The organism is Bradyrhizobium sp. 159, from assembly GCF_023073795.1.
Taxonomy (GTDB): domain Bacteria; phylum Pseudomonadota; class Alphaproteobacteria; order Rhizobiales; family Xanthobacteraceae; genus Bradyrhizobium.
On record NZ_JADPKE010000043.1, the window covers coordinates 1 to 92,996 of the forward strand.

88 protein-coding genes, 1 tRNA gene and 4 pseudogenes are annotated in these 92,996 nt (G+C 63.7%); 41 read left to right on the plus strand and 52 right to left on the minus strand.

What is annotated here, in order from left to right:
* Window positions 1-248: 248 nt before the first annotated feature.
* Window positions 249-668: pseudogene (locus IVA96_RS11225) on the minus strand (PaaI family thioesterase); the annotation flags it as partial.
* 71 nt (window positions 669-739) lie between these two features.
* Between IVA96_RS11225 and IVA96_RS11230 the strand changes: the two are divergent.
* Window positions 740-1,366, plus strand: coding sequence for a CoA pyrophosphatase (locus IVA96_RS11230; RefSeq protein ID WP_247417176.1), 627 nt, complete (start codon window positions 740-742; stop codon window positions 1,364-1,366).
* A gap of 57 nt (window positions 1,367-1,423) precedes the next feature.
* Window positions 1,424-2,635: a hypothetical protein gene (locus IVA96_RS11235; RefSeq protein WP_247281449.1), complete on the plus strand. Its 1,212-nt coding sequence runs from the start codon at window positions 1,424-1,426 to the stop codon at window positions 2,633-2,635.
* A gap of 265 nt (window positions 2,636-2,900) precedes the next feature.
* Here the strand turns inward: IVA96_RS11235 and IVA96_RS11240 are convergent, their stop codons facing one another.
* Complete coding sequence (locus tag IVA96_RS11240) at window positions 2,901-3,206, minus strand: hypothetical protein (RefSeq protein ID WP_247281448.1); 306 nt, start codon at window positions 3,204-3,206, stop codon at window positions 2,901-2,903.
* A gap of 193 nt (window positions 3,207-3,399) precedes the next feature.
* Here IVA96_RS11240 and IVA96_RS11245 point away from each other — a divergent pair, with 193 nt between their 5' ends.
* From IVA96_RS11245 to IVA96_RS11265, 5 genes are all read left to right on the plus strand, one after another.
* On the plus strand, window positions 3,400-3,879 hold the full coding sequence (locus tag IVA96_RS11245) for a hypothetical protein (RefSeq protein WP_247281447.1): 480 nt from the start codon (window positions 3,400-3,402) through the stop codon (window positions 3,877-3,879).
* Between the two features lie 261 nt (window positions 3,880-4,140).
* Window positions 4,141-5,088: a TAXI family TRAP transporter solute-binding subunit gene (locus IVA96_RS11250; RefSeq protein WP_247281446.1), complete on the plus strand. Its 948-nt coding sequence runs from the start codon at window positions 4,141-4,143 to the stop codon at window positions 5,086-5,088.
* 112 nt (window positions 5,089-5,200) lie between these two features.
* Entirely contained in the window at window positions 5,201-7,312 is a 2,112-nt protein-coding gene (locus IVA96_RS11255) for a TRAP transporter permease (protein ID WP_247417180.1), read from the plus strand.
* Entirely contained in the window at window positions 7,273-7,692 is a 420-nt protein-coding gene (locus IVA96_RS11260) for a DUF1850 domain-containing protein (protein WP_247281444.1), read from the plus strand. Before IVA96_RS11255 ends, IVA96_RS11260 begins: the two co-directional genes overlap by 40 nt.
* 11 nt (window positions 7,693-7,703) lie before the next feature.
* Complete coding sequence (locus IVA96_RS11265; RefSeq protein WP_247417182.1) at window positions 7,704-8,510, plus strand: glucose 1-dehydrogenase; 807 nt, start codon at window positions 7,704-7,706, stop codon at window positions 8,508-8,510.
* Between the two features lie 63 nt (window positions 8,511-8,573).
* Here the strand turns inward: IVA96_RS11265 and IVA96_RS11270 are convergent, their stop codons facing one another.
* Together IVA96_RS11270 and IVA96_RS11275 are read right to left on the minus strand one after the other, a co-directional pair.
* Window positions 8,574-9,344 (minus strand): hypothetical protein, encoded by a 771-nt coding sequence (locus IVA96_RS11270; RefSeq protein WP_247281442.1) that lies wholly within the window; start codon window positions 9,342-9,344, stop codon window positions 8,574-8,576.
* A gap of 123 nt (window positions 9,345-9,467) precedes the next feature.
* A complete protein-coding gene (locus IVA96_RS11275) occupies window positions 9,468-11,045 on the minus strand; it encodes a sodium:proton antiporter (protein WP_247281441.1) in 1,578 nt (525 codons plus the stop codon).
* An 83-nt stretch (window positions 11,046-11,128) separates the two neighbouring features.
* Between IVA96_RS11275 and IVA96_RS11280 the strand changes: the two genes are divergently transcribed.
* The 4 genes from IVA96_RS11280 (at window position 11,129) to IVA96_RS11295 (ending at window position 15,203) form a co-directional block, all read left to right on the plus strand.
* Window positions 11,129-11,890, plus strand: coding sequence for a tetratricopeptide repeat protein (locus IVA96_RS11280; RefSeq protein WP_247417185.1), 762 nt, complete (start codon window positions 11,129-11,131; stop codon window positions 11,888-11,890).
* Window positions 11,891-12,106: 216 nt separating this feature from the next.
* Window positions 12,107-12,526, plus strand: a complete 420-nt coding sequence (locus IVA96_RS11285) for a lysozyme inhibitor LprI family protein (protein ID WP_247281439.1) — start codon at window positions 12,107-12,109, stop codon at window positions 12,524-12,526.
* A gap of 375 nt (window positions 12,527-12,901) precedes the next feature.
* On the plus strand, window positions 12,902-14,812 hold the full coding sequence (locus IVA96_RS11290; protein WP_247281438.1) for a propionyl-CoA synthetase: 1,911 nt from the start codon (window positions 12,902-12,904) through the stop codon (window positions 14,810-14,812).
* 124 nt (window positions 14,813-14,936) lie between these two features.
* Window positions 14,937-15,203, plus strand: a complete 267-nt coding sequence (locus IVA96_RS11295) for a hypothetical protein (RefSeq protein ID WP_247417188.1) — start codon at window positions 14,937-14,939, stop codon at window positions 15,201-15,203.
* A 209-nt stretch (window positions 15,204-15,412) separates the two neighbouring features.
* Here the strand turns inward: IVA96_RS11295 and IVA96_RS11300 are convergent, their stop codons facing one another.
* Window positions 15,413-15,598 (minus strand): hypothetical protein, encoded by a 186-nt coding sequence (locus IVA96_RS11300; protein WP_247277932.1) that lies wholly within the window; start codon window positions 15,596-15,598, stop codon window positions 15,413-15,415.
* 142 nt (window positions 15,599-15,740) lie between these two features.
* A complete protein-coding gene (locus tag IVA96_RS11305) occupies window positions 15,741-16,436 on the minus strand; it encodes a cell cycle transcriptional regulator TrcR (protein ID WP_247277931.1) in 696 nt (231 codons plus the stop codon).
* 264 nt (window positions 16,437-16,700) lie between these two features.
* Here IVA96_RS11305 and ispH point away from each other — a divergent pair, with 264 nt between their 5' ends.
* Genes ispH through rnhA form a run of 3 tightly spaced genes read left to right on the plus strand, consistent with a single transcriptional unit; the run spans window position 16,701 to window position 19,132 of the window.
* Window positions 16,701-17,669, plus strand: coding sequence for a 4-hydroxy-3-methylbut-2-enyl diphosphate reductase (gene ispH, locus IVA96_RS11310; protein WP_247277930.1), 969 nt, complete (start codon window positions 16,701-16,703; stop codon window positions 17,667-17,669).
* A 6-nt stretch (window positions 17,670-17,675) separates the two neighbouring features.
* Window positions 17,676-18,671 carry a homoserine kinase gene (locus IVA96_RS11315; RefSeq protein WP_247277929.1) on the plus strand — a complete coding sequence of 332 codons (996 nt, stop codon included), beginning with the start codon at window positions 17,676-17,678 and terminating at the stop codon, window positions 18,669-18,671.
* Entirely contained in the window at window positions 18,668-19,132 is a 465-nt protein-coding gene (gene rnhA / locus IVA96_RS11320) for a ribonuclease HI (RefSeq protein ID WP_247277928.1), read from the plus strand. The genes IVA96_RS11315 and rnhA overlap by 4 nt, the downstream gene beginning before the upstream one ends.
* A gap of 72 nt (window positions 19,133-19,204) precedes the next feature.
* On the opposite strand, the gene mbfA is transcribed toward rnhA, so the two are convergent.
* From mbfA to IVA96_RS11355, 6 genes and pseudogenes are all read right to left on the minus strand, one after another.
* Window positions 19,205-20,176 (minus strand): iron exporter MbfA, encoded by a 972-nt coding sequence (gene mbfA / locus IVA96_RS11325; protein WP_247277927.1) that lies wholly within the window; start codon window positions 20,174-20,176, stop codon window positions 19,205-19,207.
* A 63-nt stretch (window positions 20,177-20,239) separates the two neighbouring features.
* Window positions 20,240-21,388: pseudogene (locus tag IVA96_RS35695) on the minus strand (alpha/beta hydrolase).
* A 116-nt stretch (window positions 21,389-21,504) separates the two neighbouring features.
* Window positions 21,505-22,374, minus strand: a complete 870-nt coding sequence (locus IVA96_RS11340; protein WP_247277926.1) for an MBL fold metallo-hydrolase — start codon at window positions 22,372-22,374, stop codon at window positions 21,505-21,507.
* 15 nt (window positions 22,375-22,389) lie between these two features.
* Window positions 22,390-23,001 (minus strand): glutathione S-transferase family protein, encoded by a 612-nt coding sequence (locus IVA96_RS11345; protein WP_247277925.1) that lies wholly within the window; start codon window positions 22,999-23,001, stop codon window positions 22,390-22,392.
* A gap of 181 nt (window positions 23,002-23,182) precedes the next feature.
* Window positions 23,183-24,025 (minus strand): fumarylacetoacetate hydrolase family protein, encoded by an 843-nt coding sequence (locus IVA96_RS11350; protein WP_247277924.1) that lies wholly within the window; start codon window positions 24,023-24,025, stop codon window positions 23,183-23,185.
* A gap of 210 nt (window positions 24,026-24,235) precedes the next feature.
* A complete protein-coding gene (locus tag IVA96_RS11355; protein ID WP_247277923.1) occupies window positions 24,236-25,084 on the minus strand; it encodes an MBL fold metallo-hydrolase in 849 nt (282 codons plus the stop codon).
* A 112-nt stretch (window positions 25,085-25,196) separates the two neighbouring features.
* On the opposite strand from IVA96_RS11355, the gene IVA96_RS11360 reads away from it, so the two are divergent.
* On the plus strand, window positions 25,197-25,673 hold the full coding sequence (locus tag IVA96_RS11360) for a DUF3775 domain-containing protein (protein WP_247277922.1): 477 nt from the start codon (window positions 25,197-25,199) through the stop codon (window positions 25,671-25,673).
* A gap of 47 nt (window positions 25,674-25,720) precedes the next feature.
* Here the strand turns inward: IVA96_RS11360 and IVA96_RS11365 are convergent, their stop codons facing one another.
* Window positions 25,721-26,503, minus strand: coding sequence for an SDR family oxidoreductase (locus IVA96_RS11365; RefSeq protein WP_247277921.1), 783 nt, complete (start codon window positions 26,501-26,503; stop codon window positions 25,721-25,723).
* 201 nt (window positions 26,504-26,704) lie between these two features.
* Entirely contained in the window at window positions 26,705-27,217 is a 513-nt protein-coding gene (locus tag IVA96_RS11370; protein WP_247277920.1) for a CvpA family protein, read from the minus strand.
* 136 nt (window positions 27,218-27,353) lie between these two features.
* Between IVA96_RS11370 and IVA96_RS11375 the strand changes: the two genes are divergently transcribed.
* Window positions 27,354-28,115: an SDR family oxidoreductase gene (locus IVA96_RS11375; RefSeq protein ID WP_247277919.1), complete on the plus strand. Its 762-nt coding sequence runs from the start codon at window positions 27,354-27,356 to the stop codon at window positions 28,113-28,115.
* A gap of 493 nt (window positions 28,116-28,608) precedes the next feature.
* Window positions 28,609-28,685: transfer RNA gene (locus IVA96_RS11380), tRNA-Met, on the plus strand.
* Between the two features lie 90 nt (window positions 28,686-28,775).
* On the opposite strand, the gene IVA96_RS11385 is transcribed toward IVA96_RS11380, so the two are convergent.
* Window positions 28,776-29,813 (minus strand): thermonuclease family protein, encoded by a 1,038-nt coding sequence (locus tag IVA96_RS11385; protein ID WP_247277918.1) that lies wholly within the window; start codon window positions 29,811-29,813, stop codon window positions 28,776-28,778.
* Window positions 29,814-30,115: 302 nt separating this feature from the next.
* A complete protein-coding gene (locus IVA96_RS11390; RefSeq protein ID WP_247277917.1) occupies window positions 30,116-30,610 on the minus strand; it encodes a hypothetical protein in 495 nt (164 codons plus the stop codon).
* Between the two features lie 255 nt (window positions 30,611-30,865).
* On the opposite strand from IVA96_RS11390, the gene IVA96_RS11395 reads away from it, so the two are divergent.
* Complete coding sequence (locus tag IVA96_RS11395; protein ID WP_247417241.1) at window positions 30,866-33,922, plus strand: AAA family ATPase; 3,057 nt, start codon at window positions 30,866-30,868, stop codon at window positions 33,920-33,922.
* A 95-nt stretch (window positions 33,923-34,017) separates the two neighbouring features.
* On the opposite strand, the gene IVA96_RS11400 is transcribed toward IVA96_RS11395, so the two are convergent.
* Window positions 34,018-35,220, minus strand: coding sequence for an ABC transporter substrate-binding protein (locus tag IVA96_RS11400; RefSeq protein ID WP_247277916.1), 1,203 nt, complete (start codon window positions 35,218-35,220; stop codon window positions 34,018-34,020).
* Between the two features lie 198 nt (window positions 35,221-35,418).
* Between IVA96_RS11400 and IVA96_RS11405 the strand changes: the two genes are divergently transcribed.
* A complete protein-coding gene (locus tag IVA96_RS11405; RefSeq protein WP_247417199.1) occupies window positions 35,419-37,032 on the plus strand; it encodes an acyl-CoA synthetase in 1,614 nt (537 codons plus the stop codon).
* Between the two features lie 135 nt (window positions 37,033-37,167).
* On the opposite strand, the gene IVA96_RS11410 is transcribed toward IVA96_RS11405, so the two are convergent.
* Window positions 37,168-38,367 carry an MFS transporter gene (locus IVA96_RS11410; RefSeq protein WP_247277915.1) on the minus strand — a complete coding sequence of 400 codons (1,200 nt, stop codon included), beginning with the start codon at window positions 38,365-38,367 and terminating at the stop codon, window positions 37,168-37,170.
* 185 nt (window positions 38,368-38,552) lie between these two features.
* Here IVA96_RS11410 and IVA96_RS11415 point away from each other — a divergent pair, with 185 nt between their 5' ends.
* The 3 genes from IVA96_RS11415 (at window position 38,553) to IVA96_RS11425 (ending at window position 41,489) form a co-directional block, all read left to right on the plus strand.
* Window positions 38,553-39,356, plus strand: a complete 804-nt coding sequence (locus IVA96_RS11415) for an MBL fold metallo-hydrolase (protein ID WP_247277914.1) — start codon at window positions 38,553-38,555, stop codon at window positions 39,354-39,356.
* A gap of 154 nt (window positions 39,357-39,510) precedes the next feature.
* Window positions 39,511-40,527, plus strand: a complete 1,017-nt coding sequence (locus IVA96_RS11420) for an alpha/beta fold hydrolase (RefSeq protein WP_247277913.1) — start codon at window positions 39,511-39,513, stop codon at window positions 40,525-40,527.
* 14 nt (window positions 40,528-40,541) lie between these two features.
* Window positions 40,542-41,489 (plus strand): fatty acid desaturase, encoded by a 948-nt coding sequence (locus tag IVA96_RS11425; protein ID WP_247277912.1) that lies wholly within the window; start codon window positions 40,542-40,544, stop codon window positions 41,487-41,489.
* Window positions 41,490-41,550: 61 nt separating this feature from the next.
* On the opposite strand, the gene IVA96_RS11430 is transcribed toward IVA96_RS11425, so the two are convergent.
* The gene (locus IVA96_RS11430; protein WP_247417203.1) at window positions 41,551-41,799 is read right to left on the minus strand and encodes a hypothetical protein; all 249 of its coding nucleotides are present in this window, start codon (window positions 41,797-41,799) and stop codon (window positions 41,551-41,553) included.
* Window positions 41,800-41,934: 135 nt separating this feature from the next.
* Entirely contained in the window at window positions 41,935-42,915 is a 981-nt protein-coding gene (locus IVA96_RS11435) for a YafY family protein (protein WP_247277910.1), read from the minus strand.
* Window positions 42,916-43,004: 89 nt separating this feature from the next.
* On the opposite strand from IVA96_RS11435, the gene IVA96_RS11440 reads away from it, so the two are divergent.
* Window positions 43,005-43,649, plus strand: a complete 645-nt coding sequence (locus IVA96_RS11440; RefSeq protein ID WP_247277909.1) for a glutathione S-transferase family protein — start codon at window positions 43,005-43,007, stop codon at window positions 43,647-43,649.
* Window positions 43,650-43,722: 73 nt separating this feature from the next.
* Here IVA96_RS11440 and IVA96_RS11445 read toward each other — a convergent pair whose 3' ends face one another.
* From IVA96_RS11445 to IVA96_RS11460, 4 genes are all read right to left on the minus strand, one after another.
* Window positions 43,723-44,505 carry an enoyl-CoA hydratase/isomerase family protein gene (locus tag IVA96_RS11445; protein WP_247417206.1) on the minus strand — a complete coding sequence of 261 codons (783 nt, stop codon included), beginning with the start codon at window positions 44,503-44,505 and terminating at the stop codon, window positions 43,723-43,725.
* Between the two features lie 12 nt (window positions 44,506-44,517).
* Window positions 44,518-45,627, minus strand: coding sequence for a cyclic nucleotide-gated ion channel (locus tag IVA96_RS11450; RefSeq protein WP_247277907.1), 1,110 nt, complete (start codon window positions 45,625-45,627; stop codon window positions 44,518-44,520).
* A gap of 160 nt (window positions 45,628-45,787) precedes the next feature.
* Window positions 45,788-46,006, minus strand: a complete 219-nt coding sequence (locus IVA96_RS11455) for a hypothetical protein (protein WP_247277906.1) — start codon at window positions 46,004-46,006, stop codon at window positions 45,788-45,790.
* Window positions 46,007-46,129: 123 nt separating this feature from the next.
* A complete protein-coding gene (locus tag IVA96_RS11460; protein WP_247277905.1) occupies window positions 46,130-47,575 on the minus strand; it encodes a TAXI family TRAP transporter solute-binding subunit in 1,446 nt (481 codons plus the stop codon).
* A 403-nt stretch (window positions 47,576-47,978) separates the two neighbouring features.
* On the opposite strand from IVA96_RS11460, the gene IVA96_RS11465 reads away from it, so the two are divergent.
* A complete protein-coding gene (locus tag IVA96_RS11465) occupies window positions 47,979-48,326 on the plus strand; it encodes a DUF3307 domain-containing protein (protein ID WP_247277938.1) in 348 nt (115 codons plus the stop codon).
* 190 nt (window positions 48,327-48,516) lie between these two features.
* Complete coding sequence (locus IVA96_RS11470; RefSeq protein ID WP_247277904.1) at window positions 48,517-48,927, plus strand: hypothetical protein; 411 nt, start codon at window positions 48,517-48,519, stop codon at window positions 48,925-48,927.
* On the opposite strand, the gene IVA96_RS11475 is transcribed toward IVA96_RS11470, so the two are convergent.
* Complete coding sequence (locus IVA96_RS11475) at window positions 48,924-49,247, minus strand: YkgJ family cysteine cluster protein (protein ID WP_247277903.1); 324 nt, start codon at window positions 49,245-49,247, stop codon at window positions 48,924-48,926. The two genes, IVA96_RS11470 and IVA96_RS11475, sit on opposite strands and share 4 nt — an antisense overlap.
* A gap of 5 nt (window positions 49,248-49,252) precedes the next feature.
* A complete protein-coding gene (locus tag IVA96_RS11480; RefSeq protein WP_247277902.1) occupies window positions 49,253-49,951 on the minus strand; it encodes a YafY family protein in 699 nt (232 codons plus the stop codon).
* A 113-nt stretch (window positions 49,952-50,064) separates the two neighbouring features.
* Here IVA96_RS11480 and IVA96_RS11485 point away from each other — a divergent pair, with 113 nt between their 5' ends.
* Window positions 50,065-50,325 (plus strand): hypothetical protein, encoded by a 261-nt coding sequence (locus tag IVA96_RS11485; protein WP_247277901.1) that lies wholly within the window; start codon window positions 50,065-50,067, stop codon window positions 50,323-50,325.
* Between the two features lie 35 nt (window positions 50,326-50,360).
* Window positions 50,361-51,089, plus strand: a complete 729-nt coding sequence (locus IVA96_RS11490) for a glutathione S-transferase family protein (protein WP_247277900.1) — start codon at window positions 50,361-50,363, stop codon at window positions 51,087-51,089.
* A gap of 188 nt (window positions 51,090-51,277) precedes the next feature.
* Here the strand turns inward: IVA96_RS11490 and IVA96_RS11495 are convergent, their stop codons facing one another.
* The 9 genes from IVA96_RS11495 to IVA96_RS11535 form a co-directional block, all read right to left on the minus strand.
* The gene (locus IVA96_RS11495; protein WP_247277899.1) at window positions 51,278-52,429 is read right to left on the minus strand and encodes an ABC transporter substrate-binding protein; all 1,152 of its coding nucleotides are present in this window, start codon (window positions 52,427-52,429) and stop codon (window positions 51,278-51,280) included.
* A gap of 91 nt (window positions 52,430-52,520) precedes the next feature.
* The gene (locus tag IVA96_RS11500; protein ID WP_247277898.1) at window positions 52,521-52,940 is read right to left on the minus strand and encodes a thioesterase family protein; all 420 of its coding nucleotides are present in this window, start codon (window positions 52,938-52,940) and stop codon (window positions 52,521-52,523) included.
* Window positions 52,941-52,950: 10 nt separating this feature from the next.
* On the minus strand, window positions 52,951-53,712 hold the full coding sequence (locus IVA96_RS11505) for an SDR family NAD(P)-dependent oxidoreductase (protein ID WP_247277897.1): 762 nt from the start codon (window positions 53,710-53,712) through the stop codon (window positions 52,951-52,953).
* A gap of 25 nt (window positions 53,713-53,737) precedes the next feature.
* Window positions 53,738-55,621 carry a feruloyl-CoA synthase gene (locus tag IVA96_RS11510; protein WP_247277896.1) on the minus strand — a complete coding sequence of 628 codons (1,884 nt, stop codon included), beginning with the start codon at window positions 55,619-55,621 and terminating at the stop codon, window positions 53,738-53,740.
* Window positions 55,618-56,427, minus strand: coding sequence for a crotonase/enoyl-CoA hydratase family protein (locus IVA96_RS11515; protein WP_247277895.1), 810 nt, complete (start codon window positions 56,425-56,427; stop codon window positions 55,618-55,620). Before IVA96_RS11515 ends, IVA96_RS11510 begins: the two co-directional genes overlap by 4 nt.
* 236 nt (window positions 56,428-56,663) lie before the next feature.
* Window positions 56,664-57,125: a DUF3237 domain-containing protein gene (locus IVA96_RS11520; RefSeq protein ID WP_247277894.1), complete on the minus strand. Its 462-nt coding sequence runs from the start codon at window positions 57,123-57,125 to the stop codon at window positions 56,664-56,666.
* A 12-nt stretch (window positions 57,126-57,137) separates the two neighbouring features.
* Window positions 57,138-58,457: a TRAP transporter permease gene (locus tag IVA96_RS11525; protein ID WP_247277893.1), complete on the minus strand. Its 1,320-nt coding sequence runs from the start codon at window positions 58,455-58,457 to the stop codon at window positions 57,138-57,140.
* Between the two features lie 2 nt (window positions 58,458-58,459).
* On the minus strand, window positions 58,460-58,969 hold the full coding sequence (locus tag IVA96_RS11530) for a TRAP transporter small permease (protein WP_247277892.1): 510 nt from the start codon (window positions 58,967-58,969) through the stop codon (window positions 58,460-58,462).
* A gap of 222 nt (window positions 58,970-59,191) precedes the next feature.
* Entirely contained in the window at window positions 59,192-60,208 is a 1,017-nt protein-coding gene (locus IVA96_RS11535) for a TRAP transporter substrate-binding protein (protein ID WP_247277891.1), read from the minus strand.
* A 265-nt stretch (window positions 60,209-60,473) separates the two neighbouring features.
* Here IVA96_RS11535 and pobA point away from each other — a divergent pair, with 265 nt between their 5' ends.
* Together pobA and IVA96_RS11545 are read left to right on the plus strand one after the other, a co-directional pair.
* On the plus strand, window positions 60,474-61,643 hold the full coding sequence (gene pobA / locus IVA96_RS11540; RefSeq protein WP_247277890.1) for a 4-hydroxybenzoate 3-monooxygenase: 1,170 nt from the start codon (window positions 60,474-60,476) through the stop codon (window positions 61,641-61,643).
* A 245-nt stretch (window positions 61,644-61,888) separates the two neighbouring features.
* A pseudogene (locus IVA96_RS11545) lies at window positions 61,889-62,302 on the plus strand (PaaI family thioesterase); the annotation flags it as partial.
* Between the two features lie 96 nt (window positions 62,303-62,398).
* Here IVA96_RS11545 and IVA96_RS11550 read toward each other — a convergent pair.
* Window positions 62,399-63,283, minus strand: a complete 885-nt coding sequence (locus IVA96_RS11550; protein WP_247277889.1) for a LysR family transcriptional regulator — start codon at window positions 63,281-63,283, stop codon at window positions 62,399-62,401.
* Window positions 63,284-63,404: 121 nt separating this feature from the next.
* Between IVA96_RS11550 and IVA96_RS11555 the strand changes: the two genes are divergently transcribed.
* Window positions 63,405-64,025 carry a pyridoxamine 5'-phosphate oxidase family protein gene (locus tag IVA96_RS11555; RefSeq protein ID WP_247277888.1) on the plus strand — a complete coding sequence of 207 codons (621 nt, stop codon included), beginning with the start codon at window positions 63,405-63,407 and terminating at the stop codon, window positions 64,023-64,025.
* Between the two features lie 400 nt (window positions 64,026-64,425).
* Here the strand turns inward: IVA96_RS11555 and IVA96_RS11560 are convergent, their stop codons facing one another.
* From IVA96_RS11560 to IVA96_RS11570, 3 genes are all read right to left on the minus strand, one after another.
* A complete protein-coding gene (locus tag IVA96_RS11560; RefSeq protein WP_247417211.1) occupies window positions 64,426-64,605 on the minus strand; it encodes a hypothetical protein in 180 nt (59 codons plus the stop codon).
* A gap of 162 nt (window positions 64,606-64,767) precedes the next feature.
* Window positions 64,768-65,241 (minus strand): hypothetical protein, encoded by a 474-nt coding sequence (locus IVA96_RS11565; protein WP_247277886.1) that lies wholly within the window; start codon window positions 65,239-65,241, stop codon window positions 64,768-64,770.
* Window positions 65,242-65,327: 86 nt separating this feature from the next.
* Window positions 65,328-65,885 carry a GNAT family N-acetyltransferase gene (locus tag IVA96_RS11570; RefSeq protein ID WP_247277885.1) on the minus strand — a complete coding sequence of 186 codons (558 nt, stop codon included), beginning with the start codon at window positions 65,883-65,885 and terminating at the stop codon, window positions 65,328-65,330.
* A 456-nt stretch (window positions 65,886-66,341) separates the two neighbouring features.
* On the opposite strand from IVA96_RS11570, the gene IVA96_RS35780 reads away from it, so the two are divergent.
* From IVA96_RS35780 to IVA96_RS11585, 4 genes and pseudogenes are all read left to right on the plus strand, one after another.
* Entirely contained in the window at window positions 66,342-66,611 is a 270-nt protein-coding gene (locus IVA96_RS35780; RefSeq protein ID WP_346347896.1) for a sigma-70 family RNA polymerase sigma factor, read from the plus strand.
* Between the two features lie 101 nt (window positions 66,612-66,712).
* Window positions 66,713-66,892, plus strand: a complete 180-nt coding sequence (locus tag IVA96_RS35785; RefSeq protein WP_346347897.1) for a sigma factor-like helix-turn-helix DNA-binding protein — start codon at window positions 66,713-66,715, stop codon at window positions 66,890-66,892.
* A complete protein-coding gene (locus IVA96_RS11580; RefSeq protein WP_247277884.1) occupies window positions 66,889-67,641 on the plus strand; it encodes an anti-sigma factor in 753 nt (250 codons plus the stop codon). The genes IVA96_RS35785 and IVA96_RS11580 overlap by 4 nt, the downstream gene beginning before the upstream one ends.
* Window positions 67,642-67,775: 134 nt before the next feature.
* Window positions 67,776-67,966 (plus strand): annotated as a pseudogene (locus IVA96_RS11585) (pyridoxamine 5'-phosphate oxidase); the annotation flags it as partial.
* A 150-nt stretch (window positions 67,967-68,116) separates the two neighbouring features.
* On the opposite strand, the gene IVA96_RS11590 reads toward IVA96_RS11585, so the two are convergent.
* From IVA96_RS11590 to IVA96_RS11600, 3 genes are read right to left on the minus strand one after another with little or no spacing between them, the layout of a single operon-like run.
* Window positions 68,117-68,848: an ABC transporter ATP-binding protein gene (locus IVA96_RS11590; RefSeq protein WP_247417215.1), complete on the minus strand. Its 732-nt coding sequence runs from the start codon at window positions 68,846-68,848 to the stop codon at window positions 68,117-68,119.
* Window positions 68,845-70,614 (minus strand): branched-chain amino acid ABC transporter ATP-binding protein/permease, encoded by a 1,770-nt coding sequence (locus tag IVA96_RS11595; protein ID WP_247277882.1) that lies wholly within the window; start codon window positions 70,612-70,614, stop codon window positions 68,845-68,847. Before IVA96_RS11595 ends, IVA96_RS11590 begins: the two co-directional genes overlap by 4 nt.
* Before the next feature lie 6 nt (window positions 70,615-70,620).
* A complete protein-coding gene (locus tag IVA96_RS11600; RefSeq protein ID WP_247417218.1) occupies window positions 70,621-71,661 on the minus strand; it encodes a branched-chain amino acid ABC transporter permease in 1,041 nt (346 codons plus the stop codon).
* A 177-nt stretch (window positions 71,662-71,838) separates the two neighbouring features.
* Between IVA96_RS11600 and IVA96_RS11605 the strand changes: the two genes are divergently transcribed.
* Window positions 71,839-72,360: a MarR family transcriptional regulator gene (locus IVA96_RS11605; RefSeq protein ID WP_247277880.1), complete on the plus strand. Its 522-nt coding sequence runs from the start codon at window positions 71,839-71,841 to the stop codon at window positions 72,358-72,360.
* A 256-nt stretch (window positions 72,361-72,616) separates the two neighbouring features.
* Here IVA96_RS11605 and IVA96_RS11610 read toward each other — a convergent pair whose 3' ends face one another.
* The 10 genes from IVA96_RS11610 to IVA96_RS11655 all read right to left on the minus strand — a co-directional run bounded on the left by IVA96_RS11610 (window position 72,617) and on the right by IVA96_RS11655 (window position 84,172).
* Complete coding sequence (locus IVA96_RS11610; RefSeq protein ID WP_247277879.1) at window positions 72,617-73,900, minus strand: glycerate kinase; 1,284 nt, start codon at window positions 73,898-73,900, stop codon at window positions 72,617-72,619.
* 196 nt (window positions 73,901-74,096) lie between these two features.
* Window positions 74,097-75,326: an ABC transporter substrate-binding protein gene (locus IVA96_RS11615; RefSeq protein WP_247277878.1), complete on the minus strand. Its 1,230-nt coding sequence runs from the start codon at window positions 75,324-75,326 to the stop codon at window positions 74,097-74,099.
* A gap of 176 nt (window positions 75,327-75,502) precedes the next feature.
* The gene (locus IVA96_RS11620) at window positions 75,503-76,732 is read right to left on the minus strand and encodes an ABC transporter substrate-binding protein (protein WP_247277877.1); all 1,230 of its coding nucleotides are present in this window, start codon (window positions 76,730-76,732) and stop codon (window positions 75,503-75,505) included.
* Window positions 76,733-76,988: 256 nt separating this feature from the next.
* A complete protein-coding gene (locus IVA96_RS11625) occupies window positions 76,989-78,215 on the minus strand; it encodes an ABC transporter substrate-binding protein (RefSeq protein ID WP_247277876.1) in 1,227 nt (408 codons plus the stop codon).
* 122 nt (window positions 78,216-78,337) lie between these two features.
* Window positions 78,338-79,573 (minus strand): ABC transporter substrate-binding protein, encoded by a 1,236-nt coding sequence (locus IVA96_RS11630; protein WP_247277875.1) that lies wholly within the window; start codon window positions 79,571-79,573, stop codon window positions 78,338-78,340.
* 42 nt (window positions 79,574-79,615) lie between these two features.
* Window positions 79,616-80,632, minus strand: a complete 1,017-nt coding sequence (locus tag IVA96_RS11635; RefSeq protein WP_247417227.1) for a branched-chain amino acid ABC transporter permease — start codon at window positions 80,630-80,632, stop codon at window positions 79,616-79,618.
* Between the two features lie 2 nt (window positions 80,633-80,634).
* Entirely contained in the window at window positions 80,635-81,513 is an 879-nt protein-coding gene (locus tag IVA96_RS11640) for a branched-chain amino acid ABC transporter permease (protein ID WP_247277873.1), read from the minus strand.
* Window positions 81,514-81,731: 218 nt separating this feature from the next.
* Window positions 81,732-82,445, minus strand: a complete 714-nt coding sequence (locus IVA96_RS11645; RefSeq protein WP_247277872.1) for an ABC transporter ATP-binding protein — start codon at window positions 82,443-82,445, stop codon at window positions 81,732-81,734.
* The gene (locus IVA96_RS11650; protein WP_247277871.1) at window positions 82,442-83,239 is read right to left on the minus strand and encodes an ABC transporter ATP-binding protein; all 798 of its coding nucleotides are present in this window, start codon (window positions 83,237-83,239) and stop codon (window positions 82,442-82,444) included. Before IVA96_RS11650 ends, IVA96_RS11645 begins: the two co-directional genes overlap by 4 nt.
* Before the next feature lie 66 nt (window positions 83,240-83,305).
* Window positions 83,306-84,172, minus strand: coding sequence for an IclR family transcriptional regulator (locus IVA96_RS11655; RefSeq protein ID WP_247277870.1), 867 nt, complete (start codon window positions 84,170-84,172; stop codon window positions 83,306-83,308).
* 128 nt (window positions 84,173-84,300) lie between these two features.
* Here IVA96_RS11655 and IVA96_RS11660 point away from each other — a divergent pair, with 128 nt between their 5' ends.
* From IVA96_RS11660 to IVA96_RS11685, 6 genes are all read left to right on the plus strand, one after another.
* Entirely contained in the window at window positions 84,301-86,397 is a 2,097-nt protein-coding gene (locus IVA96_RS11660; RefSeq protein ID WP_247277869.1) for a 3-hydroxyacyl-CoA dehydrogenase NAD-binding domain-containing protein, read from the plus strand.
* A gap of 125 nt (window positions 86,398-86,522) precedes the next feature.
* Entirely contained in the window at window positions 86,523-88,205 is a 1,683-nt protein-coding gene (gene pimA / locus IVA96_RS11665) for a dicarboxylate--CoA ligase PimA (protein ID WP_247277868.1), read from the plus strand.
* Window positions 88,202-89,389 carry an acetyl-CoA C-acyltransferase gene (locus IVA96_RS11670; protein ID WP_247417234.1) on the plus strand — a complete coding sequence of 396 codons (1,188 nt, stop codon included), beginning with the start codon at window positions 88,202-88,204 and terminating at the stop codon, window positions 89,387-89,389. Before pimA ends, IVA96_RS11670 begins: the two co-directional genes overlap by 4 nt.
* A 52-nt stretch (window positions 89,390-89,441) precedes the next feature.
* Complete coding sequence (pimC, locus tag IVA96_RS11675) at window positions 89,442-90,632, plus strand: pimeloyl-CoA dehydrogenase large subunit (RefSeq protein WP_247277866.1); 1,191 nt, start codon at window positions 89,442-89,444, stop codon at window positions 90,630-90,632.
* Window positions 90,633-90,764: 132 nt separating this feature from the next.
* Window positions 90,765-91,907: a pimeloyl-CoA dehydrogenase small subunit gene (pimD, locus tag IVA96_RS11680; RefSeq protein ID WP_247277865.1), complete on the plus strand. Its 1,143-nt coding sequence runs from the start codon at window positions 90,765-90,767 to the stop codon at window positions 91,905-91,907.
* 146 nt (window positions 91,908-92,053) lie between these two features.
* The gene (locus tag IVA96_RS11685) at window positions 92,054-92,827 is read left to right on the plus strand and encodes an SDR family oxidoreductase (protein WP_247277864.1); all 774 of its coding nucleotides are present in this window, start codon (window positions 92,054-92,056) and stop codon (window positions 92,825-92,827) included.
* The last annotated feature ends 169 nt before the right edge of the window (window positions 92,828-92,996 follow it).

Genomic DNA, 92,996 nt, shown 5'->3' on the forward strand with positions numbered 1-92,996 from the left:
CCCATCAGGCCTTGGCAGGACAAACTCCCAAGGCCTTCGCCGCTACCAAGACCACCGCGATCCAATCAGCGAATTATTGAACATCGACAGCAATGACGGTGGGTACGCTTGTGCCTTATATTCAGTGTCATCGCCCGCGAAGGCGGGCGATCCAGTACGCCGAGACAGTTGTGATTGATTGAGAGGCCGCGGCGTGCTGGATTCCCGCCTTCGCGGGGAATGACAGTTGTGGGTGTGGAATTTACCCCCGGTCCCTTCAAGAACTTGAACACGCCATTGGCCATCACGATGCAGCGGTCATCCACCGAGACCTCGGTGCTCATGAAGATCAGGCTGCGCGTCGCGCGCACGACGCGCGGGCGGGAGATCAGGATGTCGCCGATCTGGCCGGCCTCGACGAAATGGGTGTCGAGCTGCACCGTCGCCATGAACTCCTTACCGGAGACGTAGCGGGCGGTCATACCACAGGTGCGGTCGGCGAAGGTCATCATCACGCCGCCCTGGACCATGCCGCGGCGGTTGTGGTGCTTGTCTTCGGTGGCGAGTGCGAACTCGTAATGGCCCTCGACCTTGCGCTCCCACAAGGGGCCGATCAGGTGCATGAAGCCGGTGGTCTCGAGAATGGTCCAGCCCTCTGATTTCAGCCTTGCGGCGGCCTTGTTGGTCATGTCGTCGTCCATTCCTGTGCGGACCTTGCGATCTCATTTCATCGAGGCCGGACGTGGTGTAGTCAAGCATCATGAGACCGTTCGACGATGCCACACGACGGAATATCGCCGCCGCCTGCGCGGCCTTCGCGCGCCTGCCTGAGGAAGAAGCGCCGGCGGCATTGAAGCGTGCCGCGGTGGCAGTTGCGCTGATTGCGGCAGGCGAGGGCGATGACACTGCGTTGCTGCTGACGCTGCGCGCATCGCATCTGCGTGCCCATCGCGGCCAATGGGCCTTGCCGGGCGGACGTTGCGATCCCGGCGAAACGCCGGTCGAGGCGGCGCTGCGCGAGCTCGACGAGGAGCTTGGCCTCCGCCTCACCAGCACGGACGTGCTCGGCACGCTCGACGATTATCCGACACGCTCCGGCTATCTGATCACGCCGGTCGTGGTCTGGGCGTCGGATAGCGCCGTGATCAGGCCGAACCCGGACGAGGTCGCGTCCGTCCATCGCGTCGCGCTCGCCACGATCGAGCGCGAGAACGCTTTCGACTTCGTCGCGATCCCCGAAAGCGGGCGACGCGTGATTCGCTTCCATCATCAGGCGAGCCTGATCCACGCACCGACGGCGGCGCTGATCTACCAGTTCCGCGAGGTGCTGGCGGGTCGGCACACACGCGTGACTGAGCTGGAACAGCCAGTGTTCGCCTGGAAATGACGATGGTAAACGGCACGTTAACGTGACGGTTACCGGATGCCTGCTAAGAGGGGCAGCATGCATCACCCACCGATTCGACGCGCCCTGACGCTGGTTCCATTCGCGCTCGTGCTGCTCGCGCCCGCCGCGCGCGGCGGCGACGCGCTTCCGCCCGCCGTCAGCAATGCCAACGCTCAGCTCCTGTCGCAGTTTTTTGCGCAGGGTGGGGCCTCGCCGGCTGTGCTCGAATATCGCCGCAAGCTCGCGGAATATCAGGCGGCGCGGGCCGCCTTCGACGCCCAAGCGGGCGCCTATTGGAGCCAGATTTCGGAGAAGCGCCGCACCCGCAACGCCAAGCGGCGCAGCGGACAACAGATCACGCTCGACGATTACGTGCTGGAGCATCCGCCGCTCTACAACGGGCCGAAGCGGCCGGTGAACCCGGAGCCGGAGGAAACGCCGGAGCGCCCGCCACGAAAGCCCATTCCGGTGGTCGCTGATTTCCTGCGCGCAGCGCAGGAGCTCTACCAGTTCACGCCGCAGCGCCCGACCAACGAGGTCGAGTTCAAGCGAGCCTATGCGCGCTACGCGCTCGCCTCGGGGCTGACGCGGGAGCAGGCCGTGCGGGTCTATTCGTTCGAGACCGGCGGCACCGGCAGTTACGACGTGCAGGCGGGAATCGAGCATGGTGGCAAGCGCGCGATCTCGACCGCGATGGGCTACAACCAATTGCTCACCACCAACAGCGTCGAGCTCTTGGCCGAGCAGGGCCATGAATTCATCCGTGCGCTTTCGGAGAAGGTGGCGCGCAGCTCGGGGCCGGCGCGCCAGGCGCTCGAGCACAAGCTCGCGGTACTGAAGAAAATGGTGGCGCATGCGAAGTCGGTGCCCGACACCTGGTCCGAGCACGAGAAGATCGGCAACACCGCCCAGGGCTGGGCCATGCATGCCATGGTGCTCGACGTCGATGTCGGCCCGATGCTCCAGACCCACAAGCTCCTGACCTCGGTGCTGTTCGCGCGGGCCAAGGGCTACACCCGGCCGCTCACCGCGGCCGAGCTCGAGATGATGAACCTCACCGGCGACGGCACCGGCCTCGACATGGTGACGATGCCGCAGGCGCTGCGCGAACAGGTGCCGACCTCGAACTTCTTCCAGCGCGGCGGCTACGAGCGCAACCCGGTCGCGATCCGCCACAACACGGTGGCGAAGTTGCTGGCGGTGACGGATGAGCGCATGGACTCGAACAGCAGCAAAGCCGGCGCAACGGAGCTGGCGGGGGCGTTTTAGTTAGCGCTGTCGTAGGTTAGGCAAGCGAAGCGTACCCACCATTCTCGACCGGAATGCGCTGACCAATGGTGGGCACGGCGCTAAGGCGCCTTTGCCCACCTACGGCAGCTACATCCTCCGCTGTCATGCCCCGGCTTGACCGGGGCATCCAGAATGCCGCGGCCCCCCTCGATTCAATTACAACGGCCTCTGGAATACTCGATCGTCCGCCTTCGCGGACGATGACGCCGAGCGTGTGGCGCCGCTATCGCCGCGAGGTCAAACCCTACTGATCCGGCCCGAACTTGAACTTGCCGTCGCCTTCGAGATATGGGCCGGTGCGCATGTAGAGCTGGCCGTTGTGGCCGATGAAGAACAGCGTCCCCTTCGGCACTTTCTTGGCGCCCTTCAGCAGCTCGCCGGCATTGCTGGTGCCCATCTTGTAGGAATAGGTCTTGCCCTCCTTGTCGTAGGCGTAGCCCGTGTCGGGCTTGAGCTCCCACGGCGTTGCCGCGGTCTGCGCCAGTGCGGGCGCGGCAACGGCGCCGAGCGCGACTGCGATTGCAAATGACTTGGTTGAAAATCCCGTCATTCCCATCCTCCCACCGTCGGGACATTCCGGGTTTGAACAAATCACGAACGGTATTTCCGGGTCAATTCGCGAAAGCGCCGCAGCGCATCACGTCTCGCCCAGCGGTTTGTGATTTTCCCTTCGTCCCCTCGCGACTATGTTCCGCTTTCCGTCTAGAACGCAACTCGACAAATTATGGGTGGGGATGATTCGGATGCGCCATGTGATTAAACTCTGCTGGGCTGCTGCATTGTCACTGACGGCGCTGGCACCGGCCGCCCGGGCCGATGATTACCAGCTCAGCCACAACCAGCGCATTTCGTGCAGCCGCGGCCTTGCCCCCGGCAAGCTGAACACCGCGACCTGCAAGTCTTACACCTATCTGTTCAACACCAAGACCTCGGAATATTTCCGCTGCCAGGTCTCGCTGGCGCTGACCCGCGACAACAAGGAAGTCATCAACGTCCAGACCGACGGCGGCTGCACCAGGAAGCCGCGCATCTTCGAGACCGACGGCAAATACGATTTCGACGCCACCGAGACCGAGCCGCCGAACACCAACTCGTTCTTCGGCCCCGGCGGCTATTCGGTCTGGGCCGCCGATGCCAGCGCGCAAAAGGTGCGCGGCTGCATCATCATCTCCTCCGGCCTCGGCTCCGATATCTCCAAGTGCCTGGACATGACGTTCCAGTGAGGGTGCGCTCCCTCCTGCTTGCGGGGGAGTATTGGGGAGAGGGGCATTCGCGGTGGGGGCAATCCCGCTAGAGGAGCGAGCCTCGCGACTTCTCCGCGAGCGGAGAGGTGAGCGCTGCGCCACCTCGCCGCACCCGCCGGGTTCCCCCAAAAAATCGAGCCGGAACGGCCGTTTACCGCAGTCCTGTTTTGCCTTTTGGATGGGTTGACCCGCCCCCTTCATCCGGCCAATTTCGCCGCCGGTTTGGGGAGTACAACAACCATGAAACGGACGTTCTTCGGCGTGGCCGCGGCGCTTGCTCTGGCGGCGTCGGCACCTTGCGCTCAGGCGCAATCCTTCATCAATGTGCTGACCGGCGGCACCTCCGGCGTCTACTATCCGCTCGGGGTCGCGATCGGAAAGATCTACGGCGACAAGATTCCGAATGTGAAGACGCAGGTGCAGGCCACCAAAGCGTCGGTCGAGAACCTCATCCTGCTGCAGCAGGGCCGCGGCGAGCTCGCCTTCACGCTGGGTGACTCGCTCAAAGCCGCCTGGAACGGCGAGGAGGAGGCGGGCTTCAAGACTAAGCTCGACAAGCTCAGGACCATTGGCGCGATCTATCCGAACTACATCCAGATCGTTGCGACCACTGAGTCCGGCATCAAGACACTCGCCGACCTCAAGGGCAAGAGCCTCTCGGTCGGCGCGCCCAAGTCCGGCACCGAGCTCAATTCCCGCGCGATCCTCGCCGCCGCCGGCATGAGCTACAAGGATCTCGGCAAGGTCGAATATCTGCCCTTCGCCGAATCCGTCGATCTCATGAAGAACCGCCAGCTCGCTGCGACGCTGCAATCGGCCGGCCTCGGCGTCGCCTCGCTGAAGGACCTGTCGACCTCAAGCCCGATCACGGTGGTGTCGGTGCCGAAGGAGACCGTCGACAAGATCGGCCCGCCCTTCATCTCCGCGATCATTCCGGCCAACACCTATACCGGGCAGGACAAGGACGTGCCGACGGCTGCCGTCGTGAACTACCTCGTGACCAGTTCGGCGGTGTCGGACGATCTCGCCTATCAGATGACCAAACTGGTCTACGAGTCGCTGCCCGAGCTCGCCAACGCGCATGCAGCCGGCAAGGAGATCAAGCTCGAGACGGCCGCCAGCGGCAGCCCGGTTCCGCTGCATCCCGGCGCGATCCGCTACTACAAGGAAAAGGGGCTGATCAAGTAATACAGGTGTCATGGCCGGGCTTGACCCGGCCATCCATCCACCAGGACTCATCTTTCGATGGATGCCCGGGGCAAGCCCGGGCATGACGATTTCAGGGCGCGGGGACATATCGATGTTGCAGGCAGAGGGCACCGAAGCTGCGCCCATCAAGGTCGAGTTCGACAATTTCGAGCACGGCTTTCCGGAAGGCTTTGGTCCGGGCTGGTGGGGCCATCTCGCCTACTGGATCGGGATCGCGTTTGCCACCTTCCAGCTCTATGTCGCCGCCTTCAACTATCTGCCGAGCCAGGTGGTGCGCGGCGTCCATGTCGGCTTCCTCGTGCTGCTTACCTTCGGCCTGATCGGCAATTTCACCGCGAAGAGCAATTTCGGCCGTGCGCTCGGTTGGGTGATCGGCGGCGCCGGCTTCTTCTGCGGGCTCTATCAATGGATCTTCTATGCTGACCTGATCGCCCGTGACGGCGATCCGACGCGGCTTGATCTCGTCGTTGGCACGCTGCTGGCCGTGCTGATCTTCGAGGGCACGCGGCGGCTGATGGGCGCGGCGCTGCCGCTGATGTGCGGCGCCTGTCTCGTCTACTGGTTCTTCGGCCAATATCTGCCGTCGCCGCTCAACCATCGCGGCTATGATTTCGACCAGATCGTCACGCATCTGTCGTTCGGCACGGAAGGCTTTTACGGCGTGCCGATCTACGTCTCGGCGACCTACATCTTTCTGTTCATCCTGTTCGGCTCCTTCCTGGAGCGCGCCGGCATGATCCAGCTCTTCACCGACGTCTCGCTCGGCCTGTTCGGCCGCACCCGCGGCGGACCTGCCAAGGTCGCTGTGTTCGCCTCGGGCATGATGGGCACGATCTCCGGCTCCGGCGTTGCCAACGTCGTTACGGTTGGCCAGTTCACGATCCCCTTGATGATCAGGTTCGGCTACCGCCGCGCGTTCGCGGCGGGCGTCGAGGCGACGGCCTCGATGGGCGGACAGATCATGCCGCCAGTGATGGGTGCGGTTGCCTTCATCATGGCCGAGACGCTCGGCGTGCAATATTCGGAGATCGTGAAGGCGGCGGCAATCCCTGCGATCCTCTATTTCGCCTCAGCGTTCTGGATGGTGCATCTGGAAGCCGGCAAGCACGGGCTCGTCGGCATGAAGCGCTCGGAGATCCCGAGCGCCTGGAAGGCGCTGGTGACGCGCTGGTATCTCGTGTTGCCGCTCGCCGCCCTCGTCTACATGCTGTTCGAAGGCTTTACGCCGCTCTATGCCGGCAGCATGGGCCTTGCGCTGACGGTGGCGCTGATCCTGGGGACCAGCATCACGGCCGGCGTGTCCGCGACGGTCATTCGCTACATCTTCTGGATCGGCCTCGCGCTGGTCGTCGCCGCGCTGTCGCGCGACGGCCTCCAGATCGTGCCGGTTGCTTGCGTCGTGGTCGGGCTCATCGTGATCGCGGCGTTCGTGCGCGGCGGCTTTGCGGCGTTGCGCGCCTGCCGCGATTCCTTGGCCGAGAGCGCCAAATCCGCCATCACCGTCGGCATGGCCTGCGCTATCGTCGGCGTCATCATCGGCATGATGTCGCAGACCGGTGTCGGCACCATCTTCGGCGGCTGGGTGATTGGCCTCGGCGAGAAGAGCCTGTTCTTGGCGTTGATCATGACCATGCTGCTGTCGATTCTGCTCGGCACCGGCATCCCGACCATCCCGACCTACATCATCACCGCCGCGCTCGCCGCGCCGGCGCTCGCCAAGCTCGGCGTTCCCCTGATCGCGAGCCACATGTTCGCGTTCTATTACGGCATCATGGCCGACCTCTCGCCGCCGGTGGCGCTCGCCGCACTCGCGGCGGCGCCGATCGCGAAGGAGAACCCGGACAAGATCGGCTGGGAGGCGATGCGCATCGCGCTCGCCGGTTACGTCCTCCCCTTCATCTTCGTCTATTCGCCTGCGCTGATGCTGCAGGCCGGCGATCCCATGGCGGCCAAGCTCGGCTTCTACGGCGCGGTGGCACTCGCGAGCTTCAAGGCGCTGGTGGCGATCGCGCTGTTCGGCATGGTCGCGATCGGCTTCCTGTTCACGCGGCTGACGCTGGTCGAGCGGCTGGTCGCGCTCGGCGCCGCGTTCTGCCTGCTCGGTGAATTCCCGTTCAGCGACACGGCCGGCTTCGTGCTCTCCGCGGCGCTCGTGCTGTGGCAATGGCGCCGGCGTCCGCCGGCGGCGGTCGAGGCGGTGTGAGCCTCTGCTTGGCAACGGCAGGCGGCGTCAAGGCGCTGGCGCTGTCCGCCTTCACGTTGGCCTGGACGCATTCGATCGCGAAGGTCGAATGGCAGGAAGACTGGCGGGCCACGCCCGCCGGCCTCGAATTGGTGCAGGCCCGCGTCAAGGGCACTGGCCCCGGTATGGAGCCGCCGCCCGAGGCGCGGCTGATCGACGGCTGGTTTCAGTGGCAACCGAACCGCGCGCCGGTGCCGGAGGTCGTGCTGGGTAATTCGGGCACGGCGGGGGAGTGGCGGCTGTGCCATGCTGGAAAGTGCCGGACATTGTCGGAGATTGTCGGCCATCCGATCGGTGCTAACGTCACCAAAATGAGCATCTGCGAACAACAAGAGAAATAAGGGAGATCACAATGGATCGGCTCAACGGCAAGGTTGCCATGGTGGTGGGCGCCGGCTCGATTGGACCCGGCTGGGGCAACGGCAAGGCGACCGCGGTGACCTTTGCGCGCGAGGGCGCGCAGGTGTTTTGCGTCGATCGCAACGGTGCGGTGGCCGAGGAGACCGCGAAGATCATCAATGACGAAGGCGGCAAGGCGATGGCATTCACGGCCGACGTCTCGCGGCCTGCCGAGATCGAGGCGATGGTGGCGGCGTGTCTGAAGGCCCATGGCCGCATCGACGTGCTCGACAACAATGTCGGCATCGCCGAGATGGGCAGCGTGGTCGAGGTGAGCGAGGAGAGCTGGGATCGTGTCTTCAGCGTCAACCTCAAGAGCGCCTATTTCGCCATGAAGCACGTCATTCCCGTGATGGTGAAGCAGGGTGGCGGCTCGATCATCAACATCTCCTCGATCGCCTCGATCCGCCACATGGGCATCTCCTACGTCACCTACGGCGCCTCGAAGGCGGCGATGAACCAGATGACGCGCACCACCGCGATCGAGTTCGCGCGCCATCATGTGCGGGTCAATGCGATCCTGCCGGGCCTGATGAAGACGCCGATGGTCGAGCACTCTGCCGGGCTTGCCGCGAGCTATGCCAAGGGCGACGTCGAGGCGATGTGGCGCGCGCGCGATGCGCAGGTGCCGATGGGCCACATGGGCGACGCCTTCGACGTCGCCAACGCAGCGCTGTTCCTGGCGTCAGACGAGTCGAAATACGTGACGGGGATCGAGCTCGTGGTTGACGGCGGGATCACCTGCAAGGCGGGGGCCTAGGCGCCGCCGTCGTGCCGGATCTGCGCTTCGCTCATCCGGGACGACAGCGGAGGTTAGAGCGACCTACTGTGCCAGCGCCAGAATCCCGGCGGCAAACGCGTGCCAGGCCGCCGTCTCGCTGACCGGCCAGTTCAGCACCTTCACCGCCAGCAGTGCGAGCGTGCCGTAGATGTAGACGGGATGCACGCGCGCCATGGTGCGCCAGTCGCGCACCATGGCGACGACGAGCAGGAGCGAGGCGACGGCGGCCGGCGCGATGGTGACGGGCACCGGCGGCGGGCCCGGTGGTCCTGGAGGCGCGAGGAAGGTGAGGAACCAGCGCGCGATCGCGGCATCCAGAATTGACACCGCCGCGAGCAGCATCAGGCGCTTGTGGACCTCGGGCCTCCGAGCGTTCACAATCGCGAGCACGAATGCCATCGCGAAAAACGCGATCCCGCTCATCGGGACGATCGAGAACGCGATGCCGGCCTCCTCCTGCCCGAGCGTGGCGGAATGCTGCATCACATGCACGGAGGCCAGGAAGCCGAAGATCGTCATCGCGGTCGCGAGCGAGACGCCGGCCATGCCGAGTGCGCGGTGATTGACCACGCGGCCCGAGGCTGCGAGCCAGGTCTGAAGCACGAAATAGAGCGACCAGGTGAAGAACAAGAGACCGTGAAAATGAATCACGGGACTTGCGGAGAATGTCCGGTTGGCAAGCGGCACCCAATAGGTCGGTGCAAAGCCCAAAAACGCGGTGGCCGCGCAAGCGAGCGACATGTGGAGATAGAAATATCGTGCTGGCGACGCATCACGCGCGCGGACACGACGGTCGTCGATCAGGGTCGTCATCTGGAATGAGTCTGGCAAGGCGGGGTTTGGTTCAATCCCACTGTCGTCCCGCACAAGCGCAAGCGCTCGCGCGGAGATCCCGGATCGCGCGCGCTCTGGGCGCGCTTGTCCCGGACGATGAAACTATCCCCCCGCGCTCAATTCGGCGCGATCGAGCTCTTCCTCAAGCTTGTGGAACGCGTCGTCGCCGATCACCTCGGTCGCGCGCAGGTCGAAGATCGATTTGCGCGCGGCTTCGATGGCGCGGCGGCGCAGGGGATCGGCGGGCAGCTCGCCATTGGCGATGCCGCCGTTCGGATCGTTTTCCGCCTGCATCAGGATCGCGCGATATTCGAGCCGCAGGATTTCCGCTTCCTCCGACGGATCGCTCTCGATGGCGTCGAGCGCGGCGCGATAGGCGACCGCGCGTCCGCGCGCGACCTCGATGCCGACAGGATCGTCGTCCTTGAGGCCGAACGCCAGGATCAGCGGCCGCAGCGTCAGGCCCTGGATCACCAGCGAACCCAGCACCACCGCAAAGGCGATGAAGACGATGAAATCCCGATGTGGAAAGTGTTCCGGCAGGGCAAAAGCGGTGGCGAGCGTGACGAGGCCGCGCATGCCGCACCAGGAGATGATGAGGCCGCCCTTGGCAGAGGCGACCTGCTTCGGATCCTTCGGGCGATAGATCCGCTGCGCGATCAGCGCGCGGAGCGTCGTCCGGTAGAACGTCACCCAGAGCAGCCGGACCAGCACCACTGTGAGCAGGATCCAGGCGGCGGCGACGCAATATTCCCAGCGTACGTCGGCATCGAGCCGCGTCCAGATCGGTCGCATCTGCATGCCGATCAGCATGAAGGCGAGCACGTTGAGCACGAACACCATCGTCTCCCACACCGCATACGAGGGCACCCGTAGCCGCGCCGGCATGCGCAGCCCCGCCCTGCGTGCCATCGTCATGGCATAGACGACGATGGTGAGAATGCCGGAAAGGCCGAGATGCTCGGCGGCGATCCAGACCAGGAAGGTGGTGGCGAACTGCAAGATGATCGCGCTCGGTGCCTCTTTCACCCGTTCAATGAACAGCGGAACAATGCGGCCCGCGAGCAGGCCAGCGATGACGCTGCCAACCAGCGCTAGCGCCATGGTCGGTGCGACCTGGCTCCACGTCAGGTGCTCGGTGGCAACCGCGCCCACCGCGATGCGATAGATCAAGAGCGCAGTCGCGTCGTTGAGCAGGCTCTCGCCCTCCAGGACCTTCACCATGCGGTGGGGCAGCTTCACCTGGCTGAGGATCGCGACCGCAGCCGCGGCATCCGGCGGCGCCACGATGGCGCCGAGCGCGACCGCGGCAGCCCAGGGCATATCGGGCATCAGCCGGTGCGCGACATAGGCCACGGCGGCCGTGGTCAAGCCGACCGCGGCGACGACCAGGGTCGAGACCGGAACCCAATTGCTGCGCAGATCGCGCAGCGAGGTGTCGAACGCGGCATCGAGCAGGACCGGTGCGACAAAAAGCGCCAAAGCCAGGTCCGGCTCCAGCGTCCAGGACGGGCTCGACGGCACGAAAGCGATCAGCGCGCCACCAATGGCGAGGAAGGTCGGGTAGGGGACCTTGATCCGCCGCGCCAGCGCCGATAAGCCGACGGCGCCGAGCAGAAGCACGATGATCCATTCGAATGTCGACACGGTGATTCCCGAAACCGATTTGAGCGGCGCCACAAGCTAGCACCAATCCGGCCGTAATGATGGATAGTGGGGCGACCAGGCAAGATTGAAGGCAAGGCGTTCCGATCGTGACGAACATGCGTTCCTTTCTCATTCAACTGTCGGGCGCCGGGTTGCTCTGCGCGCTCTCGGTCGCCGCGGCCCATGCGGCGACGGGCGGCGAGCCGGTCGCGGTGGCGCAGGTCGATGTCGCGCCATGCCTTGCGGCGGCGGCGGCCGACGATTTGGACAAGGCGGTTACGGCCTGCGCGGCCGTGATCGAGCATGAGAAGACCGCGAAGGAAGCCCTGATTAAGGCGCTGGTCGCGCGGGGCGCGCTTTATGCGCGGCACGAGCAGATCGACCGTGCGATCGCGGACGACAGCCGGGCTTTGCAGCTCGATCCCGGTCTCGCCGACATCTTCAACGCGCGCGGTGAGCTCTGGCTGAAGAAGGGGGACAGGCCCAAGGCAGTGCAGGATTTCGGCGCGGCATTGAAGATTGATCCCAACCACGAGAAGGCCAAGGCCAATCACAAGGCAATGGCGCGCGAGCTCGAGCGGATCGGGGCGCAGATAGCGGTCGCCGGCAAGCCAAGCTTCAATTGCGCCCGTGCGCGACGCGCCGTGGAAAGGGCGATCTGCGGCAATCGCGAGCTCGCCGATCTCGACCGGGAGATCTTTGCCGCCAATGAGCGCGTGATCCGCGAGGCGCGCAATGCGGGTGAAGCCAAGACGCTCCAGCGCGCGCAGGATGAATACGTCGCGCGTCGCAATGCCGGATTCGGCCGGCCAGGGTACGACCTGAAGAAGGCGATGCAGGAGCGCCTGCAGCGGCTGAACGGTGTGGATGGATATTGACGGGACCTCCGCCTCTCTCCGCAAGCGGGGCGAGGAGTGCGGGCAGCTCTCCGCACGCCCGATTTGAACCCATCCTTTGCCAGCCGCGACAACGGTGAGAACCCGACGTCACGGAGCCCTATGTCATGTGCGGCACACATTCTTCCGCGCAAATGCCCTGGTTTGCCAAAATTTCGCTGCGCGCCTTCTTCCTCGGCGCGGCAATCAGCCTTGTTGATGGGTGAACGCAAGAAGGCGCTGGCCGATTACGAAACGGCCCTGCGGCTCGACCCGAGTAACGAGAATGCCGCGAGCGGCCGCCGCGCCATGATCGCCGAGATCGCGAAATTCGGATCCGAGCCGCTGCGTGCGATGAATGCGGCTTCCGGCAACGCTGCGTCGTTCGATTGCGCCACGGCGACGCGCGAGGTCGAGAAGGTGATCTGTGCCGATCCGCAACTCGGCGTGCTGGACCGCCAGATCGCTGAGACCTACGAGCGTGTGCTGCGGGCTGCGACAGCGCGTCTCGCGGCCGACCTGCGCAAAAACCAGCGCGATTTCCTCACGACGCGCAACGCGAGCTTCGGCCGCCCCGGCTATGATCTGAAGAAGGTCATGAAGGACCGCCTGCAGCGGCTCGATGCGATGGCAAGCTGAGAAGCGCTGAAGAACCGAAGTCGCACGGCTGGCTCGGTTAGCTCTCCCGCTTGCGGAAGAGGTCGACGCGTCCCCGGCGGTGCGAAGCATCGTCCAGAGCGCGGCGGGTGAGGGCCTTCCCCTCTTGGAGACTTCCTCCATAGGCCTCCCGACGCGGAGGCACCCCAGCCTCCTCGCAGGCGGAAGAGGGAGCGCAGCGCCGATGCGCGCAAGCTCTACGCCTCTCCTCCAAAAGGCCCATCCTTTTCGGCTTGAACCGCGGCCCGTTCCCGGGAAAATACCCGTCAAGCAAGGCCGGCACTTGATCCTGGTCCTGGCGGGACGCTTCTCCTGCCGTCAGGTCAAGACCAGGCCAAAGGGAACGGGAGCGCGGGAATGAACGTCCAGGGCAAGAGTCTCTATCACGAGGTCCATGCGCGCTCGCTGGCCGATCCGGAAGGATTCTGGGCCGAGGCGGCCAAGGAGATCGACTGGATCGAGCCGCCGAAAAGGATCTTCGATGCGACGCAAGGAACCTACGGCCGCTGGTTCACCGGCGGCGTGGTCAACACCTGCTACAATGCGCTCGACCGCCATGTCGAACGCGGCCGCGCCGACCAGGTCGCGCTGATCCATGATTCGCCGCTGACGGCCAGCATCACCAAATTCACCTACGCCGAGCTCTTGAGCGAGGTGCAGGCACTCGCCGCAATCATGCAGGATTTTGGTGTCGCCAAAGGCGATCGCGTCATCCTCTATATGCCGATGGTGCCGGAGGCGGTGACCGCGATGCTCGCGTGCGCGCGCATCGGCGCGGTGCATTCCGTGGTGTTCGGCGGCTTTGCTGCCAAGGAGCTCGCCACGCGCATCGACGATGCGCAGCCAAAGCTCATTCTCTCCGCGAGCTGCGGTATCGAGCCTGGCCGTATTGTGCAGTACAAACCGCTGCTCGACGAGGCGATCAAGCTCGCGAGCGCGAAGCTGAAGGCCTGCATCGTGCTGCAACGTCCGCCGCACACCTGCGACCTGACCCCGGGACGCGACTATGATTGGGCGAGCCTGCGGCGCAAGGCGCTGAACGACGGCAAGAAGGCGCCCTGCATGCCTGTTGCCGCGACCGATCCGCTCTACATCCTCTACACCTCGGGCACGACGGGCATCCCCAAGGGTGTGGTGCGCGACAATGGCGGCCACCTCGTCGCGGTGAAATGGTCGATGTTCAACCTCTATGGCGTCAAGCCGGGCGAGGTCTGGTGGTGCGGCTCGGACATCGGCTGGGTGGTTGGTCACAGCTATATCGTCTACGGCCCGCTGCTGCATGGCGCGACCTCGATCATGTATGAGGGCAAGCCGGTCGGCACGCCCGATGCCGGCGCGTTCTGGCGCGTCATCAGCGAGCACAAGGCGGTCGCCTTCTTCACGGCGCCGACCGCTTTCCGCGCCATCCGCAAGGAGGATCCGGAAGGCAAATTCATCCGGCAATATGATCTCTCGAAATTCCGCACGCTGTTCCTTGCCGGCGAGCGCGCCGATCCGCCGACGGTGGAATGGGCGGAGCAGCAGTTGAAGGTGCCGGTGATCGATCATTGGTGGCAGACCGAGACCGGCTGGTGCATCGCCGGCAATCCGGTCGGCCTCGGCATGCTGCCGGTGAAGCACGGCTCGCCGACGGTGCCGATGCCGGGGTATCAGGTCGAGATCGTCGATGAAGCCGCAAAGCCGGTCGGGCCCAACACCATGGGCTCGATCGTCATCAAGCTGCCGATGCCGCCGGGGTGCCTGCCGACGCTGTGGAATCAGGACGCGCGCTTCAAGGAAGCCTACCTCAGCGAATTCCCCGGCTATTACAAAACCTCGGACGCCGGCTACAAGGACGAGGACTGCTATGTCTTCGTCATGGGCCGTACCGACGACATCATCAACGTCGCCGGCCACCGCCTCTCCACCGGCGGCATGGAGGAGATCCTGGCCTCGCATCCGGATGTGGCCGAATGCGCCGTGCTCGGCGTCAAGGATGCGATCAAGGGCGAGGTGCCCTGCGGCTTCCTAGTGCTGAAAGCCGGCGTGACGCGTGCGCCCGCCGAGATCGAGAAGGAGATCGTCGCGCTGGTGCGCGACAAGCTCGGCCCGGTCGCCGCCTTCAAGCTTGCGATCACCGTCGGCCGCCTGCCCAAGACGCGCTCCGGAAAGATCCTGCGCGGCACCATCAAGAAGATCGCCGACGGCGAAGCCTGGACCATGCCGGCGACGATCGAGGACCCCAAGGTGCTCGACGAGATCGGCGCGGCGCTGAAGGGGCGGATGTGAATTGTGCTCTCCGGTCGTCATGCCCGGGCTTGACCCAGGCATCCATCAATGATCAGGCAATTGCCTTGATTTCGATGGATTGCCGGGTCAAGCCCGGCAATGACGAATGAGACAGGACCGATCAATGTCAGCCAAGCTCGCGCAGTATGGCGCCATCTCCCTGCTCGCCATCGCACTCTCCGCCTGCTCCGCGCGTTACCAGACGCCCGTAGCGGTCGGCGGCGACGATGACGACGCGGTTTGCCAGAGCCGCGGTTATGCGCAGGGCTCGCCGGAATACGTGGCCGGCCGCAAGGACCGTGATGTCCAGCGCAATGCAGCCACCGCGCGTGCCGATCGCCGTCAGCGTGATCTCGGCGAATACATGCTGAACCATCCCGAACGGCCGTGAGTGCCGATCCGAAATTATGGTGCCGCGGCGCTTGCTCGCATTCACGTCTCCCGTGATCCGCCTGCAACGCAGCAGTCGAAATCCTTGTCCGCTCTCTGCTCTGACGCTGACTCGCGCAACAACGCGCTAGAAATAGCTGAAGAGGAGCTGACATTGACGGTGCGGTTGGCGCCGTCACACCGGCGAATGTGATACACGGGGGGACGCGGCTATCCGGCGTGCACCGTCCGCGGATGCCGATCATGCAGCAACTTCGCCAGGTCGTCGCGATCGCCAGGGCGGTCCCTGATGGCAATCTCGAACAAGGCTTCCTGGATATCCCGGGGCATGTCGCCCCAGGCTGCCAGGACAGCGCGTCCCAGCATCAACGCAAAATGGTTTTCGTCGTCCCGCATCGCTGATCCTCCGCGCTGGAAACAATGCGAGGTCGGCCGCATCGTTCCCGGCAGAGGCGTCGCGAAAGTTCCGCTCGCAAACAAAAACGCGGCGGATCGCTCCGCCGCGTTCGAACCGGATGCGGTGCAGGGAAGTAAGCCCCTACTCCTGCTCGTCCTCCTGCTTCTTGCCGCCGAGCGTCTTGAGCTTGGCGAATACGGCGTCGACATTGAGGTCGTCGCTGGATTTCTGCGCGGGCTCGTACTCGTCCTTACGGGTGGTCTCGGAGGCCGGCAGCAGCGTGGCGCCCCCATAGGCTGCGTCGATCGGCTTCTCCTTGGCTGCGCGCTGCACCTCGAAATCGAGCTCGATCTGGGAGCACAGGCCGAGGGTGACAGGGTCGATCGGGGTCAGCGCGGACGTGTTCCAATGGGTGCGGTCGCGCACGCTCGCGATCGTGCTCTTGGTGGTGCCGACCAGACGCATGATCTGGGCGTCCTTCAGCTCAGGATGGTTGCGCAGCAGCCAGAGGATGGCGCTCGGGCGCTCGTGGCGCCGCGAGACCGGCGTGTAGCGCGGGCCCTTGCGCTTGGGCTGGGGCGGCAGCACCACCTTGCTCTCCTGGAGGCGGAGCCGGTAGTCCGGGTTCTTCTCGCCCTTCTCGATCTCTTCGCGGGTCAACTGGCCGTTGGAGAGGGGGTCCATGCCCTTGATGCCCTGGGCCGCGTCGCCGTCGGCGATCGCGCGCACCTCGAGGGGATGCATCTTGGTAAAATCGGCGACCTGGTCGAAGGTCAGCGCGGTGTTGTCGAGCAGCCAGACGGCGGTCGCCTTGGGCATCAGAGGTGCGTTGCTCATGGCAAATCTCCTTTGTGCTTCGCCCACCCCTCTGGAGGCGAAACCGGTGGTCATCAGCGATGACAGGGAATTGGCGCTATATAAGCCCGGAGGGGGTAGCCACGCAATGGTTCTGCTATAGATAGTGCCTTGACAGCGCCCGAAAGGGGGCCCAATTCCCTTTGAAGTCCCTGTAAAGTCCAGGCAGACTGTTTTAAGCCCAATCCATCCATCGACCGCCCCCGCCAGAAGGCGAAACGGGTGATTCGGTCCCGAGATCGCTCAATGTCAGCCAAACCAGACCTCAAGATCGTGCTTTGTTCTCCCCGTGGCTTCTGCGCCGGGGTGGTCCGGGCGATCGACACCGTGGAACGGGCGCTCGATAAATACGGCGCTCCCGTCTATGTTCGCCATGAGATTGTGCACAACAAGTACGTCGTCGACGGGTTGAAGAAGAAGGGCGCGATCTTCGTCGAGGAGCTCGCGGAAATCCCTGAGAATACCACCGCGCCAGTGGTGTTCTCGGCCCATGGCGTGCCGAAGTCGGTTCCGGCCGATGCCCAGTCCCGCAATTTGTTCTCGCTGGATGCGACCTGCCCGCTGGTGACCAAGGTGCACCGCGAGGCCGCGATCCACTTCAAGCGCGGCCGCGAGATCTTCCTGATCGGCCACTCCCATCATCCTGAAGTGGTCGGCACCCTCGGCCAGCTTCCGGTCGGCGCCGTGACCCTGATCGAGACCGCCGAGGACGCCAAGACCATCACTCCGAAGGACCCCAACAACCTCGCCTTCGTGACCCAGACCACGCTGTCGATCGACGACACCGCGGAGATCGTGGCGCTGCTCAAGGAGCGCTTCCCGAACATCAACGGGCCGCACAAGGAAGACATCTGCTACGCCACCACCAACCGCCAGCTCGCGGTGAAGAAGGTGGCGCCGGTGGTGGACGCCCTGATCGTGGTCGGCGCGCCGAACTCGTCGAACTCGCAGCGCCTGCGCGAGGTCGCCGAGCGCGAGGGCTGCAAGATCGCGGTGCTGGCGCAGCGCGCCGCCGACATCGACTGGGGCAAGTTCGACAACATCGCCAGCCTCGGCATAACCGCGGGAGCATCCGCGCCGGAAGTGATCGTCGAGGAGATCATGGACGCGTTCGCAGAGCGCTACACGCTGCATGTGGAGACGGTCTCGGCCGCGGAAGAGAACGAGTTCTTCCCGCTGCCGCGCTCGGTGCGCCCCGAAGCCGCCGCAGAGTAAATCTGCATGGCGGTCTACACCGACGTTGCCGCCGATGAGCTTGCGGATTTCCTGAAGCAATACGATCTCGGCGAACTGCTCTCCTACAAGGGCATCGCCGAGGGCGTCGAAAACTCCAACTTCCTGCTGCACACGAGCCAGGGAAACAAGCAGGCCTCGTTCATCCTCACGCTCTATGAGAAGCGCGTGGCGAAGAACGACCTGCCGTTCTTCCTCGCGCTGATGACGCATCTCGCCGAGCATGGCATCAACTGCCCGTTGCCGGTGAAGGCGAGGGACGGCGAGGCGCTGCGCGAGCTGGCGGGCCGGCCGGCCGCGATCATCACCTTTCTCGAGGGCATGTGGCCGCGCAAGCCGAATGTGGCCCATTGCGCCGGCGTCGGCGAGGCGCTGGCGAAAATGCACCTGGCTGGCGCCAACTTTGCGATCAAGCGCGCCAATGCGCTCTCGGTCGCGGGCTGGCGGCCGCTGTTCGATGCGGCCGCAAGCCGCGCCGACGAGGTGCAGCCGGGGCTGCGCGTCTTTCTCGCCGCGGAGCTCGATCATCTCTCGAGCGGGGTCTGGCCCACCAATCTACCGGAGGGCGTGATCCATGCCGACCTCTTCAACGATAACGTCTTCTTTCTCGGCGACCGGCTCTCGGGGATGATCGACTTCACCTTCGCCTGCAACGACATGCTGGCCTATGACGTCGCGATCTGCCTCAACGCCTGGTGTTTCGAGCCGGATCATTCCTTCAACGTCACCAAGGCGCGCGCCTTCCTCAATGCCTATGGCCGGGTGCGAAAGCTCTCCGAAGCCGAAGAGGCGGCGCTGCCGCTGCTCGCGCGCGGCGCTGCGATCCGTTTCCTGCTGACGCGGCTGGTCGACTGGCTCAACGTGCCGCCGGGCGCGCTGGTGCGGCCAAAGGATCCGCTGGAATATGTCCGCAAGCTGCGCTTCCACCAGAGCGTGACGAGCGTGCGCGACTATGGGCTGATGCCGTCAGGACTGGTGGCGTGAGCGAGCTTCCTAACGTCACGATCTATACCGACGGCGCCTGCTCGGGAAATCCCGGTCCGGGCGGCTGGGGCGCAATCCTGAAGTTCGGCGACAAGGAGAAGGAGCTGAACGGCGGCGAGCGTCACACCACCAACAACCAGATGGAGTTGATGGCGGCGATCTCAGCGCTCGAAGCACTGAAGAGGCCGTGCACGGTCGATCTCTACACCGACAGCCAATATGTCCGTCAGGGCATCACGGGGTGGATCTTCGGGTGGAAGCGCAACGGCTGGCGCACCGCCGACAAGAAACCGGTGAAGAATGTCGAGCTATGGCAGCGTCTCGATGCCGCGCTGAAGCAGCACGAGGTCCGCTGGCATTGGGTCAAGGGCCATGCCGGGCATCCGGAGAACGAGCGCGCCGATCAGCTCGCGCGGGACGGCATCGCGATGGCGCGGTTGCAGCAGAGAGTGCGGGAGTAGTAGCGCCGTCTCGGGCGTCGCCAAGCTCTCTCCAGCCGGCCAAGGCGGGCGATGACACCGGGGGTGAGGCTACTACGCCGCCCCGATCACGATCCCCACCGCCAGCACGATGGCGCCGCCGAGCACGATCTGGAACACGGCCTGGAGAAACGGCGTGTCCATGTAGCGCGAGCGGATGAAGGCGATCGCCCACAATTCGAAGAACACGACGACGCAGGCGATGGCGGTCGCGACCCAGAATGCGTTGGCCCAGCTGTCGGGCACGAGATAGGGCGCGGTGTGGCCGAGCCCGCCGAGCGTCGTCATCGCGCCGCACGTGAGGCCGCGCAGCCAGGGCGAGCCGCGCCCCGTTAGCGAGCCGTCGTCGGAGAGAGCTTCCGCAAAGCCCATGCTGATGCCGGCGCCGATCGACGCGGCAAGGCCGACCAGAAATGTCTGCCAGTTCTGATGCGTGGCGAAGGCGGCCGCAAACAGCGGCGCCAGCGTTGAGACCGATCCGTCCATCAGGCCCGCGAGGCCCGGCTGCACATATTGCAGCACAAACATCCGCCGCCGTGTCCGGTCCTCCTCGGCGCGCACGTCGGGCTTGAGGATCTCGTCGGTGAGCGCGACGGCCCGATTCTCGTGATGCCTCTCTTCCTCGGCGAGATCGCCGAGCAGGCGGCGCACACCGACATCCTCCGCCTGCTCGGCAGCCCGCGCGTAGAAGCGCTCGGCTTCGAGCTCCATGGTCTCGACTTCCTTCCGGATCGTGTCGAGCGGCAGGTTCTTGGTCAGCCATATCGGGCGGCGGCGCAGGAAGCCCTTCACGTCCTCGCGGCGGATCGGCGGCAGATGCGAACCAAAACGCTCCTCGTAGAGCTGGAGCAGGCGATGCCGGTGGCCGCGTTCCTCCTCGGCCATCTCCTCGAAGATCTTGGCCGTGTCCGGGTAGCGCTCGCGCAAGTCCTCGGCGAAGGTCATGTAGATGCGGCTGTCCTCCTCCTCGGAGGAAATCGCGACCGCAAGCACCTCGCGCTCGGTCAGGTCGGCAAAGTTCTTCACGACGGTCCTGCCATTAGTTTAGAATTATTCTAAACTATAGGTCGCCGCGGTTCCCCGGTCAAATCAGCCGGTGCGGGCCTTGGCGAGGAAGTCCAGCAACAGCCGGCCGACTTCGGCGGGCTGCTCCTGCTGCACCCAATGGCCGGCGCCATCGACGAGATGGCAGCCGAGCATCTTCGTGCACGCGCGCGCCTGCATCGCCTCGAACGCGCCGGGGCGTTGATAGGTGCCCCAATCCTGCTTGCCCGAGATGAAACAGGAGGGCACGTCGATGCCGCGGCCAGAGAACAATTGCAGTTCGCGATTGAAAGCGCCCGAGGTGCCGCAGCGATACCATTGCAGCCCGCCCTGGAATCCGGTGCGGCCATATTCGGCGCTGTAGTAGGCGAGCTCGCGGTCCGGTAGCCATTGATTGGCGGCGATCGCGCTCGGCGACGGCATCTCCTTGGCCACCGTCTCAGCCATCGTCTCGTTCAGGTCCATCACGTAATAGGTCGGCAGCTTCGCCAGTTCATTCGCCGACTATGATGCCAGCGGATACGGCTTGTTGTCGGACCAGTCCGCGCTCTTGTGATGATAGTAGGCGCGCAGGAAATCGTGCACGCCCTGCGGCGCGCAGTGCATGTCGGCGTTGGCCGCGCGTGTCGAATAGTACCATTGATAGTGTTTTCGCGGACGCGGCAGCGCGGCGAGTTCGCGATGCACGGCGTCTTCGGCCGCAGGCTTTGCCGGCGTGTCGACTGTGTTGAAAGGCAGCGGCGGCGGTCCACCGAACGGCGCGCTCATCATCGTCACCGAGCGAAACACGTCGGGCCGGCTCAGGGCGCACCAGGCCGCGACCGCGCTGCCGAAATCGTGCCCGACCACATCGACCTGTCGGTAGCCGAAAGCCGCCACCAGGGCGAGCGCATCACGTACCAGGTTGAAGAGCGAGAAGGGCGCGAGATCGCCGTCGTACTCGGCGCGCCATCCCATCGTGCGCCCATAGCCGCGCTGGTCCGGCGCGATCACGTGATAGCCCGCCGCAGCTAGCACCGGCATCACCTTGCGCCAGGAGAAGGCCAGCTCGGGAAAGCCGTGCAGCAAGAGAATGCACGGCCGGCCCCCGGTTTCGAACCCGGCTTCCAGCACATGCATGCGCAAGCCGTTGATGCCATCGACATAGCGTGCGCGGATGCCGGCGGGGAGCGGGACGTCGGGGAGATCGGCCATAGGCGCTTCCTCGTGATGGCCCGGCTTGTCCCGGCCATCTACGTTCTTCGTTGCCGTTGATTGTAAGAACCTAGATGCCAGGCACAAGCCCGGGCATGTGAAGAGAGGTCGTTCCGCTAGGCCGCCGCGCAGACGAAGCCGCTGCCCTTGCGCTTGATCTTGCCCACCGACGGCGAGGGGAAATGCGCCGTGCAGCACAGCGTGTCGGTGTCGCAATAGCGCTCCAGGAAGCCGCGGCGCGTTTTCGCCGCTGTCGCCTGATCGACGTCGAACTTCATCGACAACTCGGGATAGAGCGCCTGCAATGGCGAGTGGATGAGATCGCCGGAGAACACCGCATCGTCCTTGCCGCGTCCGACAGTGAAGGCGACATGGCCCGGCGTGTGGCCCGGCGTCGGCAGGATGCGGATGTGATCGCCGATCTGATGGTCACTGCCGACGAGTTCGTGGCGCCCCGCCTCCACCACCGGCAGCACGCTGTCGGCAAAGGGCGGGACCTCCGCCTTCGCATTCTGCTCGGTCCAGTAGTCGAACTCACGCTTGGCGAAGACGTAGCGCGCCTTGGGGAAGGTCGGTACCCAGCGGCCGTTCTCGAGCCGGGTGTTCCAGCCGACATGATCCGCATGCAGATGCGTGCACATCACGAAGTCGATGTCGTCCACCGACACGCCGGCAGCATTGAGCCCGCGCAGATACGTGTCGTCGGTCTTCATGTGCCATTTCGGCCGCTGCGGCCGCGGCTTGTCGTTGCCGATGCAACTGTCGATCAGGATGGTGTGATGCGGCGTCTTCACCACGTAGGACTGGAAGCACAGGATCAGCGTGTCCTGCTCGTCCAGTGCCTTGGCCTGCCGCATCCATGCGCGGTTCTCGGCCAGCACCTCCGCCGTCAGCCCGGGAATGAACTCCAGCGCCGGGAAGAACGGGACTTCCTGCTCGATGACGCGATGGATGGTGAGATCGCCGACGGAGTATTTGAGGCTCATGAGAGCTCCTGCGAATTATGCCGGAGGCGGCACCGAGATTTTCACGGAAGGCCGCTCCAGCATTCTCTGATGGAAGGCGTCGAGCTTGGGATAGGCTTGGCGCCAGCCGCAATCGGCGAAGCGGAAGTCGGCATAGCCGAGCACGCAAACGAGGCCGATCTGCGAGATGTCGAACGGGCCGTTCAGCACCTCTGGCATATTCTCGAAGCGTGCCATGCCCGTCCAGGCCCTGTTCCAGTGGTCGTCCGACCATGCCTGCCATTGCAGGCCCTGCGGCCGCACCATCTTCTCGTAGCGGCACAGCAGCATGGAATCGAGCATGCCGTTGAGCAGCGAGTGGTTGGTCTTGGTCTTCCAGCGCCGCGGCCCGTAGTCCGGGATCAGGCTGCCGCCGGCGATCTCGTTGAGATATTCGACGATGACGTAGGAGTCCAAAATCACGTCGCCGTCATTGGTGATCAGCACCGGCAGCTTCTTCAGCGGCGTGATGCGCGAATAATCCTCGTTGGCGGTGCCCGGCGCGACGGTTGCGGGCACGAGCTCGATCTTGTCGATCAGCCCGAGTTCGACCGCAGCGATGCGCACCTTGCGGGCGAAGGGCGAGGCGGGGGAGAAGGTGAGTTTCATCTGAATAACCTCTATCCAAACACACACGCCTCATCCTGAGGAGTGCGCCTCTTCGGCGCGCGTCTCGAAGGACGGAATGGGAGGCGTTCTCTCGTCACCCGGCCAATGCGTCGAGTGACCGTGTTATTGGCGCATCCTTCGAGACGCGCATTGCGCGTTCCTAAGGATGAGGGCGGAGAGCCTACGCCGCGATGATCTCCTGGCGCTGCTCGCCGAGACCTTCGATGCCGAGCGTGACGACGTCGCCGACATTGAGGAAGGTCGGCGGCTTCATGCCGAGGCCGACGCCGGGCGGGGTGCCCGTGGTGATGATGTCGCCGGGCAACAGCGTCATGAACTGCGACACATAGGAGACGCACTTGGCCATGGAGAAGATCATGGTCTTGGTCGAGCCGGTCTGGCGGCGCTGGCCGTTGACGTCGAGCCACATCGAGAGGTCCTGCACGTCCTTGATCTCGTCCTTGGTGGCGAGCCATGGGCCGAGCGGGCCGAACGTGTCGTGCGACTTGCCCTTGGTCCATTGGCCCAGGCGCTCGGTCTGGAAGTTGCGTTCGGAGACGTCGTTGCAGACGCAATAGCCGGCGACGTAGTTCAGCGCATCGGCTTCCGAGACATATTTGGCGCGGGTGCCGATGATCGCGGCGATCTCGACTTCCCAGTCGAGCTTGGTCGAGCCGCGCGGCTTCTCGACCGGATCGTTCGGGCCGGAGAGCGAGGTGTTGGCCTTCATGAAGATGATCGGCTCGGTCGGGATCGCAGCGCCCGTCTCCTTGGCGTGGTCGCTGTAATTGAGGCCGATGGCGACGAATTTCGAGATGCCGGTGACCGGTGCGCCGAAGCGGGGCTTGCCGGACACCGCGGGCAGCGAGGCGGGGTCGAGGCTCGCCAGCTTTTTCAGAGATTCCGGCGAATAGGCCTCACCGGTCAGGTCCTTCACATGCGCCGACAGGTCGCGCAACTGGCCGGATTTGTCGATCAGGCCGGGCTTTTCCGCACCCTTCTCGCCATAACGAACAAGCTTCATTCTCGTTTCTCCCTGGGAATAGACCGATCGGTTGAACAGCTTCATGGAACAGGGCGGCGGGAAATTCAACCGCTCACTGCCGGGCGTTTCCGCATTACACCCCCTCATCCTGAGGGCCCGCCGAAGGCGGGCATCTCGAAGGATGGCCGCGGGCGGGGCCTTCATGGTTCGAGACGCGCGAAGACGCGCTCCTCACCATGAGGAGTACCGTCACCCCAGCGCCACAAACCTGAACGCGTCGCCATCCCGCTTGATATGCCCGGCCGAGAAATGCCCGCCGATCACCAGCGTCGGCGTGTCGGCAAAGCGGCCGAACAAGTCGCGCCGCGTTTCGGCCGATTGCGCCTGGTTGGAATCCGCGGTCGAGGACCAGTCGAGATGCGCCATCTGGCAGGGGTGGTGGGCGACGTCGCCGGTGAGCAGGCCCTGCTCGCCGTCGGACTGGATCAGGATGCTCATATGGCCGGGGCTGTGGCCTGGCGTCGGGATCATGCTGATCTCGTCGTAGAGCTGGCGGTCGCTCGCGATCAGATCGGCCCTGCCGGCATCGACGATCGGCTGCACGGAATCATTGAACACCGCTGCCTTGTCCGGTTCGGCGGAGTGGTCGCGCCAGTGCTCGTATTCGGTCTTGCCGAACACGTAGCGCGCATTCGCAAAGGTGGGCAGCCATTTGCCGTCGACCAGCTTCGTATTCCAGCCGACATGATCGACGTGAAGATGCGTGCACAGCACCGTGTCGATGCTGTCAGGCGCGAAGCCTGCCGCCGTCATCGTCTCCAGAAATGGTGTGCTGCGATGATTCCAGGTTGGGACGTTGCGGCCCTGCTTGTCGTTGCCGAGCCCGGTGTCGACCACGATCCGGCGCGTCGGCGTCTCCACCACCAGCGAATGGATCGACATCTTCAGCCGGCCTTCTTCGGTGGCGAAATGCGGGATCAACCAGGGCAACTTCTGGATCTCTGCGTTCCCTGCGAGCGGCAGGATGAAGCGGGTCGAGCCGACCGTCTCCAATTCCACCACCTTCGTGATTTTGACCCTGCCCACCTTCCACTGCATCGGCGCCTTCCCATGTTCTTGTTTTGGTGCCGAAACATGCGGCCTTCCGCCATGGAGCGCAATGGATCATCTGACGCGATGCGGCGTTATCGCGGGAACCGGAGGAGGAGCCATGCCAGAGCTTGCAATATCCGCTGAAAAAGTCGCTTTTATCATCGAGAAGGCGCGCGAATTGGACGTCAAGGAGGGCGATTCCGATCCGGATTCCGGCTCGAACCCGAGCGATGACGATGCGCTCGACGTTCTCGAGGACGACGGCTCCGATCCTGTCGTCCAAGAGCTCGGGAGCTTCATGATTGCCCTGAACGAGGACGAGCAGCTCGATCTCGTCGCGCTGACGTGGCTCGGCCGCGGCGACGGCACGATCGATGATTGGGACGATTTGCGCACCCGCGCAGTGGAGGCGCGGAATGAATATCGCAGTCCGCGCCGCGAAACGGTGCACTATCTGCTCGGCGAGCCCATGCTGGGCGATCTGCTCGCCGACGGTCTCGACGCATTCGGCATCGACTGGACCGATGAGCGCACCACCGCTGATTCCTCCGCTCCAAGTCAGCAGGACGAGGACGAACCGACCAAGCAGCGGTGAGACGGAGAATGCTCTCCCCGTAAGAACGGGGAGAGCGAGATGCGCGACTACAGGGTCCCCGGGAACGCGCCGCCATCCAGCAAAATGTTCTGCCCGGTGATGAAGCCGGCCTTGGCGCCGCAAAGGAAGGCGCAGGCATAACCGAACTCGTCGGGCTGGCCGAAGCGGCCGGCGGGGTTCTGCTTGGCGCGCTCGGCCAGGATCTGCTCCGGCGTGACGCCGCGCTTGTCGGCCTCGGCCTTGGCGGTGCCGGTCAGGCGGTCAGTCTCGAACGGGCCAGGCAACAGGCCATTGATGGTGACGTTGTTGATCACGGTCTTGCGCGACAGGCCGGCGATGAAGCCGGTGAGGCCGGCGCGCGCGCCGTTGGAAAGGCCGAGGATGTCGATCGGCGCCTTGACGGCGGCCGAGGTGATGTTGACGATGCGGCCGAACTTGCGCGCCATCATGCCGTCCACCGTCGCCTTGATCAGCTCGATCGGGGTGAGCATGTTGGCGTCGATTGCCTTGATCCAATCGTCGCGGGTCCAGTTGCGGAAATCGCCGGGCGGCGGGCCGCCGGCATTGTTGATCAGGATATCAGGCTCGGGGCAGGCCTTCAGCACGGCCTCGCGGCCTGCCGGCGTCGTGATGTCGCCGACGATCTCGGTGACGGTCACGCCGGAATAGGCTTTGCGGATGTCGTCGGCCGTCTTCTTCAAGGCCTCGGCGCCGCGCGCGGTCAGGGTGACATGAACCCCGGCCTCGGCCAGCGAGATGGCGCAGGCGCGCCCGAGGCCCTTGCTGGATGCGCAGACGATGGCGCGGCGACCTTTGATCCCAAGATCCACTGTTTCACTCCCGTAATGTCAGGTAGGTTTTGGACGGCGGCTACTCTATCCAACCTCGACGCTGCTGATAAGGGACGGGCCCGCTTCAAAATGCATGGCGCGCGCTGCGGCGATGCAAATGCGGAGGCATGGTCCGGAAGAATGTATCGCGGTTTTCTAAAGAGATCATGCCCAAACAACAAAGCGCGATCTGATCGCGCCTCAGATGCGCCGCTCCTGCTTGAGGCGGTCGATCGCGGCAGCCGCCTCCGGCGGCAGCGACTTGAATCCCATCTGTCCTACCGTCGAGAACAGCGGGCGCAGATGCGAGCCCGCGAGAAAAGGCGGCTGGCGGTTGGCCGGCACGATCTGGTCGAACACCGCTACCAGTGTGGTGGCGACGAGGCCGACCCTGATGGTGCCGAGCGCGGCGCCGCCGAGCCGGTCGCCGATGCCGGCCTCGCCGATGGTGTCGTTCAGGGCGGTGCGGCCGATATGCCCGAGCAGCATGCCGATCACCACAAAGATGGCGAAGAACCAGATCCAGTTCTGGAGCAGCGGTGAATTCGCGTTGGCTGCGATCTGCGGCGCGATCAGCGGCATCAGCGCCACCGCCATCGGCGCGGCGAGCAGATAGGCGAGGATGGTCACAGCGCTGCGCAGCAGCCCGGTCCTGAAACCGAGGCCGACCGCGATGGCGAGTGCCGAATAGACCGCGAGATCGAAACTGTTCATGCCTGCGAGCTCACCTCAGGAAACGTTGCTGCGCTGGAACGAATGAACGCCGAGCCGATCATTCCGGTTTCAGATCGCTAAAATCGTCTGTATTGATGGCTTCAAAAGCTCAGGGATTACGCCCAAGGAAATCGTCATGGCAGACCTATTCGACGTCAGTGAAGAAACCATCCTCGTGACCGGCGCGAGCCAGGGGCTGGGACGGCAATTTGCCCGAGTGCTGGCGGCCCATGGTGCATCCGTCGCGCTCGCGGCGCGGCAGACCGACAAGCTGAAGAGCCTGGAAGAAGAGATCCGCGGCAATGGCGGCCGCGCCGCTGCCGTCGCGCTCGACGTCACCGACACCGCGTCGATCGCCAGGGCGGTCGATGCGGCGGAAGCTGCGCTCGGGCCGGTCACCGTGCTGATCAACAATGCCGGCATTGCCATCGAGAAGCTCGCGACCGAGCAGACCGAGGCTGACTGGGATGCCGTGATCGGTGCCAACCTGAAGGGCGCCTATTTCCTCGCGACGGAAGTGGCGCGGCGCATGATCGCGCGCAAGCAGCCGGGCAACATCGTCAACATCGCCTCCGTGCTCGGCACCGGCGTGCTGAAGGCGGTCTCTCCTTACGCGATCTCTAAGGCCGGCATCCTCCAGGCGACCAAGGCGATGGCGCTGGAGCTCGCGGGCCAGAACATCCGGATCAACGCGCTCGCGCCCGGCTATATCGATACCGAGATGAACCACGCCTTCTGGTCGACGCCCGCAGGCGAGCGCCTGGCCAAGCGCATCCCGCAGCGCCGCGTCGGCGCCGAGTCCGATCTCGACGGCGCGATCCTGTTGCTGGCGTCGAACGCCTCGCGCTACATGACGGGCAGTGTGGTGACGGTGGACGGCGGGTTCTTATTGAATTGAGCTACGCTGCGCTATTGGCGCGCGAGAGCTTTACTCCGGTCTCGTCCCGGACAAAGGCGTCCGATTGCGTCCCGCGGCCGCCGCGAGCCGGCTCGGCCGCGACCGCGCGACCATGGCACCGAAAGGCATCCTCCAGCGCCTGCAGCGGGGTGTTTGTCAGGGATTGTCCAAGGCACGGTCCATGGCAGCATCCCCTAAATGACGTTGCGCCCTGATTTTGTTACGGCCAAGCTGGCTCTTTGCGGAACTCCTGGCAAGTGCATGCCGAAACGGCCCCAAAACCGGTCCATCCGCCTGTCACAAAGTCGAAAAAAACGTTCCCGCAGCCCTTTCCAAAGGCAGCCCGCCTTGTTACATACGCCCCGCACCCGACGGGCTTTGCCCCGGGTCGCCTTCCAAGGAAGCCTTTGGGACGGACGAAGCAAGCCACGCGAACAGCGCCGGCCCTAACCGACCGTCCCCGGCCTTTGGCGAAGGCAAAGCAAGTGTTTAACGCGGGGTGGAGCAGCCCGGTAGCTCGTCAGGCTCATAACCTGAAGGTCATAGGTTCAAATCCTATCCCCGCAACCAAATTCGGATTGACCGGATCTGATATGAAAATGGCCCGCATGAAGCGGGCCATTTTTGTTTGGTAAATGTTTGTTTGCTAAATCCTGCGCCTCAAAACTCCCTAACCACCTTCCCATCCGCGCCCACCAGCGTCGACGGTGCCTCCCCAAACACCAGCCCCTCTGGCTGAAACTTGATCGTCTTCCCGCCCTCGACGAACTCCGCAAAATTGCGCGGCGTCGCCGAGTGCACGCCGTTCGCCAGGAAGTCATCGATTTCGTAACAGGTGTCGGGCTTGCCGCCGGAGCCTTCGCCCAAAAACTTCTGGAAGGTCTGGCTCGTGATCTTGGCCTTCTTGCGCGCCGACCAGTTGGTGTAGCGGCGGTAGAGCTTTGGCAGGATCACCGGGCCCTTGTCGGTCGCGAGCACGGCGGTCTCGCCGGCCCTGGGCTCGCGCAGGCCGAAGTCGAAGGGGCCAATCGTCTTGGCGAGATGTTTCCAGACCGGCAGCTTCTTTGCGCGCGCCGTCTTGGCGAGCGCGAGGAAGGCCTTGATCTCATCCTCGTTCATCGAGGAGTAGAACGTCGGATAGGCAAAGCCCTGCTCGACCAGCCAGTGATTGATGTCGATTGTCTCGCCACCAACCGTCACCTCGATGTCGCCGACCAGCCGCCCATAGGTGTCGAACACCTCGTTCGGCGCATCGACATGGGTGAACACGCGGCAGGGAAGGGTGACTTCGCCGGGACGGCTGAGGAAATCGTGCAGCACCTTGCTCGCGGTGGCGCCGAGGAATTGTCGGTAGGAATGCGTGACCTCGTGATAGGCCTGCCGCTTGGCCTGCGTCAGACCCTTCTTCTCGGCCGTCGAGAGTGGCGAGGGCTGGTAGTGCAGCTCCGGTGCGTCGATGCCCTGGAGGCGGACGGTGAGCTTGCCGTTCTTGATCGGTGCCGTTGCGGTCCGGCCCTTGACCTTGGCGCCCTCGAAGGCGTGGGTCGGCTGGAATGGCGACGAGTCGTTCTTGCGGAAGCGGATCGCGTCCGGCGCGATGGCCACCACGACCTTGGTGGTGTCGGCGTCCGACCGCCCCTCCGGCCAGAACTGGCCGACATCAATCGTACCTTCAACCTCCAACAGTCCAACGGGCATCGGCCGCTCCTGTCACGGCGCACGACGACTTCTGAGGAAGCGATTCGCGCGAACAGTGAGGCGTAACCGAGCATCTTCGTGCGACAGGCCCATGACGGCGGCTAGGACAGGCGCGACGCGTTGCGGCCGTGGCCTCAGCTCTCGGCTACACGATGCTGACAACGAGGTTGTCATGGGGTGCGCTCGAAGGGGTAGAGCGACGGACGGCACGCCTTGGCGGGTGGCATCAGTCGCAACAAGACGCCCGCGCGCCTGTCGCGGGCGGCAATGGGTTCTTGAACCAAGAAGAATGCTTCTGAAGATCACGATCGATGCGGACAGACCATCGTCAGATAGAGCAGCGTCGGCGCCTTGTCCTCGCCGTTCCTGTACTCCCACTCCAGCCGGATCTCGTGGCGGTGCGCATAGGCATCGCTCGCCTTGTGCGTGATGATGTTCGTCTTCATCGGGATCGGCGGTTCGGAATTGAAGCACTTCCGGACGCAGGCATCGAGCAGATCGCATCGCGTCAGAGGGATGACACCGGGCTCGTCCTTGGACAGCGGAGCCGTGTTCGGCTGGGTGCTGAGGTCGACGCGGGCCCGGCCCTTCTCCTTGTGCCAGTACTTGGCGCTTCCCTGCGGCCACTTGGATGGCGGGTTCAGGATCAGGTGATACTGGCCATATTCCAGCGTCGGCAGATCGATGTCGTCCGATTCCTTGAGCTTCGCGACGCTCTTTTTCATGTTCGCCAGGGGATAGTAATTTCTGTTCATCAAGTCTCGAAATGCCTTGCCGCTATATACCAGTCCGGCCATCGCCTCTTTCCCCGATATGTCTGTTGTCAAAACTTGGTGCTGGCGGCCGAAATACGCGTCACGCTGCCGCCGATCACACATTCGTTGTGTGCAGGCACGCTACCACCCACGACTGTACTTCGTCCAGAGAGCGATCCGGTAACATCGCGTATCCCGCAAGCCCGATTGCCATGCATTCCTCTATGGGTAATGTACGCCAAACGCCTCGCAGGCGTTGGAGCGGGACTGCCGAGGCAGTTCGTTGAAGGCGCTGAAATGCATTGCTTCGCGTGTCAGTCGACGATTGATCCCGGCGATAGCTGGTGCTCCAAATGCGGAGCGGCGGTGCGCGAGCGCGTTGATCCCGACAGCGAGCGACGCTTTGTGACCATTCTGCGCGCTGACGTCGTCGATTCCACGGGACTTGTTGCCGAGCTCGAGCCGGAGGCGGCGGTGTCGCGTCTCGAACCGGCTCTTGCGGCGATGAGAGGCGCGGTGCGCCAGTTTGGCGGCATCGTCAGTAAAGAGTTGGGCGATGGGTTGGCCGCGGTATTCGGCGCTCCGATCGCCGACGACAACCATGCCCCGCTGGCCTGCCACGCAGCCATCGAACTTGTCCGGCGTGTCGGCAGCCTGGGAGATCCCGGGCTTCAGGTCCGGGTTGGCCTCCACTCAGGCCATGTGGTGGCCTACATGGTCGCCAGCGAATTTTCCAAAGTCTATGAGATCGGCGGAGCCGCCCAGCATCTGGCAGCCCGGCTGGAAGCAGCGGCCGAGGCGAACCAGATCTATGTCTCGCAAGCCTGCCAGGAGCTCGCGGACGGACATGTGCGCTTTGAATTCCTCGGCCGAAAAGCGCTCCGTGGTTTTGGCGAGCCCATGCCCGTGTACCGGATCATGGGCGCAAGCGATCTGTCGAGCTGGCGGGTCCGACGTGCGCGCAGCGTTTCCCGTTTCGTCGATCGCACGACGGAGCGGGCATTGCTATGGCGCGCGACGGAAAGGATTGCGGCCGGCCGGCAAACGGTTCTGCTGATGGGGGATGCCGGCATTGGTAAGTCGCGGCTCGCACATGAGTTCGCCCAGGACCTTCGAGCCAGCGGCTGGCGGCTGATCGATGCCGAGTGCAGCCCGAATCTCCAGGGCGCTCCGTACAGCGCCCTCAAGCGCCTGTTGCTCTCGGTCTTTGATGCAGCTGCGAGGGATCAGACCAGGACGGACGATCCCAGAGACGCGTTGCCGGTGGTGCAGCAGCGCGCCATCGACGCCGTCCTGGACTTGCCGATTTCCGATCCGCAATGGGACGAATTGGAGCCTCACGCCCGCGGCCGCGCGATTTCAGACGCGAGCTGCGCGATCGTCGCGAGCGTCGCCCGTCGCCAACGCACTGTCCTTCTGATCGAAGACCTGCATTGGATCGATCGGGCCAGCGACACGATTGTGGCCACCCTCTCCGGGCTGCAAAGCCCCGATTTGCTTGTGCTGCTGACGACGCGGCCCAACGGAATGCCGGTGTGGATCGCAAATTGTCAGGCGGAGATCGTGGCGATGCGGCCTCTCGACGACGATTCGGGTCTGGCCATGCTCGCGGAGATGCTTGGCCCCGCTACCTCGAATACGGACCTGAAGAATCGGATCATCTCTCACACGGCCAACGTTCCGCTGTTCATCGAGGAGGTCTGCCGAAGTCTGAAGGACAGCGGCCTGCTTCTTGGCCAGTGGGGTGATCTTTCCGTTGCGCGTCCTGTGGACGAGCTCGGCATCCCCAGCAGCATTCAAGGTGTGATCGCGGCACGGCTCGATCGCGTGTCGCGGCAGGAAAGGTCACTTCTTCAGATCGCCGCGGCGCTCGGACGCCGGGCCAACCAAGCCATGTTGCGGAAAGTAGCGGCCCTGCCGGAAAAGGTTCTGCAGGATTGCCTCGCCGCACTCGACCGGGCCGAACTGCTGGTCAAGATCGACAGTGAGTTGGAGGACTCGCTCGAATTTCGGCACGAGATGGTCAGGCAGGTGACCTACGATTCCATGGTCGAGAAGGTGCGCGAAAGCATCCATGCCAGCATACTTGCCGCCCTCGAAGGCGACGAGGCATGGGCCGACGATCCGGATACGCTCTGCTATCACGCGACGCGAGCAAAGGACTGGCAGAAGGCGTTCGACCACGGCAGGAGCGCTGCTCGAAAATGTTTGGTTCGCTCGGCCTATGCCGGCGCGGTCGACTATTTCGAGATTGCGATGGGATCTCTCGACAAGACACCAGTGACGCACGCGCGCGAGGTGAACGCCATTGACATCCGAATGGAAGCACGTCTGGCCTTTGCCGGATCTGGGCGCGTCGCGGAAGCCCTGGATCTGGGAAGGGAGGCCGAACGGCGAGCCGATGCAATCAACGATATTGAGCGCAAGGTCGCGGCCATGACCATGAGGGCGGGCGCACAGAACTTCTATGGAGCGCCGGTCGAAGCTGTCGCGATCGGGGAAGACGTGGTGGATCTGGCGGAGAGCTCGGGCAATCCCGGCTGGCGCAATCTCGCCCAATATGGTCTTGGGCAGGCCTATTTTCTTTCCGGCCGCTACCATCAGGCCGAGAAGATGCTGGCCACGGCCCGCGTCCATCTCGCGGGTCCAACAGCGAGTGCTCCGATCGGCACGACCCCACGATCTTTGCTCCTCCTTTGCTGCATGATGAACAGCATCACCCACACCGTGATGGGCGAGCTCGATGCCGCCGAGCAGCTCCAGCGCGAGGCCGCTGCGATAGCGGGGGAGACCGGTCGGCCCTACGACCGCGTCGCGGCCGCCTATAGCGGCGGCTGGCTGAAGCTGGGGCAGAATGATCCGGCAGCCGCCGCTTCCATCCTCGAGGACGGCTTTGTCCTCGCGCAGAAGCACGGCATCCGGCTGTTCGTGCCGGTGCTCGCCTGCCATCTCGGCATGGCCTATCTGGACCAGGGCCTGTTCGACCGGGCGCGGGGCATGTTGACCGAGGCGCGCGAGGAGGCGAAGGCGGTCGGCTATACTTCGGCGGTGCTGCGCAGCTCGATCTACCTGGCGCTGGCGACCTGGCGCCTCGGCGACGCCGGGACTGCGCAGAACATGCTGCGCGAGGCGCGCAACACGGCGCGCCAGCAGGGGTTTTCGGGCCTCGAGGCCGAGGCCCTGCTTGGCGAAGCCGTGGTGACGCCGGCGTCCAGCGCCGAAGGCAAGGCGGCCATCCTCGCCGCGCTGCGCGCCAGCATCGCGATCGCCTCCGAGAGCGGCGCGCGGCCGCTCCAGCAGAAGGCCGAGGCGATACTGAACGACATGCTCGCGCGAGGCGACGAGCTGACCTGACCCCGGCGGGGTCCGCGACGGCACCGCTGCGGCCGACCTTAGCGTCACTGCGAACCAACTGAGGCCGACCGACGGGTTCTATGCTCGCGCGAGCCTCACTTCACCAGCGGACAGCCACCGTCCTTCAACGGCCGAAACGCCTGGTCGGCGGGCACCTCGGCGAGCAATTTGTAGTAGTCCCACGGCCCCTTCGATTCCTCCGGCTTCTTCACCTGGAACAGGTACATGCTGTGCACCATGCGGCCGTCCTCTCGCAGCACGCCGTTGTCGGTGAAGGCGTCGCGCACCGGCAGCTCGCGCATCTTGGCCATGACCGTCTTGGTGTCCTTCGTGCCCGCGGCCTGCACGGCCTTGAGGTAATGCAGCGTGGCGCTGTAGGTCGCGGCCTGGTTCATCGTCGGCATGCGCTTGACGCGCTCCAGGAAGCGCTTGCCGAAGGCGCGGGTCCTCTCGTTGAGATCCCAGTAATAGGCCTCGGTGACGATCAGCCCCTGCGCGAGTTTGAGGCCAAGGCTGTGCACGTCGGAGATGAACATCACGATCGCAGCCAGGTTCTGGCCGCCAGCGACGATGCCGAACTCGCCGGCCTGCTTGATCGCGTTGATGGTGTCGCCGCCGCCATTGGCGAGGCCGATGATCTTGGCCTTGGAGCCCTGGGCCTGGAGCAGGAATGACGAAAAGTCCGCGGTGTTGAGCGGATGCTTGACGCTGCCGAGCACCTTGCCGCCAGCCGCCCTCACCACGTCGCCGGTGTCGCGCTCGATGGAATGGCCGAACACGTAGTCCGCGGTAAGAAAGAACCAGCTGTCGCCGCCGTTCTTGACGATGGCGCTGCCGACGGTATGGGCGTTGGAATAGGTGTCGTAAGTCCAGTGCGCGGTGTAAGGCGAGCAGGATTTCCCGGTGATATCGGAGCTGGCCGCATCGGTTACGATCATGATCTTTTCGTACTGCTTCGACAGCTCCATCACCGCGAGCGCAGTGGCCGAAGTCGGCAGGTCGATAATCATGTCGACGCCCTCGGTCTCCCACCATTTGCGGGCGATGCTGGAGGCAACGTCGGGCTTGTTGAGCACGTCGGCCGAGACCAGGTCGATCGACTTGCCGAACATCTGTCCGCCAAAATCCTCGATCGCCATTTTGGTGGCCTCGACGTTCCCCATGCCGCCGATGTCGGAATAGACGGAGGAGAAGTCGGAGAGCACGCCGATCTTGAGCGGTGCCTGCTGGGCAGAAGACGAGCTGGTCGCGAGCACGGCGAGTCCGGCCGCGAAAGCGGCACGCATAATCCGGCACATGGCATTTCCTCTGATATTTATAATTGGTGCACCAGCCCAGATTGCCTCTCTGAAGTGCCAATTCTTGCGTAACGGCGCCGCGCTCGTCGGCTGAATTGACGCGGGCGATTGCGCCAACTACGGTTTGCGCAAACATGGGAAGCGTGCGCATGCACTGTTCGGGCCGGCCTCTGCGCCATCGCAAATTAGGGGACGGAAATGACCAGCGATACCGCAGCCACCATCGCGAAAGCCCGCGAGCATTCCATCGGCGATCTCCTACGCCGGTCGGCAGGCCGCGAGCCGAACAAGCTCGCGGTGAGCTGCGGCAATGTGAGCTGGAGCTTTGCCGAGATGGACACGATCTGCAACCGGCTCGGCCGCGGCCTGCTCGGTCTCGGCGTCAAAAAAGGCGACCGTCTCGCCGTGCTCTCGCGCAATTCGCACGCCTTCGCGGCGCTGCGCTTTGCCGTGGCACGGATCGGCGCCGTGCTGGTGCCGGTTAACTTCATGCTCAATCCGGACGAGATCAACTTCATCCTGAAGAGTTCTGGGGCAAGGCTGCTCGCAACCGGTCCTGATTTCGTCGAGCAAGCGAGCGCGGCCAGCGCCAAGGATTGCGCCGTCGAGAAGATGATCTGCTTGCCGGGCGAGGATCCGGCCACGGCACCTTCGGGCCTCACCACCTTCGATGATCTCTTGCATGCCGACGGCTCGTTCCTGGACGCGTCGGTCGACAGCCGCGATCTCGCGCAGATCGTCTACACCAGCGGCACGGAATCGCTGCCCAAGGGCGCGATGCTGACCCATGAAGCCGTGATGTGGCAGTATGTCAGCTGCATCATCGACGGCGGCATGAGCGTGGACGACAAGTTCCTGCACGCATTGCCGCTCTATCATTGCGCCCAGCTCGACGTGTTTCTGGGGCCGCAAATCTATCTCGGCGCTTCCGGCGTGATCACGGGCAAGCCGACCGCCGACAACATCCTGGCGCACATCCAGGCGCACAAGATCACCTCGTTCTTCGCGCCGCCGACGATCTGGATCGCGATGCTGCGCTCGCCGAATTTCGACAAGACCGACCTGTCGAGCTTGCAGAAGGGCTATTACGGCGCCTCGATCATGCCGGTGGAGGTGCTGCTCGAACTGCAGCGCCGCCTGCCCAACGTCAGATTCTGGAATTTCTACGGCCAGACCGAGATTGCGCCACTCGCGACCGTGCTGCGACCGGAGGATCAGCTGCGCAAGGCCGGCTCGGCCGGCAAGCCGGTGCTCAACGTCGAGACGCGGGTGGTCAACACTGCGATGGAGGACGTCAAGGTGGGTGAGGTCGGGGAGATCGTGCACCGCTCGCCGCATCTGCTCTCCGGCTATTACAACGATCCGGTGAAGACCGCGGCGGCGTTTTCAGGCGGCTGGTTTCACTCGGGCGATCTCGCTACCGTCGACGACGAGGGCCACATCACCGTGGTCGATCGCGTCAAGGACATGATCAAGACCGGCGGCGAGAACGTCGCAAGCCGCGAGGTCGAGGAAATGGTCTACCGCATCCCCGCTGTCTCCGAGGTCGCCGTCGTCGGCCTGCCCGATCCGCGCTGGATCGAGGCGGTGACCGCGATCATCGTGGTCAAGAACGGCGAAACGCTGGACGAAGAGTCCGTCATCAAGCATTGCGCCGGCCAGATGGCGCATTTCAAGGTCCCCAAGCGCGTCATCTTCGTGGATAGCTTGCCGAAGAATCCGAGCGGCAAGCTGCTCAAGCGGGAGCTGCGCCAGCGTTTCGTCGGCGGCGACACGCTCGACAAGGCGATCCAGAAGAATTTTGCAACATGAACGCGCTTTTCGCCTCTCCATGTGCGGGGAGAGCTGGAAATTTGAGAGAGAGAATCCCGGGTGAGGGGGCCCCGCGACTCCGCAGTCAGCCTTGGAACAACAGCGTTTCCACATCGTCATTGCGGAGATGCGCCCTCAATACTTCTTCACCGTCGCGGCGAACGCCAGCCACAGCGCCATCGAGGCTAGCCCAAAGCCGCCGAGCAGGAGGAACGTCGGGCCGTAGCCGATCCATTGCGCGATCCAGCCACCGAGCGCGGGACTGAAGCTCGCGCCGACGCCCTGCACCGTGATTACCGCGCCTTGGCCTAGATTGATGCGACCGGTTCCGTTAAGGGACCGCGCGACCATGCCGGGGACGGCAACGGTCTGGAGTCCGGTGCCGATGCCGTCGAGCACCTGCATTGGCACGACGCCCCACCATCCCGTGACGAAGAAAGCAAGCACGCCGCGGATGGGCAGGAACATGAAGGAGATGAGGATCACCGGCCAGTAATTGCGCTTGCTCGCGGCCTTCATCGCGATCAGCGAGGTCACGATCATCACGCCCTGCGCAATCACGACAGTGGTCGCGACGAAGCTCGGGCCATTGGCCTGCCCGTCGGCCACTGCCGCAAGTCCATAGAGTGGCACGATCGCGGCATTGCCGAGATGGAAAAGGGCGAGCGCGAGTGCCAGCACGAGCAGCGGCTTGTGCTTGAGCAGCATCGTCATCGCATCCGGCGGAGCTTTGGAGTCGTCCTCCTTGCTGCCGCGCGCGGCGCGATCATCGATCGCCTTGGCGGGAATCATCAGCACGCAGGCGATCGCGATGGCGCCGAATATGGCCGCCAGCACGAACACGGCGATATAGCCGAACTTGTAGCCGAGATAGCCCGACAGCGCGGCGCCGACCATGTTGCCGGCGTGGTTGAATGCCTGGTTGCGGCCGTTGAGCGCGTTGAAGCCTTTCTGCTTGGCGATGCCGAGCGTGATGCCTGTCACCGCCGGCACGATCGCGGCGCTCGCCAGCGATTGGGCGACCTGGGAAAAGGTGACGGCCCAGAAATTTTGCGAGATCAGGATGATTGCAGATGCCAGCACCACGCAGATGCCGGGGATGACGACCCACATGCGCTTGTTGCGGCTGGAATCGATTAGGCCGCCGATCGGGGTGGTGATCAACATGCCCGCGACGTTGCCGATCGTCAGTGCTGTGCCGATCAATCCACTCGCCCAGCCGCGCTCCTGGAGGAAGACGCCGACGAACGGCCCGATGCCCGACTGCATGTCGGCCATGAAGAAGTTGAGCGCGAACAGGGGCCAGATACGAGACGGTGAAGGGCGCGATGTCATCGAGACGCTGAACGCAATGCTGCCGATCGAATAGGATCTCGCATGAGGCGGAGAGTTCGGGCCCATGGGCGCCCGGGCGGACCAGAACCTAACCTGCGCTCGTCGCGTTGGTTCCGATCGCCCTTGCGATCGCATGACCGCGACGTCATGTCATACTTGCGACTGTCTCGATCAGGATCTCGGCCATGCCACTCTGGACCTGCGAAACCTGCGGCGCGCAATTTCCGGACAGCGGACATCCGCCCGCATCCTGCCCGATCTGCGAGGACGAACGGCAGTTTGTGGGCTGGAAAGGGCAAAGTTTCCTGACTCGCGAGGCGCTGGCAGAACGCCACCGCGTCGTCTGGCGCGACGATCACGGCCTGACCGGCCTCTCGCTCGAGCCGAGCTTCGCCATCGGCCAGCGCGCGCTGCTGGTCCCGCTCAGCGGCGGCTGCATGATGTGGGACTGCATACCGCTGGCAACACCAGAGGCGATTGCGCATGTGCGTTCGCTCGGCGAACTGAAGGCGATCGCGATCTCGCATCCGCATTATTATGGCGCGCTCGCCGACTGGAGCGAGGCGTTCGGCGGCGTGCCGATCTATCTACACTCAGATGATCGCCAATGGGTGACGCGGCCGCATGCATCGATCGTGCACTGGACCGGCGATTACCACCGCATCTCCGACGACGTGCTGCTGCTGCGCACCGGCGGTCATTTCGCCGGTGCCACCGTGCTGCACTGGCGGCACGGTGCGGACGGCAGGGGCGCGCTGCTCACCGGCGATATCGCGCAGGTGACGATGGATCGCCGGTTCGTCAGCTTCATGTATTCCTACCCCAACTACATGCCGCTCAACGCCGCCGCGGTGCGGCGGATCGCATCTGCCGTTGAGCCGCTCGCCTTCGACCGCATCTATGGCGCCTGGTGGGGCCGCAACGTCGCCGCAGGCGCCAAGGCCGCTTTTGCTACCTCGGTCGCACGCTATCTGGCGGCCATCGCCTGAGCCACATGCCGTTTTGGGAGCGCTTGCCGCGCCAGAATAACTGTACTATAAGTACAATTATTGAGCGCGGGCGATGGCGCGCTGGCGGATTCGGCATGATCGGTGCATTGCAAAACGCCGCGCGCCTTGCGATGCGTGAGCGGGAGTTTGGCCCATGACGGCAGAGAGCGACTACGGGATATTCGAGGCCGGCGACGTCACGCTCCAGTCCGGCACCGTCTTTCCCGGGCTGAAGCTCGCCTACAAGACTTATGGAACGCTGAGCCCGGCCAGGGACAACGTCATCCTCTATCCGACCTCTTTCAGCGCGCAGCACGTCGACACCGAATGGCTGATCGGGCCCGACGGCGTGCTCGATCCGACGCGCTACTTCATCATCATACCGAACCTGTTCGGCAACGGCCTGTCCTCATCGCCGTCGAATACCGCCGCGCCGTTCCCGAAGGTCACCTATCACGACGCGATCTCGGTCCAGCACCGGCTGCTCACCGAATGTTTCGGCATCTCGAAGCTCACGCTGGTCTATGGCTGGTCGATGGGCGGTATGCAGGCCTATCATTGGGCGGCGCTACACCCTGATATGGTGGAGCGCGCAGCGATCGTCTGCGGCAGCGCGCGCTGCGCGCCCTATAATCATGTCTTTCTCGAAAGCGTGAAGGCCGCCCTGACCGCCGATCCCGCCTTCCGCGATGGCCGCTTCGTCGAGAAGCCCGTCGCCGGCTACCGCGCGATGGGACGTGTCTATGCCGGCTGGGCGATGTCGCACGGCTTCTATCGCGACGAGATTTGGCGCGACACCGGTTTCACCTCGCTCGAAGATTATCTCGTGCGTGGCTGGGATGCCGCCTTTGCGCGACGCGACGCCAACGATCTCCTGGCGCAGATCGAGATCTGGCAGAATGGCGACGTCAGCCGCTGCGCCGCATTCGGTGGCGATTTCGGCCGCGCGCTCGGCGCGATCAAGGCCCATATGTTGCTGATGCCGGGTGCGACCGATCGCTATTTCGACGTCCGCGACAACGAAGATGAGCTCGGCCGGTTGACCAGCGCGAAATCTGCGGTGTTGCATCCGATCCCGTCGCTGCACGGCCATCGCGCCGGCAACCCCGTCAACAATCCGCGCGATCAGGCTTTCATCAAGGCCGAGATCGCAGCGCTTCTCAGCAGGTAGGCAGGCATCCTGACATGGCTGACACAATTGTTTCAGAACCCGGCCATCGCTTGAAGCCGCTGACATCGGCGATGCTGCGCCAATTGTCGGTCCGCTCCGACCTCAGGGGCGCGGCGCAGAGCCTCGGCCATTATGGCGCGATCGTGCTGGTGGGCATGCTGATCTGGATGGTCGCCTCGCGCCATGGCGTGCTTTGGGCGCTGCCGTTGATGGCTGTGCAGGGCTATGTCGTTGCCTTCCTGTTCATGGCGGTGCACGAGACAGCGCACAAGACCGCTTTCAAAAGCCGCGGCCTCAATCTCGCAATTGGCTATCTCTCGGCTTTCATCATTGGATTGCCTTACGAATATTATTGCCTGTTCCACTGGGATCACCACCGCTACACCCAGGATCCGGACAAGGACCCCGAGCTGATTGTCGGCGTGAAGCCGAAATCCGACACCCAGCTCGCGATCGCCTATAGCGGCCTGCTTCAGGTCGCCGGCCGGCTATGGCTGATGCTCGGCCATGCCATCACCGGCAAGGTCGTCGTGCCGTGGATCCCCGAGAGCAAGCGCTCCATCATCATGGCCGAGGCGCGCGCCTATGTCGCGCTCTACGCGATGTTGTTTGCGCTGTCGCTGTGGCTCTCGTCGGCCATGCTGCTCTGGGTCTGGATCGTCCCACTCGTAATCGGGCAGTTCTTCCTGCGGCCCTATCTCTACGCCGAGCATACTGGCTGCGACCGCACCCGCAGCGCCTTCCAGAATACCCGCACGACCTATACCGGCGCGATCGTCAAATGGTTCGCGTGGAACATGCCCTATCATGTCGAGCATCACGCCTATCCCTCGATCCCCTTTCATGCGCTGCCGAAGCTGAACGAGATCGTCGATGGCGAGATTGTCCATCGCGGCCGCGGCTACATCAGAACGACGCGCGAGACCTGGGCCTGGTTTCGCCGGCAGCGGCAGGTTGGCTAGCTAGCTCAACGCAAAGGCCCCGATCGCGGAGCGATCGGGGCTCTGTCGACGATGCGAGGTATCAGTAGATCCCGTAGGCGCAGACATTCACGACGCGCACGCGCAGGCCGTGACGGGTCTGGACGAGGCGCTCTTGGTAGCAGTTGCTGACGCCGGTGTTGACGTAGACGCCGCCAAAGCCCCAGCCGGGACCCCAATGGTGATGACCCCAGTGGTGATGGAAGCCGCCGGCCGAGGCGGCGGTGGGAGCGAGCGCGGCAACGCCGAGCGAGCCGGCAGCGATCAGACCAAGTGCAAGCTTACGAAACATCTTCATTCTCCATTTGGCGCAGTGCCATTGTTGTGTCCCTGCATCTCGGTCGGACCGAGACGCGATTGCGTTCATGGCGTTGGCTCAGAATCGTGTTTCAGGATTGTTTCGTGGGCCGCGGCAAATGTGCCGCCGTCAGGCTTTCCGCGCCAGGCGATAGCGTGCGGCCATCGCCTGCGTCAGCTCCATCATCTTGTCGCGGAGATCGGCGGGCTCCAGCACTTCGGCCTCGGGGCCCAACCGCAGCAGTTCGGCCGCGGCATGCCATGACGTCTTGCCGATCGGGACCTTGGCGATGCGCCAGCCGTCTGCGTCGGCGGTCTCTTCAAGCTGCGTGCGTGCCTTGACGTAAGGCTGGCTCAACGCGTCCAGCAGCTTGACGCCGAATGGCGACAGCCGGACAATCGCCACATTGGGGTGCATCTCGGCCTCGAGACGAAGTGTCGCGGCCTGCCAGTAGGAAGCGAGATCGAACCCGGCGGGACGATCGAAGCGATCGTCGAGCGCCGTGCAGTCGAGCACCCGCGCGATGCGATAGGTGCGCACATTGCCGTCGACTTGCCCTGCGAGATACCAGCTGCCGCCCTTCAGCACGAGGCCGAGCGGAGCGACGCGGCGTTGCTTCTCTGCGCGCCAGCTTTGGTAGCGGATCTTGATCAGCGTCCCCCGCAACGCTGCGCCAGCGATGGCGCGCAGATGCTTTGGGTCTTCGGCCTCGCCGAACCAGCCCGGCGCGTCCAGGTGAAATCGCTCCTGCATCCGCCCGGCGTCGTCGCGCAGATTCGCGGGCAGCGCCGCCATCAACTTGTTCTGCGCGGCGATCATCGCGGCGTCGAACCCCAGCGCCGCGGCCGGGCCCGGCAATCCCGCCAGGAACAGCGCGCCTGCCTCGCTTTGCGACAGTCCGTTCAGCCGCACGCGATAGCCGTCAAGCAGGCGATAGCCGCCCTCCGCGCCGCGGTCGGCGTAGACAGGCACGCCGGACGCGGCGAGCGCATCGATGTCGCGATAGATCGTGCGCACCGACACCTCGCAGGCTTCCGCGAGCTCGGGCGCGGTGACCTGCCCCTTGGCCTGGAGGGTGGTGAGGATCGACAACATCCGGCTCGCGCGCATGATCTCCTTAGATCATACCTGACACAAGATGTCAGGTATGATCCGCTACAAGCTGCGCTATAGCCAAAAGGCCAGATGGGAGACCCGCCATGACCGATGCGAACCGCATCACGCTGTACTATTCGCCCCAGAGCCGCGCCACCGGCACGCGGGTGTTGCTGGAGGAGTTGGGCGCGCCCTATGATCTCCATGTCCTCAACATGAAAGCCGGCGAGCAGCGCAAGCCCGCCTATCTCGCCATCAACCCGCTCGGCAAGGTGCCCGCGGTCCGCCACGGCGAGGCGCTTGTGACCGAGCAGGTCGCGATCACCATCTATCTCGCCGATCTCTTCCCGCAGGCGGGGCTGACGCCCGCGTTGAACGATCCGCTGCGCGGGCCTTACCTGCGCTGGATTGCCTATTACGGCTCATCCTTCGAGCCGGCCCTCATCGACAAGTTCATGCAGCGCGAGCCGGCGCCGATCACGCAATCGCCCTATGCCGATTACGACACCATGCTGGGCGCGCTCGAGGCGCAGCTGGCGAAGGGGCCGTATCTGCTCGGCGAGCGCATGACGGCGGCGGACGTGCTGTGGGGCGTCGCGTTAAGCTGGACCATGATGTTCGGTATCGTGCCGAAGAAGGACGTTTTCGTCCGCTATGCCGAGCGCATGACATCGCGGCCTGCGTTCCAGCGCATCAATGCGGCGGATGAGGAGATGGCCGCGCAGCATGCGGCGGCCGCTGGAGGATGATAGGGTCGCGCGCCCGAGGCGCGCTGGTCGGGACGACAATGCAATATGTGGCGGCATCGTCCCCCACAAGCTCTCAAAACCGCGGCGGCCGCTTCTCCGCGAACGCCTTGATGCCTTCCTTGATCTCGTCGCCGCGCATACTGTCGCGGTGACGCTGGTCGGCGGCGGCTTCGTCCAGCTCCCCGCGAGCGAATTCGTTGATGGCGCGCTTCATGCCGCGCATCGCCTGCGGCGCGTTGCCGGCGAGGATAGTGGCGAGCCTGTCGACCTCCTCGTCCAGGAATTCCAGCGGCTCCATGGCAGTGAGATAGCCGATGCGCAGCATTTCGGGAGCGCTGATCTTCTGCGCGGTCAGAAACAGTTTCTTGGCATTATCGGCGCCGAGCCGGGTCACGTAGCGCTTGATGCCGCTCGGGTAATAATGCAGCCCGAGCCGCGCCGCCGGCATGAACATCTCGGCGGTGTCGACGCCGATGCGGAAATCGCAGGCCAGCGCGAGGTCGGTCGAGCCGCCATAGACGCCGCCGTTGAGCCGGCAGATCGTCGGTACGCCCAAATCCTCGAGCCGATTGACGACCGCCTCGAACGCCGAGCCCGCGCTCTGCTGCTCCTGGGCGCTGACAGCGCGTTCCGCCACCGAGTTGAGATCGTAGCCCGCGGAGAAGGCGCGCCCGGTGCCGGTGAGCACCAGCACGCGGATATCAGGATCGCTCTCGATCCGGTCGAACAATTTGACCAGTTCGCCAAGATCCTCCGCCTGGAGCCGGTTGAGATGCTTTGGTCTGTTGAGGCGGATGGTGGCGCGTGCGCCAGTGATTTCGAGCACGGGGCTGGTCGCGTCGGCTGCGTCCGACATTCTTGTCTCCATTCATGTGTTTTCGAGCGCGCGCCGCTTCGCCTCGGCGTCGATGGTTTCGGCGAGCTCGGGATGTCGCGCCATCAGCACGCGGAAATCGACGAGGTCGAGCACCAACAGCCGCGACACTTTCGTGGTCGAGACATTGGCGCCGCGCCTGTTGTTGCCGAGCAGCGCCATCTCACCGAAGAAGGCGCCCTCGCCGAGCTGCACCTTCTTGCCGGGCAGGTCGACCTCGACCTCGCCGGCGGCGATGAAATATATGCAGTCGCCTTGCGTGTCCTTGCGGATGACTATGGTGCGTGCTGGCAGCTCCATGGTACGCAGCATGTGGGTGACGTCGGCGATGGCCGCAGGCCCGAGCGCCGCGAAGAACGGCACCTTGCTGACGGCTTCCCAGGTCTTGAGGAAATTGTCGCGCCTGGTCTCCGCGGCAAAGCCGGTCGCCAGAATACCGGTCCACAGCCCGAACACGCCGAGGCCGGAGATCATCACCAGCGCCGCCACCATGCGTCCGAGCGGAGTGATCGGCACGACGTCGCCATAGCCCGTCGTCGTCAGTGTGGCGACGGCCCACCATAGCGCGGCAGGGACGCTGCCAAACGTCTGCGGCTGCACGTCCCTTTCCAGGAAATATTCGGCGACCGAGGCGAGGAAGATCACCATCAAGAAGATCACGAGCACGCTGATCAGCGGTCCCGATTCCAGCACCAGCACGCGGCGCAGCTGTCGCAAGCCCGGAATGCCCGGCACCACCTTCAGCACCCAGAGCACGCTGAGCAGCCATGCGGTCTTCGGCTCGACGCCGAGAACCAGCGCAGTCGGCACGGCCAGCGCTCCGACCGCGTCGACGATGCCGGCCGAGGACGACATGTAGAGCGAAAGCCGCCCCTGCCGCGTCATATGGCGCAGCCGGACCAGCCATTCGAATACGAAATAGAGGAGGCAGGCCCACAGCAGGATATCGACCCAGCGGCGCGACGCCTCATAAGCCGGATTGTCCGTCAGCAGCACCATGCTGAGCACGCCAACGCCGACGGCCACATAGGCCGCCTTGGTCATGTTGCGGCCGGCCGTGGCGGCCGCAAACTGGGCCAGAGCGGAGATCAGCGGCTTGGACATGGGGAAGGCGGCTCGGTTCTGGCTCGTGGTCCCGGCTGGGACTTCAGGGCCAAAGTGCCCGCCCGGGCCTAGGCCGTCAACGACGGCCTCGGGCCGCAGCGTCGTCGGGGGCGGACAGTGAAGGCGGGTAAGGTGCCTGGCGGAGCGCCAGGCCGAGACGCTACCTGAAATGCGGTGGCTCGTCGTAGCCGCGGCGGCTGCTGAAAAACAGCAGCACCATCAGGCCAACGCCGACGACGACGGAAAATCCGGCCCCCAGCGCGAGGGCCCAATAGCCTTCCGTCGGGATCGGCTCGCCTTCGACCGCCATGGCGGAATAGGCGAAATAGCCAACCGCCGCCAGCATTCCCAGCAGGAAGATGACGAGGAGTGTACGCATGGCGCGTTCTCCGGTTGCAATCCGGGAGCCAACGGTTGTGGCTGGTGACGGTTCCTGAGTTCCGGCCGTCGACTCCCGGGCAAGACGTCCGTCAGCCCGAGCTGAGGGCATCAAACCCGCGGATCAGGCGCTCTGGGCAGTCTTGACCACCACGACATTGCTGTCGTCGTGCTGGGGCGAGCCGGCATCGCGGGCGGCCTGTTCATTCTCGCTCGCATGACGTTTCAGATAGTCGCGGCGCATCCCGATCTCGTCGCGGACGAGCTCATAGCCCAGCTTGAAGGTATCGAGCCCGTCGGTGCTAATCGTACCATCTCTGAGTCCAATGACGGCCCCGCGCAAGATGCTCTCCAACTCGTCCTGGAGGCACTCGAGCTGATCCAGCGAATGGGCGTGCTCGATCCGCTCGCCGATGTCGAGAATGGCGGTGGAGAGCTCGCTGGCCTTCTCCGGCGCGATCCTCGTGATCTTGGCGTAGATCGCAGCGAAGATCGAGCCGATGATGCTGAGCGCGCCGGCGCCCAGATACATCAGGTCGCTGTACTTATCCATGAACGACTTGGTGTCGTCGTTGATGTAATCGGCGGCGCCCCGATGCGCGATCACGAAGGCGTCCTTCTCGACAGAGGCCGGCTCTATCCTGGTGGCAAAGCCGTTCTCGAGCCCGAGCGCGGATTTGTTCTCGTAGACGATGCGCGCGAGCTCGCCTGCGGTGGTCGGCGACATCCTGGATTGTGCGACCAGGAGCCATTCGAGCCCGATGGTATCGAGATCGTCCTCGGGAATTTGCGGGGACGCCGACAACGTGCCCGCTGTCAGCGTCTCGTCGGAAATGCCCGGGAATTTGCGCGCCAGCGCCTTGGCCTCGTCGATCGCGTTGAGCGTGAAGCCGCCGCGCTTGGCGACCTGCTCATAGGACTTGTCCCTGACAGCTCTGGAGGCGTGGACGATGGCAATCACCGCGCCAAAGCCATTTGTCGGGGCAAACAGCTTGTCGAGCGTTGCGCCCTGCGGCGCCATCTGGATTTTCGTGGCATCGGGGCCGTCGGGGACGTCGAGAACACTGCGGACGAAGGCGAGCGAGGATTCGTTCTCGGCGAGGACCGCGACCTTCTTCTTTTTCAACTCGGCGAGCGACTTGATCTTCTTGTTGCCGGGACCAAGCAGGAGCACGAGATCGTGCTCGAGGATCGCAAGCGTGCGCGCCCGCAGCGGCACTTTCGCGTCCGTGCGCAACACGGCGAGGTCGGCCTGCTTGCGATCGAACTGCGCGATTGCCTTGCCGTTGTCCGCATTGTTGACAATCTTGATCCGAAAGCGCGAGGCGTTGTTCTTCAGGAGAGCGGCGAGCTTGGCCGCGAACAGCGCCTCGTCGCTGTTGGGGCCGCCGACGGCAAAGGTCAGCGTTTCCGAATTGTGCACCAACGTGCGGCCGGCCCAGACGGTGGCAAGCGACAGCAGCAGAGTCAGCACGACGTAGAGGAAGACCTGCTGCTGGTTGGTCTTGATCACTTTGGGGCGCCGGGGCAGCGGCTCGATCGGTGATGCGGTGGGGCCTTCAGCACTCATGGCAGCACTCCGGCCTTATTCTTTGGCTGGCGGCGGCGCGTGGACGGGAAGCGCAGCGGGCGCCTGTAATTCGTAAACGCCTGAAAAAAGAACGTATTTCTCTACCGCCAATGATAGCGCCAAGGTCGCGGAATGCAAATTTCGAGCCGTAGGTAACCTTACCCGGCGCCACCGCGGCGATTGGTCATCTATCACCAGTTAGCCACAGTTGACGATTTTCCGGTTCCCCCCGGCTGCATTCCGCCGCGGGAGATGTCATAAATCAGAGGTCCCGGCCGTTTGACCGGTCCAAGAAGAAGTTGCGCTGAACGCTCCAATTTTTCTTGTCACGTCAATGAAGGGCGTCAGCTTGTCGTTTCCACCCATGTCATCGGCGGTTCCGGTTGAAGCGCTCATTGGCTGGATGCTGCTGCTCACCTTCAAGCACATCATCGCCGATTTCGTCCTCCAGACCGCCTGGATGGCGCAGGGCAAGGACCAGAAGCACGGCTGGGCCCTACCGCTTTTGGTGCACTGCCTCGTTCACCTTGCGGTTGCATTGCCGCTGATCCTGATCGTGGCCCCGAAATTCTGGTTCGTGGCGTTCATCGATTTCGTGATCCACATCACGATCGACCGCGCCAAGGGATTGGTCTCGGCAAATTTCGGTGTCGACATGGCGCACCCCTGGTTCTGGACCCTGATCGGCGTCGACCAAGCACTGCATCACCTCACCGGCTTCGGGCTCTCCATCTTCATGGCGGCGAACTGAGGCCGGGCTTAGCGCGATGCGGGGCAATTCCTGACCGGCATCAAAAAGCCCCGGCCATGCCGCTGTGGCGGCAGTCGCGTTCCCGTGATTCGCGGCCAGGGCGCAAGGACCCCGGGTGACTACCGGGCAGAGTGGTTAACCTTTCGTTAGAGAATTGCGCGGCATCTTCCGTACACGAGGGAGAACTGCAATGTTTTCAAGCCGCGACACCTTTGAAAGCGATTTCTGCCCGGTCCGCGACGAGCTCCTTGGCGAGATGTACCGCGCCAGCGAGAGTGGCCTGCCCAGGTTGGTTGAGAGTGTTTCCCCTGACGCGCGCGCCAGGCTGGCGCTGTTCTGCTATCGCCGCAGCCACCTGCATTCGCTGGCGCTCGCGATCGCTGCAAGCTGTAGCGAGCGCGACCTGATCGAGAACGGCGGCCGTGTCGGTTCGACGCTCTATGCGCTGTCGCGCGCAGGCGCCGCGAAATCCTCGCCGTCGCTGTCGGGGGGGCGCAAGCCGATCACGCTGTCGACCAAGCCGCTCTCGGTGCTGGCCCCGCTCGAGGACGAGCTCGATGACGAGATCAGCGACGAGATCGGCGTAGCCGTTCCGGCTTAGACGGCCTCTAGCGCTGGAAGCCCGAATTTCCGCCGCGCCATCGTGCATTCGGCGTCGCCCGGCATGCAGGTGCGGCACACCTCCGGCCGCACCGCGTAGATGCCGCATGCCGTCGCCGTGCCGATCTCTCCCTTCAGCGCCGAGCAGCGATCGCCCTCGCAGCGCATGCCGGATTGGCGCGCGTTGACGAGCGCCTCCGGAATAGCTGCAAGCTCTTCGTCGCTCTCGATCGAGAAGCGCGGCCAGTTCGCCGAATAGCCGCAGCAAGCACCGCAACTCTGGCAACAGCTCGACGGATCGAGCGGCGAGGTCTGTTCCATCGTGGTCACGTGTCCTTTGGCGGACCCCAGACCAGGCTCTGCCGCCATCTTGCGCGCAGCACGTCGCGCCGCTCCGGATATTTTTCGTCGAGATAGGTTGCCTCCACCACGCGGTCGGTGCGGAAGCTGCGGAAGTCGCTGCGCAGCTCGCACCAAGCCGCGAGCAGGCGCACGGCTTCGAGATAGCCGACCGAAATCGGCCAGATCATACGCTCGCTGGGGCGGCCCTGCTCGTCGCGATAGCGCAACATGATCTTCTTGCCTTCGTGGATCTGGGTGCGCGTGCGCGCCATGTCGAGGCGGTCCGGCTCCCTGTTCCAGCTTGGCCGCGCGCGGCTCGCCGGCTCCAGCACGAAGGGACGCAGGCGCTCGGGGACGGTGTCGGCGATCTTGGCCATCAAATCTTCGGCGGCGCGCGCCAGCGCGGAATCGGCGTGGCCCGCGACCCATTGCGCGCCCAGCACTGCTGCCTCGATCTCGTCGGGCGTCAGCATCAGCGGCGGCAAGTCGAAACCCTTTTCCAGGATGTAGCCCATGCCGGCTTCGCCGCGAATCGGCACGCGCTGGCCGATGAGCGTTGCGATGTCGCGATAGATGGTGCGCTTCGAAGTCTCGAGTTCGGCCGCGATCGCGTCCGCCGTGAGCGGTTTACGCGTACGCCTCAGCACCTGGATGATCTGAAACAGCCGGTCGGCACGTCTCATGACTGGTCTCTTGTTCCTGGTCTTTTCAAAAGGCGGCGCGCGGCTGCTGACAGGATGTTGGCAGCAGGGGAGTTCTATACCGGGACAACACGTCGACTGAAGAGGATTTGTCCATGATCATTCCAACCCATTTCGGCTCGGCCAGTCCGCTGTGGCGCGCCCAGATGTGGCAGGCCCGGGGGCTTAGCCGCCTCGTCTCGTTCGATCTCATGGCTGCTGACCTCCGATTTGCGTTCGCAAGCGTGGTGGCACGCTCGCTGATCCAGGCTGCGGACGCGCTCGTCCACCACATCATGGGCCGCGCCTGGCAGGGGGCCCGTTTCGCAGAAGATATCACGGCTGCTGCCACCATGGTGGCAGCAGCGGGCAGATAGGTTCCGTCAGTTTCGGTAGGTTCAGGAGAGGTTTCATGATCACGCTTTACGGCTTTGGCACCGGCTTCGGCCTGCCGGAAATCAGCCCCTTCGTCACCAAGACGGAGGTGCAGCTCAAGATGGCGGGGTTGCCCTACCGGAAGGAGCGCGCGATGCCGCCCGCTTCGCCCAAGGGGCAGCTGCCCTTCATCGACGACGGCGGCGAGGCGGTGGCCGATTCCACCTTCATCCGCGCCCATATCGAGCGGCGCTACGGCTTCGATTTCGACGCCGGCCTGTCGCTGACCGAGCGCGCACAGGCCTGGGCGTTCGAGCGGATGATCGAGCACCACGTCTATTGGGCGCTGGTCGGGGCGCGTTGGGTCGATCCGGTCAATTTCGCCAAGGGCCCGTCGCATTTCTTCGACGGCGCGCCCGAACATAGCCGTGAGAAGCTGCGCGAGGACGCGCAATTCCGTGTTGCCGAGAATTATCTGCTCTCCGGGTTGGGCCGCCACGCGCCCGACGACGATGTCGATCTCGCCGTACGCTCGCTGTTCGCGCTCGCGGTGCAGCTTGGCGACAAGTCGTATCTGATGGGCAGCAGGCCCTGCGGCGTCGATGCCACCGCTTTCGGCGCACTTGCCGGGATCCTGACGCCGTTCTTCGAATCGGCCTTGCGCAAGCGCGCCGAGGGATTTCCGAACCTCACGACCTATGTCGACCGCATGATGGACACGTATTATCCGGAGTTCGCCTGGACCCCGTTGCGGCAGGCGGCTTGAGGCGCAATTCGCGTCCATCGCTCGCTGCACCTCTCCCGCTTGCGAGAGCTTTGCATAATTGGATGTGCGGGAGTGATTCCCGCTGCCGGGCTTTTTGCGCGGCGTCGATGCTGCTGCCTACCTCAACCGTAAAACAGAAGAGCCGGCCCCTTGGGCCGGCTCTTCTCGTTGCGAAACCTTCGCCGTGGCTACTTCACCAGCGAGTACTTGCCGTTCTTCACCGTGAGCAGGATGCGCGAGCGGTCGTCGAGGCCGTAGCGGTCCTTTTCGGTGAAGTTGTAGACGCCCTGGCTTGCCGCCAATTCCTTCTCCGTCAGCAAAGCCTGACGAATCGCTTCGCGGAATTCCGGCGTGCCGGGCTTGGCCGTCTTCAATGCCGCCGGAATGATGCGCTTGAGGATCTCGAACGCATCGTAGGAATGGCCGGCGAACTGGCTGCGGCTGTTCGGACCGTACTTGGCTTCATAGGCCGAGTTGAGTGCGAGGCCCGGCTTCTTGGTCAGCGCGGTGTCCGGTTGATCTTCCGGGTCCATCACGGGACCCGAGGCCATCAGTACGCCCTCGGCCGCTTTGCCGGCGATGCGGATGAAGTCCATGCTGGCCGCGCCATGGGTCTGGTAGATCAGGCCCTGATAGCCGCGCTCGCGCAGCTCGGTCTGCGGCAGCGCGGCCGCGGTGCCGGAGGCGCCGACCAGGATCGCGTCGGGATTGGCGGCGACGAGTTTCAGCACCTGACCGGTCACCGAGGTGTCGGGACGGGCGAAGCGCTCCTCGTCGACGATGGTGATGCCCATCGGCACGGCCTGGACCTTGAGGTCGTTGAACCAGAGGTCGCCATAGGAGTCGGAATAGCCGATATAGCCGAGGGTCTTCACGCCCTTGGCCTTCATGTGGTCGTACAGCACCTTGCCCACGATCGGGATCGGCTGCGGCATCGCCACCGACCATTTCATGCGCTCCGGCGTAATCGGGAAAGGCGCGAGGCCGAAATGCGGAATGCCGGCCTCGTTGGCGACGTTGGAGACCGCGATGGTCGGCGGCGTCAGCGCCGAGCCCATGATGATGTCGGCCTTGGATTCGGTCACGAAGCGGCGGGCGTTGGTGGTCGCGGTGGTGGGATCGCCGCCGTCGTCGAGCACGATCACCTTCAGCGGCACGCCGCCGATCTCCTTCGGCACGAATTCCAGCGCGTTGCGTTCGGGAATGCCGAGCGCAGCGCCCGGGCCGGTCGTGGTGGTGGTGATGCCGATGGTGATCTCGCTGGTCTGAGCCTGCGCGGGCAGGGCCGGCAGCGCCAGCGCGGCCGCGGTGATGGCAGCGGTCAGGTAAAAGCGTTTCATCTATTCCTCCCTTTACGTTCTTCTTTGAAAGCAGAAATCGGGGGGTAATTCAGCCCCCTCTTTTGGTGATGCGGCGATTTAGCTCCGGGCTCTAACTCCCCGTGAATTTGGCAACCATTTCCGCGGGGAACGGTGCCGATTTCAGCTTGTCGGGGTTAACGGGATCGCGGCCGACCAGGACGCGGGTCTCGAATCCCTCGATCGCCAGCGCGTCACCCTTGTAGACGTTGTGCTTCACCTCGAAGCTCGAGCGCTTGATGCTCTCGATTCTGGTCTCGATCGTGATCCAGTCGCCGTAGGTCGAGGGGATGTAAAACTTGGCCCGCGTGTCGACCATGGGAATCCCCACCAAGCCGTATTTGCGGACCAGATCCTGTTTGGAGAATCCAGCGACCTCGAACAGGGTCGACGTCGAATCGTCGAACATCGCGAAATAGCGCGGGTAGTAGACGATATTGGCGGGGTCGCAATCGCCCCACTGGATCTGGACGTCGCGCCTGTTCACGAACATGCGACGCGCCTTATTTCGGCGCCATGCGCAGCGAGCCGTCGAGGCGCACCACTTCGCCGTTCAGATACGCATTCTCGACCATGTGCAGCGCGAGCGCGGCGAACTCGTCGGCGTTGCCGAGCCGGCGAGGGAAGGGGATCGCGGCGGCGAGCGAATCCTGGGCTTCCTGCGGCAGGTTGGCGAGCAGCGGCGTGAGGAACAGGCCCGGCGCGATCGTCAACACGCGGACGCCGAATTGTGCGAGCTCGCGCGCGATCGGCAGCGTCATGCCGACGATGCCGCCCTTCGAGGCCGAATAGGCGGACTGGCCGATCTGGCCGTCATAGGCGGCGACCGAGGCGGTGTTGATGATGACGCCGCGCTCGCCGGTTGCCTGCGGTTCGAGCTTGGACATCTCGGCGGCGGCAAGGCGCAGCATATTGAAGGTGCCGATCAGATTGACCTTGATCACCTTGTCGAAATCGGCGAGCGCCATCGGACCGTCGCGGCCGACCACGCGTTTTGCAACGCCGATGCCGGCGCAATTGACCAGCACGCGGGCCGGGCCGTGGGCCTTGGTCGCCTGCGCGATGGCGGCCTCGGCCGAGGCGGCATCGGAAACATCGCAGGTCACGGCCACGCCCTTGATCTCGGCGGCAACCGTCTCCGCGAGCTTGGCATTGAGGTCGCACACCGCGACCTTGGCGCCCTGCGCCGCCAGTTTTCGCGCGGTCGCCGCGCCCAATCCCGATGCGCCGCCGGTGACGATGGCTGCCTGATCCTTCAACAACATGGCGTTCTCCTATAGAGATGGTTTCTTACCCGACCGATATCACACGGTCCGATGGATTGGCAGCATAGAGCTCGTCGATCAATGCAGCGCGATGCTCCAGCACGGCGCGCTGGTTGATCGAGCCCTTGTCGGTGACCTCGCCCTTGTCGATCGAGAGCGGCGTGTCCATCAGGATCGCGCGCGTGATCCGTGTCGAGGAGCCGGTCGCCGAAGACAGGAAACCCGTCAGGCGTTCGCGGAACGCCTCGCGCACGAGCCGGTCGCGCGCAGCGACGACGAGATCGTCGGCGGGCAGCGTCGGATTGATCAGCCGGCAACCGTCGAGGTCGAGCACCACGAGCGCGGAGATCTCGTCACGGTTGATGCCGGCGATGACGACATCGCGCACCAGCGGCGCGCAGGCCGCAACGAAGCGCGCGCGCAAGGGTCCGACACTGACCCAGGTGCCGCTGGCGAGCTTGAAGTCTTCACTGACGCGCCCGTCGAAGTCGAAGCCGGCGTTGAGATCGTTGGGATCGGCGGGCTTGAGCGCGTCGCCCAGCTTGTAAAATCCTTCCTCGTCGAAGGACTTCGCGCTGATGTCGGGCTGGCGCCAGTAGCCGGGCATCACGTTCGGCCCCTTGGCGCGGACCTCGAGCTTGCCGTTGTTCGGCACCAGTTTTGCGTCATTGCCTGACACCGGGAGCCCGACATGGCCGGAGCGGCTGGTGCGCGGATTGACCGACATGAAGAACGGCGCGGTCTCGGTGGCACCTAAGCCGGTCAGCATCGGCACGCGATAGCCCTTCTCCTTCACCGCGAGCTCGTCGAGGCTGTTCCAGACGAAGGGCGACAGCGCCGCGCCGGAGAAGAACATCGCATGCAGCCGGTCGAAGAACTTTGCGCGCAGGCCCTGGTCGTCGCGCAAATACGGCAGCAGCGATTCGTAGCCTTTGGGTACGTTGAAATAGACCGTCGGCGAAATCTCCTGGAGATTGCGCACCGTTTCCTCGATGCCGCCGGGCACCGGCTTGCCGGCGTCCAGATACATCGAGCCGCCGTTGTAGAGCGTCAGCCCGATATTGTGGTTGCCGCCAAAAGTGTGATTCCAGGGCAGCCAGTCGACGATGACGGGCGGCTCGTCCTTGAGGAAGGCGAGCGTCTCGCGCAGCATCACCTGGTTGGCGCAGATCATGCGCTGGGTGTTGATGACGGCCTTGGGATTGCCGGTCGAGCCCGATGTCAGCAGGAACTTTGCGATCGTGTCGGGGCCGATCCTGCCGTGGACGCCGTCGAGATCGCTGCGGATCGGCGTGGCCATGAGCTCGGCGAGCAGGGTGACGTCGCGGCCCGGCACCTTGCCATAGGACGCGGCGATCTCGGTGCCGAGCGAGACATTGGCGGCGAGCGCACCCGCGAACTTGTCGGCATCCTCCGCGAAGACGAGGCCGGGCGTCAGCAGCTTCATCAGATAGGACAGCTTGCCATAGTCCTTTGACACCAGCGAGTAGGCCGGCGACACCGGGCAGAACGGAATGCCGGCATAGAACGCGCCGAAGGCGAGCAGTGCGTGGTCGATCGAATTGCCGGAGAGAATGACGACCGGCCGCTCCGCCGACAGGCCGCGCGCGATCAGGCTTGATGCGATGTGCCGGCTCGCCGTGAGCAGCTCGGCATAGGTGATCTTGCGCCAGCCGCGGCCGCCTTCGCGCTCGGCCATGAAGACGCGGTCGGGCGTCGTGTTCGCCCAATGATGCAGGCGGTCGGTGATGCGGAGGGGATAGTCGCCGAGCGGCTGCTTTGGCCTGAGATAGATCGTGCCGTCGTCGCGGCGCTCGATATGGACGACGGGATCGCCGAACGAGATGGGCCGCAGCGGGAAAGTGCTCGCGCCGCGCTCCGTGCTGGAAGAGGACGGCTGCGCGCTCATGACTTCGGCTTCACCTTTGCGGTCTTGTGTTCGAGGAACTCGCGGATCCTGCGCTTGGCCTCTTTGTCGCTCTGCGCGACGGTCGCCATCAGCGATTCCATGAGCAGGCCGGTCTGCGGATTGGCCTCCGCGATCATCGGCAGAGCCTGGAGCACGGCAAAATTCGTCAGCGGCGCGTTGGAGGCGACCTTGGTCGCAAGCTCCAACGCCTTGCCGAGCCCGTTACCGGCATCCGTCAGATATTGCGCAAAGCCGTAGGAGGCGCCTTCGGTCGCGCTATAGACCCGGCCGGTCAGCATCATGTCCATCATCCTGGCGACCCCGATCAGCCGCGGCAGGCGCACCGAGCCGCCACCACCGACGAAGATGCCGCGCTGCCCCTCCGGCAGGGCGAAATAGGTCGAGGGCTCGGCGACACGGATGTGCGCGGCGCAGGCGAGCTCCAGCCCGCCGCCGATCACGGCCCCGCTGAGCGCGGCGATCACGGGCACGCGGCTATACTGGATGCGGTCGAACACCCGGTGCCACATCTGGGAATGGAGCAGGCCGCCGGTCGCGTCATGCTCGGTCAGCTCGGACAAATCGAGACCGCTGGAGAAATGGTCACCGATGCCGTGAATGACGACCGCGCCGATGTCGTCGGGCAGGGACGCAAAACACTCGCCGATTTCCAGGATGATGCCGTCATTGAGTGCGTTGCGCTTGGCCGGCCGGTTCAGACCCACGGTCAGAACCCGGTCCGCGCGCTCGATCCTCAACAGCCCGGAGGCGCCCGCCTTAGCGGTCTCGGCGTTTCCCTGTGTCATTTGCGTCCTTGTCAGAATAGTTATGTTGTATAACGAATTTTGGGGGAGTCAAGGCGGGGGCGGTCCAGACGCGCCAGAATGCTGCTTCAAAACGCGACGTCGCCCGGCGAAGGCCGAAACCCATACCCCCAGGGAGCACTTTGGCGAAGACCCCTTGCCCGGTACTCCGGCCGTCTACAATCGATGGATCCGCGGTAGGGGTCCGGGCCTTCGCCAGGAGGACGGCGGGGCGTGTCTTACATCACCTGGTGCACATCAATCACCACGCGGCCGGCATGCCGGGCGGCTGAGGCCACGAAGATATGTTCCATCAGCCAGCGATAGGTCTCGTCGCCGGTCTCGAATCTCGGCACGGTGCGGAAATAGATCAGCTTCGGATCGACCGGCTCGCCGCGCTTGAGCTTTTGCAGCAGCTCCACCGGGCCGAAGCGCATGCCCTTGTTCTCGACATAGACGGTCGCGCCGTCGTCGGTCTGGAAGGCGTATCTGGCTTCGAGGTCGATCAGCTCGTTGGGACGGATGGTCTGGAAGTCCGCGCCGAAGGGGAGCACACGACCGGCGATCGCGCCCGTCACCTCGCCGCCGATGATCGGAATGATGCGTCGCACGCCGATCCCGGTCTCGCCGGCGCTGACGACGTCGCCGATTTTTGCCGTGATGGTGAAGACGTACTTTGTCTCGAGCGTCGGTGTGGTCATCGCGTCACCTCGTCAATGCGCCATCATCCGCGTCGGCAGCCAGGTTGCCAGCAGCGGGAAGGCGATCAGGATCACGAGGCGCACCAAATCCGTCGCCACGAACGGGATCACGCCCTTGAAGATGGTGGAGAAGGAGACGTCTTTCACCACGCTCTTGATGACGAAGACGTTCATGCCGACCGGCGGGTGGATCAGGCCAAGCTCGACGGTCATGACGATGATGACGCCGAACCAGATCGGGTCGAAACCGAGATGCGTGATCACGGGGAAGATGATCGGCACGGTGAGGATGATCATCGCCATGGCGTCCATCAGGCAGCCGAGCACCAGATACATCACCATGATCAGCGCCAGCACGCCGTAGGGACCGAGGCCGAGCCCGGTGAGGAATTCCGTGACCTTCTGCGGCGTCTGCGTCACCGTCAGGAAGTAGCCGAAGATCAGCGCGCCGATCAGCACCGTGAACACCGCGGCCGCGGTGCGCGTCGCCTGCAGCAGCGAGGCCAGCACCTTCTCGCGGTCGAGCCGGCCCGTCAGCACGCCGATGATGAAGGCGCCGGTGGCGCCGACGCCGCCGGCTTCCGTCGGGGTGAAGCGCGGCAGGAACGGCAGGCCGTACAGGCCGCCGATGACAAACACGAACAGCAGCACCGGCGCCCAGATGTCCTTCAACCCGGCAAAGCGTTCGCGCCACGGCAGCACCTTGCCCTTGGGCAGGAAGTCGGGCCTGACATAGCCGATCAGGCCGATCGTGATCATGTACATGGTCATCGCGAGCAGACCCGGGATGATGCCGGCGATGAAGAGCTTGCCGATGTCCTGCTCGGTGATGATGCCGTAGACCGCGAGCACGGTGGAGGGCGGCAACATCGCACCTAACGTGCCGCCGGCTGCGATCACGCCGGTGGCAAAGGACTGTGGATAGCCGAAGCGGCGCATCTCCGGATAGGCGACGGCGGAGAAGGTCGCGGCGGTCGCGACCGAGGAGCCGCAGATCGCGGCAAAGCCGCCGCAGGCACCGACGGTGGCGATGCCGAGCCCGCCGCGCAGATGCCCGACGAAGCCGTTGGCGGCGCGGAACAGCTCGCGGCTCATGCCGGAATTGCTGACAAAGGAGCCCATCAGCAGGAACATCGGGATGACGCCGAAGGTGTAGTCGGTGACCGTGCGCATCGAGGTCTGGCCAACCAGCTTTAGCGCGGGCGTCGCGCCGACCAGATAGGAGAAACCGGAGACGCCGACGAGGCCCATGGCCATGCCGACGGGCACGCGCAGCAGCATCAGGACAAACAGGGAAACGAAGCCGATTACGGCGACGGCATCGGTGCTCATGATCACTCCGTCGCCTTGATTTTGGGATCGTGCATCTCTTCGGGATGGAAGATCAGCCGGTAGGTGCGAATCGCGATCAGCAGCACGGCGGAGACGTCGCCGATCCATGCGATCGCGAAGAATGGCCAGGTCGGCATGTGCATGTCGAAAGTCTGGACGTTGTCGTTGTAGGTGCCGCGCACCTTGTCGAACAGCGTCCAGGTCTGCACCGTCACGACGAACAGCAGCACCAGCGTTGCGAACACGTCGATCCAGCGCTGATAGCGCGGCCCGACATTGCCCCAGACCAGGTCGACCGTGATGTGGGTGCCGCGATAGGAGGTCGCCGCGATGCCCCAGAAGATCAGGATGCCGAGCAGCATGCGGCCGATATCAAAACTGTCGGGGATCGAATAGTTCAGCGTGTTCCGCAGCAGCACCGACAGGAAGATGTCGAGTGCGACGAGGCCGACAAAGCCTGCCGCGATCCATTCGATCGAGTCGATAAAGCGATCCATCCAGGCGCGCTTCACGGGTGTGTCCTGTCGTGTGCTGTCATCATTTGATCTCGGTGTAGCCGAACTTCACCTCGCCCCGATCGCGGGGAGAGGTCGAATTCGAGCGCAGCTCGAATTCGGGTGAGGGGGAACTCTCCGCGAGTCCATCTGTCACCATCTTTGCGGAAGCAGCCCCTCACCCCAATGCTCTCCCTGTTAGAACGGAGAGAGGGGGTGGATAGAGCGCGCCGCGAAGCACTACTCCGCCAGCGCGTTGTACTTCTTCAGGGATGCCTTCAGATCCGCAAGGGCTGCATCCGGATCGGCGCCGGCCTTCTTGGCGCCGTCGCTCCAGGTCTTCACCAGCGGTTCGGCGGCCTTCTTCCAGGCCGCGGTCTGCTCGCCCGTGAGCTTGTAGACCTCGTGGCTCGATTCCGCCTTCACCTTGTCGATGCCGGCGTCCTCGAACTTGCCCCAGTGCTCGCCGACCGCGCCTGCCATTTCGACCGTGCAATTCTTGTCGATCGCGGCCTTCTGCTTGTCGGACATGGCATTGTACTTGTCCTTATTGATCACGAACACGAAGGTCGTGGTGTAGAGCGGCGCCTCCATGTCGTATTTGGTCACCTTGTCGATGCCGAACAGCACCAGGGAGCCCCAGGGGAAGGTGACGCCGTCAGCGACGCCGCGCTCGATGATGTCGCGCACTTCGGGTGCGGAGGACTGCACATTGGTGCCGCCGAGCGAAGTGACGAAATTCGCCATGGTAGCGTGGGCTGGACGGATCTTCAGGCCCTTCACGTCATCGGGAACCACGATCTTCTTGGTGCGGGAGTGGAATGAGGAGGGCGAGTGGACGAAGGCGAGACAATACTTGACGTCCTTCATCTCTTTCTCGGCATATTTGCGGTACCAGGCATCCAGCCCCATCGAGCCGCCCTTGGCGTCCGAGATCAGGAACGGCAGCTCGCCGGCGCCGATAATTGGGAAGCGGCCGGGCTGGTACCCCGGATTGACATAGGTGACGTCGGCGATGCCGTCGCGCGCCATGTCGTAATGGTCGAAGGCTTTGCCGAGCTGCTGGGCCGGAAACACCTTGCCCTTGATGGTGCCGCCGGAGTCCTTCTCGACCGCGGCCGCCCAGTCTTCCAGCGATTTCTGTAGGGGATGCGAGGCCGGCACCCAGTGCGAGATCTTCAAATCGAAGGTCTTGTCCTGCGCGAGCGCAGGCGTCACGCTTGCTGCCAGCAGCAACGCCAGACAGGCTTTCCTCATCACGCGTCTCTCCCTGTTTTCGACGGCGGGCTTCGATGGCCCCGGTCTCATTAATTAACATGTTATCTAATTGGCCGGCGTGTTCAAGCCGGAACTGACGCATGCCTCGCCGCGCCATCTACGGCAGCCATGTTGCATAGATTTGCCGCGCTGCGGCGACGACCGCTCCCCTTTTGCTCAACGATTATATGATATAATTATCGTCAGCCGGCCGGCGCGACAAGCAGGCCGCGACGAAAGCCTACAGCATCGGAAGGAGCAAGTATTGCGGACAAAAGTCGCAATCATCGGGGCAGGACCGGCCGGATTGTTGCTTGGGCAACTGCTGCACACATATGGCATCGACAATGTCATTCTGGAACGGCAGAGCCCAGATTATGTGCTCGGCCGCATCCGCGCCGGCCTGCTGGAGGAGGGCACCGTTGCGCTGCTCAACCAGATCGGCGCCGGATCGCGGGCACATGCTGAAGGCCTGGTGCATGAGGGCATCGAGCTCGCCTTCTCCGGCCGCCGTCACCGCATCGACATGAAGGCCGCGACTGGCAAGACGGTGATGATCTACGGCCAGACCGAGGTCACGCTCGACCTGATGAATGCGCGCAAGGCTGCAGGTCTCATTTCGGTGTACGAGGCCAGGGACGTGCAGCCGCATGATTTCGACGGTGCTCACCCGCGCGTCACCTATGTCAAGGACGGCATCACCCACACGATCGAATGCGATTTTATCGCCGGCTGCGACGGCTTTCACGGCGTCAGCCGCGCCAGTGTCCCAGCCACGGCGGTCGAGGAATTCGAGCGGGTCTATCCGTTCGGCTGGCTCGGCATTTTGTCCGAAACGCCCCCGGTCAGCCACGAGCTGATCTATTCCAATCACGCGCGCGGCTTTGCGCTGTGCACCATGCGCTCGACCAAGCGCAGCCGCTACTATGTGCAGTGCTCGCTCGAAGACCATGTCGACCAATGGCCGGACGAGCGTTTCTGGGACGAATTGAAGCGCCGGCTCGACCAGGAGGCGGCCGACCGCCTCGTCACCGGTCCTTCGATCGAGAAGAGCATCGCGCCCCTGCGCAGCTTCGTCGCCGAGCCGATGCGCTTTGGCCGCATGTTCTTGTGCGGCGATGCCGCGCACATCGTGCCGCCGACCGGGGCCAAGGGGCTGAACCTCGCCGCGAGCGACGCGCATTACCTGTCGAGCGCGCTGCGCGAATTCTATGACGAGAAATCCAGCGCCGGGATCGACGCCTATTCCGCCAAGGCGCTGGCGCGGGTCTGGAAGGCCGTGCGCTTCTCCTGGTGGATGACCTCGATGCTGCACAAATTCCCTGACACCGGCACCATCGGCGCTCGAATCCAGCTCGCCGAGCTCGATTACGTCACGCACTCGCAGGCCGCGATGACGTCGCTGTCGGAGAATTATGTGGGGCTGCCGTTCTAGGACGGTGCGTCCACATCGTCATTGCGCGCCAACGGGTCCGCGCGAAGCGCGGCCCGATGACAGGCTCCGCGAAGCAATCCAGAAATCTCCGCGGAGACAGTCTGGATTGCTTCGTCGCAAGGGCTCCTCGCAATGACGGCGGGATCGTTTCAAACGCCCGCGCAAATCCCGTTTAAAACTTTGTAGGTGATGCGTTCGTCACGTCCATCGCGTTCAATGCCAACGATCAGCAACGCGAGACAGCCATGACCGCACCCGATATCCCCGCTGGCTTCGAGCCGCTCTTTCGCAAGAGCCCTCTCACCGAGCCCTGGGAGCCGCTCTACGCGAAGAAGACCGACAAGGCCGTCATCATCGGCCTGCGGCTGGCGAAGCCGCACACCAACGGCCGCGGCCTGATCCATGGCGGCCTCATCACCGCGCTCGCTGACAATGCTATGGGCTATAGCTGCGCGCAGGCGACAGGCTGGACCACGTCGTTCGTGACGGTCTCGCTCTCGGTCGATTTCGTCGGCTCCGCCGAGATCGGCCATTGGTGTTCGATCGAGAGCGACGTGATCAAGACCGGCAAGACGATCTGCTTCGCACAGTGCCTGATCAAGGCCGACGATACCGTGATCGCGCGGGCGAGCGGGACGTTCCGCGTGGTGCCGAAGAGGGATGACCGTCATTCCGGGGCTCGCGAAGCGAGAACCCGGAATCTCGAGATTCCGGGTTCGGTCCCGCGGACCGCCCCGGAATGACAGTCATCATCATCATCCGAACCTCCATTGCGTCGTCTCCACTACGAGATCGATGAAGGCGCGCACCTTGGCCGAGAGCAGGCGCGAGGTCGGATAGACGATGTGGATCGGCAGTGCCGGCTGCTCATATTTCGCCAGCACGATTTTGAGCCGCTCGCGCTTCAGTCCTTCGGCGGCCTGATAGGCCAGCACCCGCGTCAGGCCGCCGCCGGCCTCGGCATATTGCAGCGCCGCGTCGGCGCTGTTGCTGATAAAGCGGGGGGCCGGCGTCACCTCGATGTCGCGGCCGTCGCGTAGGAAGCGCCATGCGGACCAAGGGCCGAACTGGATGGTCTGGTGCGAGACGAGGGCCTCCGGCGTCCTGGGTTCGCCGTGACGTTTGAGATAGCCGGGTGCGGCCACCACGATCCGCCGCATCTCGCCGACGTGGCGCGCGACGAGTGAAGAGTCTGCGAGATGGCCGATGCGGACGGCGGCATCGATGGCGTCTTCCACGAGATTGACGAGGTTGTCGGACAGCCGCAATTCGGCTGTGACTTCGGGATAGCGCTTGAGGTAGGCGGTCATTACCGGTCCGACATGAAGCCGGCCAAAGCCGACCGGCGCCGACACCACGAGACGTCCGCTCGGTCGGCTGCGCTCTTGCCGCGCCGAGCCGTCGGCCTCCTCGACGTCGGCGAGGATGCGGCGGGCGCGCTCGAGATAGCGGGTGCCGACGTCGGTCAGCGTCACCTGTCGCGTGGTCCGCTGCAACAGTCGCGCACCGAGATGTTCCTCCAGCGCAGCGATCAGCCGGGTCACTGCCGAGGGCGATAGGCGCAGCTTGCGCGCCGCCGGCGCGAAGCCGCGCAAATCGGCGACGGTGACGAAGACGTGCATGGCTTCCAAGCGATCCATGGCATTATTGCATATATTGCAACGGTGAAGTGTCAAGCGGCCAGATTGTTCTGGGCGTTGGCAAGTCCATCTTAGCTGGCGAAAGACGGAAGAATGCGCCGGAATTTCAGGAGACGTTCCGATGACAGCAGCCCACACCTATGCCAGCGACGTCGCCTTTTCGCCGGCGGTGAAGGCGATTCAGGCGCGCAAGGGCTCGCGAGAGGCCTATGCCCGCGCCGAGCAGCGCGGCTGGCGCACCGAGGTCGACGACAACCTCGCGGCGTTCCTCACTGAGGCCAACAGCTTTTACTTCGCCACTGCCTCGGCGGACGGCCAGCCCTACATCCAGCACCGCGGCGGCCCGAAGGGATTTCTCAAGGTGCTCGACAAGCAGACGCTCGCCTTCACCGACTATGCCGGCAACCAGCAGTTCATCACCCAGGGTAATCTCTCGGAGAATCCCAAGGCCTACATCTTCATGATGGACTACGCCCATCGCCGCCGGGTGAAGATCTGGGGTGAGGCGCGCGTCGTCGAGGACGACGAGGCGCTGATCGCGTCGCTGATGCCGAAGGGCTATCGCGCGCGGCCGGAGCAGGTGATCCTGTTCAAGATCGCGGCGTGGGACACCAACTGCCCGCAGCACATCCCGCAGAAGTTCGATGCGGCGGATGTGGCCGCTGCGCTGGCGGCGAGGGACGCGAGGATTGCGGAGCTGGAAGCGGAGGTTGCGGCGTTGAAGAGCGAGAAGGCGAGCTGAGCTTTTCGCCTGTCCTCGCTTGCCGGGAGAAGGGGGTGCTCCGCGATTGCAACTCGCAGTGATTTTGCGGAGCCAGCGCCGCAGCTATACAGGGCGTGCATATGCAGTGCACGATTCTGGTGGAGGAGTACCGACAGGCGACGATCGGGGAGTATTCGTCGCTCGTGAAGCAAACGGCGAGGCGCGAGTCCAACGTGCAAGCACATACACTGGCCATGTGCATCAAATGCGCGAAATTGCCAGGAGGCGATGTTCTTATTCGAGCTCAAGCAGGAGTTTTTATCGCGCGGACTGGGACCGCCAAGAGTGCTTTCAAGGCGCGCTCCTGCTTGACCATTTGCATGTTTGAGCTTCCCCAGCCAAAGCTCCAATCGATCGACCGCGAGCTCGATGATTCAATTCATGGCATTACTGCCGCCGCCACAAGATCGCCGCTGGTCAGACCTGGACTTTCTGCGGCGAGGTAAATCGCAGCGAGCGCAAGCACCGCGAACGCGGCATATCCAAGCAGGATCAATCCATCGTAACTGCGAGCCGTTAAATCGGAGGAAGTGTTTTGGATGCGATCTGCTATCGTCATGTCAATTACTCCCCGTTGAGAAACACAGTGGTCGCATGCCGAATGGAGCAGCGATGTGGGTTCGCGCGGAACGCTGGTTCGAAGTTTAGCGCGCGACTTCAATTCAATCCGCCAAATCGCACGATGCGGATGTGCTGTCCTGGCGAATTAAGTTGCATGACTTCAGTGTCCGTGGGTCCAGGCAGAAGGTATCCTACGCCGATGAGAGCGAACAGAACGGCGGAGTAGGCCAACGACCAGCCAATCTGCCATCTCCGCCAAAATCTGCGGTCCTTGGGACTTAGCTCGTAGAGGTACTTTCTCCGTTGAGGCTCCAAATATTCTCTCATTTGACGCTCCATCATCGGCCCCCGTCTTGCGGATCCCTGCTCGCCTCCACATCGTCAGACCGACAATGGTCAGACATCCGAGCGTGTTAAGCGCGAAAATGGTCGCCATCGCAGCGTCATGCGAGACGATCATGGCGTAGCTTACAGTCGCTATATTTGCGGCGGAGAACAGCAGCCAGGTAAAGACTGAAACTGCCTCGGCGCCATTGCTGTCGCGGTGGACGCGCACGATCTGGGGAAAATAGCCCAACAGTCTCGCTGTGTTCAAAAATGCGAATGCGCCAAACGAGTAATCTGCCAAAGTCATGTCTGCACTCCAAATATCCGAGTATCCTGCGCTTTTCTGTGAACCAGCTCATAAGGCTCGGGAGCAGAAGAGGCCAAATTTGTCCTTCACGTAGCTCTTCGAATTGCCGGCAAATCATCGGCAATGGGAGTTCCCAAATGTCTTGCGATCGTTGGCCTCTGCGCAAGATCGATCCGGGCACGGAATGTGCCAAAGGCAAGATCGATCCTGGCTCCCGCCCTTTGCACAAGTCTTCGCATCGGCCAGTTGTCGCTCGCGTAGATAAGATCAACGCTTCGAGCATCCATATTCAAGGCGTGAAGCATCGACGCATTCAGCAGGCGCCTGCCCATTCCACGCCGACGCGATCCTCGCTCTACCACCATCAGAAGCTCCATCACGTCGGAGCCGCCGCGCCGATAGAGCTCCAGCATCCCGCGAAGCCTCTGTTCGGAGAAGATTCCGAGCATGAGCGCAGCATTGTCGAGTGCGCTGATCGCATGAAGATCAAGCACCGCGTCAGAGACCGGCACGCCAAACCGGCGGCAGCGGGTCTCAGCATCGAGCGTGGACAAGAATGCCTGCACCAATGGAAGCTGCCGAATGTCGAGCTGACAGATGTCAGGATCATAGTGTTGGGGGTTGGACCACAACAGCACGTCCATGTCTGCTCGCGCGATTCCTCTAATCGCCGCCATTGGTGCCCCTTTGAGCGAATGCTGGAATTGCCCAAGTGTACCGATGTTCAGTTAACTTGGCCCGGTGCGGAAAAATTCCCGGTGGCCACCAGAAATCTTTTTCGCCGGGGCTTGGGAATAAACAACGGCGTCTTCGAGTCCAGTTGTGCCGTTAGATTCAAGTGCCGGGTAGGCCGTTCGTCGCGATTCAGGCAAGCGCCCGTTTTTGTCCAGCAAGAGCCCTGCAGCGGTGAGATGCGGCAATCTGCTTGCGACGCCTCATTTGCAGCGGAATAGTCCATTCGAATGAGGTTGGCTGCCGCTGCGGCCGGTACTCCGAGTTGCGAGGCTGCTTGTCCTTTGAAGAACGCTACAGCGAGCGTCCCCTTATTTTTCTGCAGACCGGGAATAATTGGTTCCATATTTGAGTTGATTAGGCAGGGGATGAGCTTGAACCCCAACGACGACAGGAAGAAATTCGCGACTGTCGTAGCGCCCTATCTCGCCGACGCGCATGCGTTTGCGCGCTGGCTCACGCATAACCGTGCAGATGCCGAGGACGTCGTCCAGGAGGCGTGCATCAGGGCGTTTCGCGCATTACCGCGGTTTTCGGGACCGAATGCACGCGCCTGGCTGCTGACGATAGTGAGGAATACTGCCTTCACCTTACTCAGGAAAAAAAGGCCGCGGCTTTGGTCAGCCTTGACGAACTGAGCGAGGGTGATCGCTCCATTGCCGAGCGGGGAGGTGAACTGGATGCGTCAGGATCACCGGAAGCAGCGCTTATTGCCGCGGCCGAGGCGGCGAAACTTGAAATGTTCATCGCGGCCCTGCCGCCGGAATTCAGGGAAGTACTGGTCTTGCGAGATATCCAGGGGCTCGAATATCGCGACATCGCTGACATCACGGGTAGTCCGATCGGAACCGTGATGTCGAGGCTTGCGCGAGCCCGCCAGAAGCTGATTGCAGGAATGAAGGAGGAGAGATGCTCATGACACTCTCCGACGACAATGACGTGCATCTCATTCACGCCTATCTCGACGGAGAACTCGACGTCACCGCCGCGCTCACAGTCGAGCGCAAGATCGCAAGCGACCCCGACTTGCGGAAGCTCGCAGATGAAGTTGGTGCCTTGAAGAAAGTGCTTGCCGAGAAATTCCCGCCGGAGCCGCTTCCGCCGCGGCTCCGATCGCGGCTCGAGGCCACCTTTGGGCTCCAAACGAGACAACGAACGCCCAGTTGGGCCAAGATGGCAGCCTCGATCTTGGTCGTAGCTGCCCTGTCAAGCACCTTGACGGGAATCGCACTCCGCGGGACCGCGCAGCGGGATATCGTCGTAGCCGAACTCTTCGACGGCCATCTCCGCTCGCTAATGGCAGCACGGCCCACCGATGTCGTTTCCTCGGACAAGCACACCGTCAAGCCCTGGTTCAACGGTCGGATCACGGAATCGCCAACGGTCGTTGATCTTGCTGCTCAAGGCTTCGAACTTCTCGGCGGACGCGTTGATGTCGTCGGCAGGACTCCGCTGTCGACCCTGGTATATCGCAGACGCGAGCACGTGATCAGTCTGACCGAAATCTCCGTGCATCATCACCTGGACGTGCCCTTCGAGTTGCGCACTGAGAATGGCTTCAATATGGTCAGATGGTCAGACCGTGAGCGATCCTACATCGCAATTTCAGATCTGAACGTGAAGGAACTCGAAGCATTTGTGAAGATGTTCCGAGGTAGTGCCAGCTAGTATCAAGCTGACCTGCGTGAACAAGCCTCATCGGACGTGGCAGTCAGCCGAAGGAGCCGCGGATGTCGTCGCTACGCCGGCAAAAACGCCGTGGGCTAAATCGGTACGAGAAATTGGGCGAGGAGCTATATGCGAAGGGGTACCGCGCGCGGCCCGAGCAGGTGATCCTGTTCAAGATCGCGGCGTGGACGCCAACTGCCCGCAGCACATCCTGCAGAAATTCGATGCCGCGGATGTGGCCGCTGCGCTGGCGGCGAGGGATGCGAGAATCGCGGAGCTGGAGGCGGAAGTCGCGGCGCTGAAAGAGAAGGCGGCGGGCCGTTAGGCACGGATTTCGCAGCACCCTCCGCCGTCATGCCCACGAAGGCGGGGCATCCAGTACGCCGCGGCCCCTCGGTTCAATCACAACCGTCTCGGTACTGGATCGCCTGCCTTCGCGGGCGATGACAAGGGGGGCCGCCGAAGCCCCTCGAATCTACAACGCACTCTCGCCTTCGTGCTGGAAGCCGAGATAGCTGGCCGCGACGCGCTCGTTTGCCGCGATGTCGCTGGCCTTGCCGCTGAGCGCGAACTCGCCGAGCTCCATCACATAAGCCTGGTCCGCGATCTTCAGGGCGGCCTGCGCGTTCTGCTCGACCAGCAGGACGGAGACGCCGCTGGCGCGGAGCTCGGTGACGATGCGGAAAATGTCGGCGACGATGATCGGGGCGAGGCCGAGGCTCGGCTCGTCCAGCATCAGGAGCTTCGGCTCGCCCATTAGCGCACGGCCCATCGCGAGCATCTGTTGCTCGCCGCCGGAGAGCGTGCCGGCGAGCTGCTTGCGCCGCTCCTTCAACCGCGGAAACAGCGCGTAGACCCGCTCCATCGAGGCTTTCGCCCTGCGTCGCTCGATGCGGAAGGCGCCCAGCTCGAGATTGTCCTCGACATTCATGGTCACGAACAATTCGCGGTGCTCGGGAACGAGGCCGAGGCCCGTCGCGACGCGGTCCTCGATATCGAGCTGCGCCAGATCCTGGCCCGCAAAGGCGACTCGGCCCTTGAGCGGCAAAATGCCCATAATGGCCAAGAGCAGCGTGGTCTTGCCGGCGCCGTTGGCGCCGACGATGGTGACGATCTGGTTGGCCCCAACCTCGAGCGAGACCGAGCGCACGGCCTCGACCTTGCCATAGGCGACATGTGCGTCGGTGACGGACAACAGCGCGCTCATGCCGCCACTCCGAGATAGGCCTTGATCACTTCGGGATCGCTCTTGATCGTCGCGGGTGTTCCCTCTGCGATCTTGGTGCCGAAATCAAGCACCACGATGCGGTCGGCGAGGTTCATCACGAAACCCATGTCGTGCTCGACCAGCAGCACGCTCATGCCGCCGTCGCGCAAGTCGCGCAGCAGGGTCGCGAGCCGTTGCTTCTCCATATGGCGCAGGCCGGCGGCGGGCTCGTCGAGCAGCAACAGCATCGGATCGACGCAGAGCGCGCGGGCGATCTCGACGATGCGCTGCTGTCCCAGCGACAGCGAGCCTGCAAGCTGGTGCATCTGCTCGGCAAGGCCGACACGCTCGATCTGGCGGGCGGCCTCGGCAAGCAGCTTGGCCTCGTCGGCACGGTCGAGCCGCAGCATCGAGGCGATCGGCCCCGAATGGCCGCGCAGATGCGCGCCGATCGCGACGTTCTCCAGCACCGTCATGTCGGGGACGAGCTTGACGTGCTGGAAGGTGCGGGAGATGCCGAGCTTGACGATCTCCTGCGGCGGCGCCTTGTCGACCTTGTTGCCGAGCACCGAGATCGAGCCCGAGGTCGCCGACAGCACGCCGGTGATCAGGTTGAACGTCGTGCTCTTGCCGGCGCCGTTCGGGCCGATCAGCGCGACGATCTCGCGGGCCTGGACGTCGAAGGAGACGTTGTTGACGGCGGCTACGCCGCCGAACTGTTTTCGCGCTTTTTCGACCTGGAGCAGAATGCCGGATGGGCCCGCAGCGCGAGTGCGTGATTCGAGCTTCAACGAGGTATCAGGCTTCCCGCCGCTGGTGCGCTCGGGCATGAACGACATGAACCAGGGCCAGAGGCCGCCGGGCGCGAGCTGCAGCAGCGCCACCAGCATGATGCCGAACACGATGGTCTCGACCTGGCCGGAGCCGGGCAGGATCAGCGGCAGATAGCTTTGCAGCACCTCCTTCAGCACCACGACGATCGCCGCGCCGAGCACACCGCCCCAGACATAGCCGGCGCCGCCGACGACCGCGATGAAGAGATATTCGATGCCGGCCTGGGCGCCGAACGGCGTCGGGTTCACCGCGCGCTGAAGATGCGCGTAGAGCCAGCCGGAGAGGCCGGCCAGCACCGCGGCATGGATGAACACCAGCAGCTTGGCGCGCGGCGTGTGCACGCCGAAGGCTTCCGCCGCGACATGGCCGCGCCGGAGCGCGCGGATGGCGCGGCCGGTGCGTGAGTCCAAGAGGTTCATCGTCAGCAGGGCCGAGACGATGACGGCGACCCAGATCGCGTAATAGATCGACCCGGGAGAGAGCATTTTGAACGCGCCGATCGACAGCGGTGGGATCGCCGAGATGCCGTCGTTGCGGCCGAGAAACTCCAGCTTGCTGAAGAGGTAGAACAGGCCGAGTCCCCAGGCGAGCGTGCCGAGCGGCAGGTAATGACCGGAGAGGCGGACGGTGATCAGCCCGAGCAGCACCGCGAGCGATCCGCTGACCACGAGCGACAACGGCAGCGTCAGCCAGGGCGACAGGCCGTAGCTCGTCGACAGCACCGCGGTGGTGTAGGCGCCGAAGCCGACGAACGCCGCTTGCCCGAACGAGGTCAGACCGCCGACGCCGGTCAGCAGCACGAGGCCCATCGCGACGAGGGCGGCAAGGCCGATATTGTCGAGCAGCACGATCCAGAACGGCGGCATGCCGGGCACAAACGGGATCGCCGCCATGACAAGCGCGAAGATGAGGATGGAAAGCCGGCTCTGCATCGCGCGTCAGTCCTTCTCTTCCTCGACCGCGGGCGCGGCGAGCGAGCGCAGCAGCAGCACCGGGATCAAGAGCATGAAAACGATCACCTCCTTGTAGTTGGAAGCATAGAAGGACGAGAACGCCTCGACGATGCCGACGACCAGCGCCGCGACGGCCGTCAAGGGGTAGCTGACGAGGCCGCCGATGATCGCGGCGACGAAGCCCTTCAGGCCGATCAGGAAGCCGGAGTCGTAGTAGAGCGTCGTGATCGGCACGATCAGGATGCCCGACAGCGCGCCGATGACGGACGCCAGCAGGAAGGCGATCTGCCCTGACAGCGTGGTGCGGATGCCGGCGAGCCGTGCCCCTAACCGGTTGACGGCGGTGGCGCGCAGCGCCTTGCCGTAGAGTGTCAGCCCGAAGAACAGCCAGAGACCGATGATGAAGGCAATGGTGATGGCGTAGACGGTGATGCTCTGGCCGGTGAAGCGCAGCGCGCCCGCGGTGAAGGCGCCGGACAGCACCGCCGGTCCGCGCTGGCCTTCGGCGCCGAAGAACAAAAGGCCCAGCCCCTGGAGCGCGAGGTGTACGCCCACCGATGCGATCAGCAGCACCAGCACGGAGGTGTGCGCCAGCGGTTGGAAGGCGATCCGGTAAAGATACAGGCCGATCATCGCCACGATCATCAGCGATAGCGCGATGCAGATTGCCACCGGCGGTTTCTGGGCGGCGAAGTAAACGGTCAGCGCCAGCACGATCGCCGGCAGCACGATGTTGGCAACGATGCTGCGCAGGATCAGCCGCCCGTGCAGCGCCTTGCGCGCCACGAACAGATCGAAGACGAAGGCGCCGATGCCCAGCGCCAGCGCGAGTTTTGCCGTGCCCGGCATCTGGCCCGCCGCCAGCGAGGCATAGGTCAGCGCGCCATAGGTGACGAATTCGCCCTGGGGAATGAGGATGACGCGGGTGACGGCGAACACCAGCACCAGCGCCAGGCCGAGCAGCGCATAGATCGCGCCATTAGTGATGCCGTCCTGCACCAGGAACAGCATGATGGTGGTATTCAAGACCGGACGCTCCCCCTAAAGATTACGGACCGGTCCCCCCATTGTGGTGGACGGTCCGCTCACAGCCATTGAAAAACGCTGGCGATATTTGATATGGTCCATAACAATTATCAAATATAATCTCAAGCGTGGCGCGGGCGATCGGGCCGAATTTAGCGGGATTACGAGCAAGAGGCGATGACCGTTTCCAAAACTGCCGAAAAGTCCTCCGAAAAGCCGGCCGACATGGCCAAGGGCCGCAAGGACGCGGCCGAGGCTCAGCCCGAGGCGCTCCAGCTCGGCGAGCTCTCGGAGCAGCTTGGCTACGTCTTGAAGCGGGCACAGCTCAAGGTGTTCGAGAATTTTTTGCGTTGCATGGCCACGCTCCAGCTCACGCCGGCGCAATTCTCGGTGCTGCTGCTGGTCGAGAAGAATCCGGGCCGTAACCAGACCGAGATCGCCTCCACCCTCGGCATTCTCCGGCCGAACTTCGTGGCGATGCTCGACAATCTCGAAAGCCGCGACCTTTGCGCGCGGATCCGCTCCACCAACGACCGCCGCTCGCATATCCTGGTCCTGACCGACAAGGGCAAGGCCGTGCTGACCCGCGCCAAGAAGCTCGTTGCCACCAAGCACGAGGCGCGGCTGAACGACCTGCTCGGGCAGGCCAACCGCGAAACCCTGCTCGCGATGCTCGCGAAAATCGCCAACGAGTTTTGAGGGGGCGGGGCCGCGTACCGAGCCGTCTCGTGGCAAGCCCAAGCCACATTCTCCGCTGTCATCGCCCCGGCTTGCCGTCTTCGCTAACGCTTCGCCGGCCCAACACCGAGGAGCCCGGCGAAGCTTTAGCGTAGCCGGGACCGGGCGATCCAGCATTCCAGAGCCGGCGCGGCTAAATCGAGAAGCCGCGGCGTACTGGATTCGCCGAAGGCGAGACCCGGTGGCGGGGAATGACAGCGCAGTGTGGAGAGCGACCTCAATCCACCAGGATCACGCGGATATCGTTCACATTGGTCAGCGTCGGGCCGGGCTGTAGCAGATCGCCGGTCGCCTCGAAGAACGTGGTCGCGTCGTTGTTGTCGAGATAGGCTTCTGGCTTAAGCCCCTGCGCCTTCATCTTGGCGAACGTGGCCGCGTCGATCAGCGCGCCGGCGGGGTCGGTGGGATGGCCGGCGCCGCCATCGGCGCCGTCGGTGTCGCCGGCCAGCGCCGAGATGCCAGCCGCGTCCTTTAAGAGGCCCGCGAGCGCCAGCGCGTATTCCTGGTTCGGTCCGCCGCGCCCGTGGCCGCGCACGGTCACCGTAAGCTCACCGCCGGAGAGGATCGCGACGCGCTTGCCTTGCGCGCGCGCTTGCAGCGCGAGCTTGGCATGATCGGCAGCGACCTCGCGGGCCTCGCCTTCGAGATCGGCGCCGAGGTCGATGGTCTCGTAACCGGACTCGCGCGCCAGCCTCACGGCCGCGTCGAGCGACTGCTTGGGCCGCGCGATCAGCTCGAAATGCGCGCGCGCGAAGGCGGCGTCACCGGGCTTGCAGCTTTCATTGGCGGGATCGTCGAGCGCGCGGCGCACGGCGTCGTCGATGTCGAGCTTGTATTTCGCCACGATCGCTCGTGCATCTGAAAGCGTGGTCGGATCCGGCACGGTCGGGCCGGAGGCGATCGCGGAAGGGTCGTCGTGCGGCACGTCGGAGATCGCCAGCGTGACGATCTCGGCGGCATTTTTGCCGGCACGCGCCAGCCGGCCGCCCTTGATCCGCGACAGATGTTTCCTGACCGTATTCATCTCGCCGATCGGCGCGCCCGAGCGCAGCAGCGCCTTGTTGACCGCCTGCTTCTGCGCGAAGCTGATGCCGTCCACCGGCGCGATCCAGTTCGCCGAGCCGCCGCCGGTGAGTAGCACCAGGAGCAGATCGTCCGGCCCGGCCTCGTCCGCGAGCGCGAGCGTGTCGGCCGCGCCTTTGAGGCCAGCCTCGTCAGGCACGGGATGGCCGGCCTCGACCACTCGGATGCGGCGCGTCGGCACGCCATAGCCATGGCGCGTGGTGGCGATGCCGACGAGGCGCTCCGGCGCGAGCTTCAAGGTGTCGAGATAGTGCCGCTCCGCGGCCGCGGCCATGGCGCCTGCGCCCTTGCCGGCGGCGAGGCAGATCACCCGTCCGTTGGGCGCCGGCCGCAGGTGCGGCGCCAGCACGACGTTGGGATGGGCGGCAGCAACGGCAGCGTCGTAGAGTGCGCGGAGCAGGGGACGGCGGTCGGTCATGACGAAGGCCTTGGGCAGGGTCTCGGGCGAAGCGATGGCGGCGATACCGCCGCTCCCCTGCCTACCGCATCGGGCGCCAAAGCGTAAGCGGGCACTGCCATCATTCGATTATGCAATCGCGTGATCATAATCGGCGCGCAAGCAAAAACCCCTGCGCGAGCCGCGCAGGGGTGTTCTCGTCATCTGTTTCAGAGGGCTAGCCGCCGGCTTCAGCGTTGATCACGTCGCCGAACAGCTCCCAGCGCTCGCCCTTGAAGCGCTGCAGCTGCAGCGAACTGATCGGCGCGAAATCGGTCGGCGAGGTGTTGATCTTGATGCCCGGCAGCAGCACCTCGGTGCGGAAGTCCTTCAGGCTGGCCGCCTGTTTCATGACATTCGCGCGCGTCAGCTCGTCGCCGCAGTTCTTCAGGACCTGGACCAGCGTCTGCGCAACGCCGTAGCCGACGATGGTGCCGCCGTCGGTCTTGTCGCCTTCGGGGAAGTATTTCGTCATGAAATCAAGAAATGCTTTCATCCCGGCGTCGTTGGCCCATTGCGTGTCTGTGGTGTCCTTCAGATAGGCCGCCGAGATGATACCCTGCGCGTTTTCGAAGCCTGCCGGCTTGATCACGCTTCCGACCGAGGCCGAGACGTTGTTGAGGAAGTGGGTCGGTTTCCAGCCGATCTCGGCGTTCTTCTTGATGGCCTGCGCCGCAAATTTCGGCGTGGTGATGTTGACGAAGACATCGGCGCCCGTCGCCTTCAGCTTGACGATGTGATTGTCAATGGTCGGTTCCGACGTCTCGTAGCTTTCCTCGGCTACGATCATGTTCGTGGCCTTCGAACCAAGCCCGTCCTTCAGGCCCTTGAGATAGTCCTTGCCGTAATCGTCGTTCTGAAACAGAACGGCAATCTTCGCGTTCGGCATCTCCTTCAGGATGTACTTCGCGTAGATCTGCGTCTCGCTCTGGTAATTTGGCTGCCAGCCCATCGTCCAGGGGAAGTTCTGCGGATCGTTCCACTTGGTGGCGCCGGTGGCGACGAACAGCTGTGGCACCTTCTTCGAGTTCATGTATTTCTGGATCGCCGAGTTCGGCGGCGTGCCGAGCGAGTTGAAGATGAGCAACACCTCGTCGCTCTCGACCAGCTTGCGCGCCTGCTCCACCGTCTTTGGCGGTGAATAGGCGTCGTCATAGCTGATGAAATTGATCTTGCGGCCGTTGATGCCGCCCTCGTCATTGATCTTCTTGAAATAGGCGGCTTCGGTCCGCCCGATGATGCCATAGGCGGAGGCCGGTCCGCTGTAGGGCATGATGTTGCCGATCTTGATCTCGGTGTCGGTCGCGCCGGTATCGTATTTTTTCTGGGCCGATGCAGTGGAGGCCGAGGTCGCAATGAGCGCGAGCGCCAGTGACGCGGCCGCAAATTTGCCGGTGACAGCGGGCATTCCTATCTCCCTATTTTCTTGGTGTGCGCGTCCTTCTTCTTGGCTTGATTGTTTTGGCGACGCTGCCGCAATTCAATACGATTTGTCCGAGAGCTTCAAGGAAAAGCCCCTGCGGCAAGGCCGCAGAGGCTTCGTCTTTAGTCGATTGGAGTTACATCTTTGGCGACTGGTTAAGGTTAGCCGCCGACGTCGCCGCTCAGGATCTCGCCAAATCGCTCCCAATGCTCGCCCTTGAAGCGGATCAGTTGCAGCTGCGAGAGGGGTGCGAAATCGGTGGGCGAGGTGTTAACCTTGATGCCCGGCAACAGGCCACCCGGCTCATAGTCCTTGATGCTGGCGGCCTGCTTCATGACGTTTTCGCGGGTCAGATTGTCACCGCAGGCCTTGAGCACGTGAACGAGGCCCTGGCTCACGATGTAGGCATACATGACTGAGGCGTCGGCGCGGTTCGCTTCCGGATAGTACTTGTCCAGGAACTCGTTCCAGGCGATCATCGCCGGGTCGCTCTTCCATTGCGCGTCGGTCGGGTCCTTGAAATATTGCGACGAGATGATGTCCTGCGCGTTCTCGAAGCCGGCCGGCTTGATCACGCTGCCGATCGAGCCCGAGACGTTGTTGAGGAAATGCAGCGGCTTCCAGCCGAGCTCGGCGTTCTTCTTGATCGCCTGCGCCGCGAATTTCGGCGTGGTGATGTTCATGAAGACGTCGGCGCCCGAGGCTTTCAGTCTCACGATGTGCGAGTCGATGGTCGGCTCGGAAACCTCATAGCTGTCCTCGATGACGATCATCGAAGCCGCCTTGGCGCCCAGCCCGTCCTTGAAGCCCTTCAGATAGTCCTTGCCGTAATCGTCGTTCTGATAGAGCACCGCGATCTTGGCGTCCGGTTTGTTCTTCAGGATGTATTTGGCGTAGATGATGGTCTCGCTCTGGTAGTTCGGCTGCCAGCCCATCGTCCAGGGAAAGTTCTGCGGATCGTTCCACTTGGTGGCGCCGGTAGCGACGAAGAGTTGAGGCACCTTCTTCTGGTTCATGTATTTCTGGATCGCCGAGTTCGGCGGCGTGCCGAGCGAGTTGAAGATGAGCAGCACCTCGTCGCTCTCGACCAGCTTGCGCGCCTGCTCCACCGTCTTCGGCGGCGAGTAGCCGTCGTCATAGGTGATGAAGTTGATCTTGCGGCCGTTGATGCCGCCTTCGGCGTTGATCTTGCGAAAAAAAGCTTCCTCGGTCTTGCCAATCACACCGTAGGCGGAGGCTGGTCCGCTGTAGGGCATAATGTTGCCGATCTTGATTTCGGTGTCGGATGCACCGGTGTCGTATTTCTTCTGCGCGGACGCTGTCGTGGACAGGGTTGCAGCCAGCACGAGGGCAGCCGAGAAGGCCCCCAATCGCACATGCATTGCAGGCATCTTGATCTCCCTAGGTAGGTTTGAATGTGCCGTGTTCTTGATTGGAAGCGATCGTTGCGCGTCGCTTCGGCACACATTGAATACCCTTCCCGGGCGGCCAGCAAGAGAACGCCCCGCCGGAGCTGTCGCAGCGGGGCGCTCTTTTTTTGAGGGGATGCGAAATATTCCGGCGCGCGAGATGGGATGCGCCGTCAATCAGCTGCGCACAGGTTGTTTTGGAAAGCACAGGCTATTTTGAATTGCCGCGCTACAGCGCTCAGTGTCCGATCTCGCTGGAGAGGATATCGCCGAACAGCTCCCACTTCTTGCCCTTGAAGCGCATCATCTGGAGCTGCTCGATCGGGGCGAAATCGTCCGGCGCGGTGTTGATCTTGATGCCGGGCAGCAGCGTATCGGGTTCGAAATCCTTCAGGCTTGCGGCCTGCTTCATGACGTTCTCGCGGGTGAGATCGTCGCCGCACATTTGCAGCACCTTCACCATGGTCTGCGCGGCGGCATAGCCGAACACCACGCCGGCATCCAGCTTGTTGGCCTTGGGGTTGTACTGGGCGAGGAAGTTGTAGAACTTCTTCATGCCGTCATCGGCGTTCCATTGCGGGTCGGAGCCGTCCTTGGTGTAGCTCGCCGACAGGACGCCTTGCGAGATCTCGAGGCCTGCCGGCTCCAGCACGCCGCCGACCGAGGCCGAAACGTTGGAGATGATCTGCATTGGATGCCAATTGATCTCCGCCGCCTTCTTGATCCCCTGCGCGGCGAATTTCGGGCTGGTGATGCTGATGAAGATGTCGGCGCCGGCAGCCTTCAGTTTCACGACGTGCTCGTCGACCGTCGGGTCCGACGTGTCATAGGCCTCTTCCAGCACGATCATCGAGGCCTTGCTGCCGAGCCCTTCCTTCAGGCCCTTCAGATAGTCCTTGCCGAAATCGTCGTTCTGATAGAGCACGCCTATCTTTCCGTCCGGCTTCTCTTTCATGATGTACTTGGCGTAGATCCGCGCTTCGCTCGTGTAGCTCGGCTGCCAGCCCATGGTCCATGGATATTGCTTGGGATCGTTCCACTTCGAGGCGCCGCTCGCCACGAACAATTGCGGCACCTTTTTCTCGTTCATGTATTTGCGGATTGCACTGTTGGTGGAGGTACCGAGCGAGCCGAAGATCAGCAGCACGCCGTCGTTCTCGACCAGCTTGCGCGCCTGCTCCACCGTCTTCGGCGGCGAATAGGCGTCGTCATAGGAGATGAACTTGATCTTGCGGCCGTTGATGCCACCCTCCGCATTGATCTTGTTGAAATAGGCCTCCTCGGTCTTGCCGATTGCGGCATAGGCGGAGGCGGGGCCGCCATAGGGCATGATGTTGCCGATCTTGATCTCGGTGTCGGACGCGCCCGTGTCGTATTTCTTTTGCGCCAGCGCCTCGCTGCTCATTGCAGTGCACAATGCGAGCGCGGCCGACAGGGCCGCAACCTGAAAACGAACGGCGGTCATGGTTCTCCCACCCCGAGCTGGATCGGCGCCGCATTGAACAAGATTGGCGTCTTCCGTCAACAAAAAGCCCCCGCGATCGTTCGCGGGGGCTCTCTTTAGGGCTCGGCTATCGCGTCAGCGTGTCACTCGGAGGCGACGTCGCCGCTGATGATCTCGCCGAACAGTTCCCACTTCTCACCCTTGAACCGCTGCATCTGAAGCTGCGAAATCGGGGCGAAGTCGGTAGCGCTGGTATTGATCTTGACACCGGGCAGCAGCGTGTCCGGAGCAAAGTCCTTCAACGATGCCGCCTGCTTCATGATGTTGGCGCGGGTCAGATCGTCGCCGCACATTTCCAGCACCTTGGCCAGTGTCGACGCTGCGCCATAGCCATAGACCATGCTGGTGTCCGACTTGTCGGCGCCCGGCATGTACTTGTCGACGAACTCGTTCCACTTCTTCATGCCGGGATCGTTGGCCCACTGCGGATCGGTCGAATCCTTGGCATAGGCGGCAGACAGCACGCCCTGGGCATTCTCGAAGCCGGCCGGCTTCATCACGCTGCCGACCGAGATCGACACGTTGGTGAGGATCTGGAGCGGCTTCCAGCTGAGCTCGGCGGTCTTCTTGATGGTCTGGGCTGCGAACTTCGGCGTGGTGTAGATCAGCAGCACGTCGGGATTGGCGGCCTTGATCTTGACGATATGGCCGTCGATCGACGGCTCGGAGACCTCGTAGCTCTCTTCCATGATGATCATGGACGAGGCCTTGGCGCCGAGTCCGTCCTTGGTGCCCTTGAGGTAGTCTTTGCCGAAATCGTCGTTCTGGTACAGGATCGCGACCTTGGCGTCCGGCTTCTCCTTCATCAGCCATTTCGCGTAGATCTGCGCTTCGCTCTGGTAGGAGGGCTGCCAGCCCATGGTCCAGGGGAAGTTCTTCGGATCGTTCCACTTGGTGGCGCCGGTTGCGACGAACAGTTGCGGGATCTTCTTGGCGTTGAGATATTTCTGAATCGCCGTGTTCGAGGGCGTGCCGAGCGGATTGAAAACCACCAGCACCTCGTCGCTCTCGACCAGCTTGCGCACCTGCTCGACAGCCTTCGGCGGCGAATAGCCGTCGTCATAGGTGACGAAGTTGATCTTGCGGCCGTTGATGCCGCCCTTGTCGTTGATCATCCTGAAATAGGCTTCTTCGGTCTTGCCGATGATGCCATAGGCCGACGCCGGACCGCTGTACGGCATAATATTGCCGATCTTGATCTCGGTATCGGACGCGCCGGTGTCGTATTTCTTTTGGGCGAGTGCAGCGCCGGAGGTGAGGGCAATGGCCGCCGTTGCCGTGACCAGCGCGGCGGCTCGCAGTGTTCTTCCAAAATGCAATTCGTTCTCCTTGGTTAAAACGACAGGCTTGACGAGAGGGATTCAGTTCTTTCTGAGCTTGCCGGCGAGTTGCTGGCCCAGAATCGCGACCTGCCTTGCGCCATGCGGCACGAGGTAGATGACGAGGAACAGGAGCACGCCGAATACCGCGCCTGAGAGGCCCTTGGAGATGCCCTCCGCGATGTTCGGCACGAAGATGATGAAGGCCGCGCCGACGATCGAGCCGGGCAGCCAGCCGACGCCGCCGACGACCATGCCGAGGAACAGCGAGATCGCGAGCGTGATGGTGTAGCTGTCGGGCGCCACGAACTGCACGGCGATGGCGCCGAGTGAGCCGGCGATACCGGTGATGGCCGCGGAGACGCCGAAGGCCAGCGTTTTGTAGAGCGCGACGTCCACGCCCATGGCGGAGGCCGCGATCTCGTTGTCGCGGATCGCCATGAAGGCGCGGCCCGAGCGGGAGCGCAACAGGTTCACCGCGAAGATGTAGATCGCGATCGTGACCACGAGCGTGAAGTAGTACAGCCACATGTCCTGCGACATCGGCAGGCCGAACGGCGCGTCCGGCTTGGTGACGACGAGGCCCTGCACGCCGCCGGTCCAGTGCTCGAGGAAGTTCAGCTTCAGAAGCTGCGGCATCGCGGTCGCGAGCGCGAAGGTTGCGAGCGCGAGATAGACCCCGGAAAGCCGCAGCGCCGGCTGCCCGAACAGGAAGCCGAAGGCGAAGCAGACCACGCCGGCAATCGGCAAGGTCAGCGCATAATTGACGTTGAAGTGCTCCATCAGCACTGCGGTCGTGTAGGCGCCGACGGCGTAGAACGCGCTCTGGCCGAGCGAGAACTGGCCCGAGCCGCCGGTCAGGATGTTCAGTGCCAGCACCGCAAGTCCGTAGATCAGGAGCATCGTCATCTGGAAGATGATGAAGTTCTTGACGAAGACGGGCGCGATGAGCAACGCCGCGAGCACCACCAGCGAGGTGCCGGTGCCCAGCGTCATGGCCCGTTTCGGAACGGCCTCGACGGCAGGGGCTTCCGTTACGACATCTTCAACTGCGCTCATGATCAAACTCGCTTGACGATGTGCCGGCCGAACAGGCCAGCGGGTTTGACGACCAGGACGGAGATGATCAGCGCGAGCGCGATCGGAAGCTTTAGCTCGTTGCCGACGCCGGGAATGTAGGTGCCGGCGAGATTCTCGAAGACACCGACCAGGAAGCCGCCGACCACGGCGCCGAACGGGCTGGTCAGCCCGCCGAGCACCGCCGCGGCGAAGCCGTAGATCAGCACGCCGCCCATCATGTTGGGCTCCAGGAACACGACCGGGGCGATCAGCATGCCGGCGATCGAGCCGATCGCCGAGGCCATGCCCCAGCCCAGTGCGATCATCCAGGAGGTGTTGATGCCGACGAGGCGCGCCGATTCAGGCACCGAGGCGGCAGCGCGCATGGCAAGGCCGATCCGCGTGTACTGGAAGAAGAAATAGAGCCCCAGCAGCAGCAGCACGGTGACGCCGATCATGCCGGCCTGGTGGGTCGAGATCAGCTGGCTGCCGAGGAACGGGGCGGAGCCGAACGGGGTCGGGTACTGCTTGATCGTGAAGTCCCAAATCAGGCCGGCCGAGGAGTTGATGATCGCGAACAGCGCGATGAAGCCGGCGACGTTGGTCAGCACCGGCGCCTTCGCCAGAGGCTTGAACAGGATGCGTTCGATCGCGATGCCGCCGATGAACGAGAAGATCAGCGTGATCAGAAAGGCACCCCAATAGGGCACGCCCCATTGCATCAGTTGCCAGGAGATGAACGTCGAGAACATCGCCATCTCGCCTTGCGCGAAGTTGAGATGGTCGATGGCCTGGTAGATCATGACAACGGCCAGCGCCATGCAGGCATAGATGGCACCGGTGGCGATGCCGGCCAGGACCTGGTTGGTAAAAAGCTCCATCGTCCCGGCTCCTTAAAGCTTGCTCAATTTGGATTGAGATGCTGCGGCATCAAAGCTCCACCTCTCCCGTTGGGAGAGGTCGCGCGGTTGGCGCGGGTGAAGGGTTAAGGTCTTTCGGGGAAGCTGCGCCCCCTCATCCGGATTGCTTCGCAATCCGACCTCTCTCCGTTGGGGAGAGGTGTACCCAGAGCGATACATTGTTGCCATCATCCGCTCCCTCAGTAACCCAGATAGGATTTGCGGATTTCTTCGTTGTTCGCGATGTCTTTCGCTTTGCCCGACATCACGATGCGGCCGGTCTCGATCACATAGGCCTGGTCGGCGAGTTCGAGCGCGAGCTGGGCGTTCTGCTCGACCACCAGGATCGACACTTTGTCCTCGCGGTTGATCTTGCCGAGGATGCCGAACAAATCGCGCACCACGAGCGGCGCGAGACCGAAGGAGGGCTCGTCCAGCAGCATCAGCCGCGGCCGCAGCATCAGCGCGCGGGCGACCGCGAGCATCTGCTGTTCGCCGCCGGAGAGCGTGCCGGCCTGCTGGGTGTGCCGCTGCTTCAGCACCGGGAAATGCGCGTACATGCGCTCGATGTCGGAGACGATGCCGGCGCTGTCCTTGCGGGTGATGGCGCCGAGCTGGAGGTTCTCCTCCACCGTCATGTTGGTGAAGGTGCCGCGGCCCTGCGGCACATGGGCAATGCCGAACCGCACGATGCTCTCGGTGGAGCGGTTGTTCAGCGGCTTGCCGTCGAACTCGATGCCGCCGGTCGAGCGCACCATGTTGCAGATCGCGCGCAGCGTCGTGGTCTTGCCGGCGCCGTTGGCCCCTAACAGCGTCACGAGCGAGCCTTCGTTCAGCGAGAAGGACAGGCCATGGAGCGCCTGGACCTGGCCGTAATAGGCACGCAGGTCCTTGACGTTGAGCAGCGTCGTCATTGGTCCTTGCTCCCGAGATAGGCCTTGATGACGTCGGGGTCCGCCTGCACCTGGGCGGGCGTGCCTTCCGCGAGCTTCTTGCCGAAATTGAGCGCGACGACGTGGTCGGCGATCGACATCACGAGACCCATGTGGTGCTCGACCAGGAGCACGGTCATGTGGCGATCGTCGCGGATGCGACGGATGAGGTCGCCGAGCACATGGACTTCCTCGTGATTGAGGCCGCCGGCGGGCTCGTCGAGCAGCAGGATCTTCGGGTCCGCCGCCAGCGCGCGCGCCAGCTCGACGCGCTTCTGCGTGCCGAAGGGCAGGCCGGAAACCACGGTGTGGGCAACGTCCTCAAGATCGAGATAAGCGAGGATTTCGTGCACCTTGTTGTTGACGCTGGTCTCGCTGCGCCGGACCCAGGCCAATCTCAGGGAGTCGCTGATGATGTCGCTGGAGGTCTTTGAATGGGCGCCGACACGGACATTGTCCATCACCGAAAGGTTCGGAAACAGCGCCACGTTCTGGAAGGTGCGGCCAATGCCGATCTCGGCGATCCGGTGCGGCGGCCGCGACAGGATGCTGACGCCCTCCATCAGGATGTCGCCGGACGACGGCTGGTAGAGCCGCGACAGGCAGTTGAAGAGCGTGGTCTTGCCGGCGCCGTTCGGGCCGATCAATCCCAGGATCTGCCCCTTGTGCATGTCGAAGGACACGCCGTTGAGCGCGATGATGCCGCCGAACACGACGCTGACGTCGCGAACCGCGAGCAGGGGCGATGTCCCCTGCGCGAGCTGTGCCTGCGTCATCTCGTCTCGCCCACACCGATCAGTGGGCGAAGGGGCGATGCGAACCGCTCCCGGTGATGACAAAGGCTATCTGAATCCCTCGGCCACACGCGCAACTTTTCCTCCTGATTTCAGCTTTTTGCTGACGTCTTTTTTTGAATGCGGCATCAGACCCCCGAGTGCCGCTTCGATGTTCCTTACCATCGCAAGCAGACGCGGTCCAATGTCGTTGATCAAACGCTCTTCCGTGAAACGGAATGCGGGCGCGCCGCAATTGAATGCGTAGGGTCCGGTTCCGTCGTTGAGCTTGAGCGCGACGCCGGCGGCACCGATGTCGTCGTGCCAGTCGCCGACGGAAATCGCAAAGCCATATTTCGCCACGGTCTCGCCGGAGCGTTCCAACCCGTCGCGCATCTTCGGCCAGCGGCTGCCGTAATGCTCGCGCAGCAGACGCGACAGTTCTGCGCGATCGTCGGCATCGAGCGCCCAGAAATAGGCGCGACCCATCGCGCTGGTTGCAATCGGCACGCGGGAGCCGACGTCAAGTTGAACGCCGACGGTCTCGCTGCCCCGGCTCTGCCCGAAATAGATCATGCTGTGGCGGTCGCGGCCGCCGACGGCGACCGCGCCGCCGGTCGCGCGCATCACTTCCTCGCGGAACGGTTCGGACAAATGCCGAACACCGAGATTGGCGAGCGCCGCATAGCCAAGCGACATCGCGGCCGGTGTGAGCTGGTACTTCTCGAAGCGGGGAACCGGCGCAAGATAACCGAGCTTCGTCAAGGTGTAGGTCAGGCGTGACACGGTCGGCTTCGGCAGATTTGTCCGCGCCGCGATCTCCTGATTGCCGAGAAGGCCGTCATTGGGTTCGAATGCGCGCAATACGTCCAGTCCGCGGGAAAGCGCGACGACGAAATTCCGGTCGGTCGCAGTCTTCTTTCCTGTACGCTTCATCCCTGATCTGCTTCTTGCGCGGAGTCGTTGACAACGTCCGTGCTTCAAAATAACCCTGCCGTCAAGATGCGGAATTAAATTCCGCACCGCGAAATCGAACAAAGTTAATCCCACCAAGGAGGGACACCGTGAGCGAAGTGGTCAAGCTTGAGCGTCATGACGAAGTCGGCATCGTCACGGTCGACAGCCCTCCAGTCAATGCGCTGAGTGCCGCGGTCCGCAGCGGCATTTTGGAGTGCGTCAAGGCTGCAATCGCCGATCCCGGCATCAAGGGCATCGTGCTGACCTGTGCCGGCCGCACCTTCATTGCGGGTGCCGACATCACCGAATTCGGCAAGCCGCCGAAGCCGCCCGCCCTCAACGACGTGCTGTCCGAGATCGAGAACTCGCCGAAGCCGATCGTCGCCGCGATCCATGGCACCGCGCTCGGCGGTGGCCTCGAGGTCGCGCTCGCCTGTCATTACCGCGTCGCGGTGAAAGAGGCCAAGCTCGGCCTGCCCGAGGTGAAGCTCGGCCTGTTGCCGGGCGCGGGCGGCACCCAGCGCCTGCCGCGCGCGGTCGGTCCCGAGCTCGCGGTCAAGATGATCGTCGGCGGCGATCCCATTGGCGCAGCGGAGGCGCTGAAGAACGGGTTGATCGAGGAGATCATCGAGGGCCCGGCGTCGGGCGGCGAAGCCTTCGTCCGCAAGCTGCTGGCCGAGAAGCGTCCGCTGCGGCGCCTGCGCGATGACGATTCCAAGCTCGCGGCCGCCAAGGCCGATCGTTCCATCTTCACCAATGCGGTCGCGGCCATGACCAAGAAGTCGCGCGGCCTGGAAGCGCCGTTCGCAGCGGCCGACGCCGTCGGCTACGCCATCGACCTGCCGTTCGACGAGGGCCTAAAGAAGGAGCGCGAAGGCTTCCTCAAGCTCGTCGCCAGCGACCAGTCCAAGGCGCAGCGCTATGCCTTTTTCGCCGAGCGCGAAGCCGCCAAGATCGCGGGGATCCCTGAAGGCACCAAGCCGCGCCCGGTCAACCGTGTCGCCATCCTCGGCGCCGGTACCATGGGCGGCGGCATTGCGATGTCGTTTGCCAATGCGGGCATTCCCGTCACCCTGATTGAGACCGGGGAAGAGCAGCTCAAGCGCGGCATGGGCGTCATGCAAAAGAACTGGGAAGCGACCGCGGCACGCGGCGGCATCCCGGCCGATGCGCCTGCCAAGCGCATGGCGCTGATCAACGGCAAGGTCGGGATCGAGAACGTCGGCGATGCCGACCTCGTCATCGAGGCCGTGTTCGAGACCATGGCGGTGAAGAAGGAAGTGTTCGGCAAGCTCGACCAGTTCGCCAAGCCCGGCGCGGTGCTCGCCTCCAACACCTCGTATCTCAACATCGACGAGATCGCGAAGTCGACCAAGCGTCCGCAGGACGTTCTCGGGATGCACTTCTTCTCGCCGGCCAACGTCATGAAGCTGTGCGAGATCGTGCGCGCCGAGAAGACCGCGCCCGATGCGCTGGTCACCGCTGTCAATATCGCACGCAAGATCGCAAAGGTGCCGGCCGTGGTCGGCGTGTGCGACGGCTTCGTCGGCAACCGCATGCTGGCGCAGCGCGGCAAGCAGTCCGAGAAGCTGCTGTTCGAAGGCGCTTTGCCGCAGCAGGTCGATGCCGTCGTGACCAAGTTCGGCATGCCGATGGGACCGTTCGCGATGGGCGATCTCGCCGGCCTCGACATCGGCTGGCGCTCGCGGAAAGATCGCGGCATCAAGTCGGAGATCGCGGATGCGCTCTGCGAAGCCGGCCGCTTCGGCCAGAAGACCGGCAAGGGCTACTACAAGTATGAAGGCGGCAGCCGCGCGCCGCTGCCCGATCCCGAGGTCGAGAAGCTGATCGACGAGACACTGGCCCGTCTCGGCCGCAAGAAGCGTGTCGTCAGCGACGAGGAGATCCTCGAGCGCATGATGTATCCGATGATCAACGAGGGCGCGAAGATCCTCGAAGAGGGCATTGCGGTACGCCCCTCCGACATCGACGTGGTCTGGCTCTACGGCTATGGCTGGCCGATCTACCGCGGCGGCCCGATGTTCTGGGCCGACAGCGTCGGCCTCAAGCACATCGCCGACCGCTTGTCGTTCTACGCCAAAGAGACCAACGACCCGAGCCTTGAGCCCGCGCCGCTCCTGAAGAAGCTCGCGGATGAGGGCAAGACGTTCGCGTCGCTGGCGGCTGCGTCGAAGGCGGCTTGATGGAGCTTCGCGCTCCAATTCTCAGTCATTCCGGGGCGCCCGCAGGGCGAACCCGGAACCTCAAGATTCCGGGTTCGATGCTTCGCATCGGCCCGGAATGACGCTTTGTTGGACTTGAGACCTTAATGACCCATCCCGGCGAACAGTTTTATCCCGAGGGCGTGCATTGGGACGACACCATCGTCCAGGGTACGCTGCCCGACCTGCTGTCGCAGGCCGCCGCCGATTACGGCGCGCGCACCGCGATCGAGTTTCGCGACCGACCCATCACTTATAGCGCGCTTGCCGCGATGGCCGAGCGTGCCGCCGCGGCCTTCCTGCGCGCCGGCTGTGGCAGGAACAGCTCGGTCGCACTGTTCCTCGGCAACACGCCCGATCATCCCGTCAATTTCTTCGGTGCGCTCAAGGCCGGCGCCCGCGTCGCGCATCTGTCGCCGCTCGACGGCGAGATCGCGCTGACCCACAAGGTCGCCGATTCCGGCTCGCGCCTGCTCGTCACCTCCAACCTTGCCGCGCTGCTGCCGACCGCGCTGAAATTTCTGGAGAAGGGGCTGATCGATCGCCTCGTCGTCTGCGAGGACGACGATTGGGGCAAGGTCGGCACGCCGCAGGCGGCGATCCCCGATGATCCCCGTATCGTCACGTTCGAAGCCTTCGTCGAAGGCGCGGCCGCGCCGGCCGAGTGGCCGAACGTGACGGCCGATGACGTCGCGCTGCTGCAATATACCGGCGGCACGACCGGCCTGCCCAAGGGTGCGATGCTGACGCACGGCAACCTCACCGCGGCGGTGTCGATCTACGACGTCTGGGGCAAGCCGGCGCGCGCCGCGCGCGGCGATGTCGTCGAGCGCGTGATCTGCGTGCTGCCGCTGTTTCACATCTATGCCCTCACCGTCGTGCTCTTGTCCTCGCTTCGCCGCGGCAATCTGATTTCGCTGCATCAGCGCTTCGATGTCGAAGCGGTGATGCGCGACATTGAGATCAAGCGCGCGACGTACTTTCCGGGCGTGCCGACGATGTGGATCGCGATTGCGGCGCTGCCCGACCTCGACAAGCGCGACTTCTCCTCGCTTGCCACCATCGGCTCTGGCGGTGCACCGCTGCCGGTGGAGATCGCGAGCTTCTTCGAGCGCAAGGTCGGCAAGAAGCTGCGCAGCGGCTGGGGCATGACCGAGACCTGCTCGCCCGGCACCGGTCATCCGCCTGTTGGCCCCGACAAGCCCGGTTCGATCGGTCTGATGCTGCCCGGCATCGAGCTCGACGTGGTCGCGCTGGACGATCCGAGACGCGTGCTGCCGCCGGGCGAGGTCGGCGAGATCCGCATCAAGGGCCCGAACGTCACGAAGGGTTATTGGAACAAGCCGGAGGGGTCCGCGGAGGCCTTCGTCGACGGCCGTTTCCTCACCGGCGACATCGGCTACATGGATCAGGACGGCTATTTCTTCCTGGTCGATCGCAAGAAGGACATGATCATCTCCGGCGGCTTCAACGTCTATCCGCAGATGATCGAGCAGGCGATCTACACCGTCCCCGGTGTGCACGAGGTGATCGTGCTCGGCATTCCCGATCCCTATCGTGGCGAGGCCGCCAAGGCCTTTATCAAGCTGAAGCCGGAGGCAAAACCGTTCTCGCTCGACGAGCTGCGCACCCAGCTCGCTGGCAAGCTCGGCAAGCATGAATTGCCGGCCGCAGTCGAGTTCGTCGACGATCTGCCGCGCACGCCGGTCGGAAAATTGTCGCGCCACGAATTGCGCCAGCAGCAGAAATCGTCACAATCCATCAAAACCGCATCAGGAGGTCGTTCTTGACCGACGCCGTTATCGTTTCCACCGCCCGCACGCCGATCGGCAAGGCCTATCGCGGCGCGCTCAACGCCACCGAGGGCGCGACCCTGCTCGGCCACGCCATCGGCGAGGCCGTCGCCCGCGCCAAGGTCGATCCCAAGGAGGTCGAGGACGTCGTGATGGGTGCAGCCCTCCAGCAGGGCGCGACCGGCGGCAACATCGCGCGCAAGGCGCTGCTGCGCGCCGGCCTTCCCGTCACCGTCGCCGGCACCACCATCGGCCGGCAATGCGCTTCGGGCCTGCAGGCGATCGCGCTCGCCGCGCGCTCGGTGATCTTCGACGGCGTCGAGATCGCGGTCGGCGGCGGCGGCGAGTCGATCAGCCTCGTGCAGAACGACAAGATGAACGGCTTCCACGCCCAGGATCCGGCGCTGCTCAAGATCAAGGGCGAGGTCTACATGCCCATGATCGACACGGCCGAGGTCGTCGCCACGCGCTACGGCATCTCGCGCGAACGCCAGGACGAATATTCGCTGGAGAGCCAGCGCCGCACCGCGGCCGCGCAGCAGGGCGGCAAGTTCAAGGACGAACTCGCGCCGATCACCACGCAGATGGCGGTTACCGACAAGGCGACCGGTACGGTCTCGATGAAAGAAGTCACGCTGTCGCAGGACGAAGGTCCGCGTCCGGAGACCACCGCTGAAGGCCTCGCCGGCCTCAAGCCGGTGCGCGGTGACGGTTTCACCATCACCGCCGGCAATGCCAGCCAGCTTTCCGACGGCGCCAGCGCCTCCGTCATCATGAGCGACAAGGAAGCGGCCAAGCGCGGCCTCAAGCCGCTCGGCATCTTCCGCGGCTTCGTCTCCGCCGGCTGCGAGCCGGACGAGATGGGTATCGGCCCGGTTTTCGCCGTGCCGCGCCTGCTCAAGCGTCACAATCTCACGGTTGACGACATCGGCCTGTGGGAGCTCAACGAGGCCTTCGCGGTGCAGGTGCTGTATTGCCGCGACAAGCTCGGCATCGACCCCGACAAGATCAACGTCAATGGCGGCGCGATCTCGGTCGGCCATCCCTACGGCATGTCGGGCGCGCGCCTCACCGGCCACGCTCTGATCGAAGGCCGCCGCCGCAAGGCGAAGTACGCGGTCGTCACCATGTGCGTCGGCGGCGGCATGGGCGCGGCGGGACTTTTTGAGGTGTTGCAATAGTTCACCGTCGTCCTGGCTTTCGCCAGGATGACGAAGCTCACAGGAGGATCCGATGGATCTCGCATTCACGAAAGAAGAGCAGGCGTTTCGCGAGGAAGTGCGGCAGTTCTTGCGCGACAACGTGCCGCCGGATACGCGGCGCAAGCTGGTCGAGGGCCGCCACCTCTCGAAGGACGAGATGGTGACATGGTGGCGCATCCTCAACAAGAAGGGCTGGGGCGTCAGCCACTGGCCGAAGGAATATGGCGGCACGGGGTGGACAAGCGTGCAGCACTACATCTTCAACGAGGAGCTGCAGTCCTATCCAGCGCCGCAGCCGCTCGCCTTCGGCGTCAGCATGGTCGGCCCGGTCATCTACACCTTCGGCAACGAGGAGCAGAAGAAGAAGTACCTGCCGCGCATCGCCAATGTCGACGATTGGTGGTGCCAGGGATTTTCGGAGCCCGGCTCCGGCTCCGACCTCGCCTCGCTGAAGACGAAAGCCGAGCGCAAGGGCGACAAATGGATCATCAACGGCCAGAAGACCTGGACCACGCTGGCCCAGCACGCCGACATGATCTTCTGCCTCTGCCGCACCGATCCCGCCGCCAAGAAGCAGATGGGCATCTCCTTCATCGTGTTCTCGATGAAGTCGAAAGGCGTCACCGTGCGTCCGATCCAGACCATCGACGGCGGCGCCGAGGTCAACGAGGTCTTCTTCGACGACGTCGAGGTTCCCTACGAGAACCTGATCGGCGAGGAGAACAAGGGCTGGGACTACGCCAAATTCCTGCTCGGCAATGAGCGCACCGGCATTGCCCGCGTCGGCGTCTCCAAGGAGCGCATCCGCCGCATCAAGGATCTGGCGTCGAAGGTCGAGTCCGGCGGCAAGCCGATCATCCAGGATCCCGCCTTCCGCGAGAAGCTCGCGGCCTGCGAGATCGAGCTGAAGGCGCTGGAGCTGACCCAGCTTCGCGTCGTCGCCGACGAAGGCAAGCACGGCAAGGGCAAGCCCAATCCGGCTTCGTCCGTGCTAAAGATCAAGGGCTCCGAGATCCAGCAGACCACCACCGAGCTGTTGATGGAAGTGATCGGTCCGTTCGCCGCGCCTTACGACGTGCACGGCGACGACGGCTCCAACGAAGCCATGGACTGGACCGCCCAGATCGCACCGAGCTATTTCAACAACCGCAAGGTCTCGATCTACGGCGGCTCCAACGAGATCCAGCGCAACATCATCGCCAAGGCGGTGCTGGGGCTTTAGCGTCATTCCGGGGCGCGCGTCAGCGCGAACCCGGAATCTCGCGCCACAAACTCTGGATTTCCGGGTCCACGCGCTACCGCGCGTGTCCCGGAATGACGAAGCATTAATTCCGGGTACGAGGAACCAAGCAACATGGATTTTGACCTGTCCGAGGAGCAGCGGCTTCTCAAGGAAAGCATCGACGGCCTCTTGACCGATTCCTACGATTTCGAGAGCCGCAAGAAGTATATGAAGGAGAAGGGCGGCTGGAGCAAAACCGTCTGGCTCAAGCTCGCCGAGCAGGGCCTGCTCGGCCTGCCCTTCGCAGAGACCGATGGCGGCTTCGGTGGCGGCGGCGTCGAGACCATGATCGTGATGGAAGCGCTCGGCAAGGCGCTGGTGCTCGAGCCTTATCTCGCCACGGTGGTGATCGGCGGCGGCTTCCTGCGCCATGCCGGCAGCGACGCGCAGAAGGCCGCGCACGTGCCAGGGATCATCGACGGCAGCAAGACGCTGGCGTTCGCCCAGCTCGAGAAGAACTCGCGCTACGATCTGTTCGACGTCACCACGACGGCGAAGAAGAAGAGCGAAGGTTGGGTGATCGACGGCGAGAAGTTCGTCGTGCTCAACGGCGAGAACGCCGATACCCTGATCGTCACCGCGCGCACCAAGGGCGAGCGCCGCGATCATAAGGGCATCGGCGTGTTCCTGGTCCCCGCCAATGCAAAAGGCGTAGCTAAGAAGGGCTATCCGACCCAGGACGGCCTGCATGCTGCCGACGTCACCTTTACCGGCGTCGAAATCGGCGCGGACGCCGTGCTCGGCAACCCCGAGGATTCGCTCGCGCTGATCGAGCGCGTCGTCGACGAGGCGCGCATCGCACTCTGCGCCGAGGCGGTCGGCTTGATGGACGAGTCGCTCAAGACCACGGTCGAGTACATCAAGACGCGAAAGCAGTTTGGCGTTCCGATCGGCTCGTTCCAGTCGCTCCAGCACCGCGCCTCCGACATGTTCGTCGCGGCCGAGCAGGCGCGCTCGATGTCGATGTTCGCGACCATGGCCGGTGATTTCGAGGACGCCAGGGAGCGCAGCAATGCGATCGCCGCGGCCAAGGTGCAGATCGGCAAGTCGGCCAAATTCGTCGGCCAGCAGTCGATCCAGCTCCACGGCGGCATCGGCATGACCATGGAGGCGAAGATCGGCCACTATTTCAAGCGCCTCACCATGATCGAGAATACCTTTGGCGACACCGACTACCACCAGCGCCGTGTCGCGGAGACGGGCGGATTGATCTAGTCATACGACGCCTGTCGTCCCCCGCGAAGGCGAGGGGCCCAGTCCACCGCGGCTTCTCGATTCCAGCCGCGCCGTCTCTGGAATACTGGATCGCCCGCCTTCGCGGGCGATGACACTGAGTATGCGGCCATAGCGGAGCCCAACAAATGAAAAACACCCCGTTCGATCTCACCGGCAAGGTCGCCGTCGTCACCGGCTCCAGCCGCGGCATCGGCCGCTCCTCCGCCGAGCTGCTGGCAAAATTAGGAGCCAAGGTCGTGGTCTCCTCGCGCAAGGCGGATGCCTGCAAGGAGGTCGCCGATGGCATCATTGCCGCCGGCGGCGATGCCATCGTCATTCCCTGCAACATCGCGCGCAAGAACGAGGTCGAGGCGCTGATCTCGGGCGCAACGAAGCACTACGGCAAGGTCGACATCCTCGTCTGCAACGCCGCAGTGAACCCCTATTACGGCCCGCTGCTCGACATCACCGACGAAGCCTTCGACAAGATCATGGGCTCGAACGTCAAGAGCAACATCTGGCTCTCCGCGCTCGCGATCCCTGAGATGGCCGAGCGCGGCAATGGCTCCGTCATCATCATCTCCTCGATCGGCGGCTTGCGCGGCTCCACCGTGATCGGCGCCTACGGCATCTCGAAAGCCGCCGACTTCGCGCTGTGCCGCTCGCTCGCCGGCGAATGGGGCCCCAAAGGCGTTCGCGTCAACTGCATCGCGCCCGGACTCGTCAAGACCGATTTCGCCCGCGCGCTCTGGGAAGACGAAGCCAATCTGAAGCGCCGCACCGCCACCACGCCGCTCCGCCGCATCGGCGAACCCGACGAAATCGCCGGTGCCGTCGCCTACCTCGCCTCCGACGCATCGAGCTTCATGACCGGCCAGACCATCGTCATCGACGGCGGCGTCACCACGGCAGCGGTGTAGCCGGCGAAACTACGTTCAGTTGCATCGAGGCGCGGCTTCTCTTACCCTCCCCTGGAGGGGGAGGGTCGCTGCGCGGTCCAAACCGGCTACATGGGTAACAGACTAGACCGGCGACATGGGTAACAGGTCAACTATTCGGCAAGGAGGGCTTGCCGATGGCTTGGAAGGA

Excerpts from the sequence above, each read along its gene's own strand:
- IVA96_RS11315 (WP_247277929.1), top strand. The coding sequence starts at position 17,676 with ATGGCGGTCTACACCGACGTTGCCGCCGATGAGCTTGCGGATTTCCTG.
- IVA96_RS11260 (WP_247281444.1), top strand. The coding sequence starts at position 7,273 with ATGGCGCCGGCGTCCGCCGGCGGCGGTCGAGGCGGTGTGAGCCTCTGC.
- IVA96_RS11345 (WP_247277925.1), bottom strand. The coding sequence starts at position 23,001 with ATGAAACTCACCTTCTCCCCCGCCTCGCCCTTCGCCCGCAAGGTGCGC.
- IVA96_RS11430 (WP_247417203.1), bottom strand. The coding sequence starts at position 41,799 with ATGTTTCGTAAGCTTGCACTTGGTCTGATCGCTGCCGGCTCGCTCGGC.
- IVA96_RS11620 (WP_247277877.1), bottom strand. The coding sequence starts at position 76,732 with ATGCCTGCAATGCATGTGCGATTGGGGGCCTTCTCGGCTGCCCTCGTG.
- IVA96_RS11245 (WP_247281447.1), top strand. The coding sequence starts at position 3,400 with ATGCGCCATGTGATTAAACTCTGCTGGGCTGCTGCATTGTCACTGACG.
- IVA96_RS11405 (WP_247417199.1), top strand. The coding sequence starts at position 35,419 with ATGACCAGCGATACCGCAGCCACCATCGCGAAAGCCCGCGAGCATTCC.
- IVA96_RS11370 (WP_247277920.1), bottom strand. The coding sequence starts at position 27,217 with ATGAACAGTTTCGATCTCGCGGTCTATTCGGCACTCGCCATCGCGGTC.
- IVA96_RS11400 (WP_247277916.1), bottom strand. The coding sequence starts at position 35,220 with ATGTGCCGGATTATGCGTGCCGCTTTCGCGGCCGGACTCGCCGTGCTC.
- IVA96_RS11515 (WP_247277895.1), bottom strand. The coding sequence starts at position 56,427 with ATGACACAGGGAAACGCCGAGACCGCTAAGGCGGGCGCCTCCGGGCTG.
- IVA96_RS11385 (WP_247277918.1), bottom strand. The coding sequence starts at position 29,813 with ATGCCCGTTGGACTGTTGGAGGTTGAAGGTACGATTGATGTCGGCCAG.
- IVA96_RS11425 (WP_247277912.1), top strand. The coding sequence starts at position 40,542 with ATGGCTGACACAATTGTTTCAGAACCCGGCCATCGCTTGAAGCCGCTG.
- IVA96_RS11230 (WP_247417176.1), top strand. The coding sequence starts at position 740 with ATGAGACCGTTCGACGATGCCACACGACGGAATATCGCCGCCGCCTGC.
- IVA96_RS11640 (WP_247277873.1), bottom strand. The coding sequence starts at position 81,513 with ATGGAGCTTTTTACCAACCAGGTCCTGGCCGGCATCGCCACCGGTGCC.
- IVA96_RS11645 (WP_247277872.1), bottom strand. The coding sequence starts at position 82,445 with ATGACGACGCTGCTCAACGTCAAGGACCTGCGTGCCTATTACGGCCAG.
- IVA96_RS11340 (WP_247277926.1), bottom strand. The coding sequence starts at position 22,374 with ATGAGCCTCAAATACTCCGTCGGCGATCTCACCATCCATCGCGTCATC.
- IVA96_RS11555 (WP_247277888.1), top strand. The coding sequence starts at position 63,405 with ATGACAGCAGCCCACACCTATGCCAGCGACGTCGCCTTTTCGCCGGCG.
- ispH (WP_247277930.1), top strand. The coding sequence starts at position 16,701 with ATGTCAGCCAAACCAGACCTCAAGATCGTGCTTTGTTCTCCCCGTGGC.
- IVA96_RS11355 (WP_247277923.1), bottom strand. The coding sequence starts at position 25,084 with ATGCAGTGGAAGGTGGGCAGGGTCAAAATCACGAAGGTGGTGGAATTG.
- IVA96_RS11580 (WP_247277884.1), top strand. The coding sequence starts at position 66,889 with ATGACACTCTCCGACGACAATGACGTGCATCTCATTCACGCCTATCTC.
- IVA96_RS11485 (WP_247277901.1), top strand. The coding sequence starts at position 50,065 with ATGATCATTCCAACCCATTTCGGCTCGGCCAGTCCGCTGTGGCGCGCC.
- pimA (WP_247277868.1), top strand. The coding sequence starts at position 86,523 with ATGACCCATCCCGGCGAACAGTTTTATCCCGAGGGCGTGCATTGGGAC.
- IVA96_RS11595 (WP_247277882.1), bottom strand. The coding sequence starts at position 70,614 with ATGCAGAGCCGGCTTTCCATCCTCATCTTCGCGCTTGTCATGGCGGCG.
- IVA96_RS11445 (WP_247417206.1), bottom strand. The coding sequence starts at position 44,505 with ATGTCGGACGCAGCCGACGCGACCAGCCCCGTGCTCGAAATCACTGGC.
- IVA96_RS11565 (WP_247277886.1), bottom strand. The coding sequence starts at position 65,241 with ATGACTTTGGCAGATTACTCGTTTGGCGCATTCGCATTTTTGAACACA.
- IVA96_RS11300 (WP_247277932.1), bottom strand. The coding sequence starts at position 15,598 with ATGCGGGACGACGAAAACCATTTTGCGTTGATGCTGGGACGCGCTGTC.
- IVA96_RS11655 (WP_247277870.1), bottom strand. The coding sequence starts at position 84,172 with ATGAAGCGTACAGGAAAGAAGACTGCGACCGACCGGAATTTCGTCGTC.
- IVA96_RS11605 (WP_247277880.1), top strand. The coding sequence starts at position 71,839 with ATGACCGTTTCCAAAACTGCCGAAAAGTCCTCCGAAAAGCCGGCCGAC.
- IVA96_RS11470 (WP_247277904.1), top strand. The coding sequence starts at position 48,517 with ATGTTTTCAAGCCGCGACACCTTTGAAAGCGATTTCTGCCCGGTCCGC.
- IVA96_RS11635 (WP_247417227.1), bottom strand. The coding sequence starts at position 80,632 with ATGAGCGCAGTTGAAGATGTCGTAACGGAAGCCCCTGCCGTCGAGGCC.
- IVA96_RS11265 (WP_247417182.1), top strand. The coding sequence starts at position 7,704 with ATGGATCGGCTCAACGGCAAGGTTGCCATGGTGGTGGGCGCCGGCTCG.
- IVA96_RS11450 (WP_247277907.1), bottom strand. The coding sequence starts at position 45,627 with ATGTCCAAGCCGCTGATCTCCGCTCTGGCCCAGTTTGCGGCCGCCACG.
- IVA96_RS11535 (WP_247277891.1), bottom strand. The coding sequence starts at position 60,208 with ATGAGGAAAGCCTGTCTGGCGTTGCTGCTGGCAGCAAGCGTGACGCCT.
- IVA96_RS11395 (WP_247417241.1), top strand. The coding sequence starts at position 30,866 with ATGCATTGCTTCGCGTGTCAGTCGACGATTGATCCCGGCGATAGCTGG.
- IVA96_RS11570 (WP_247277885.1), bottom strand. The coding sequence starts at position 65,885 with ATGGACGTGCTGTTGTGGTCCAACCCCCAACACTATGATCCTGACATC.
- IVA96_RS11650 (WP_247277871.1), bottom strand. The coding sequence starts at position 83,239 with ATGACGCAGGCACAGCTCGCGCAGGGGACATCGCCCCTGCTCGCGGTT.
- IVA96_RS11490 (WP_247277900.1), top strand. The coding sequence starts at position 50,361 with ATGATCACGCTTTACGGCTTTGGCACCGGCTTCGGCCTGCCGGAAATC.
- IVA96_RS11520 (WP_247277894.1), bottom strand. The coding sequence starts at position 57,125 with ATGACCACACCGACGCTCGAGACAAAGTACGTCTTCACCATCACGGCA.
- IVA96_RS11455 (WP_247277906.1), bottom strand. The coding sequence starts at position 46,006 with ATGCGTACACTCCTCGTCATCTTCCTGCTGGGAATGCTGGCGGCGGTT.
- IVA96_RS11280 (WP_247417185.1), top strand. The coding sequence starts at position 11,129 with ATGCGTTCCTTTCTCATTCAACTGTCGGGCGCCGGGTTGCTCTGCGCG.
- IVA96_RS11560 (WP_247417211.1), bottom strand. The coding sequence starts at position 64,605 with ATGACGATAGCAGATCGCATCCAAAACACTTCCTCCGATTTAACGGCT.
- IVA96_RS11420 (WP_247277913.1), top strand. The coding sequence starts at position 39,511 with ATGACGGCAGAGAGCGACTACGGGATATTCGAGGCCGGCGACGTCACG.
- IVA96_RS11240 (WP_247281448.1), bottom strand. The coding sequence starts at position 3,206 with ATGACGGGATTTTCAACCAAGTCATTTGCAATCGCAGTCGCGCTCGGC.
- IVA96_RS11390 (WP_247277917.1), bottom strand. The coding sequence starts at position 30,610 with ATGGCCGGACTGGTATATAGCGGCAAGGCATTTCGAGACTTGATGAAC.
- IVA96_RS11360 (WP_247277922.1), top strand. The coding sequence starts at position 25,197 with ATGCCAGAGCTTGCAATATCCGCTGAAAAAGTCGCTTTTATCATCGAG.
- IVA96_RS11525 (WP_247277893.1), bottom strand. The coding sequence starts at position 58,457 with ATGAGCACCGATGCCGTCGCCGTAATCGGCTTCGTTTCCCTGTTTGTC.
- IVA96_RS11255 (WP_247417180.1), top strand. The coding sequence starts at position 5,201 with ATGTTGCAGGCAGAGGGCACCGAAGCTGCGCCCATCAAGGTCGAGTTC.
- IVA96_RS11510 (WP_247277896.1), bottom strand. The coding sequence starts at position 55,621 with ATGAGCGCGCAGCCGTCCTCTTCCAGCACGGAGCGCGGCGCGAGCACT.
- IVA96_RS11610 (WP_247277879.1), bottom strand. The coding sequence starts at position 73,900 with ATGACCGACCGCCGTCCCCTGCTCCGCGCACTCTACGACGCTGCCGTT.
- IVA96_RS11550 (WP_247277889.1), bottom strand. The coding sequence starts at position 63,283 with ATGGATCGCTTGGAAGCCATGCACGTCTTCGTCACCGTCGCCGATTTG.
- IVA96_RS35785 (WP_346347897.1), top strand. The coding sequence starts at position 66,713 with ATGTTCATCGCGGCCCTGCCGCCGGAATTCAGGGAAGTACTGGTCTTG.
- IVA96_RS11475 (WP_247277903.1), bottom strand. The coding sequence starts at position 49,247 with ATGGAACAGACCTCGCCGCTCGATCCGTCGAGCTGTTGCCAGAGTTGC.
- IVA96_RS11500 (WP_247277898.1), bottom strand. The coding sequence starts at position 52,940 with ATGTTCGTGAACAGGCGCGACGTCCAGATCCAGTGGGGCGATTGCGAC.
- IVA96_RS11440 (WP_247277909.1), top strand. The coding sequence starts at position 43,005 with ATGACCGATGCGAACCGCATCACGCTGTACTATTCGCCCCAGAGCCGC.
- IVA96_RS11685 (WP_247277864.1), top strand. The coding sequence starts at position 92,054 with ATGAAAAACACCCCGTTCGATCTCACCGGCAAGGTCGCCGTCGTCACC.
- IVA96_RS11465 (WP_247277938.1), top strand. The coding sequence starts at position 47,979 with ATGCTGCTGCTCACCTTCAAGCACATCATCGCCGATTTCGTCCTCCAG.
- IVA96_RS11625 (WP_247277876.1), bottom strand. The coding sequence starts at position 78,215 with ATGACCGCCGTTCGTTTTCAGGTTGCGGCCCTGTCGGCCGCGCTCGCA.
- IVA96_RS11350 (WP_247277924.1), bottom strand. The coding sequence starts at position 24,025 with ATGAAGCTTGTTCGTTATGGCGAGAAGGGTGCGGAAAAGCCCGGCCTG.
- IVA96_RS11290 (WP_247281438.1), top strand. The coding sequence starts at position 12,902 with ATGAACGTCCAGGGCAAGAGTCTCTATCACGAGGTCCATGCGCGCTCG.
- IVA96_RS11505 (WP_247277897.1), bottom strand. The coding sequence starts at position 53,712 with ATGTTGTTGAAGGATCAGGCAGCCATCGTCACCGGCGGCGCATCGGGA.
- IVA96_RS11305 (WP_247277931.1), bottom strand. The coding sequence starts at position 16,436 with ATGAGCAACGCACCTCTGATGCCCAAGGCGACCGCCGTCTGGCTGCTC.
- IVA96_RS11270 (WP_247281442.1), bottom strand. The coding sequence starts at position 9,344 with ATGACGACCCTGATCGACGACCGTCGTGTCCGCGCGCGTGATGCGTCG.
- IVA96_RS11590 (WP_247417215.1), bottom strand. The coding sequence starts at position 68,848 with ATGAGCGCGCTGTTGTCCGTCACCGACGCACATGTCGCCTATGGCAAG.
- IVA96_RS11460 (WP_247277905.1), bottom strand. The coding sequence starts at position 47,575 with ATGAGTGCTGAAGGCCCCACCGCATCACCGATCGAGCCGCTGCCCCGG.
- IVA96_RS11295 (WP_247417188.1), top strand. The coding sequence starts at position 14,937 with ATGTCAGCCAAGCTCGCGCAGTATGGCGCCATCTCCCTGCTCGCCATC.
- IVA96_RS11250 (WP_247281446.1), top strand. The coding sequence starts at position 4,141 with ATGAAACGGACGTTCTTCGGCGTGGCCGCGGCGCTTGCTCTGGCGGCG.
- IVA96_RS35780 (WP_346347896.1), top strand. The coding sequence starts at position 66,342 with ATGAGCTTGAACCCCAACGACGACAGGAAGAAATTCGCGACTGTCGTA.
- IVA96_RS11480 (WP_247277902.1), bottom strand. The coding sequence starts at position 49,951 with ATGAGACGTGCCGACCGGCTGTTTCAGATCATCCAGGTGCTGAGGCGT.
- pimC (WP_247277866.1), top strand. The coding sequence starts at position 89,442 with ATGGATCTCGCATTCACGAAAGAAGAGCAGGCGTTTCGCGAGGAAGTG.
- IVA96_RS11415 (WP_247277914.1), top strand. The coding sequence starts at position 38,553 with ATGCCACTCTGGACCTGCGAAACCTGCGGCGCGCAATTTCCGGACAGC.
- IVA96_RS11495 (WP_247277899.1), bottom strand. The coding sequence starts at position 52,429 with ATGAAACGCTTTTACCTGACCGCTGCCATCACCGCGGCCGCGCTGGCG.
- pimD (WP_247277865.1), top strand. The coding sequence starts at position 90,765 with ATGGATTTTGACCTGTCCGAGGAGCAGCGGCTTCTCAAGGAAAGCATC.
- IVA96_RS11615 (WP_247277878.1), bottom strand. The coding sequence starts at position 75,326 with ATGCCCGCTGTCACCGGCAAATTTGCGGCCGCGTCACTGGCGCTCGCG.
- IVA96_RS11410 (WP_247277915.1), bottom strand. The coding sequence starts at position 38,367 with ATGACATCGCGCCCTTCACCGTCTCGTATCTGGCCCCTGTTCGCGCTC.
- IVA96_RS11375 (WP_247277919.1), top strand. The coding sequence starts at position 27,354 with ATGGCAGACCTATTCGACGTCAGTGAAGAAACCATCCTCGTGACCGGC.
- IVA96_RS11285 (WP_247281439.1), top strand. The coding sequence starts at position 12,107 with ATGGGTGAACGCAAGAAGGCGCTGGCCGATTACGAAACGGCCCTGCGG.
- IVA96_RS11435 (WP_247277910.1), bottom strand. The coding sequence starts at position 42,915 with ATGCGCGCGAGCCGGATGTTGTCGATCCTCACCACCCTCCAGGCCAAG.
- IVA96_RS11235 (WP_247281449.1), top strand. The coding sequence starts at position 1,424 with ATGCATCACCCACCGATTCGACGCGCCCTGACGCTGGTTCCATTCGCG.